Origin of the sequence: Neorhizobium petrolearium (assembly GCF_017873175.1) — a bacterium.
GTDB lineage: Bacteria > Pseudomonadota > Alphaproteobacteria > Rhizobiales > Rhizobiaceae > Neorhizobium > Neorhizobium petrolearium.
Window position 1 is genome coordinate 57,672 of sequence record NZ_JAGGJW010000016.1, and the last position, 115,343, is coordinate 173,014.

At 59.9% G+C, this 115,343-nt stretch carries 105 protein-coding genes and 1 tRNA gene (2 of these 106 cut by a window edge); 61 read left to right on the forward strand and 45 right to left on the reverse strand.

From position 1 onward, the window contains the following. Positions 1–1,391: the 3' portion of a CocE/NonD family hydrolase gene (locus J2046_RS26460; RefSeq protein ID WP_210056932.1), read on the forward strand. The gene continues 610 nt to the left of window position 1, outside the view; only the last 1,391 of its 2,001 coding nucleotides appear in the window; its start codon lies beyond the left edge, outside the window; the stop codon is at positions 1,389–1,391. On the opposite strand, the gene J2046_RS26465 is transcribed toward J2046_RS26460, so the two are convergent. Both J2046_RS26465 and J2046_RS26470 read right to left on the reverse strand, forming a co-directional pair. Continuing rightward, a complete protein-coding gene (locus J2046_RS26465; RefSeq protein WP_210056934.1) occupies positions 1,384–1,791 on the reverse strand; it encodes an ACT domain-containing protein in 408 nt (135 codons plus the stop codon). The genes J2046_RS26460 and J2046_RS26465 overlap by 8 nt on opposite strands. Continuing rightward, complete coding sequence (locus J2046_RS26470; RefSeq protein ID WP_210056936.1) at positions 1,788–2,714, reverse strand: alpha/beta hydrolase; 927 nt, start codon at positions 2,712–2,714, stop codon at positions 1,788–1,790. Before J2046_RS26470 ends, J2046_RS26465 begins: the two co-directional genes overlap by 4 nt. A 176-nt stretch (positions 2,715–2,890) precedes the next feature. Between J2046_RS26470 and kynU the strand changes: the two genes are divergently transcribed. The 6 genes from kynU to J2046_RS26500 all read left to right on the forward strand — a co-directional run bounded on the left by kynU (position 2,891) and on the right by J2046_RS26500 (position 9,484). Further along, complete coding sequence (gene kynU, locus J2046_RS26475) at positions 2,891–4,084, forward strand: kynureninase (protein ID WP_210056938.1); 1,194 nt, start codon at positions 2,891–2,893, stop codon at positions 4,082–4,084. A gap of 3 nt (positions 4,085–4,087) precedes the next feature. Then, positions 4,088–4,603, forward strand: coding sequence for a MarR family winged helix-turn-helix transcriptional regulator (locus J2046_RS26480; RefSeq protein WP_210056939.1), 516 nt, complete (start codon positions 4,088–4,090; stop codon positions 4,601–4,603). Positions 4,604–4,750: 147 nt separating this feature from the next. Next, positions 4,751–5,899: an ABC transporter substrate-binding protein gene (locus J2046_RS26485; RefSeq protein WP_210056941.1), complete on the forward strand. Its 1,149-nt coding sequence runs from the start codon at positions 4,751–4,753 to the stop codon at positions 5,897–5,899. 67 nt (positions 5,900–5,966) lie between these two features. Continuing rightward, on the forward strand, positions 5,967–7,001 hold the full coding sequence (locus J2046_RS26490; protein WP_411828557.1) for a branched-chain amino acid ABC transporter permease: 1,035 nt from the start codon (positions 5,967–5,969) through the stop codon (positions 6,999–7,001). Between the two features lie 3 nt (positions 7,002–7,004). Beyond that, on the forward strand, positions 7,005–8,774 hold the full coding sequence (locus tag J2046_RS26495; protein ID WP_210056943.1) for a branched-chain amino acid ABC transporter ATP-binding protein/permease: 1,770 nt from the start codon (positions 7,005–7,007) through the stop codon (positions 8,772–8,774). Further along, the gene (locus J2046_RS26500; protein WP_210056945.1) at positions 8,771–9,484 is read left to right on the forward strand and encodes an ABC transporter ATP-binding protein; all 714 of its coding nucleotides are present in this window, start codon (positions 8,771–8,773) and stop codon (positions 9,482–9,484) included. Before J2046_RS26495 ends, J2046_RS26500 begins: the two co-directional genes overlap by 4 nt. Before the next feature lie 6 nt (positions 9,485–9,490). Here J2046_RS26500 and J2046_RS26505 read toward each other — a convergent pair whose 3' ends face one another. The 3 genes from J2046_RS26505 to J2046_RS26515 form a co-directional block, all read right to left on the reverse strand. Then, positions 9,491–11,047, reverse strand: a complete 1,557-nt coding sequence (locus tag J2046_RS26505; protein ID WP_325169793.1) for an LTA synthase family protein — start codon at positions 11,045–11,047, stop codon at positions 9,491–9,493. A 174-nt stretch (positions 11,048–11,221) separates the two neighbouring features. Beyond that, positions 11,222–11,968, reverse strand: coding sequence for an FkbM family methyltransferase (locus tag J2046_RS26510; RefSeq protein ID WP_210056949.1), 747 nt, complete (start codon positions 11,966–11,968; stop codon positions 11,222–11,224). After that, a complete protein-coding gene (locus J2046_RS26515; RefSeq protein WP_210056950.1) occupies positions 11,958–12,749 on the reverse strand; it encodes a CDP-alcohol phosphatidyltransferase family protein in 792 nt (263 codons plus the stop codon). The genes J2046_RS26510 and J2046_RS26515 overlap by 11 nt, the downstream gene beginning before the upstream one ends. A 273-nt stretch (positions 12,750–13,022) precedes the next feature. On the opposite strand from J2046_RS26515, the gene J2046_RS26520 reads away from it, so the two are divergent. From J2046_RS26520 to J2046_RS26535, 4 genes are read left to right on the forward strand one after another with little or no spacing between them, the layout of a single operon-like run. After that, positions 13,023–14,024 carry a zinc-dependent alcohol dehydrogenase gene (locus J2046_RS26520; RefSeq protein ID WP_325169791.1) on the forward strand — a complete coding sequence of 334 codons (1,002 nt, stop codon included), beginning with the start codon at positions 13,023–13,025 and terminating at the stop codon, positions 14,022–14,024. Positions 14,025–14,035: 11 nt separating this feature from the next. Beyond that, positions 14,036–14,434, forward strand: a complete 399-nt coding sequence (locus J2046_RS26525) for a 6-pyruvoyl trahydropterin synthase family protein (RefSeq protein ID WP_210056952.1) — start codon at positions 14,036–14,038, stop codon at positions 14,432–14,434. Next, positions 14,431–15,474 (forward strand): glycosyltransferase family 4 protein, encoded by a 1,044-nt coding sequence (locus J2046_RS26530; RefSeq protein WP_210056954.1) that lies wholly within the window; start codon positions 14,431–14,433, stop codon positions 15,472–15,474. Before J2046_RS26525 ends, J2046_RS26530 begins: the two co-directional genes overlap by 4 nt. Beyond that, complete coding sequence (locus tag J2046_RS26535) at positions 15,471–16,256, forward strand: class I SAM-dependent methyltransferase (protein ID WP_210056956.1); 786 nt, start codon at positions 15,471–15,473, stop codon at positions 16,254–16,256. The genes J2046_RS26530 and J2046_RS26535 overlap by 4 nt, the downstream gene beginning before the upstream one ends. Here the strand turns inward: J2046_RS26535 and J2046_RS26540 are convergent. Both J2046_RS26540 and J2046_RS26545 read right to left on the reverse strand, forming a co-directional pair. After that, positions 16,215–17,042, reverse strand: coding sequence for a RibD family protein (locus J2046_RS26540; RefSeq protein ID WP_210056957.1), 828 nt, complete (start codon positions 17,040–17,042; stop codon positions 16,215–16,217). The genes J2046_RS26535 and J2046_RS26540 overlap by 42 nt on opposite strands. A gap of 229 nt (positions 17,043–17,271) precedes the next feature. Beyond that, positions 17,272–17,361 (reverse strand) — tRNA-Ser (locus J2046_RS26545). A gap of 313 nt (positions 17,362–17,674) precedes the next feature. Here J2046_RS26545 and rplU point away from each other — a divergent pair. The 14 genes from rplU (at position 17,675) to J2046_RS26615 (ending at position 29,813) form a co-directional block, all read left to right on the forward strand. Beyond that, positions 17,675–17,986: a 50S ribosomal protein L21 gene (gene rplU / locus J2046_RS26550; RefSeq protein ID WP_210056959.1), complete on the forward strand. Its 312-nt coding sequence runs from the start codon at positions 17,675–17,677 to the stop codon at positions 17,984–17,986. Positions 17,987–18,016: 30 nt separating this feature from the next. Continuing rightward, the gene (rpmA, locus tag J2046_RS26555) at positions 18,017–18,286 is read left to right on the forward strand and encodes a 50S ribosomal protein L27 (protein WP_037154138.1); all 270 of its coding nucleotides are present in this window, start codon (positions 18,017–18,019) and stop codon (positions 18,284–18,286) included. Between the two features lie 130 nt (positions 18,287–18,416). Continuing rightward, positions 18,417–19,064 (forward strand): GNAT family N-acetyltransferase, encoded by a 648-nt coding sequence (locus J2046_RS26560; protein ID WP_210056961.1) that lies wholly within the window; start codon positions 18,417–18,419, stop codon positions 19,062–19,064. Beyond that, the gene (locus J2046_RS26565) at positions 19,061–19,648 is read left to right on the forward strand and encodes a GNAT family N-acetyltransferase (RefSeq protein ID WP_210056963.1); all 588 of its coding nucleotides are present in this window, start codon (positions 19,061–19,063) and stop codon (positions 19,646–19,648) included. The genes J2046_RS26560 and J2046_RS26565 overlap by 4 nt, the downstream gene beginning before the upstream one ends. Positions 19,649–19,805: 157 nt before the next feature. Then, the gene (gene obgE, locus J2046_RS26570) at positions 19,806–20,867 is read left to right on the forward strand and encodes a GTPase ObgE (RefSeq protein WP_210056965.1); all 1,062 of its coding nucleotides are present in this window, start codon (positions 19,806–19,808) and stop codon (positions 20,865–20,867) included. Continuing rightward, the gene (gene proB, locus J2046_RS26575; RefSeq protein ID WP_210056967.1) at positions 20,864–22,039 is read left to right on the forward strand and encodes a glutamate 5-kinase; all 1,176 of its coding nucleotides are present in this window, start codon (positions 20,864–20,866) and stop codon (positions 22,037–22,039) included. The genes obgE and proB overlap by 4 nt, the downstream gene beginning before the upstream one ends. Beyond that, on the forward strand, positions 22,032–23,315 hold the full coding sequence (locus J2046_RS26580) for a glutamate-5-semialdehyde dehydrogenase (RefSeq protein WP_210056969.1): 1,284 nt from the start codon (positions 22,032–22,034) through the stop codon (positions 23,313–23,315). The genes proB and J2046_RS26580 overlap by 8 nt, the downstream gene beginning before the upstream one ends. A gap of 42 nt (positions 23,316–23,357) precedes the next feature. Next, positions 23,358–23,954: a nicotinate-nucleotide adenylyltransferase gene (locus J2046_RS26585; protein ID WP_233470322.1), complete on the forward strand. Its 597-nt coding sequence runs from the start codon at positions 23,358–23,360 to the stop codon at positions 23,952–23,954. 126 nt (positions 23,955–24,080) lie between these two features. After that, entirely contained in the window at positions 24,081–24,548 is a 468-nt protein-coding gene (gene rsfS / locus J2046_RS26590) for a ribosome silencing factor (RefSeq protein WP_052182987.1), read from the forward strand. A 106-nt stretch (positions 24,549–24,654) separates the two neighbouring features. Next, a complete protein-coding gene (gene rlmH / locus J2046_RS26595; protein ID WP_210056973.1) occupies positions 24,655–25,137 on the forward strand; it encodes a 23S rRNA (pseudouridine(1915)-N(3))-methyltransferase RlmH in 483 nt (160 codons plus the stop codon). Positions 25,138–25,245: 108 nt separating this feature from the next. Beyond that, positions 25,246–26,652, forward strand: a complete 1,407-nt coding sequence (locus J2046_RS26600) for a murein hydrolase activator EnvC family protein (protein ID WP_233470309.1) — start codon at positions 25,246–25,248, stop codon at positions 26,650–26,652. Then, positions 26,642–27,973, forward strand: coding sequence for a S41 family peptidase (locus J2046_RS26605; RefSeq protein ID WP_037154114.1), 1,332 nt, complete (start codon positions 26,642–26,644; stop codon positions 27,971–27,973). Before J2046_RS26600 ends, J2046_RS26605 begins: the two co-directional genes overlap by 11 nt. A gap of 87 nt (positions 27,974–28,060) precedes the next feature. Beyond that, on the forward strand, positions 28,061–29,260 hold the full coding sequence (locus tag J2046_RS26610) for a divergent polysaccharide deacetylase family protein (RefSeq protein WP_411828558.1): 1,200 nt from the start codon (positions 28,061–28,063) through the stop codon (positions 29,258–29,260). Positions 29,261–29,276: 16 nt separating this feature from the next. Beyond that, positions 29,277–29,813 carry an RNA pyrophosphohydrolase gene (locus J2046_RS26615; RefSeq protein WP_210056979.1) on the forward strand — a complete coding sequence of 179 codons (537 nt, stop codon included), beginning with the start codon at positions 29,277–29,279 and terminating at the stop codon, positions 29,811–29,813. A gap of 323 nt (positions 29,814–30,136) precedes the next feature. Here J2046_RS26615 and bfr read toward each other — a convergent pair whose 3' ends face one another. From bfr to J2046_RS26640, 5 genes are all read right to left on the reverse strand, one after another. Next, the gene (gene bfr, locus J2046_RS26620; protein ID WP_210056981.1) at positions 30,137–30,622 is read right to left on the reverse strand and encodes a bacterioferritin; all 486 of its coding nucleotides are present in this window, start codon (positions 30,620–30,622) and stop codon (positions 30,137–30,139) included. Next, positions 30,588–31,016, reverse strand: a complete 429-nt coding sequence (locus J2046_RS33960; protein WP_411828559.1) for a (2Fe-2S)-binding protein — start codon at positions 31,014–31,016, stop codon at positions 30,588–30,590. The genes bfr and J2046_RS33960 overlap by 35 nt, the downstream gene beginning before the upstream one ends. A gap of 85 nt (positions 31,017–31,101) precedes the next feature. Further along, complete coding sequence (locus J2046_RS26630; protein ID WP_210056983.1) at positions 31,102–34,527, reverse strand: error-prone DNA polymerase; 3,426 nt, start codon at positions 34,525–34,527, stop codon at positions 31,102–31,104. Continuing rightward, positions 34,524–35,942 (reverse strand): Y-family DNA polymerase, encoded by a 1,419-nt coding sequence (locus J2046_RS26635; protein ID WP_210057133.1) that lies wholly within the window; start codon positions 35,940–35,942, stop codon positions 34,524–34,526. Before J2046_RS26635 ends, J2046_RS26630 begins: the two co-directional genes overlap by 4 nt. A 40-nt stretch (positions 35,943–35,982) precedes the next feature. Further along, positions 35,983–36,921, reverse strand: coding sequence for an ImuA family protein (locus J2046_RS26640; protein ID WP_210056985.1), 939 nt, complete (start codon positions 36,919–36,921; stop codon positions 35,983–35,985). Positions 36,922–37,093: 172 nt separating this feature from the next. Here J2046_RS26640 and J2046_RS26645 point away from each other — a divergent pair, with 172 nt between their 5' ends. Continuing rightward, positions 37,094–37,531: a metallopeptidase family protein gene (locus J2046_RS26645; RefSeq protein WP_210056987.1), complete on the forward strand. Its 438-nt coding sequence runs from the start codon at positions 37,094–37,096 to the stop codon at positions 37,529–37,531. A gap of 18 nt (positions 37,532–37,549) precedes the next feature. On the opposite strand, the gene J2046_RS26650 is transcribed toward J2046_RS26645, so the two are convergent. After that, positions 37,550–37,756: a DUF1737 domain-containing protein gene (locus J2046_RS26650; protein ID WP_210056989.1), complete on the reverse strand. Its 207-nt coding sequence runs from the start codon at positions 37,754–37,756 to the stop codon at positions 37,550–37,552. Then, positions 37,753–38,655, reverse strand: a complete 903-nt coding sequence (locus J2046_RS26655) for an HpcH/HpaI aldolase/citrate lyase family protein (RefSeq protein WP_210056990.1) — start codon at positions 38,653–38,655, stop codon at positions 37,753–37,755. The genes J2046_RS26650 and J2046_RS26655 overlap by 4 nt, the downstream gene beginning before the upstream one ends. Before the next feature lie 108 nt (positions 38,656–38,763). Here J2046_RS26655 and J2046_RS26660 point away from each other — a divergent pair, with 108 nt between their 5' ends. The 7 genes from J2046_RS26660 (at position 38,764) to J2046_RS26690 (ending at position 44,676) form a co-directional block, all read left to right on the forward strand. Then, complete coding sequence (locus J2046_RS26660; protein WP_037154090.1) at positions 38,764–38,991, forward strand: hypothetical protein; 228 nt, start codon at positions 38,764–38,766, stop codon at positions 38,989–38,991. 130 nt (positions 38,992–39,121) lie between these two features. Continuing rightward, positions 39,122–39,727 (forward strand): 3-isopropylmalate dehydratase small subunit, encoded by a 606-nt coding sequence (gene leuD, locus J2046_RS26665; RefSeq protein WP_210056991.1) that lies wholly within the window; start codon positions 39,122–39,124, stop codon positions 39,725–39,727. A 17-nt stretch (positions 39,728–39,744) separates the two neighbouring features. Further along, complete coding sequence (locus tag J2046_RS26670) at positions 39,745–40,134, forward strand: RidA family protein (protein WP_210056992.1); 390 nt, start codon at positions 39,745–39,747, stop codon at positions 40,132–40,134. A 116-nt stretch (positions 40,135–40,250) separates the two neighbouring features. Beyond that, positions 40,251–41,360, forward strand: coding sequence for a 3-isopropylmalate dehydrogenase (gene leuB / locus J2046_RS26675; RefSeq protein ID WP_210056993.1), 1,110 nt, complete (start codon positions 40,251–40,253; stop codon positions 41,358–41,360). Between the two features lie 210 nt (positions 41,361–41,570). Then, complete coding sequence (locus J2046_RS26680; protein WP_325169792.1) at positions 41,571–42,305, forward strand: phosphatase PAP2 family protein; 735 nt, start codon at positions 41,571–41,573, stop codon at positions 42,303–42,305. A 313-nt stretch (positions 42,306–42,618) separates the two neighbouring features. After that, complete coding sequence (locus J2046_RS26685) at positions 42,619–43,653, forward strand: aspartate-semialdehyde dehydrogenase (RefSeq protein ID WP_210056995.1); 1,035 nt, start codon at positions 42,619–42,621, stop codon at positions 43,651–43,653. A 195-nt stretch (positions 43,654–43,848) separates the two neighbouring features. Then, on the forward strand, positions 43,849–44,676 hold the full coding sequence (locus J2046_RS26690; RefSeq protein ID WP_210056996.1) for a lytic murein transglycosylase: 828 nt from the start codon (positions 43,849–43,851) through the stop codon (positions 44,674–44,676). A 3-nt stretch (positions 44,677–44,679) separates the two neighbouring features. On the opposite strand, the gene J2046_RS26695 is transcribed toward J2046_RS26690, so the two are convergent. Together J2046_RS26695 and pdxY are read right to left on the reverse strand one after the other, a co-directional pair. Further along, complete coding sequence (locus J2046_RS26695) at positions 44,680–45,354, reverse strand: carbonic anhydrase (protein WP_210056998.1); 675 nt, start codon at positions 45,352–45,354, stop codon at positions 44,680–44,682. A gap of 68 nt (positions 45,355–45,422) precedes the next feature. Next, complete coding sequence (gene pdxY / locus J2046_RS26700; RefSeq protein ID WP_210057000.1) at positions 45,423–46,292, reverse strand: pyridoxal kinase PdxY; 870 nt, start codon at positions 46,290–46,292, stop codon at positions 45,423–45,425. 173 nt (positions 46,293–46,465) lie between these two features. Here pdxY and J2046_RS26705 point away from each other — a divergent pair, with 173 nt between their 5' ends. Next, a complete protein-coding gene (locus J2046_RS26705; RefSeq protein WP_210057001.1) occupies positions 46,466–51,226 on the forward strand; it encodes an NAD-glutamate dehydrogenase in 4,761 nt (1,586 codons plus the stop codon). A 50-nt stretch (positions 51,227–51,276) separates the two neighbouring features. Beyond that, the gene (locus J2046_RS26710; RefSeq protein WP_210057002.1) at positions 51,277–52,662 is read left to right on the forward strand and encodes an MFS transporter; all 1,386 of its coding nucleotides are present in this window, start codon (positions 51,277–51,279) and stop codon (positions 52,660–52,662) included. 8 nt (positions 52,663–52,670) lie between these two features. Here J2046_RS26710 and purH read toward each other — a convergent pair whose 3' ends face one another. From purH to htpX, 4 genes are all read right to left on the reverse strand, one after another. Continuing rightward, positions 52,671–54,287 (reverse strand): bifunctional phosphoribosylaminoimidazolecarboxamide formyltransferase/IMP cyclohydrolase, encoded by a 1,617-nt coding sequence (gene purH, locus J2046_RS26715; RefSeq protein ID WP_210057003.1) that lies wholly within the window; start codon positions 54,285–54,287, stop codon positions 52,671–52,673. A gap of 166 nt (positions 54,288–54,453) precedes the next feature. Continuing rightward, positions 54,454–56,136 (reverse strand): heparinase II/III family protein, encoded by a 1,683-nt coding sequence (locus J2046_RS26720; RefSeq protein ID WP_210057135.1) that lies wholly within the window; start codon positions 56,134–56,136, stop codon positions 54,454–54,456. Positions 56,137–56,235: 99 nt separating this feature from the next. Then, a complete protein-coding gene (locus tag J2046_RS26725) occupies positions 56,236–57,579 on the reverse strand; it encodes an RsmB/NOP family class I SAM-dependent RNA methyltransferase (protein WP_210057137.1) in 1,344 nt (447 codons plus the stop codon). A 53-nt stretch (positions 57,580–57,632) separates the two neighbouring features. Next, positions 57,633–58,607, reverse strand: coding sequence for a zinc metalloprotease HtpX (htpX, locus tag J2046_RS26730; RefSeq protein WP_210057004.1), 975 nt, complete (start codon positions 58,605–58,607; stop codon positions 57,633–57,635). A gap of 111 nt (positions 58,608–58,718) precedes the next feature. Between htpX and J2046_RS26735 the strand changes: the two genes are divergently transcribed. The 3 genes from J2046_RS26735 (at position 58,719) to J2046_RS26745 (ending at position 59,790) form a co-directional block, all read left to right on the forward strand. Next, positions 58,719–58,937, forward strand: coding sequence for a DUF1674 domain-containing protein (locus J2046_RS26735; RefSeq protein WP_210057005.1), 219 nt, complete (start codon positions 58,719–58,721; stop codon positions 58,935–58,937). A gap of 103 nt (positions 58,938–59,040) precedes the next feature. Continuing rightward, a complete protein-coding gene (locus tag J2046_RS26740) occupies positions 59,041–59,487 on the forward strand; it encodes a thermonuclease family protein (RefSeq protein WP_210057006.1) in 447 nt (148 codons plus the stop codon). A gap of 72 nt (positions 59,488–59,559) precedes the next feature. Then, entirely contained in the window at positions 59,560–59,790 is a 231-nt protein-coding gene (locus J2046_RS26745; RefSeq protein ID WP_210057008.1) for an excalibur calcium-binding domain-containing protein, read from the forward strand. A 35-nt stretch (positions 59,791–59,825) separates the two neighbouring features. Here the strand turns inward: J2046_RS26745 and acs are convergent, their stop codons facing one another. Further along, positions 59,826–61,778 carry an acetate--CoA ligase gene (gene acs / locus J2046_RS26750; RefSeq protein WP_210057009.1) on the reverse strand — a complete coding sequence of 651 codons (1,953 nt, stop codon included), beginning with the start codon at positions 61,776–61,778 and terminating at the stop codon, positions 59,826–59,828. A 221-nt stretch (positions 61,779–61,999) separates the two neighbouring features. Between acs and J2046_RS26755 the strand changes: the two genes are divergently transcribed. Next, on the forward strand, positions 62,000–62,710 hold the full coding sequence (locus tag J2046_RS26755; protein WP_210057011.1) for a DUF1013 domain-containing protein: 711 nt from the start codon (positions 62,000–62,002) through the stop codon (positions 62,708–62,710). A 71-nt stretch (positions 62,711–62,781) separates the two neighbouring features. On the opposite strand, the gene J2046_RS26760 is transcribed toward J2046_RS26755, so the two are convergent. Together J2046_RS26760 and J2046_RS26765 are read right to left on the reverse strand one after the other, a co-directional pair. Beyond that, a complete protein-coding gene (locus J2046_RS26760) occupies positions 62,782–64,719 on the reverse strand; it encodes a propionyl-CoA synthetase (protein ID WP_210057013.1) in 1,938 nt (645 codons plus the stop codon). A 97-nt stretch (positions 64,720–64,816) separates the two neighbouring features. Then, entirely contained in the window at positions 64,817–65,479 is a 663-nt protein-coding gene (locus tag J2046_RS26765) for a YggS family pyridoxal phosphate-dependent enzyme (protein ID WP_210057015.1), read from the reverse strand. A gap of 175 nt (positions 65,480–65,654) precedes the next feature. Here J2046_RS26765 and leuS point away from each other — a divergent pair, with 175 nt between their 5' ends. Genes leuS through holA form a run of 3 tightly spaced genes read left to right on the forward strand, consistent with a single transcriptional unit; the run spans position 65,655 to position 69,854 of the window. Next, entirely contained in the window at positions 65,655–68,285 is a 2,631-nt protein-coding gene (gene leuS, locus J2046_RS26770) for a leucine--tRNA ligase (RefSeq protein WP_210057018.1), read from the forward strand. Further along, positions 68,275–68,835 (forward strand): hypothetical protein, encoded by a 561-nt coding sequence (locus J2046_RS26775; RefSeq protein ID WP_233470311.1) that lies wholly within the window; start codon positions 68,275–68,277, stop codon positions 68,833–68,835. The genes leuS and J2046_RS26775 overlap by 11 nt, the downstream gene beginning before the upstream one ends. Then, the gene (gene holA / locus J2046_RS26780) at positions 68,823–69,854 is read left to right on the forward strand and encodes a DNA polymerase III subunit delta (protein ID WP_210057020.1); all 1,032 of its coding nucleotides are present in this window, start codon (positions 68,823–68,825) and stop codon (positions 69,852–69,854) included. The genes J2046_RS26775 and holA overlap by 13 nt, the downstream gene beginning before the upstream one ends. 10 nt (positions 69,855–69,864) lie before the next feature. Here holA and J2046_RS26785 read toward each other — a convergent pair whose 3' ends face one another. From J2046_RS26785 to hemE, 8 genes are all read right to left on the reverse strand, one after another. Then, positions 69,865–70,746, reverse strand: a complete 882-nt coding sequence (locus tag J2046_RS26785) for a ParB/RepB/Spo0J family partition protein (RefSeq protein ID WP_210057022.1) — start codon at positions 70,744–70,746, stop codon at positions 69,865–69,867. A 29-nt stretch (positions 70,747–70,775) separates the two neighbouring features. After that, complete coding sequence (locus J2046_RS26790) at positions 70,776–71,567, reverse strand: ParA family protein (RefSeq protein ID WP_210057024.1); 792 nt, start codon at positions 71,565–71,567, stop codon at positions 70,776–70,778. Positions 71,568–71,581: 14 nt separating this feature from the next. Then, complete coding sequence (rsmG, locus tag J2046_RS26795; protein ID WP_210057026.1) at positions 71,582–72,199, reverse strand: 16S rRNA (guanine(527)-N(7))-methyltransferase RsmG; 618 nt, start codon at positions 72,197–72,199, stop codon at positions 71,582–71,584. Further along, complete coding sequence (gene mnmG, locus J2046_RS26800) at positions 72,199–74,079, reverse strand: tRNA uridine-5-carboxymethylaminomethyl(34) synthesis enzyme MnmG (protein WP_210057028.1); 1,881 nt, start codon at positions 74,077–74,079, stop codon at positions 72,199–72,201. Before mnmG ends, rsmG begins: the two co-directional genes overlap by 1 nt. A gap of 45 nt (positions 74,080–74,124) precedes the next feature. After that, complete coding sequence (gene mnmE / locus J2046_RS26805; protein ID WP_210057030.1) at positions 74,125–75,429, reverse strand: tRNA uridine-5-carboxymethylaminomethyl(34) synthesis GTPase MnmE; 1,305 nt, start codon at positions 75,427–75,429, stop codon at positions 74,125–74,127. 84 nt (positions 75,430–75,513) lie between these two features. Continuing rightward, entirely contained in the window at positions 75,514–76,779 is a 1,266-nt protein-coding gene (gene rho / locus J2046_RS26810; RefSeq protein ID WP_152601182.1) for a transcription termination factor Rho, read from the reverse strand. Positions 76,780–76,967: 188 nt separating this feature from the next. After that, positions 76,968–77,513, reverse strand: a complete 546-nt coding sequence (hemJ, locus tag J2046_RS26815; protein WP_210057032.1) for a protoporphyrinogen oxidase HemJ — start codon at positions 77,511–77,513, stop codon at positions 76,968–76,970. Further along, the gene (gene hemE, locus J2046_RS26820) at positions 77,510–78,544 is read right to left on the reverse strand and encodes a uroporphyrinogen decarboxylase (protein WP_210057034.1); all 1,035 of its coding nucleotides are present in this window, start codon (positions 78,542–78,544) and stop codon (positions 77,510–77,512) included. The genes hemJ and hemE overlap by 4 nt, the downstream gene beginning before the upstream one ends. Before the next feature lie 403 nt (positions 78,545–78,947). Here hemE and J2046_RS26825 point away from each other — a divergent pair, with 403 nt between their 5' ends. The 5 genes from J2046_RS26825 to dnaQ are packed head-to-tail and all read left to right on the forward strand — an operon-like array spanning position 78,948 to position 82,563. Beyond that, positions 78,948–79,769, forward strand: a complete 822-nt coding sequence (locus tag J2046_RS26825) for a pyruvate, water dikinase regulatory protein (RefSeq protein ID WP_210057037.1) — start codon at positions 78,948–78,950, stop codon at positions 79,767–79,769. 33 nt (positions 79,770–79,802) lie between these two features. Then, positions 79,803–80,396 carry a Maf-like protein gene (locus J2046_RS26830; protein ID WP_210057039.1) on the forward strand — a complete coding sequence of 198 codons (594 nt, stop codon included), beginning with the start codon at positions 79,803–79,805 and terminating at the stop codon, positions 80,394–80,396. Next, positions 80,389–81,249: a shikimate dehydrogenase gene (locus J2046_RS26835; protein WP_210057040.1), complete on the forward strand. Its 861-nt coding sequence runs from the start codon at positions 80,389–80,391 to the stop codon at positions 81,247–81,249. Before J2046_RS26830 ends, J2046_RS26835 begins: the two co-directional genes overlap by 8 nt. Then, complete coding sequence (gene coaE, locus J2046_RS26840; protein WP_210057043.1) at positions 81,246–81,857, forward strand: dephospho-CoA kinase; 612 nt, start codon at positions 81,246–81,248, stop codon at positions 81,855–81,857. The genes J2046_RS26835 and coaE overlap by 4 nt, the downstream gene beginning before the upstream one ends. Before the next feature lies 1 nt (position 81,858). Next, the gene (gene dnaQ / locus J2046_RS26845) at positions 81,859–82,563 is read left to right on the forward strand and encodes a DNA polymerase III subunit epsilon (RefSeq protein ID WP_210057044.1); all 705 of its coding nucleotides are present in this window, start codon (positions 81,859–81,861) and stop codon (positions 82,561–82,563) included. A 53-nt stretch (positions 82,564–82,616) separates the two neighbouring features. Here the strand turns inward: dnaQ and secB are convergent, their stop codons facing one another. Next, the gene (gene secB, locus J2046_RS26850; RefSeq protein ID WP_210057046.1) at positions 82,617–83,093 is read right to left on the reverse strand and encodes a protein-export chaperone SecB; all 477 of its coding nucleotides are present in this window, start codon (positions 83,091–83,093) and stop codon (positions 82,617–82,619) included. Between the two features lie 117 nt (positions 83,094–83,210). Then, positions 83,211–83,726 (reverse strand): FxsA family protein, encoded by a 516-nt coding sequence (locus J2046_RS26855; protein ID WP_210057048.1) that lies wholly within the window; start codon positions 83,724–83,726, stop codon positions 83,211–83,213. Between the two features lie 124 nt (positions 83,727–83,850). Between J2046_RS26855 and J2046_RS26860 the strand changes: the two genes are divergently transcribed. From J2046_RS26860 to gyrB, 5 genes are all read left to right on the forward strand, one after another. Further along, positions 83,851–84,549, forward strand: coding sequence for a Tim44/TimA family putative adaptor protein (locus tag J2046_RS26860; protein ID WP_037154000.1), 699 nt, complete (start codon positions 83,851–83,853; stop codon positions 84,547–84,549). Beyond that, the gene (gene mltA / locus J2046_RS26865) at positions 84,546–85,664 is read left to right on the forward strand and encodes a murein transglycosylase A (protein WP_210057050.1); all 1,119 of its coding nucleotides are present in this window, start codon (positions 84,546–84,548) and stop codon (positions 85,662–85,664) included. The genes J2046_RS26860 and mltA overlap by 4 nt, the downstream gene beginning before the upstream one ends. Then, positions 85,661–86,236: a Smr/MutS family protein gene (locus J2046_RS26870; RefSeq protein WP_210057052.1), complete on the forward strand. Its 576-nt coding sequence runs from the start codon at positions 85,661–85,663 to the stop codon at positions 86,234–86,236. Before mltA ends, J2046_RS26870 begins: the two co-directional genes overlap by 4 nt. Then, a complete protein-coding gene (locus J2046_RS26875) occupies positions 86,233–86,598 on the forward strand; it encodes a helix-turn-helix domain-containing protein (RefSeq protein WP_210057054.1) in 366 nt (121 codons plus the stop codon). Before J2046_RS26870 ends, J2046_RS26875 begins: the two co-directional genes overlap by 4 nt. Positions 86,599–86,727: 129 nt before the next feature. After that, entirely contained in the window at positions 86,728–89,163 is a 2,436-nt protein-coding gene (gene gyrB / locus J2046_RS26880) for a DNA topoisomerase (ATP-hydrolyzing) subunit B (protein ID WP_210057056.1), read from the forward strand. A gap of 152 nt (positions 89,164–89,315) precedes the next feature. On the opposite strand, the gene J2046_RS26885 is transcribed toward gyrB, so the two are convergent. After that, positions 89,316–89,915, reverse strand: coding sequence for a nitroreductase family protein (locus J2046_RS26885; RefSeq protein ID WP_210057058.1), 600 nt, complete (start codon positions 89,913–89,915; stop codon positions 89,316–89,318). A 161-nt stretch (positions 89,916–90,076) separates the two neighbouring features. Here J2046_RS26885 and J2046_RS26890 point away from each other — a divergent pair, with 161 nt between their 5' ends. From J2046_RS26890 to J2046_RS26930, 9 genes are all read left to right on the forward strand, one after another. After that, on the forward strand, positions 90,077–90,919 hold the full coding sequence (locus tag J2046_RS26890; protein WP_210057060.1) for a fumarylacetoacetate hydrolase family protein: 843 nt from the start codon (positions 90,077–90,079) through the stop codon (positions 90,917–90,919). Positions 90,920–91,187: 268 nt separating this feature from the next. After that, entirely contained in the window at positions 91,188–92,471 is a 1,284-nt protein-coding gene (locus tag J2046_RS26895) for a polyhydroxyalkanoate depolymerase (protein ID WP_210057062.1), read from the forward strand. A 145-nt stretch (positions 92,472–92,616) separates the two neighbouring features. Next, positions 92,617–93,045: a DUF2852 domain-containing protein gene (locus J2046_RS26900; protein WP_210057064.1), complete on the forward strand. Its 429-nt coding sequence runs from the start codon at positions 92,617–92,619 to the stop codon at positions 93,043–93,045. Between the two features lie 135 nt (positions 93,046–93,180). After that, entirely contained in the window at positions 93,181–93,942 is a 762-nt protein-coding gene (locus J2046_RS26905) for a M48 family metallopeptidase (protein ID WP_210057066.1), read from the forward strand. A gap of 797 nt (positions 93,943–94,739) precedes the next feature. Beyond that, positions 94,740–95,405, forward strand: coding sequence for a phosphoribosylanthranilate isomerase (locus tag J2046_RS26910; protein ID WP_210057068.1), 666 nt, complete (start codon positions 94,740–94,742; stop codon positions 95,403–95,405). A 3-nt stretch (positions 95,406–95,408) separates the two neighbouring features. Further along, entirely contained in the window at positions 95,409–96,629 is a 1,221-nt protein-coding gene (gene trpB, locus J2046_RS26915) for a tryptophan synthase subunit beta (RefSeq protein WP_210057070.1), read from the forward strand. Position 96,630: 1 nt separating this feature from the next. Then, a complete protein-coding gene (gene trpA, locus J2046_RS26920) occupies positions 96,631–97,470 on the forward strand; it encodes a tryptophan synthase subunit alpha (protein WP_210057073.1) in 840 nt (279 codons plus the stop codon). Between the two features lie 42 nt (positions 97,471–97,512). After that, a complete protein-coding gene (gene accD, locus J2046_RS26925; RefSeq protein WP_210057075.1) occupies positions 97,513–98,403 on the forward strand; it encodes an acetyl-CoA carboxylase, carboxyltransferase subunit beta in 891 nt (296 codons plus the stop codon). A 45-nt stretch (positions 98,404–98,448) separates the two neighbouring features. Further along, complete coding sequence (locus tag J2046_RS26930) at positions 98,449–99,801, forward strand: bifunctional folylpolyglutamate synthase/dihydrofolate synthase (protein WP_210057077.1); 1,353 nt, start codon at positions 98,449–98,451, stop codon at positions 99,799–99,801. A 76-nt stretch (positions 99,802–99,877) separates the two neighbouring features. Here J2046_RS26930 and trxA read toward each other — a convergent pair whose 3' ends face one another. From trxA to J2046_RS26985, 11 genes are all read right to left on the reverse strand, one after another. After that, the gene (gene trxA / locus J2046_RS26935; protein ID WP_210057079.1) at positions 99,878–100,198 is read right to left on the reverse strand and encodes a thioredoxin; all 321 of its coding nucleotides are present in this window, start codon (positions 100,196–100,198) and stop codon (positions 99,878–99,880) included. Between the two features lie 72 nt (positions 100,199–100,270). Further along, positions 100,271–103,813: a double-strand break repair helicase AddA gene (gene addA, locus J2046_RS26940; protein WP_210057081.1), complete on the reverse strand. Its 3,543-nt coding sequence runs from the start codon at positions 103,811–103,813 to the stop codon at positions 100,271–100,273. After that, positions 103,806–107,009, reverse strand: a complete 3,204-nt coding sequence (addB, locus tag J2046_RS26945; protein WP_210057083.1) for a double-strand break repair protein AddB — start codon at positions 107,007–107,009, stop codon at positions 103,806–103,808. The genes addA and addB overlap by 8 nt, the downstream gene beginning before the upstream one ends. A 2-nt stretch (positions 107,010–107,011) precedes the next feature. Then, positions 107,012–107,758 (reverse strand): nucleotidyltransferase family protein, encoded by a 747-nt coding sequence (locus J2046_RS26950; protein WP_210057085.1) that lies wholly within the window; start codon positions 107,756–107,758, stop codon positions 107,012–107,014. Between the two features lie 12 nt (positions 107,759–107,770). Then, entirely contained in the window at positions 107,771–109,285 is a 1,515-nt protein-coding gene (gene tsaE / locus J2046_RS26955) for a tRNA (adenosine(37)-N6)-threonylcarbamoyltransferase complex ATPase subunit type 1 TsaE (protein WP_210057087.1), read from the reverse strand. Next, positions 109,282–111,864, reverse strand: a complete 2,583-nt coding sequence (locus tag J2046_RS26960) for a PAS domain-containing sensor histidine kinase (RefSeq protein WP_210057089.1) — start codon at positions 111,862–111,864, stop codon at positions 109,282–109,284. Before J2046_RS26960 ends, tsaE begins: the two co-directional genes overlap by 4 nt. Positions 111,865–112,092: 228 nt before the next feature. After that, the gene (ahcY, locus tag J2046_RS26965; RefSeq protein WP_210057091.1) at positions 112,093–113,493 is read right to left on the reverse strand and encodes an adenosylhomocysteinase; all 1,401 of its coding nucleotides are present in this window, start codon (positions 113,491–113,493) and stop codon (positions 112,093–112,095) included. 180 nt (positions 113,494–113,673) lie between these two features. Beyond that, the gene (locus J2046_RS26970; protein WP_210057092.1) at positions 113,674–113,952 is read right to left on the reverse strand and encodes an HPr family phosphocarrier protein; all 279 of its coding nucleotides are present in this window, start codon (positions 113,950–113,952) and stop codon (positions 113,674–113,676) included. 13 nt (positions 113,953–113,965) lie between these two features. Next, positions 113,966–114,367: a PTS sugar transporter subunit IIA gene (locus J2046_RS26975; protein WP_210057094.1), complete on the reverse strand. Its 402-nt coding sequence runs from the start codon at positions 114,365–114,367 to the stop codon at positions 113,966–113,968. A gap of 126 nt (positions 114,368–114,493) precedes the next feature. Beyond that, positions 114,494–114,958, reverse strand: a complete 465-nt coding sequence (locus J2046_RS26980) for an HPr kinase/phosphorylase (protein WP_210057095.1) — start codon at positions 114,956–114,958, stop codon at positions 114,494–114,496. Further along, a protein-coding gene (locus J2046_RS26985) for a sensor histidine kinase (RefSeq protein WP_210057141.1) crosses the window boundary here: on the reverse strand, positions 114,955–115,343 show its 3' end. It continues 1,375 nt past the right edge of the window; the window shows 389 of its 1,764 coding nt (coding positions 1,376–1,764); its start codon lies off the right edge, out of view — the gene reads right to left on this strand; it ends in the stop codon at positions 114,955–114,957. Before J2046_RS26985 ends, J2046_RS26980 begins: the two co-directional genes overlap by 4 nt.

A 115,343-nucleotide genomic window follows, 5' to 3' on the forward strand; every position in this document is an offset into this window, starting at 1 on the left:
TGGAGGAATGGCTGTCGCATCAGCGGCGCGACACCTTCTGGCAGCACGGCTCGATCTCGGAAGATTACTCGGCTATCGAAATACCGACGCTGGTGATTGCCGGCTGGGCCGATGGCTACCGCAATACGCCGCTGCTTGCTGTTGAAGGGCTCGGCGAAAAATCCAAGGCACTGATCGGTCCGTGGATCCACAAATATCCGCATTTCGCCTGGCCGAAGCCGCGTGCCGATTTTTTGGGTGAAGCGATTACCTTCTGGAACCGCTGGCTGCGCGGCGAGGAAAATGGCGTCGAAACCCTGCCCCAGGTGCGTGCCTATATTCTCGACGGCCCGAAACCGGCGCCACGCCGCGATATCGATCCCGGCTTCTGGATTTGCAAACAGAAATGGTCCGAACCGGAGGCACAGTGCTTGTATGTCGACCAGTTCGGTACGCTTCTGGAAGGCATGCCGGTCCCACATGCGGCACCGCATAACGCCTATCTGAAATCACCGCTCGACATCGGCACGGCCTCCGGCGAATGGTTCACGCTGAAACCGGATGCCGAGCTTGCCGGCGACCAGCGCATCGACGACGCCGGTTCGCTCGTATTTGAAACCTCGCCGCTTGCCGAACCGCAGGACTATCTTGGCCGGCCGATCCTCACGCTGACGCTCAGCTGCGATGCCGAACTCGCCAATCTCTGCGCCCGCATCGTCGACGTGCATCCGGATGGCACGGCAACACGGGTTTCATTTGGAGTCATCAACCTCGCTCATCGCGAAGGCAACGCCGAACCTAAGCCGTTGATACCCGGCGAACCGGTCACGATCCGTCTGGTCCTCGATGCCTGCGGCTATCGCTTCGGCAAGGGTCATCGTATCCGGCTGTCGCTTTCGACTGCCTATTGGCCGACGGTGCTGCCGCCACCTCTTGATCCAGGTTTGACGATCGATATCGCTTCTCTGGGCCTGGCACTGCCGAAGCTCGGCACACACGAAGCCTTCGAGATGCGAGAGCCGGACAACCCCGATCCGTTACCGAAGTATATCGCCCATACGCCTCCCGTGACGCGGCGCAGCGTCACGCGCGATCTTTCCGCCAACCGTACAGATTACCTGATTCACGAAGATACCGGACTTGCCGAACATCCCGGAACCGGCCTTTCGACCCGCCAGCTTCGCGAGGAAGTCTGGTCGATCTCGCCGGACGATCCGCTCTCGATGAGGGGCACGGCCATCTGGACCTGCGACATACAGCGGACAGGCTGGTCGGTGCGAACCATATCGACTGCGAAGATTACCTGCACGGCGGAGGACTGGCTGATCAGCGCTTCGGTTGTCGCTTATGACGGCAAGAAACAGGTGTTTGAGAAAACGTTTGAAAAGATAATCCCCCGCGACCTCATGTAGCGGGCGACGAAAGAGCCTTGAGTGCGGCCACGGCTCGGTCCGCATCTACCGCAGGGACGAAGATGTGGTCGTGATAATAGGCTGCCACAACGTTGGCGCTGATGCCTTCCTTGGTGAGCGCCGATGCCATTGCCGCCGTCATGCCGACTGCGTCCAGTGAGGAATGTACCATCATGGTGATGCAGCGGAGTGGAACGCTGACCGCAAGACCGGCCTGCACGGCGGACGCGTTCGGTAGGATCAGCGTCAGCCCCTCCACCTCAAAGAACATTCCGATCGGCTTCAGCGGCAGGTAATCATCCAGTTTTTCGTGTGGCACGGTCGTATAGACGAATTCCCCATCCAGGAGCGTCGGTTCCAGACTGGCGAGCAGCGTGGAAAGATCGGTGACTCCGCTCATGTCTCGCTCCCTGCAAGTCGCCGGACTGCCTCACAAACTGCCAGGAATCCGTCCCCGGCACCGCCGCTTATATACCGGGCACGTAGCCAGGCATGCACCATCTGTGGCTCCTCCCGGAAGGTGACAGTGACGCCTGCCGCAGCCAGCCGCTCGGCATATTGACGTCCATCGTCGCGCAGCGGATCGAAATGCGCGACAGTGATATAGGCGGGTGGCAGGCCGGAGAAATCGGCCTCCAGCAGCGGATGCGCCACGGGTTCGTCAGCCGGCGCTTTCAGGATCGCTCGATAGTAGGTGACATCCTCCGTCGTCAGGCCGGGAGCGTGGGCCATCTCTTGATAAGAGCCTGAGACGAGATCGCCACCGAGCGCCGGATAGATCAACACTTGCCCGACAATGCCGGAAAACCGCTCGTCGCGGGCGCGCAGCGCCAGACCCGCCGCAAGATTGCCGCCGGCGCTGTCGCCGATCACGACGATCTTCCTTTCCTGACCAAGAAGCTGTTTCAGCACCGCGAAACAATCGTCCGTCTGGGCCGGCCAGACATGCTCGGGCGCCAGGCGATAATCAACCGAGACGAGTTCCGCCCCGGCGAAATCGGAAATCTCGGCGCAGATCGCGTGATGGCTCTGGAGCGATCCGACAACAAAGCCGCCGCCATGCAGATAAAGCAGCACCGTCTTCGTGCGGATCTCCGCCGGCCGGTAGTGTCGAACCGGCACGAACAGCATTTCGTCCTTAAAGATAAGTCCGTCCGGCAGGGGCCGGTCAAAACGGGCGCAGAGTGCGTCGTACCAGGTGCGCTGCTGCTCGATCGATGCATGGACGGCATCGGGAGGATAGAAATTGTCGCAGATCTTCAGGAACTCCAGAATTCCCGGCTCTTCGGGAAACGGCCCGGTCTCGGAAAGGGGATTGTCCATCGGCATCAGATCCTTGTCTGGGAACCGGATGCGGTGAGGTTACGGCGGCAACCGCCTGACCACAAGCTCAGAATACGCAGCGAATTTGCCGGATCGGGATGCGAATCCATCTTGCGTGCTCTGCTCCAGCTTCTAGTCTGCCTGCAATTGTATCGGCTCGAATATTAGGTGTACCTGTGACGGATTTCGAAAAGACCCGCTCGCTCTTCTATCTTCCAGAAGGCATCGTTTATCTTGACGGCAACTCGCTGGGGCCTCTGCCGCTTGCCGCCGAGGAACGTGTCGCCAGGCTGATGACCGACGAGTGGGGGGAACTCCTCATCAAGGGCTGGAACAAGGCCGGCTGGATGATGATGCCGCGCAAAGTCGGCGACCGGGTCGGCAGGCTGATCGGCGCACCCGAAGGCACGGTCGTCATGGGCGATACGCTATCGATCAAGGTCTATCAGGCGCTCGCCTCCGCACTTGAGCTAAGGCCGGAGCGCAAGGTCATTCTCTCCGACAGCGGCAACTTCCCCTCCGACCTCTATATGGCTGATGGCCTGATCCGCTCGCTCGACAGGAGCCATGAACTGAAGATCGTCGAGCCGGAGGAGATAGAAGCGGCGATCGACGAAACCGTCGGCGTGCTGATGCTGACCGAGGTGGATTACCGCACCGGCCGGCTGCATGACATGAAGTCGTTGACGAAAAAGGCACATGACAAAGGCGCCATCGCCATCTGGGACCTCGCCCATTCGGCTGGCGCTCTGCCCGTCGACCTGACGGGAGCGGATGCGGATTTTGCGGTCGGCTGTACCTACAAATACCTCAACGGCGGTCCGGGCGCGCCGGCCTTCATCTATGTTGCGCCGCGCCTTGCGGACAATGTACGCCCGGCGCTTTCCGGCTGGTTGGGACACGAGACACCTTTCGCCTTCGACCTCGGTTACCGGCCAGGCGGCGGCATCGACCGCATGCGGGTGGGCACGCCGCCAATCCTCGGACTCGCCGCGCTCGATGCCGCGCTGGATAGCTGGGAAGGCGTGGACATGGCAGATCTGCGCCAGCAATCGATCAAACTGTGTGATCTTTTCGTGGCCGAAGTGGAAAAGCGTTGCCCCATGCTGACCCTCGGTTCGCCGCGCGATGGTAACAAGCGTGGCAGCCAGATCTCATTCCTGCACGGGGAAGGTTATGCAATCATGCAGGCGCTGATTGCCCGCGGCGTGATCGGCGATTTCCGCGCTCCGGATGCAATCCGTTTTGGATTCACGCCGCTTTATATCAGCGAACGCGACGTGTTGAAGGCGGTCAGCATTCTCGAAGACATCATGACGAGCCGGCTCTGGGATGCCGCCGAATATAAGCAGCGGGCACTGGTGACCTGACATATGACCGACGAACGGCCTGATTCGGCCAGAAAACTCTCTAAGGTCGTGCCTTACAGGCTTGCGCGCAGCAACGCGGAAATGGTGAAGCTGCTCAGCCTCCTTTGCGAAGTCCGCGGCTTCAAACTGAATATCTGGCGGGTGATGTCTGCGATCGGCAGCTATCAGCCGATCTCGCCGATGGAAATCGGCCGTCACACGACCATTGACAAGGCCATGGTCTCGCGCGCGATCCGGGAACTCGTCGATCGTGGTCTGATTGACCGCCGTTCAGATGAACGTGATGCACGGTGGGCCCAGATCGAATTTACACCTGCGGGGACAGCCGTCTACAACAGTATGGTAGCTGAGATAGATGCTCTCGAAAAACATCTCTTCGGTGATTTGCCAGCCGAAAAGATCAGTGAATTCATGGATATGTTAGGGGTCGTGGAACGACGTGTGAGGCGGGCGCGTGAGACGGTAGAACTGAACAGGAAGACGGGCTTTGCGCGTCTGCTAGGATCTGACCTACCCTGACCTTCGTTTCAGTTGGAACCATCTGGGAGCGCTCACATCATGAAGTGCCGATCTCGTTTCCGCTAGATTGTTTACAAAGAAACAATCTCCATGTAAACAAACAGCGGGCGGAGAGGAGATCGCCCGCTTTTGTCCTGGGAGGATCCTATGAAGAACCGGTTTTTTGCTGGGATAGCGGCGATTGCCGCCCTGTCCCTTCCTGTATTGGCAAGCCCGGCGCTTGCCGATGTGACTATTGGCGTTACTGTTTCGTCGACGGGGCCGGGGGCCGCGCTCGGCATTCCGCTCAAGAATTCCGTCGAACTCTGGCCGGCCGACGTGGGGGGCGAAAAGCTCAAGGTCGTCGTTCTCGACGATGCCGGTGATCCTTCGGTCGCCACCACCAATGCCCGCCGTTTCGTCAATGACGACAAGGTGGATGTGATTGTCGGTTCGGCGCTCACCCCCGCTTCGATCGCCGTAGCCGGTGTCGCCGCCGAAACCAGCACGCCGCATTTCTCGGCTTCGCCGGTCCCGCCGAACATTTCCAAGGGCAAGTGGACCTTCGTCCTGCCGCAGGATGCCGGCCTGATCGCCCGGACCCTGTTCGCAAGAATGAAGGCCGACGGCGTCAAGACCTTCGGTTATATCGGCTTTTCCGACTCCTATGGCGACCTCTGGGTCAACCAGTACAAGGCGCTTGGCGAGCAATATGGCCTGAAGATGGTGGCGGAAGAGCGCTATGCGCGCCCCGACACTTCGGTTTCCGGCCAGGTCCTGAAACTTGTGGCAGCTCGCCCCGACGCAATGTTCGTCGGCGCTTCCGGCACGGGTGCCGCCCTGCCGCAGATCGGTCTGCGCGAACGCGGATTCACCGGCAAGATCTACCAGACCCATGGCGCTGTCACCTTCGACTTCCTGCGCATCGCCGGCAAGGCCGCCGACAATACGATCTTCGCCTCCGGCCCGGTCATGGTGCCGGAATTCCAACCGGATTCGTCAGAGACGAAGCAGGAAGGCCTCGACTACGTCACGGCCTACGAGAAGAAGTTCGGTGCCGGCACGCGCACCCAGTTCGGCGCGCATATCCATGACGCCATGGCGATCCTGAAGAGGGCAATCCCGATTGCCCTGAAAAACGCCAAACCCGGCACGCCGGAATTCCGCGCAGCACTGCGTGATGCGATCGAGACCGGGGGGCCTTTTCCCGCAAGCCAGGGCGTCTTCGAATACAAGGCGGACGACCATCTCGGCCTTGATGACCGTGCCGTCGTGCTGCTGACAGCCAGGAACGGCAAGTTCGAACTCGTCAAGTGATCAACAGACGAACAAGGCCCGGCGCGAAAGCCGGGCCTGCGTCGGTTCGGCAATCGGGGGAAATTCCTTGGATGCGATGATTGCGACCTTCCTGATCCAGGACGGCGTCACCAACGGCGCCATCTATGCGCTTCTCGGCCTGGCGTTGGTTCTCGTCTTCTCGGTCACGCGGGTGATCTTCATTCCCCAGGGCGAGTTTGTCGCCTATGGCGCGCTGACGCTGGCGCTCCTGGACAATGATCGCATTCCGGCCACGACGTCGCTGCTCCTCTGTTTCGGCGCGATCGCCTTCCTGGCTGATCTGTGGAGCATGCGGCGCGGCGCCGATGTTCGCGCGTTCACACGCAGCCTAGCACTCAACCTTGTCTTCCCGGCTGCCATCTACGGCTTGACGACCGTACTCGTACCGTTGGGGCTGCCTTCCTTCGCCAAGGCGCTGCTGACGATCCTGATCATCGCGCCCATGGGATATTATGTGTATCGCATCGCCTACCGGCCGCTCGCCGATGCCTCGGTACTGGTGCTGCTCATCGCTTCAGTCGGCGTGCATCTGGCGATGATGGGTCTTGGCCTCGTCTTCTTCGGTGCGGAAGGGTTGCGTGCCCGGCCGCTGGCGGAGGCAAACTACACGATCGGCTCGCTGATGATACCGGCGCAGAGCCTCTGGATCTATGGCTCGACGATCGCGATCATCATTGCCCTCTATATGTTCTTCGAGCGCACGCTGCTCGGAAAGGCCCTGCGCGCCACGGCAGTCAACCGTCTCGGTGCCCGGCTGGTCGGTGTGCGCACCCAGTTGACAGGCGTCACCGCATTCACGCTGGCCGCCGCCATCGGCGCGATCTCGGGCGTGCTGATCGGCCCGATTACCACGATCTATTACGATACCGGCTTCCTGATCGGCCTCAAGGGTTTCGTCGCGGCCATCATCGGCGGGCTTGCGAGTTTCCCGATCACGGCGGTTGCCGCAATCGGTGTCGGATTGATCGAATCCTTCGCCTCCTTCTTCGCCAGTTCCTACAAGGAGGTCATCGTCTTCGGCCTGATCATTCCGGTTCTCGTCTGGCTGTCGCTCAGCCACGCATTCCATGAGGAGGAGTGAGCGATGAACATTCGGCGCATACTGCCCGGATTTGTCGGCATCCTTTTCCTGGCGATTGTACCGGTCCTGCCGGTTCCTCCCTTCTGGATCACGCTCCTCAACAATATCGGCCTCGCCTCACTGGTGACGATCGGCCTGGTTCTGCTGACCGGCGTCGGTGGATTGACCTCCTTCGGCCAGGCTGCCTTCTGTGGTTTCGGCGCCTACACGACCGCTGTGCTCAGTACCAATTACGGCGTCTCCCCATGGCTTACCTTGCCGCTGTCTCTGATCGTTGGCGCGGTGATTGCGTTGCCGCTCGGCCTGATCACCGTGCGCCTTTCCGGCCATTTCCTTCCCCTCGGCACGATCGCCTGGGGATTGGCGCTCTATTACCTCTTCGGGAAGATCGATCTGCTCGGCCGCTATGACGGCATTTCCGGCATCCCGCCGATTAAATTCGCCGGCTACCGTTTCCTGAGCGACGGCTCCATCTATTATCTCATCTGGTTTTTCGTGATCGTGGTCGCGATCGGCGCCGGGAACCTGCTCGATTCCCGCATCGGCCGCGCCATCCGTGCGCTGCGTGGCGGCGGTCAGGCGGCCGAAGCCTTCGGCGTCAACATCGTTCGCGCCAAGCTCACCGTCTTCATCTTTGCCGGTGTCGTCGCGGCGCTGTCCGGCTGGCTTTATGCTCATATGCAGCGCTCGGTGAATCCGACCCCCTTCGGCCTTTCCATGGGCATCGAATACCTTCTGATGGCGGTGGTCGGTGGCGCCGGCCATGTCTGGGGCGCGATCTTCGGCGCCAGCATCGTGCTGGTCCTCAAGGACATCCTGCAGCGTTTCCTGCCGGACATCATCGGCACGACCGCCAATTTCGAGATGATCGTCTTCGGCATCCTGCTTGTGCTGATCCTGCAGCTTTCCCGCGACGGGCTCTGGCCTCTCGCGTTGAAACTCCTGCCGAAACGCCCGCCGCGTCCAGTCCCTGCCTCCAGCCGCAAGCTTGCGAAGCGCACACTGGCACCCGCCGGCTCGCCGCTTCTCAAGGTGGAAAAAGCGCGCAAGGCCTTCGGCGGCCTCGTCGCAGTCAATGACGTCAGCTTCGAGGTGAAGGCCGGCCAGATCGTCGGGCTGATCGGCCCCAATGGCGCAGGCAAGAGTACGACCTTTAACCTTATCACCGGTATTGCCTCTCTCACCAGCGGCTCCGTCTTCTACGAAGGCCAGCCGTTGAGGGGAGACAGCCCGCGGCAGATTGCCAGACACGGTATCGCCCGCACTTTCCAGCACGCCAAAATCCTGCCGGACATGTCGGTGCTCGAAAATGTCGCACTCGGCGCGCATCTGCGCGGCTCTGCCGGCGTTTTCCGCAGTTTCTTCCGCCTGGAGCGGGAAGAGGAGGCAACTTTGCTGGCCGAGGCCGCAACCCAGCTCGAACGTGTCGGTCTTGGTCAATATCGTGACCGGCCGGCGGGCGATCTCGCGCTCGGCCAGATCCGCATTCTCGAAATCGCACGCGCACTCGCGGCCGATCCGGCCGTTCTATTGCTCGACGAACCGGCCGCCGGCCTGCGCCATGGCGAAAAGCAGGAACTGGCCAGCCTGCTCCGCAAACTCCGCGAAGAGGGTGTCAGCGTGCTGTTGGTCGAGCATGACATGGGATTCGTCATGGGTCTGGTCGATCATCTCGTCGTGCTGGATTTCGGCACGCTGATCGCCGATGGCCAGCCCGCCGACGTCCGCCGGCATCCGTCCGTGATCGCCGCCTATCTCGGAGGCGTGGCATGAACGGGAACCTCCTCGAACTTTCCAATATCCGAGTTTCCTACGGCCATGCCGAGGTGCTGCATGGCGTTTCACTTGCCATAAAGCCCGGCAGCATCGTGACCGTGATCGGTGCCAACGGCGCCGGCAAGACGACGCTGCTCAATGCGGTGATGGGCATCGTGCCTGCGAAAGGCACGATCCTCTACGACGGCGCATCCGTTCCGCACTCGGTGGAAGCACGCGTCGCCGCCGGCCTCTGCCTCGTGCCGGAAAAGCGTGAACTTTTCTCGACCATGTCGGTGGAGGACAATGTCGAGCTTGGCGGCTTCCTGCGCAACGCTTCGGAACGCGCGCAAACGCGCGAGGAACTTTACACGCGCTTTCCGCGACTCGCTGAACGGCGGAAGCAACTGGCCGGGACCCTTTCCGGCGGCGAGCGGCAGATGCTGGCGCTCGCCCGCGCATTGATGAGCCGGCCACGCCTCCTGCTGCTCGACGAACCGAGCCTGGGGCTGGCGCCGAAGATCGTCGCTGATATTCTCAACATCGTCTCCGAGCTTCGGACGACCGGCGTCTCGATCCTGCTTGTCGAGCAGAATGCCCGCGCTGCCCTGGAGATCGCAGACGAAGGCTATCTTGTCGAGCTTGGCGAAGTGAAACGCTCCGGTCCGGCCGGCGAACTGGCAGTCGATCCGGCCCTGATGGAAAGCTATCTCGGTAGCCCTGCCTAGAGACCGCTAGTCAAAGCTCTCGACCAGTTTCCGGCGGAATTCGTCCATGCGGTAGACCGGCGTGCTTTTCAGAGGGATCATCCCGGCTTGCCAGTTCCAGCCGTCGATGCGTTTCAAGAGCTCTGGATTTCCCGTAACGACATGCATCGGCACATCGCGGGAAGCCCCGTCGCCGGTAACGATCGAGGCCGGCTGATGATCGCCGAGCAGGATGAACAGCGTATTCCTGCCATAACGCGCCATATAGGAACTCAGGACTTCGAGCGTGTAGTCGATCGAGGCAACATATTGCTTGCGGACGCGTTCCGGATCTGCCCAGACGACGGAAGGCGGATCGCCGCTTTCTGCCTGGACATTGAACACGGTGCCGTCACCGACCTGATCCCAGTCGATCAGCGTCGGGATCGGCGTCCAGGGCGCATGGCTGGAGATCAGTGCCATTTCCGCCATGACCGGTCTGTCGCCGGCATCGTTACGCCCCCGGCGCGCCAGCCGCTCGAAGGCTGCAAGTGTGTACTGGTCCGGCATCGTCACCCAATTGAACGGCTTGCCCTTGTAACCAAGGCCATGGGCGTCGTGCACGCTGTCATAACTGAAATAACCGGCTTCCGGCCAGTCCATGGTGATTGCCGGCATCACCGCCGTGGTCCGCCAGCCGGCCGAACGGAACAGGCTGTTGAGACTTCGCCGCTCGCTGGTGATCATCCGGTCGTAACGCGCCTGGTTGTCGATCCAGAGGCCGGAAAGCAGCGTGCCGTGGGCCAGCCAGCTTACGCCGCCGACCGTCGGCGAGGTGAGCCAGCCGCTGCGCGCCTGCAATCCCGCCGCCTCGATTTCCCGCTCCATCAAGCCGAGACGATCGTCGATACGGGTGGCATAACGCGGATCCTCGATCGCGCTGCGGCCATAGGACTCGATGAAGATCAGCACCACGTCCGTGCCGGCGAGCGCCGAGAAATGCCGCCCGGCGGAAACCGGATCCTGCTTCACCTCATCCTCGAACCGGGCAAGATCGGCAACTGAATCTCTCACCATCGCGACGCGATTGACAAAGTAGGGAACGCCCCGTGCCTCTACGCCGAGATTGCGACGATCATGATCCTGGACGATGAAGGCCGCCAACCCGACAAGGAAAAGGATGCCACTTGCAAGGACGGATTTTCGTCGAGCCTCAACGGCTGAATGCCGAAAGCCGTCGAACGACCAGTAAAGCACGACCATCACCAGAAGCCATGCGACGAGGCCGGTGCAGATGATGCCGACCGCCACCGCCACTCCCACCGTACCGCTCAGGAGATTCCATCCGTCCGTCAGGATTTTGAGATCGAGATAGGGATTGAACGGACGCTGGAAGACCATGCCAGTGCCGATATCCGCAAGCTTCAGGAACAGCATCGCGGCAAGAGACAGGGTAACGCCCCACTTCAGGATAGCAAAGCCGGTGCCGTCGAGCACCAATGCGAACAGCACGATGCCGATCACCTCCAGCGGAAACCGGATCTCCGAGACATTGGTGAGTGCCTCCGGACTGGAGGGCAGCACGAGGATCACCGCAACGATCACCAACGCAATTGCGATCCGCGGTAAGGACCGCTGATTTGGCTTGCCGCGCCGGGCGTCCCCTTTGCTTGCATTGTCCTCCTTACGAAAAGACCGGTACTCATTCATTGCCACTCTTTCCGTCAATGCTTCGACTCCACCGGCCATGGCTTTCCGGACTGGGGCGTCGCTGATCCGTCATGCATCACGCCGAGCATAAATATCGCCGGATAACTGCCGCCCCGCCAATCCCGGGAGCTCAGCCAATATGGTTTCGGCCGAGACCCATTCACCATGCGCGAAGCGGTGCCTTTCGCCTTCCACCCGATTGAAACGGTAGGGGCCAAGTTTCCGCATATGGCCAATCGCCTCCTCGGCAATTTCCATCGCCGCCGGAATATATTCGAAAGCGAGCAGCGGGATCGGATGATGCAAGTTGGCAAGAATATCCGCTTCCGCACCTTCCACATCAATCTTGCAGAAGGCCGGCAGACCATATTCATCGATCAACGCGTCGAGCGTCGTCATTTCGACGCGTTCGACGCGGTTCCAGGTGACGTTGCGGAATCCGATGGTCTTCTCCACCTTTGAAATCCAGGACGGTGAGATACTCGTCACCGTTGGATGCCGGTCGGAAATATGAAGATCAACTGTGCCCGGTTGCTTGCCTACCGCCTTACGCACCAGAACCAGTTCTTCGCCGGCAAAAGACCGCGCGATAAAATCGGCAAATAGCGGCTGCGGTTCCAGTGCGATGACCTTGGCACCGAGGGAAAGAAGCGTCCGACTGCGATTGCCCGCATGTGCGCCGATATCGAAGATAAGATCGCTGGGCCTGATGAACTCGGCATAGAATCGTTTCAGTGAAGACCGTCGCCAGGGCTGGCCATAATAAATGAGCAGTGAGCGCGCAAGCCCAAGCGAAGCCGATAAGTCATGACGCATGTTCGCCTCGACTTGCGCGCAGAAGGAAAATCACATCCCACGCGAAGGAATAGGCAAGCGTGGCCAGCGCCCCCGCCGCAAGCATGGTCGAAACGGGCGGCATAACGAACGGGAACAGCATCAGACACAGTGCCGCCCCCTGCACGACGCAGATCAGCTTGCGGCGCACGGAAGGCGGCAGTTCGCCCTGCAGCCTGGGGATGATGCTTTGTGCCGCGCCATAAGCATAGCGCATCAGGCCGATCAGCAGGACCCAGATGCCCGCCTTGCCGAGTAGAAAAGCGGCAATCGACAGGAAGAGTATCAGCAAAGCATCGACTTCCATGTCAAACCGAGCGCCGAAACGCGAAGCGGTACGGGTTCGGCGGGCAAGATGGCCGTCGACACCATCCAGGGCGAGCGCGAACGCAACGATCGAGCCAATGAGCCACAAAGCTTCGGCGCGGGAGGCTTCGCCGAACTGATCGGACACAAGCACCACTCCGCCTACGACGGCAGTAATTGCCGCCCGCACCGTCGTCGTCATATTCGCCGCGCCGAAACGGCCATGCCTGTGCGCGTGAAGATTGCCGAGCGCGATTGCGCAGATCGCGGCATAGATGACGAAGGCTGTGCCGATGGCAATCGTGTCCATGCCGAGACGATCTCCGAAACGATCCATGGCGACGACGAGCACTGCGGCAACCGACACCATCACGGCAAAGGCGTCGAGCGAGAGCATGCGGAAAGCCCTGCGGGCCGCCATTTCGTCCGGATGGCCGGGATTCATCCATTCGACCATCGGACCCGCCTTTCGCCGGCATGGGGATCGGCTGTCCAGCATCCAGCTCTGACGCGGCCTCTATGTCCGTTCCAAAGCTGATATGGCACATTCATGACAATCTCCTCCCGCACAATAGATGGACGAGAGTACGCAGAATCGCCAATGCCGGATCGGAAAAACAACGTCAAATAAACGTGATACGCTATACCCACAGCTTCGACCTTCTGCCCCCCTTGCTATCGCCGTTCAAGCCTCTAGGTGTGATCGGAGTTAATTTGAAAGGCCTAATATGTGACAAGGCGCGAGACAGTTCAGCAACCGGTGGGAGAGGAGAGCAGCCGTGCGCTGTGGTTCGAGGAGCCGGGTCGCTGCGTACATCGCAAGGAACCGCTTCCGCCGAAACGCGAAGACGATGTCCTGATTCGCACGCTTTATAGCGGCATCAGCCGCGGCACTGAGTTGCTTATCTTCCGCGGACAGGTGCCGGAAAGCGAATATCAGCGCATGCGCGCTCCGCACCAGGCTGGGCAGTTCCCCTTTCCCGTGAAATACGGTTATGCCGCCGTCGGCGTCATCGAGGAAGGACCGGAGGCGGCCATAGGCAGGCTGGTCTTCTGCTTGCACCCGCATCAGGACCGTTTTCGCGTGCCAGCCTCAGCGGTGCATACATTGCCGCAAAACCTTCCACCGCAGCGAGCGGTATTGGCTGCAAACATGGAAACAGCACTCAACATCATCTGGGATGGTGGCATTCAGCCAGGTGATCGGGTGGCGGTCTTTGGCGCTGGCGTGGTCGGACTTCTGGTCGCCTGGATCGCCTCGCGGATCGCCGGCACGGAAGTCATGATTTCCGACATCGAGCCGGAACGCGCCGAGATTGCCCGGGCTCTCGGCCTTCATTTCGTGCTGCCTGAGGCAATGCAGGATGATTGCGATGTCCTGATCAACGCCTCCGCGTCTTCCGCGGCCCTGGCAAAAGCGCTGAGCCATGCCGGCTTCGAAGCCCGTATAGTCGAAGCAAGCTGGTACGGTGAAAGACACGTCGAGCTTCCTCTCGGCAACGCCTTCCATGCCAAACGGCTCTCCATCGTCAGTTCCCAGGTTGGCGCATTGCCGCCCGGACGACGGGCTCGCTGGGATACGCACCGCCGCATGACAAAAGCACTTGAGCTTCTGGATGAAGACCGGCTCGACCACTTGATTTCAGGCGAGACCTCGTTCGAAACGATGGACCATGATTATCCCGGCATTATTGGCTCGTCTGCCACGCTCTGCCACCGCATCCGCTACTGAGGGAAATTTGCATGTTCGCCATCGAAGTCCGCGATCACATCATGGTTGCGCATAGCCTCCCCCGACCGGTCTTCGGTCCCGCCCAGGGTCTGCATGGCGCGACATTCACTGTGGATGCAGCTTTCTTTACCGACAATCTCGACGAGAACGGCCTTGCGGTCGATATCGGGCTTGCCACCGATGTGCTTAAGGAGGTGCTGGCGCCGTTGAACTACCAGAACCTTGATACACTGGATATTTTCGCTGGAAAGGTGACCACGACGGAATTCCTGGCGAAGCACATCTTCGATCGCATCGCCGAGGCGATTGACAACGGCCGGCTTGGCGGGGGCGGTCAGCGCGTCCGCAAGCTTAGGATTATACTGAATGAATCCCACACCGCACGCGGCTGGTACGAGGCTGAGTTGTGAGCCGTGATCTCATCTTCGCCTACCCGGGCGACATCGAAACACGCACCGGTGGTTATGGATATGATCGGCGCGTGATCGCCGCCCTTCGCGATATCGGCTGGAATGTCGAGCCGCTTTCTCTTGGCGAGGGGTTTCCGAACCCGAGCGCAACCCAGCTTGAAGCAGCCGATCGGATGCTTTGCGAGCTTCCTGAGAACAGCCTTGTGCTGATCGATGGTTTGGCTTTCGGCGTCATGGACGAATGTGCCATCCGCCAGGCAAAGCGGCTCAAAATCATGGCGCTGGTGCATCATCCACTGGCTCTGGAAACTGGGCTCGAACATAGGCAGCAAACGACCCTTGCCTCGTGCGAAAAAACCGCGCTGGCCCAGACCCGCGGGATAATCGTCACGTCGCATACCACCGCGGCCGAACTTTCTGCCAATTATGCGGTGCCGGCGGAGAAAATCACGGTCGCCATTCCCGGCATGGATCCCGCGCCTCTTTCAAAGGCTCGTGGCGAGCCGCCCCTGATCCTCAGTATCGGCACGCTGACCCCCCGGAAGGGCCACGACGTGCTGATTGCAGCGCTGGAAAAGCTGTCCGATCTTTCCTGGAACTGTCGCATTGTCGGCAGCAGGACGCTTGATCCCGACACCTCGGCTGCGCTGGAAAGGCAGATCATCCAATCGGGGCTTGGTGATCGGATTGAGTTCGCTGGTCAGATCGACGATCCACGCAACGAGTTTTCCAGGGCCGATATTTTCGCGCTGGCCAGCCGCTACGAGGGCTACGGCATGGTTTTTGCCGAAGCGCTTGCCCAAGGCCTGCCGATCGTCGGCTGCGCAGCGGGTGCCGTACCCGACGTCGTGCCGAGAAGCGCAGGCTTCCTTGTTCCTCCGGATGATCCCAAAGCATTTGCTGCGGCTCTGCGCCGGCTGCTGGACGAACCGGAAACCCGAATCGCTATGGCGGACGCTGCGGCGACTGCCGGCGCCAAATTGCCCTCCTGGAGGGATACGGCCGCTATCATCTCCGACGTCCTGGAGGCCGCATCGTGAGTGGCTTCGACAAAAATTGGCTGGCACTTCGGGAACCGGTAGATGCCCGTTCGCGTGACAAGGCTTTGCTGGCCGCCGCAGCCGAAACCATCGAGAGCGCTCCTGGCAGCACCATCCTTGACGTCGGCTGCGGGACGGGCGCGACCTTCCGTGCACTTGCGCCGAAAGTTGAGAGGAAAGTCCACTGGCGGCTGTTCGATAACGACAAGCGGCTGTTGGATGAAGCCCGCCGGCTTCATGGTAACGCGGTCGAGCTCATCCGCTGCGATCTCAACAATATCGAAGCACTGCCGTTGACGGATGCGAGACTGGTAACGGCATCGGCATTGTTCGACCTCTGTTCCGAGCAATTCATCCGCCGGTTCGCCGAACGGATTTCCAGGACCGGTATCGGCCTTTACGCCGCACTGAACTACGACGGGGAAATGACTTGGTCGCAGCCGCATCCGCTGGACCAGGCGATCGCAGGAAGTTTCAACGCGCATCAACTGAGTGACAAGGGTTTCGGCGTTTCGCTTGGGCCGGCCGCTTGGAAGACGCTGGTCGAATGCCTGAAGGAGAGGGGCTATACGCTGCAGGTTGCCTCGTCTCCATGGATCATGACGGCAGCCGATGCCGGTCTGCAGCGGTTATTTATCGATGGCGTTATCCGCGCGATCTATGAGTACGGCCAACTTGACGAGGCTGAAATCCGGGATTGGATCAAATTTCGGTATCGGATGATTGACCAGCCAGACAGCTTATGCCGTGTCGGTCACCAGGATATTCTCGCATCCCGGTGAGCCGCTCTGCTGCCGGACTTCGATCCGCAGATTGCAGTCGAAGAGGATATCTGTGCCGATATTGTAGACTTGGATCTTCGGACGACGCGCCTCTGAAAGCCGGTCGATCGGCGGAAGCCGGATTCCGGTAGGCCCCGAACCGATGATGATCGGTGAAACCGACACATGCAGCCTGTCAACCAGTTCCGCGTCGATGAAACGGGAAATCGTCCTGGCGCCGCCTTCCACGAGCACTGTGGTCAGAGAGCGCTCGGTGAGCACGGCCAGGATATCGCGCGGCGAAAGCCCGCCATCGGCGCGGCGTGGCAGCCGGATGATTTCGTGCTTGCCGTTGCGGAGCGGCACGTCGTCCGCCTGCACGACGAGAGCGGGCATGCCGCCGTCATGCAGCATTTTAGCGCGTTCGGGCATGCGGCCGTTGCAATCCACCACGACCCGAACCGGGCTTCTGCCGCGGACTGCGCGGACGGAAAGGCTCGGATTGTCGGCGACAACCGTCCCCACACCGACGATAACCGCATCCACCAGCGCACGGCAGCGGTGAAGATGAGCGATCCCGTCGGATCCCGAAACATTCTGGGCGTCACCCGCCGGGGTTGCGATGCGCCCGTCCAGCGACTGACCAACCTGAGCCAGCACAAACGGTCCATCACGTAGCGCGATCGGCTTGTAAAGCGTCAGACAGGAGATATCGACATCCGCGGAAGATCCGACCGGCCGAGACCAGTTTTCGCGAAGCGAAAGCAGATGCTGCCACAACTCGTCCGTCATTCTGACTGGTTGCATATCCCACCTCGCTGTCCCGCCGGAAAATGGAAATGCGGGCACCCGTAAAAGGTTCCTCTCCGAAGGGAGATGTCATTGTAATACGCGCGCAGATTTCACCAGATCAACACTCCGTTAATGCGGCCACCATTGCAAATGCCTTGCGAATATCGGCAGCGGCAACGCCGACTATAACATCCGCTGGCGCCCGAATTGGACTTACGGCTTCTGGAGATGAAAGGAATGCTGATGGCGGAGAGGGTGGGATTCGAACCCACGATACGGTTGCCCGTATGCCGCATTTCGAGTGCGGTGCTTTCGACCACTCAGCCACCTCTCCGCTTAAAGATGTGACGCGTTGGTCAGCGCGGCGTTCTCATAGCGATGAAAGATGGAGCTGGCAAGGGGCGAATATCGAGACAAGCTAAGCTTTTACCTTGACAGTTTTTTGTCTGTCGCGTATCCCCGCACGCGATCAGGCGTGGAAAAGATTCCATGCCTCTTTGTTTGCATGACGCTTTGTTGCTGCCATGCGGATTTCACCGGCAGGCAAGTTCAAAAGATTTTCTCTTTCGAAACCCTGCCATAGACCGACTGACAAAAAGACGGCCGTCCCTTCGGACAGAGCCGGACCGAACATGAAAGGATAAAAAATGTTCGCAGTCATCAAGACCGGCGGTAAGCAGTATCGCGTGGCAGCCAACGACATGCTGACCATCGAAAAGCTGGAAGCCGAAGCTGGTGCAGTAATCGAGTTCAACGAAGTCCTGGTCGTCGGCGAAGGCGCCGATGCCAAGATCGGCGCCCCATTCGTCAAGGGTGCGACGGTCAAGGCAGAAGTGGTTGAGCATAACCGTGGCAAGAAGGTTCTTTCCTTCAAGAAGCGCCGCAGGCAGAATTCCAAGCGGATTCGCGGCCATCGCCAGCATCACACGGTTGTCCGCATCACGGACATTCTCGGCTAATCAGGGTTTCGAAGGTAAAGGAGAACACCAATGGCACATAAGAAAGCTGGCGGTTCGTCGCGTAACGGTCGCGATTCCGAGTCCAAGCGCCTTGGCGTGAAGAAGTTCGGCGGCGAAGCCGTCATTCCGGGCAACATTATCGTGCGTCAGCGCGGCACGCAGTGGCATCCGGGCCAGAACGTTGGCCTCGGCAAGGACCACACGATCTTCGCACTCGCCGCCGGTAACGTGTCCTTCCGCACGAAGGCGAACGGCCGAGTATACGTGTCCGTCATGCCGAAAGCGGAAGCAGCGGAATAAGCCGGTAGCGCTCTAAAACAGCCGGCGTCTCATCGACCCGGCTGAAGCGCAAAGTTCAGTCAGAAGAAAAGGGAAGATGGGGCGCCACCCACCTTCCCTTTTTCTTTAACCTCAGAGAGGAGACTGAACCATGCAAGGCGAATTACTGAGGGCGCGCCAATCCCGGCCGCCAGAGGAACGGCCCAAGGAACCGCTAAGACCCGAACGGTCGAGGAGCGATTGCCCCGTCTTACTGTCGCAGAGACTGGTTCTCCGCGCGCCCCATGAAGAAGACATCGACGCCCTTGCCCATCTCGCCAACAATGCGAATATCGCGACCATGGTGTCGCGTATGCCGCATCCCTACACGGCAAAAGACGCAGCCGATTTCGTACGACGTGCGAAAGCCGGCGAGATTGGCAAGTGCGTCTACGCCATCACGCGAGGCGACAACGGCGCCTTCCTCGGTTGTTGCGCGCTGGAGCCCCACCAGGACGAGCGAACGTTGGAGATCGGCTACTGGCTGGGCGAACCCCATTGGAACAGGGGTTACGCCACCGAAGCCGCGCATGTGCTGATCGACATGGCCTTCCGCACGCGCAACCACATCGATTACATTGATGCGCGTTGCCGGGTGACCAACATCCCGTCGAAGCGGGTGATCCAGAAATGCGGCTTCCAGTTCCAGGGCACCGGCATGATCGATTGCATGGCGCTCGGCGGCATGGTCGCAGTCGAATGGTTCCGGCTCGACCGCAAGACCTGGATGTCCTTGAGAAGCTGGGGAGAACTGAGATGAACGCTGCCGTTCTCCAGAAGAGCGATTCTGTCGTCACGATGCCAGGCCCCTGCCCCGTCATCATCACCGAACGACTGGTCCTCAGGCCTCACAAACTCTCCGATGCGCCGGCGATCGCCGAATCGCTCGGCGATTTCAAGGTGAGCCGCATGTTGTCGAAAGTGCCGCAACCCTATGATCGGCAGGATGCGCTGGACTGGATCGCCCCGCAGACCTCCGGCATACTGCCGGACTGGGCGCTGGCGATCACGACCGGCGACGATACTCATATCGGCGTCGTCGCGATCGAACTCCGTCGTGGTGAGTGGCATCTCGGCTACTGGCTCAACCGCTTCTACTGGGATCGCGGTTACGTGACGGAGGCGGCCGGCGCAGCCTTGGAGCGTTTTTTCCGACGGATGCCCAATACGGCGATCCGCTCCGGGGCCTTTGCGGACAATCTCGCGTCGCTGAATGTTCAGCGGAAGCTCGGTTTCCGCATTACCGACGCGGACCAGATCTTCAGCATGTCGCGCAACCGCATGGTGCCGCATATCGAAACCGCGATGCTGCCTGAGGACTTCCGGCGGCTTCGGCGGCCGTAACCTATATGATGATAGGTCCGGCGGGAGAGATTCCCCCGGGCTGGTTGCCGGGGGATTCATGATAATCTTTGACCTCTGTTCCAACCGGCGATATCGAAACCCACCGGATGCCTTGTCAGATGAGGCCCCCGATCAACGCAAAACTGACGGCGAAAACATGAAATTTCTCGACGAGGCAAAAGTCTACATACGCTCCGGTGACGGCGGCGCGGGCGCGGTCTCGTTCCGTCGAGAAAAATACATCGAGTTCGGCGGACCGGATGGCGGTGACGGCGGGCGTGGCGGCGATGTCTGGGTGGAAGCGGTCAACGGTCTCAACACGCTGATCGACTTCCGGTTCCAGCAGCACTTCAAGGCCAAGATCGGCACGCACGGCATGGGCAAGAACCGCACCGGTGCTAATGGCAGCGACGTGACACTGAAAGTACCGGTTGGCACACAGATCTTCGAGGAGGACAACGAGACGCTGATCGTCGATCTCACGAAGGAAGGCCAGAAGTTTCGGCTCGCCAAGGGCGGCAATGGCGGCTTTGGAAACGCCCATTTCAAAACCTCGACAAATCAGGCGCCGAACTGGGCCAATCCCGGCCTTGAAGGTGAGGAAAAAACCATCTGGCTGCGGCTGAAGCTGATTGCCGATGCCGGCCTCGTGGGTCTGCCGAATGCGGGCAAGTCCACGTTCCTGGCAGCCGTGACGCGGGCACGGCCGAAGATCGCCAACTATCCCTTCACCACGCTGCATCCGAACCTCGGCGTCGCCTCGATCGACGGACGTGAATTCGTGCTGGCTGACATCCCCGGATTGATCGAGGGAGCCCACGAAGGCGTGGGTATCGGCGACCGGTTCCTTGGCCATGTGGAACGCACCCGCGTGCTGCTGCACCTCGTCTCGGCAGTCGAGGAAAAGGTCGGCAAGTCTTACAAGACCGTAAAAACGGAACTCGAGGCCTATGGCGGAGGACTGACCGACAAAAGGGAAATCGTCGCGCTATCGCAGATCGACGTGCTCGACGAGAAGGAACTCAAGAAAAAGGCGAAGGAACTGGAGAAGGCGTGCGGCCAAGCGCCGTTTCTAATCTCGGCTGTTACCGGCAGGGGCATGACCGAGGTCCTGCGTGCCCTTCGTGACGTCATCATCGAAGCGAGCGAGGGCGAAGAGACGGCATTGCCCGACCGTTCTTTGCCGATCGAGGATTTCGGCGAGGGGAGCGACGAATGACCCCCCGAAAACCGCTCGCCAGCCACCGCCGTATCGTCATCAAGATCGGCTCTGCCCTGCTCGTCGACCGAAAGGCGGGCCTGAAGTCGCAATGGCTCGATGCGATCTGCGCCGACATAGCCGCGCTGAAGATGAAAGGCATTGACGTTTTGGTGGTCTCCTCCGGTGCGATCGCCCTGGGTCGCACCGTGCTCGACCTACCCTCCGGTGCCTTGAAGTTGGAGGAAAGCCAGGCAGCAGCAGCGGTCGGCCAGATCGCGCTCGCACGCGCCTGGTCGGAGAGCTTGTCCCGCGACGGGATCGTGGCTGGGCAAATCCTGCTGACGCTCGGAGATACTGAGGAGCGCCGCCGATATCTCAATGCCCGCGCGACAATCAACCAGCTGCTGAAGATCGGCGCCGTGCCGATCATCAACGAGAACGACACGGTCGCCACGACTGAGATCCGTTATGGCGACAACGATCGGCTCGCCGCCCGTGTCGCGACCATGACCAGCGCGGACCTCCTCGTTCTGTTGTCCGATATCGATGGGCTTTATACGGCTCCACCGCACCTCGATCCGGATGCAAAGTTCCTGGAGGCCATCCCGGCAATCACACCGGAGATCGAGGCCATGGCCGGCGGCGCAGCTTCGGAGCTTTCGCGTGGCGGCATGCGCACCAAGATCGATGCGGGCAAGATCGCAACCGGCGCAGGCTGCGCCATGATCATCGCCTCCGGCAAGGCCGACCATCCACTGCGCGCCATCGAAGAGGGCACGCGTTCCTCCTGGTTCGCGCCTTCCGGCACGCCCGTGACGGCACGAAAGACCTGGATCGCGGGCCAGCTTCAGCCGGCAGGCGAACTTTTCATCGATGAAGGCGCGGAAAATGCGCTTAGCGGGGGAAAAAGCCTGCTGCCTGCAGGCGTGCGCCGCATCGGCGGGCATTTCCATCGCGGTGATACGGTTGCGATCATCGGTGTCGACGGGCGCGAGATTGCCCGTGGGCTGGTAGGCTATGATGCCGACGAGGCTCGCCAGATCACCGGCCGCAAGTCCGGCGAGATAGAGGCGATCCTCGGTTATACAGGCCGTGCCGCCATGGTTCACCGTGACGACCTGGTGATGACCGGACCGATACGGCGCAAGGCGAAGAAAGAGGATCGCAAGGAGGATACCGCCCATGCTTGATAAAGTTGCAAACGCGGCCGACGTCGCCGCCATCATGGACGAGATCGGCCGCAATGCCAAAGCGGCGGCCAGAGAGCTTGCCACGGCCTCGACCGAAGCCAAAAACAAGGCGCTGAATACCATGGCGGATGCCATCCTTGCCGCAAGGGACAAAATCCTCGCCGCCAATGCCATCGACCTGAGACAAGTCGAAGGCAAGGGATTGCTTCCTTCCTTCATCGACCGGCTGACGCTGACTGAAAAAGGCATTGCTGGCATGGCCAGCGCCTTGCGAGAGATTGCCGAGTTCAAGGACCCGGTCGGCGAAGTGATCGCCGCCTGGGATCGGCCGAACGGTCTCCATATCGAGCGGGTGCGCACACCACTTGGTGTCATCGGCGTGATCTACGAGAGCCGCCCTAACGTCACGGCCGATGCAGGTGCGCTTTGCCTCAAGGCCGGCAATGCGGTAATCCTGCGCGGCGGCTCCGATTCCGCCCATTCATCGAAGGCGATCCATGATTGCCTCGTGGCCGGCCTCAAAGCTGCCGAACTTCCCGAACACGCGATCCAGATCGTCCCGACGACCGATCGCGCGGCGGTTGGTGCCATGCTGTCGGGCCTCAACGGTGCCATCGACGTCATCGTCCCGCGCGGCGGCAAAAGCCTCGTCGCCCGCGTACAGAACGAAGCACGTGTACCGGTCTTTGCCCATCTCGAAGGCCTCTGCCATATCTATGTCGATGCTTCCGCCGATCTCGAAATGGCGAAGAAGATCGTCGTCAACGCCAAGATGCGCCGTACCGGCGTCTGCGGCGCGGCCGAAACGCTGCTCATCGACAGCGCCGCGATCGGCACGCACCTGATGCCGATACTCGAAGCGCTGACGGAAGCCGGCTGCGAAATCCACGCCTCTGCCGCGGTGCTGAAGGTCTTTCCCGGTTTCAAGCCGGCGACCGAGGAAGACTGGCGCACCGAATATCTCGACGCGGTGATCTCGGTCGCAATCGTCGACGGCATTTCCGGGGCGATCCGCCACATCAACACCTATTCCTCCAACCATACAGAGGCGGTGATCGCCGAAGATCTGGAAGTCGTGGCCCGCTTCTTCAACGAAATCGATTCCGCGATCCTGCTGCACAATGCCTCGACCCAGTTCGCAGATGGCGGCGAGTTCGGCATGGGCGGCGAGATCGGCATCTCGACCGGCAAGATGCATGCCCGTGGACCGGTCGGCGTGGAGCAGCTGACGTCCTTCAAATATCTGGTGCGCGGCACCGGCCAGATCCGGCCCTGATTCCACGTGAGGCAGGAAACGATCGATCCACGCTATCTCGACATGCCGCATGTGGAGCGCGGCATGTCCGTCGGTCTGTTCGGTGGTTCCTTCAACCCGCCGCATGAGGGACATCTGCTGGTCGCCGAGATCGCGCTCCGCCGTCTCGGGCTCGATCAGCTGTGGTGGATGGTTACGCCCGGCAATCCGCTGAAGAGCCGTTCCGAACTTGCATCGCTGACGGACCGCCTCGCCATGAGCGAGAAGCTGATCCATGATCCGCGCATCAAGATCACTGCTTTCGAAAAGACGCTCGGCGGTTCATATACGGCCGACACGCTGGCCTCCGTAAAAGCCAGGAAGCCTCATGTGCATTTCGTCTGGGTCATGGGCGCCGATAGCCTGAAGACCTTCCATCTCTGGCAGAAATGGCAGGAGATCGCTTTCACCTTCCCGATCGCCGTCATCGATCGCCCCGGTTCGACGCTTTCCTTCCTGTCGTCGAAAATGGCCCGTACCTTCGACTATGCCCGCGTCGATGAGGATGATGCCGGTACGCTGTGGAAGCGCAAAGCCCCTGCCTGGACTTTCATCCACGGACCTCGCTCGGCATTGAGCTCCACTGCAATCCGCGCTGTCGACGGACAGAAATCCGGCTAGGGACAGGCCAGCCAGCCTTCGAATGACGCAATCATGAAGATTTTACCCGACGCGATCACCTTTTCGGCCTCTCTCTTGAAAGATTAATCATTCGATGCCACCTTTCTCAAAGCGACCGAGTCTTAAATCGGATTCGCGGAAAGTGCATGTTGCTGTTACCGGAAGAAAGGACAGACCCTGACAACAGTACACGCCAAGGGAAAGACGGCTCCCGTCCTCCCGCAGAGCCTGGAACGTGGCGCCGATGCCGCCGCCCGCGCTCTCGAACTGGTCCTCGCAAGTCTCGAGGACTCCAAAGCAGAAGATATTGTCACCATCAACATCGCCGGAAAATCAGCGCTCGGAGACTATATGGTCGTTGTCTCCGGACGATCGAGCCGGCATGTCATGGCCATCTGCGATCACCTGATTTCCGACCTTAAGGACGAGGGCCTGGGTGCACCTCGCGTCGAAGGCCTGGAAGCTGGCGACTGGGTGCTGATTGACACTGGTGACATCATCATCCATGTGTTCCGCCCTGAAATCCGCGAGTTCTACAACATCGAGAAGATGTGGGCCGCTCCGGATATCGAGGAAGGTACACTGCTGCACTGACAGATTTGGGCGCATCCTGAACCGGTCTGGCTGACGTCGAATTCGAGGGCCGAGCATACGCTCGCCGTCAGGATGGGATTTCGACCGCTAAAAAATGGATCAGGACATGCGGATAAGCCTTTTTGCGGTGGGACGGCTGAAAGCCGGGCCTGAAAAGGATCTTGCGTCCCGATACCTTGATCGCTTTGCCAAAGCTGGCCCGGCGGTGGGTTTGGAATTGTCCAAACTCATAGAAGTCCAGGAGAGTCGCGCGGCCAATCCCGAAACGCGCAAGCGTGAAGAGGCCGTCGCTCTTGAAAAAGCACTCCCGGAAGGCGCGGTCCTCGTCCTTCTCGATGAACGCGGCAAGGCGCTCGACAGCGAGGCGTTCGCCGGCCTCATCGGCCGCTATCGCGACAACGGCAAGCGCGACCTGATGCTGGCAATCGGCGGCGCTGACGGGCTTGACCGGGAATTGCGCTCACGCGCCGATGTGGTGCTCAATCTCGGCTCCATGACCTGGCCGCATCAGCTCGTGCGCATCCTTATTGCCGAGCAGCTTTATCGTGCCGTCACCATTCTTTCCGGCCATCCCTATCACCGCGTGTAAACACTTCATTTAGATTCAAACACGATGTTGTTTATGGCCTCGTCGGGCAAATCAGCTTACGCTTCCTCGATCCGGCAGAGAATCGGAGCGGGAATGAGAGTAACAGGGATGACATCGTACCGACATGCGCTGCTTCTGGCGGCGGGTTTCGGTTTTGCCCTGATTCCGCCTCTTGAACCCTCCAGCCTGGCACGCGCTCAGGATGCCGATATGCCGGCACCGCCGCAGGCCGGATCACCTGCAGCCGCCATGGTCGATCCTACAGCCGACCTGCAGCGCCGGCGCAACGAGACGCGCGGCGAGCTCGAAGTTCTGGCCAAGAATATGAAGCTTTCGGCCGATAAAGTGGCCGCGATCGAAAAGAACATTGCGGATATCAAGAAAGACAACGCCGATGTCCGTCAAGCCCTGATCGACTCCGCTGCACGTCGCAAGAGTCTCGAAACGAAAATCCTGGACAGCGAAAAGAAAATCGCCGAGCTCAAAGTCGAGGAGGACGGCATTCACGCCTCGCTGCGCAGCCGCCGCGCTGTTCTCGCAGAGGTACTCGCAGCGCTTCAGCGAATGGGACGCAATCCTCCGCCGGCGCTTCTGGTCACGCCCGACGATGCATTGGCATCCGTGCGCAGCGCCATACTGCTTGGCGCTGTCGTACCTGGCATGCGGGACGAGGCCAACGAGCTGGTCGCCGATCTCCAGTCTCTTGTCTCTTTGCAGGCAGCCGCCCTCACCGAGAAGACGAACGTCTCCAACACCATCGCCGAAAGCCTCGAAGAAGAGCGGCGTATGAACCTTCTCCTCGCTGAAAACGAAAAGTTGAACAGGCGTAACATCGCCGACCTGGATGCCGAACGCCGCCGCTCGGAAGAGCTTGCCGGGCACGCCGATACGCTTGAAAACCTCATCCAATCGCTTGAAGGCGAGATCGCTTCCGTCCGCGAGGCAATCGACAGGGCACGCCTCGAAGAGGAGCGGCGCCGCCTCCTTTCGGAAGCCGAGCGCGAAAGGGCCAAAAAGCTCGCCGAAAGCGGCGTGCCTGACAAAAACCGTATTGCGCCCGCATATGCGTTTTCGAGCCTCAAGCAGAAGCTGGAGCTTCCGGTCGCTGGAGATGTATTGCGTTGGTTCGGTGACCCCGACGGGACAGGACATACGGCAAGGGGCATGACTATAGCTTCGAATCCCGGAGCAGTGGTTACGGCGCCTACGGATGGTCTCGTCGTTTTTGCCGGTGCGTTCCGAAGCTATGGACAGACGATCATCCTCAATGCCGGAGACGGATACCATCTGGTCCTGACCGGCATGGATGAAGTGAATGCGCGGCAGGGCAAGTTCGTCTTCGCAGGCGAACCCATCGCCGTTATGGGTGAGAAAAGAGTGGCAAGCGCAATGGCATTGGCGCTGGAAACAGATCGTCCAACGCTTTACATTGAATTCCGAAAGGACGGCACTCCGGTCGATTCCAGGCCGTGGTGGACCGCAAAGGAAACTGGAAGGGCACGAAATGATTCGTAGGGCTTCTCTTGTCATCGTCGGGGCGCTCATGGGTGCGACAGCGATGAGCGTGATTTACTCGGCCGGTGTGCCTGCGCAGGCGGCCGGTCCTTCGACCTACAAGGAATTGTCGATCTTCGGCGATGTGTTCGAGCGGGTCCGTGCTCAGTACGTGACGCCGCCGGACGAGGAAAAGCTAGTAGAAAATGCTATCAACGGCATGTTGACCTCGCTGGACCCCCATTCGAGCTTCATGAATGCCAGAGATGCTGAAGATATGCGCACACAGACGCGCGGCGAGTTCGGCGGCCTCGGCATCGAGGTGACGATGGAGAACGAACTCGTCAAGGTCATCGCGCCCATCGACGATACGCCCGCCTCGCGCGCCGGCATCCTGGCCGGTGACTTCATTTCGGAGATCGACGGCCAGCCGGTACGCGGCCTGAAGCTTGAAGATGCCGTCGAAAAGATGCGCGGTGCGGTCAACACGCCGATCAAGCTGACGATCATTCGTCAAGGCGCCGACAAGCCGCTCGATATCACCGTCGTGCGCGATATCATCGCGGTCCGCGCCGTAAAATCCCGCGTTGAAAACGGTGACGTCGGTTATGTCCGCGTTATTTCCTTCACTGAAAAGACCTACGACGACCTGGAAAAGGCGATCAAGAAGATCAAGGCGGATGTACCGGCCGACAAGCTGAAGGGCTACGTCCTCGACCTGCGCCTTAATCCTGGCGGTCTTCTCGACCAGGCGATCAACGTTTCCGACGCCTTTCTGGAACGCGGCGAGGTTGTTTCCACACGCGGCCGCAATGCAGACGAAACCCGCCGCTTCAATGCCGGCCCGGGTGATCTGACGGACGGAAAGCCAGTGATCGTACTCGTCAATGGTGGCTCGGCTTCCGCTTCGGAAATCGTCGCCGGCGCATTGCAGGATCTGAAGCGTGCGACCGTTCTCGGTACGCGCTCCTTCGGCAAGGGTTCGGTCCAGACGATCATCCCGCTCGGCGACGCCGGCGCGCTGCGTCTGACCACCGCTCTGTATTACACGCCTTCGGGTAAATCGATCCAGGGCACTGGCATCAACCCGGATATCAAGGTTGAGCAGCCACTGCCGCCGGAACTGCAGGGCAAGGTCCGCGCCGAAGGTGAGTCCAGCCTGCGGGGCCATATTCCGGGCGCCGCCGAGACGGAGGAAGGTTCGGGCTCCGTCGCTTATGTGCCGCCGGAAGCCAAGGACGACATCCAGCTCAACTATGCACTGGATCTGCTCCATGGCGTGAAGACTGATCCGTCCTTCCCTGCGAATCCGGATAAGGCTGCGGCCGCCATCAAGAAGTGACAAAATCCGGACCGGCCAGCGTAGCGCGTTGCCAAGACGCCTCGCTGGCCGGTTCTGCTTATCTGCAGGCACGATACAGGACCGAAATTGGGCAGCGATCTCCACGCACCGCTGGGACAAGGCCGGCCGGCCGCACGGCGACGGGTTAGAAGATTTTCTCCCGCGGCCGTTCTCGCCTCCCTGGCCGTCGCAGGCATTCTTGGCCTTTCGATTTATGCTATGCGAGGTGACGACGCTCTGAGACGGGTCGCGTCCAATGATCCGCCGGCATCCGAACCCGACCAGGCTCAGCCTCTCGGAAGGAACGATCAGAACTCCGCTGGGCAGCAACCTGCGGGCATGCCTCGCTCCAATCCGACTTCCGGTGCGAATATCGAGCGGACGCTGACGGACGACGGCATGGTCGTGACAAAATACACGCCGCGATCCCGCGACAATGGCGGCCCGGTCCTCATCGAAACCCAAAGAATTGGCCAGGACCCGCGCATGGCCGCCCAGCCCAATGAAGCACTGCTCGAAGACTCGCCCTATGGCCGGTTGCCGATCACCGGCCCGGACGGATTGCGGCCGATGGACCAGTATGCTCGGCCATGGTCTGGTGCACGTGGAACCCGGATCGCGATCGTCGTGGGCGGGCTTGGCCTCAGCCAGACGGGCACGCAGAGGGCGATCAAGGAATTGCCCCCGACGATAACCTTTGCCTTCGCTGCGAGCGGCAACAGCCTCCAGCGCTGGATGCAGGAGGCTCGCCGCAGCGGCCACGAAATCCTGGTACAGGTGCCACTGGAGCCATTCGACTATCCGGCAAACGATCCAGGTCCTGACACATTGCTGACCAGGACTTCCGTAAAAGAAAATCTCAACCGGCTGCATGAAGCCATGGGCAGGATCACGAACTACACGGGCATCATGAACTATCTTGGTGGCCGTTATCTTGCCGATGCGGATGCGCTGGAGCCGATCCTGCGCGATGTTTCGCAACGCGGCCTGCTGTTTCTCGACGACGGTACGTCTGCCCAATCCAAGACGGCGGTTATCGCCAAGGCGATCGAACTACCGCACGCTTTCGGCGATCTGACCCTCGACGGCCAGCTGCAGGTGGATGCAATTCTCAAGAAGTTGGATGAGTTGGAGCGCATCGCCGGCCGCAGGGGCACGGCTGTTGGCGTCGCTTCTGCTTTCGATGAGAGCATTGATGCGATAAGGCAGTGGAGCGAGAGGACTTCGCAACGCGGGATCGAGATCGTCGGGGTTTCAGCACTCGCAGGCCAAAGCGTCGAGCCATGATGGAACGGAGTCGTGCATGAGCAAGAAGGACAAACGCCTGGTTCGCGCCGAAGACCTGCCTTATCGACCCTGCGTCGGCATCATGGTGCTGAATCGCGATGGCCTCGTTTGGGCCGGACGACGCGTCAGCGAAGGCAACAGCGAATACGACGGTTCGCCGCAGCTTTGGCAAATGCCGCAGGGCGGCATCGACAGGGGCGAGGATCCGCTTCCTGCCGCTTATCGCGAGCTTTACGAGGAAACTGGTATCCGGACCGTCAGGCTGCTCGCAGAGGCGCGCGATTGGATCAACTATGACTTGCCACCGCATCTCATAGGTATCGGATTGAAGGGCAAATATCGCGGCCAGACGCAACGCTGGTTCGCCTTCCGCTTCGACGGCGACGAAAGTGAAATTGCCATCAACCCGCCGCCAGGCGGCCATGAACCGGAATTCGACGCGTGGGAATGGAAGCCGATGACCGATCTGCCCGGCCTGATCGTACCGTTCAAGCGCGCCGTTTATGATCAGGTCGTCGCGGAGTTCGCGCATCTGGCCAAAGCTGCGGCCTGAATCTAACCTTGAGTTTGCTGCTTTCGATGCACGGCGAAGGCGGCAGGACCGATGGGTTGCTCCATAAAAGCGTCCAGCTCTCCCACAGCTTTCTTCTCGAAGCTCGGGGTGGCGGACATGGCTCGCACTTAAAGCCGCACAGGAAGCCCTCGGCGTGGTTCAGGATGGTGCGGGATGTCCGTTCGCCAAGACGGTTACTTGCCAGCGTTTTGCAATATCGAACCGACCGGAAACTCCATCGACCGGCGCCGCGACGCGTTCATAGCCGTCGGAACAGTCCCGCTGCACAAAAACGCACCGGGCCTTTTATCCAGGATGCCGGTTTATTCGGCCTCGTTGGCAGATTCCGCGTTGAGCAGACCATAACGCTCCTCGCCGATCTTCGCCAGCAGATCGAGCTGGGTTTCAAGGAAGTCGATATGGCCTTCCTCATCAGCCAGAAGCTCTTCGAAGAGTTTCATCGAAACATAGTCGCCGGCGCCATGACAGATATCGCGGGAGGCTTTGTAAGCCGTGCGGGCGTCATATTCGCCCGCAAGGTCGGCTTCAAGAACTTCCTTGACGCTCTGGCCGATCCGTAGCGGCGCCACTGTCTGGAGATTGGGATGGCCTTCAAGGAAGATGATGCGCGCGATCAGCTTATCAGCATGGTGCATCTCTTCGATGGACTCGGCCCGCTCCTTCTTCGCAAGCTTTGTATAGCCCCAATCTTCGAGAAGGCGGTAATGCAGCCAATATTGGTTGACCGCACCAAGTTCGAGAAAAAGTGCCTCGTTAAGCCGCTCGATGACCTTTGAGTCGCCTTTCAATGTCCGCTCTCCTGTTCTCTTCATGGAATTGTTTCAAGCGGGACATATATACAACGACCTCGGCTTCCGTCGAGTGGTGCTCGGCGTGATATTCCTCGGTTGTACGGATGATGAGGTCGACAACGTTCGGGAAGCAGCCGCAGCAACGGCCGCGCTTACCCATGGCGTGGTACACTTTAGCCGGAACGATCAGCTGCCAACAATCTTCGTTAAGGAGCTCGATGATAACGTCCCTGATTTCCCTGTCGGTGATGTAATTGCAACTGCAAACCAGCATTTCTCGGTCGACCTGCGAAACATGACCTATAACATCCTCTTTTTGCGAAAGCGGACATGCGATGTCAAGAAAAAATCGGGTATCTGCGTTATTTCTTAAAGAAGCCTGCCATTCCATGACGTGAATCAAAAATGCGATGCGGCCTTCTTTCTGCCGACCTTTCGAGAAGTAACGGATCGAAATCGGAAGCATCGTTTCACACTCAGTGAAAGTTCCGCCCCTTGGGCATGACGCTACCCGGTTCGGTCGAACAGAGCGGCGGTGCGGCAGCAGCTGCTTTCTCCTCCATACCGTTGGATCGCCTTTTCCGGCGATGATTGCCGCTGGAATGCAATACCTCATCTGATCGGGACGATGATATCTCGGGCCGGCGCCCTTCCTTCTGCAGAAGGCCAAGCATGGGAGTGATGTCCTCTATATGTTCGACCACCGTATGAATAACGCCGCTCTCGCTTTGCAGCTTCCCCCGGATTTTCACGAGCCGCGCGCCCATGACGACCGATCGGAAACGCTCAAAAGTTTTAGGCCAGACGATCGCATTGGCGACACCGGTCTCGTCTTCCAATGTCATGAAGATCACGCCACTGGCAGAACCCGGACGTTGCCGCACCAGCACGATCCCTCCGATCGTGACTCTTCGCCCGTTCGGGACGTCCAGAAGATCGACACTTCGGGCGATTCCCATCGTCCTGAACTCTTCACGAAGGAAGGAGACCGGATGCGCCTTCAGTGACAGGGAAAGGTACCGATAGTCTTCGATCACCTCCTCGCCCGGCAGCATTGTCGGAATTCTGATCTTCGGTTCAGGCCTGAGATCCGCACAGCCCGCCGCATCGAACAAAGATAACCTCTCGGTCGTATTTTTCACGTCAAGTCCCCGCACGGCCCAGAGGGCCTCACGACGCGTAAGCCCGAGAGAGGTGAAAGCATCGGCGTCCGCAAGCCGTTCGATGGCCGACCTATCGAGCCCGGACCGAAGCCAGAGATCATGAACAGATGTGTAGCCGCCTCCTCGATTGGCGATGAACTTCTTGATCATGTCATCTTCGGACAGGCCCTTGACCTGACGAAAACCTAGTCGCACGGCATATCTTGTCTTGATGACATCGCGCATGGACTCATGACGCTTGTCGATCGCATTCCTGTCAAAGACGGCATCTTCCAGAGTGCAATCCCATTCGGACTTATTCACATCGACAGGAAGGGTCTGGATGCCGTGCTCCCGCGCATCACGGATCAGCTGCGCCGGCGCATAGAACCCCATGGGCTGCGAATTCAGCATCGCCGCACAGAAAACATCCGGATAGTAAGCCTTGATCCAGGACGACACGTAGACAAGCAGGGCGAAGGAAGCGGCATGGCTCTCCGGAAAACCGTATTCCGCAAATCCCTGGATCTGACTAAAGCAGCTTTCCGCGAATTCTTTTGAATACTCGTTTTCCAGCATGCCATTGATGAAGTCTCGCCTGAATTCCTCCACTCGTCCCGATCGCTTGAATGTTGCCATCGAGCGACGCAGCTTGTCGGCTTTTTCGGCAGGGAAGCGCGCGGCCGTGATAGCGATCTGCATCGCTTGCTCCTGAAAGAGCGGTACGCCGAGGGTCCTTTTCAGAACTTCTTTAAGCTCAGCGCTCGGATATTCTACCGGCCGGCCGTTTCGCTCATCCTCTCGCCGCTTCAAATACGGGTGGACCATGTTCCCCTGAATGGGGCCTGGCCGGACGATCGCCACCTCCACGACGAGATCATAGAATTTCCGGGGTCTGAGCCGCGGCAGCATGCTCATCTGCGCCCGGCTCTCGATCTGGAAAACGCCGACCGTATCGGCCCGGCAGATCATATCATAGACGGCATCCTCAGGCTTCTGCTGCAACCCCGCCAGGGTTTCATCAACCTGGTAATGAACCCGCATGAGGTCGAATGCCTTCTTGAGACAGGTCAGCATGCCGAGGGCGAGCACATCGATCTTCAGGAGCTTCAATGTGTCGAGATCATCCTTGTCCCATTCCACCATATAGCGCCCCGGCATGGCCGTCCTCATGATCGGGACGACCTCATCGAGCCGGTCGCGCGTGATGAGGAATCCGCCGACATGCTGGGTGAGATGCCGCGGAAAGCCCAGAAGCTCCTTCGCATGAGCCAGGACTTTCTGCGTCGTGAGGTCTTTCACGTCGAGTCCAGCCGCCTTCACATCCCGTTCCGAAAGCCCGTCCTCCGACCAGCCCCAGACCAGACTGGAAAGTGCGGCCTGGACGTCTTCCGAAAGCCCGAAAGCCTTGGCCACTTCGCGACCGGCCATACGGGTCCGATAGCTTGTGACTGCCGCCGTGAGGCCCGCGTGACGAAAACCATAATGGTGATAGATGTATTGAATGACCTCTTCTCGCCGACCGTGTTCGAAGTCGACATCGATATCCGGCGGTTCATTCCGCTCCGTCGAAATGAACCGTTCGAAAAGCAGGGTCGTGAATGTCGGATCGACCTCGGTGATACCGAGACAAAAGCAGACGGTGGAATTGGCGGCCGATCCCCGCCCCTGGCACAGGATTTTCAACTCATACCGGGCATGCCAGACGATATGGCGCACCGTCAGGAAGTAAGGCTCGTATTGCATCTCCTTGATGAGACCGAGTTCGTACCTGATCTGATCCGTTACATTGTCCGGAATTTTATCCGGATATCGACGTCTGGCCCCTTCCCAGGTCAGCCGCTCCAGGGTTTCCGATACCGTCTCGCCCGGTACGCTCTCGTCCGGATAATTATGGCTGAGCTCATCCAGCGAGAATTGCAGTTGCTTAGAAAACCTCTGAGTGTTGGCGATCGCATCCGGATATTTGGCGAAAAGCCGCGCCATCTCAGCGGAATGCTTGATGTGCCGCTCTCCATTAGGGGCAAGACGAAAGCCGGCTTCCTGGACCGTCACATGCTCGCGGATGGCCGTCACGACATCCGATAGCGAGCGCCGATAGGGGAGACTGTAGAGAGGCAGGTTGGTTGCGATTAACGGCAAGTGACATTGCGAAGCGATCTGCGCAAAGGTGGTGAAAACGAACGCATCACGCCCATCATAGGTCGGCGACAAGGCGAGATAGATATTCTTTTCGAATTTCTCCCGATAAGAGCTCAGCTGCTTACCCAGCTTCGCTAGGTACCGAGCATCTTCCGCGCGGGTGAAATCCGGCACGACAGCAAGCATCATCTCGCCGCACCATTCCAGAAAATCCCATTCCTCCAGGATGCAGGAACCCTTTTCCGTCCTGAGGTTCCCCCGGCTCAGCAGGCGGCATAGGTTGGCCCAGCCCTTCCGATTCCGCGGATAGGCCAGAACGTCCGGCGTGTGGTCTGAAAAGACGAGACGTGCTCCCGGGTGAACGGTGCAAGGCTCAATGGCCTCTTCCTCATCCTCCCTCTTACCCTGCTCCTGCTGACGCTTGTACGTCTCCTTCATATCCCGGATCTGGTTATGCGCCCGCACCACACCGGCAACCGAATTCCGGTCGGCAATGCCGAGGCCGGAAAGGCCAAGAAGGCTTGCTGTCAACACCATTTCTTCAGGGCGTGCAGCCCCCTCCAGGAAGGAGAAGTTGGTCTTGGCGCCGATCTCGAAAAAAACGGGGGTATTCTTCATGCGAAAATCCCATGGACGCGCCAGCTTGGCGCTGTTTTTCCGTCGTAATGGCCTTCGCGAAAAATCCAGAAACGTCGACCTGCATCGCTTTCCAGGCGAAAATAATCACGTTCCTCCGCCTCCTTGGGATCTATCCACCATTCCGGGGAAATCCGTTCAGGACCTTCGGCCCGAACGACCCGATGGACGATCCGGCGCCAGCGAAACCGCTGGGGCGGGCCATCCGGTACCGTTGCGGCAAAGGCATCTATCGGCTCCGGATGGTGGAAAAGTCGCAATGGCCGATCAGATCTGGGCGCAAAGGCTAAATCTTCATCCCCTTTCTTCTGCGCGCTTCCCGCTGTCATCGCCGGCACAAAAACTCTCGCCCGTTCCGGCATATGGCTTTGCCGCAGTTCCGCAAACTGTAGACAATCCGCCCCCAAACGCGCCGAAACTCGATCGACAAAATCCGCAAGTGCGATTTCACTTTCTCCGTCGCCGATGAAATCGCCTTGCGCGGTCCCAAAAGTGTCGTGCTGCAGCACATTGAGGCGCAGGAGTTCGAAACCGAAGCCCGCATCGAGATCGTCGTGGGCGGCGTTCAGACGCTCGGAAAATAGGGACGAGATACGTTCCGGATCGCGTAGCGGCTGCGAAGCCCCGGCAGCGATGCGGAACACCCGGCCATCGATGCGGAAAAGCACCAGTTCGAAAACTCGCCCGCCAATTCCGCGAGATTCCAGTCCCGGTCGAAGAGACGTCGCGATCTGCCCGGTCAGTTGCAGGATATGTTCCTCCGCCTGAATCGGTTCGGCGAGCCGCCGCTCGGCAGAAAGAGCCGCGATAGGCCGCCGGGGGGAAATTGCTTCCTCATTCGCTCCAAGCGCTTGATCCAGCCGAAGAAGCAATTGCGTGCCGAAACGACGGGCAAGCGGCGCACGCGGCATGGGAAAAAGATCACCGACCCGTTTCAGCCCGAGCTTATGCAGTGAGACGGTCATGGCGTCGTCTATGCGCAAGGCATTGACCGGCAACGGGGCCAGCACCTCTTTCATCGTTTCGTCATCAATTACGCCACCGCGTCCGAAACGACAGGCCGCCCAGGAGAGACCGGGGGACGAAGAAATCGCTCCTTTGACATCGAACCCCATATGAAAAAGCCGCTTAAGAATATCCCTTAACAAGGCCTCTTCACCCCCAAAGAGATGCACACAACCGGTAATGTCCAGAAGGAGGCCCTCGCGGCCATCAAGTGCCACGAGTGGAGTATAACGGTCGCACCAGTCGGCGATGGCTTCGAGCAGCACCTGGTCGGCTTCCCCATCCTCATCCATCACGTCAATCTTCGGAAACATGGCGCGCGCTTCCGCGAGGCCCTGTCCTCGTTTCAAACCGAGCCGTTCGGAAACTTCATCGAGTGCAGTAAGCCGCATGGCATTGTCACGCCGCCCGGCACAGAGGATCGGCGGATGGTCAGGACGCCCTCTCGTTCGCCACGACAGGCCCCAGAACTGGCGAGCGATCCTGTCGGTCGGCAGATGCGGGAAGACCAGCGCCAGGATGCGTTGACGGGTTACGGAAAGAGGAAGTTTCTCCTGTTTCACGGTCGAGCGAAAATTGACGGCCACGGGGATTCCACTCCAGAAAGAAGGAGAGCGGAGCCGGATTGCGGCTCTTCTCCAGGGTCAGTTGGAAAACGGGATGGCCGATGCTGCCGCCAAGCATAGATCCATCCGGAAGGCGCCGCCCGGAGGCTCGCGCTGGTTTGACAAGGAAACGGAAAAAAGCACTGCTCGCTTCTTCCTCGCCCGCATGCCGCAATAGGAAAAGCGGCCGTCCCGCTGCTTTCGCCCGGAGGCCAAGCCGCCGGCTTTCGGTAAGGCCGAAATGCCTCGGGTTGCCCCGGATTTCGAGAATGGTGGCGGACAGGGCACCGCTCGCCACCGCGGTTTCTGCAAGCCATAGTGCATCATCTAGCCTGCGTGGCGACGCATAAAGAATCTCGTGAGGGTCCAGCCCGAATTGCCTGAGGCCAACAGCATAAGGAGCGCCGGCCTCCTGCCTGGAAACGACGTCACCGACCCATAAAACCGGTGCCTCACTTGTTTCCATAGCCTTGAGATAAGCGGCAAGCGCAAGCACAAACCCGCTCGCCGCGCCCGCATCCAGCATCAGCATCGAACGAATTTCCGTGAGGCCGTCAAATGGCAGGCCACCATCCAAAGCAGCGTCCAGAGGCGCTATGCCGAATGGCAGGCGCGGTTGATTGTTCCTGGATTTTTGCGCTTCAGGATCCGCGGCAGCATCTGCCTGCTTCGCCGCAGCCAGGCCGGGCAAGGGTTTTCCCTCCATTCTGGCGATCTGTTCGCGCAGGGCAAAAAGCGTTTCCCGCGCCGTGGCGTTCTCGGCCATGGCGTCAGCTCCCATCATAAATGTTCACTTTATGTTCTTATGGATTCCAGAGGCCGTCGAAAGAGTCAACAACCAAATGGCAGGAATCTTTTCCTCTGGTGGTAGGCCAATGATTCTTCTCTCGAAAAATATCGTCGAAGGCACTATATGGGCCTCATCAGAAGGAGAACTCATGGCCCGTATCGACCAGACCGACGATTGGCGGGATCGCCACGCGCCGACGATCAACTCGTTCGAGTCGCTGGCGATCGAGGCCTATGGTCACTTGCCAGAGGAATTCCGGGCTCTTACCACCAACCTGATCATCGAGATCGAGGATTTTCCGGACGATGAGGTGTTCGAGGATATGGCGCTCGAAACACCCTTCGACCTGCTCGGTCTGTTCGAAGGTCGCGGCATTTCCGAGCGCTTCAACATGGAAACGGGCGAACTGCCGAACCGCATCCGGCTCTATCGCCGGCCGATCCTCGATTACTGGGCCGAAAACGATGAGACGCTGGGCGACATCATCACCCATGTGCTGATCCACGAAATCGGTCATCACTTCGGCTTGAGCGACGCCGACATGGAACGCATCGAGGCCAGCGCCGAAGACGCCGCCCAGCGCTAAGGTCAATCGACAGAGCTTTTATTGCTCGCCAAGTTTCATGTCCGGATCATAATCCTTGCCATGAACGGTCTTGATGACCGCCTGGCCGCACTGCATCTCGCCGGTCGTGGCATTGAAGGCATGGGTCGGGGAACCATGAAGCTCCCAACCCTTGTTCAGCGCAACTGTCACCTTGTGGCAGAAAGAAGAGTCGTCAGGACCGGTGAGGAAGCGGTAGAGTTTCATGAGGATTTCTTTCGTTCGGCAATGATCCGCGTCTTGGCAACAAGCTTTTCAGCCTCCGCCAGATGGAGACGCTCGACCATCTTGCCGTTCAGATTGATGACGTTGAGATGTTGGGCTTCCGGCCGGGAGAAAGCGGCAATCACCGCTTCAGCCTCTTCCACCGCCCGCGGGTCGGGACCGAAATGCCGGTTAGCAGGTTCGATCTGGGCCGGATGGATCAGCATCTTGCCGGAAAAACCCATGGCACGACCTTGGGCGCATTCCGCATCGAAAGCTTCCGCATCCTTGAAATCGTTGAAGACGCTGTCGATCACGTCGATGCCATAAGCCCGTCCGACAAGCACCACCTGCATCAACCAGGGCACGAGGTAGGCACGGCCGGGCTGCGACAGGACACCGGTTCCCTTGCGCAGGTCGTTGAGGCCGACGACGAAACATCGGAGCCGTTCATCCGCCCCGGCAATCGCCGCCGCGTTCAGAACACCTTTCGGCGTCTCGATCATCGCCCATATGGCAAGCTCGTCCGGGGCACCGGTCTCAGACAGGATATCCGCGATCGCTTGCATCTCAGAAACCCGCTCCACCTTGGGAACCAGCACCACTTCTGGCGAGATCTCGACCACGAGATCCATGTCGGCTCTGCCGAACTCGGTTTCGAGAGGGTTGATGCGGATGATAGTTTCCCGATTTCGCAGCGGCCTTTCCCTGAACAATCGGCGCAGATTGTCGCGAGCCTCGATCTTCTTCTCCGGCGCCACGGAATCTTCCAGGTCGAAGATCACCGCATCGCAATCGAGACCATGGACCTTTTCCAATGCCCTTGCATTACCGGCCGGCACGCTCAGGACAGAGCGGCGAAGACGAGCGGGAGCAGAATTGATGTCGGTCAAGGCGGTCATCACGACTTTGTGCCAATCTTTTAAGTCTGCGGCAATACCGTTCCATGCAAGACCTCTTGCAAGAAAGGGCGGAAGGGCCCACATTCTTCGATAAGAAAGGTTTGGACCATGCAAAACATCCGCGCATTCTTTGTCATCGTATCGGCAATTGCCGTGCTTGCCATGGCAGCGCTTCTGACAGCTTCTCTGACTGTTGCCTTTGTCGGCATCCTCGCGGTTCTTTCCCTTGGACGGGCGCTTTCGGCGCGGCTGAAGCCGGTTCCGGTACGCGCGAAGGCCAGCAAGCGCGAAATGCGCGTCTGGAATGACGGCCGCGGCACGATCATCGACCTTTGATCCCTGAAAGCCATAAATAGACCGGTCTCAGCCTCATTGGCGTACCGGTTGAAGGCAAACAGGCCTTCAAATCCACGCAGATTTGCTTTATGGCAGCTTCCGCAGATGTAGTCCCACGTGGAGGCAGATCATGGAAAAGTTCACCAAGCTCACCGGCGTCGCAGCGCCGCTTCCGGTCGTCAATATCGACACGGACATGATCATTCCGAAGGATTACCTCAAGACGATCAAGCGCACCGGTCTCGGTAAGGGTCTTTTCGCGGAAGCCCGTTACAACGAAGACGGCACCGAAAACGCAGATTTTGTGCTCAACAAGCCCGCCTACAGGAATACCAAGATCCTGGTTGCCGGTGACAATTTTGGTTGCGGCTCATCCCGCGAGCATGCCCCTTGGGCGCTTCTCGATTTCGGCATCCGCTGCGTGATTTCGACGAGCTTTGCCGACATCTTCTACAATAACTGTTTCAAGAACGGCATCCTGCCGATCGTCGTCAGCCCGGAAGATCTGGAAAAGCTGATGGACGACGCCGAACGCGGCTCGAATGCGATTCTCTCGGTCGACCTGGAAGCCCAGGAGATCACCGGACCGGATGGCGGTTCGATCCATTTCGATATCGACCCCGGCCGCCGTCACATCATGCTCGAAGGCCTCGACGACATCGCTTCGACGCTGAAGAGCGACGCGGCAATCAGCAGTTTCGAGAACAGGAACCGCGCCGAGCGCCCCTGGCTCTGATTTCCGGAGCGCATCCCATGGTCAAGCGAATTTCCTCCGGATCGCCCTTCGAAGCGCGGATCGGCTATTCGCGTGCCGTGGTGGACCAGGACATGGTCTATGTTTCCGGCACCACCGGCTACGACTATGCGAAGATGGAAATGCCGGATGACGTTTCGCATCAGACGCGAAACGCGCTCGGCACCATCGAAAAGGCTCTGAAGGAGGCCGGCAGCGGCCTGCAGGATATCGTGCGGGTGCGGTATTATCTCACGGACATGGCTGATTACGATGCCGTGGTCGAAGTGCTCGGTGCAACTTTTTCCGAAGTCCGCCCGGCAGCGACCATGGTCATCTGCGGCCTCACGACACCGGAAATGAAGATCGAAATCGAGGTGACGGCCCGCATCGGCGCCGGCAGTTCGTAACCACTTTTCCGGCCTCGTCCTTCGGCAGGCTCGGACGAGGTTCAGCCAGGCGCAGGCAAAAAGCCCCGCGCGGGAGCACGAACGAGCCTGCAAAACCCGCAAGGACATCATCAGATATGGCAAAGAACCTCTTCCTTCTTCCCGGCGACGGCATTGGCCCCGAGGCCATGGGCGAAGTCCGCAAGATCATCGACTATATGAACAGCGCCATGAAAGCCGATTTCGTGCTTGATGAGGGCCTGGTCGGCGGCTGCGCCTACGATGCCCATGGCGCCGCGATCTCCGAAGAGGATATGGCCAAGGCCATGAAGGCGGACGCGGTGCTTTTCGGCGCCGTCGGCGGACCGAAATGGGATCACGTTCCTTATGAAGTGCGCCCGGAAGCGGGCCTGCTACGCCTGCGCAAGGATCTGGAACTCTTCGCCAATCTGCGCCCCGCGATCTGCTATCCGGCGCTTGCCTCCGCTTCTTCGCTGAAACCGGAACTGGTGGAAGGCCTCGACATCCTGATCGTCCGTGAACTCACCGGCGGTGTCTATTTCGGCGAGCCGAAAGAAATCATCGATCTCGGCAACGGCCAGAAGCGCGGCATCGACACGCAGGTCTACGATACCTACGAGATCGAGCGCATCGCCAGCGTCGCCTTCGAGCTTGCCCGCACACGGCAGAACGCCGTCTGCTCAATGGAAAAGCGCAATGTCATGAAGTCGGGCGTGCTCTGGAACCAGGTCGTGACCGAGACACACAAGCGCTCCTATTCCGACGTGAAGCTCGAGCACATGCTGGCGGATGCCGGCGGCATGCAACTCGTGCGCCGGCCGAAGCAGTTCGACGTGATCGTCACGGACAACCTTTTCGGCGACATGCTGTCCGACGTCGCCGCCATGCTGACCGGCTCGCTCGGCATGCTGCCTTCCGCCTCGCTCGGCGCGCCGGATGCCAAAACCGGCAAGCGCAAGGCTCTCTACGAGCCGGTGCATGGCTCCGCGCCCGACATCGCCGGCAAGGGTATCGCCAATCCGATCGCCATGATCGCCTCCTTCGCCATGTGCCTGCGCTACTCCTTCAATATGGTGAAGGAAGCCGACAATCTGGAAAAGGCGATCGCAAACGTACTCGACGAGGGCATCCGTACTGGCGATATCATGGCCGAAGGCTGCCGCAAGGTCGGCACGTCCGAAATGGGCGATGCAATTCTCAAGGAATTCGCGAACCTCTCTGCTTGATCCATTCGCCGGCCCCTTCCATCCTGAGGTGGAAGGGACCGGCCTCAACGACTGGTTTTTACCCTTTCGGCACCCCATATCGGGCACCTGCGAGAAAACAGGAATGAACCTGTCCACGGATAGAGGTTAATGAAGCGGACAATCAAAAAGCTGAGACATCGCCGTTATCGCTATCGTTCAAGCCCGCCTCTGCCCCGCTGGTGGCCTTATGTGCTCATTGTAATAAATCTGGTTCTGATTGCCTTCTTCCTGCTCGATGCCCCGGTTGGCTTCTATGCGGCCCATACGCCCTATATCTTGCGGCCAATCGGCCGGACCATCACGGACTTAGGCAAATCCGGTTGGATCCTCTTTGCAAGCGCCCTCCTGTTCTTCGAAGCCCTCGCCGTCATCCGGCTGGCGCCAACCCTGAAGGCACGTTTCCGGGCCATTCTCGTCAGCCATATGGCGTTTTATGTTTTCGTCTCGGTCGCCGGTTCGGGGCTCCTCGTCAACCTGGCGAAGCGCATCGTCGGACGTGCACGGCCTGGACTTTATGAAGAGTGGACTGCCTACGGCTTAAATCCCTTTTCCGGCGCCCGATTTGAAAGCTTTCCGTCCGGCCATGCCACGACGGTCGGCGCATTCCTGATGGCCATGGCCTTGTTGGCACCACCCTACCGCCTGCTCTTCCTGATCATGGGCCTTTGGCTTGGATTCTCCCGTGTCATCGTTGGCGCTCATTACCCAAGCGACGTGATCGCCGGCCTTTCCTTCGGCGCGTGGTTCTCGGTCACGATGGCGATCGTCTTTGCCCGCCATGGATTGTTTTTCCGGCAGGAGCCCGACGGCTGGCCGGTTTTGCGCCGACCGATCCCTCTGCTGACGCGCCCGAATTGGAAGAGCGCCCCCTTCCCGCCGCGCGGTGTCCCGCCGAAACGGGAAATGGAAGAAACAACGGAATAGACGAAAAGCAGCTTGGGCAAAACGCTTGCTTGACTCATCCCGAAAATCTTCTAAACAGCTTCGCGAACGGGAAAACAACCATATGCGTGCCTGCGAATTCAACATCGCTCACTGTGCACTGCCGGCCGATGACGCCGCGCAGCGGGCATGTTTTTCCGCTTTCTCCAAAACCAAGGCCAAAACGACGACGAAAACCGTCTGACGTCTCAGGCCCGCCGCTCTCTCCCCGGCAAGGCCGGGGACAAGGAAATCCGCGGATGCACCCGCGGCTTCCCCCTCACCGGATCGAGGAGAGACAGAAAGAGAGCACAAAATGGGTTTCAAGATTGCAGTCGCCGGTGCAACCGGCAATGTCGGCAGGGAGATGCTGTCCATCCTCGCGGAACGGGGCTTCCCGGCTGACGAAGTCGTGGCGCTGGCTTCCGCCCGCTCTCAGGGCACGGAAGTCTCCTTCGGCGACAAGACGCTGAAGGTCTCCAATCTCGAGAATTACGATTTCTCCGATACCGACATCTGCCTGATGTCGGCTGGCGGCGACGTCTCCAAGAAGTGGTCGCCGAAGATCGGCGCGCAGGGCTGCGTTGTCATCGATAACTCGTCCGCCTGGCGCTACGACTCCGAAGTGCCGTTGATCGTGCCTGAAGTAAACCCGGATGCGATCGATGGCTTCTCCAGGAAGAACATTATCGCCAACCCCAACTGCTCGACCGCCCAGCTCGTCGTGGCGCTGAAGCCGCTGCATGACTTCGCCAAGATCAAGCGCGTCGTCGTCTCGACCTATCAGTCCGTCTCCGGCGCCGGCAAGGAAGGCATGGACGAGCTCTTCTCCCAGACCCGCGCCGTCTTCGTCGCCGACCCGGTCGAGACGAAGAAGTTCACCAAGCGCATCGCCTTCAACGTCATTCCGCATATCGATGTCTTCATGGAGGACGGATATACGAAGGAGGAATGGAAGGTTCTCGCCGAAACCAAGAAGATGCTCGACCCGAAGATCAAGGTGACCTGCACCGCCGTGCGTGTTCCGGTCTTCATCGGTCATTCGGAAGCGGTCAATATTGAGTTCGAGAACGAGATAACCGCCGACCAGGCCCGCGATATCCTGCGTGAGGCCCCGGGTTGCCTGGTCGTCGACAAGCGCGAGAACGGAGGCTACGTCACGCCCTACGAATGCGCTGGCGAGGATGCGACCTACATTTCCCGCATCCGCGAGGACGCGACAGTTGAAAACGGTCTCAACATCTGGGTTGTTTCCGACAACCTGCGCAAGGGTGCCGCGCTGAATGCCGTGCAGATCGCCGAGTTGCTCGTCAATCGCGGCCTGATCAAGCCTCGCAAGGCCGCCGCCTGATTGGTGATAGCTTTATTAAGCATATTCCGATAGAAACTCCTGCCAGATATGGCGGGAGTTTCTCGTATTCGAGACACTTCACGAACTATTCATGAGCGGGTGAGTTGCTAATATTTGCAACCATCGCCATAAGGCCGATAACATATTCCCGGGCGCTTGCAGCCGAGCGCTCCGGCTTACGACGGGCTAACCGCAATGAAGAAGATTATACTGGCAGGACTGATCGCAACTGGTTTTCTGAGCGTCACTCCGGCCTTGGCCGCACCTCAATGCGGCAACGACTCCTCTGGTTTTGCCCGCTGGGCTGAAGACTTCAAGCGGGTTGCCCCCTCAAGCGGCGTCAACCCGTCCGTCGTCGAAAGGGCGTTCGCCAACATCTCCTACAATCGCGAAACGATCCGCGCCGACCGCGGTCAGAAGAGCTTCAAGCTCTCCTTCGATGAATTCATGCGCAAGCGTGGTGGCGCGACCATCATCTCCCGCGGCAAGAGCATGAGGTCCGGCAATGCCTCACTCTTCGCTTCGATCGAACGCCGGTACGGCGTGCCCGCCGGTCCGCTGATCGCCATCTGGGGCATGGAAACGGGTTTTGGCAGCTTCATGGGCAACCAGCACACCCTGTCAGCGGTCGCCACGCTCGCCTATGACTGCCGCCGCTCTGCCTATTTCACTGAGCAGCTTTATGCCGCTCTCCAACTCGTCGCCCGCGGCGATCTGAGCATTTCTGCCCGCGGCGCCGCTCATGGAGAAATCGGGCAGACCCAGTTCCTGCCGTTGAACGTCGTCCGTTACGGCGCCGACGGTGACGGCGACGGCCGTATCGACATGGTCCGCTCGCGCGCCGACGCGCTTGCTTCAACCGCCAACTTCCTGCGCGGTCATGGCTGGAGGGCAGGTGTCGGATACCAACCGGGGGAACCGAATTTCGCCGCCATCCAGGGCTGGAATGCCGCCTCGGTCTATCAGCGGGCGATCGCCTATATCGGCGGCCAGATCGACGGCCTGCAGACGAGCTCCCGCTAAGATTCAGGCCGAGGCTTGCTCGGCCTCGATCGGCGGTTCGTCGAGATCGGGGCGGACAAAATCGCCCTTACTGTTCATCACCCATAATTCCCCGGTGGAAATATCGAACCAGGCACCATGAATGCTGAGTCCGCCTTCTTCTCCGCGATTCTTCACGAAAGGGAATGTCTGCAGATTGGCGATGGAATTGCGGATCGAGACCCGTTCCAGCGCCGTCTGGCGTTCGGCCTGGGTCATGAACGCGTTATTCTGGATCCGTTCAGCCGCGGGCCGCACGAGGCCCATCCACTTGCCGATGAAATCGCCCGGCGACAGCGGCTCGGCCGAAGGATCGAGCGCCGCCTGGATGCCACCGCAGCGGCCGTGGCCCATGACCAGGATGTTGCGGATCTTCAGCACCTGGACTGCATATTCAAGCGCAGCCGACGTCGCGTGGTACTGCTGGTCCGGCTCGTAGGGCGGCACCATGTTGGCGACGTTGCGCACGACGAAGAGTTCGCCGGGACCACAATCGAAGATGGTCTCCGGAGCAGAACGTGAATCGCAACAGGCGATGACAAGGGTGTGGGGGTTCTGCCCGGTCTCCGCCAATGCCCGGTAGCGATCGCGTTCGTCGCTATAGCGCCCGTTCATGAAGTTGCGATAGCCCGCCAGAAGTCTGTCTGGAAAGTCCGTCATGTACCAAGGATTATAGTGCCGCTCGCCGAAGATCAACGGCCATTCTACAATTGCGAGACTGGCCGGGCTTATCGCTTCACCTGTTGCAATGGATGCACGAGCCGGCGCATTTGCACCATGGCCATGGGCGAGGAAAGGCTCGACGCATCCGTTTCGAGCGTCAGCTCGTCGCCGCCGCGCTTGGCCGTTCGAGCGAGAATCTCGAAAACGCTGGCGGTGGCAAGCTGCAGCGCTTTTTCCTCATCCATGCCTGCAAGGATTCGCCCCAAGAAAAGTGCGCTCATGAGATCACCGAGACCGTTCGGCGGATTGTCGATCAGTCGGTGCTCAGCAAGCAGCGCATGTTTTCCGGTGAGATAGAGGTTTCCCGTCCCGCCCGCCATCATCGGCACGGCCGACGTCACCAGGATGCGAGGCGGTCCGAGGGCGACTGCCGCATCCATGATCGCGTTGTTGGTTTCAAGCGGCGCACCGGAAAGCCAGGCCAGCTCATAGCGGTTCGGGGTCGCGATTGTCGCGAGCGGGATGAGCTCGTCGCGGATCGCTTCCGCCGTCGGCTGCGGGATATAGAGTCCACCGAGATCACCCATGACCGGATCGCAGACATAGAGAAGGTCGGGATTTCTCTCCTTCAGCGCGCGGATGAGCCGCGCAACCGAGCGCGGTTGGGCCGCATTGCCGAAATAGCCGGTCAGCACCGCCTTCACCTCGCCGAGCCATGGCGCGCGGATGAGATCGCCTATAGCCTTGTCGAAGTCTGATTCGGGAAAGGTCAGCCGCGTGGAAGGCCCGTGACCCGGATGCCAGGGGAGGACGATGGTCGGCATGGCCCAAACTGGAAAACCGAGGGTTTCCAATGCGAAGACCGCGGCTCTGTTGCCGACCGAGCCCCGCACGACATGGCTGGAGATGACGATGACGGCATTGCTGGTATCCATGGGTCTGATTTCCCGCTTCGAGGCCCTGTTGATGGTTTCTTCGGCCGGTTATGTCAACAAGGCTTCACGGAAGAATGGAAGGTCTGTTGCGCACTGACATGGATCGGCCACGTTGCCGCATGATGACATGAGATGAATTTATTCGATCTTTGAACGGAAAAGGGGAGAGGGACATGGCTGCCAGGCAGAATCCGAAGCGGGAAAAGCAGATCGAAAGCGCACGCAAAATCGCTGCTGAAAGCAAGGGACCGCATCTCGATCCGTTCATTCTTTTTGGCCGGGCCAGCAACGACGATCTTGAAAACTATACGCCCGAAATGCTGACCCGCTCGGCGAGACATGCGGCCGAACGGTTGCAGGCCTGGACACGGATCCGGGCGGATATCACGGTGGAGGCCTTGTCCGGCGTTGAGCCGAACGGCGTGCCGGTTTCGGTGCTGACCGTCGTTGACCGGAACATGCCCTTCCTCTTCGATTCGATCATGGGCGAGGTGACCGCGACCCATCGCGACCTCTTCATGGCGGTCCACCCGATCCTCAATTTGGAGCCGGGAAAAGAACCAGTTCTGCGTTCCGGCGAGCAGCCCGGGAATCCGGCTCATCATGTGAGCCTCATCCAGATCCACATTGCGCCGCTGAACCGGGAACAGGCGACGGCACTCACCGAGCGTATCCGCCACATCCTCGACCAGGTGCATCTGGCGATCACCGATTGGGCCTCCATGTTGGAGGTACTGGAGGGGGCAGCAAAGCAGCTCAACAATTCCGCGAGCCGTAAAAAATCTGATCGGGAGGAGGCGCTCGCCTTCCTTGACTGGCTGCGCGACGACAATTTCACCTTCCTCGGCATGCGTGAATACGTCTATTCCGGCAAGGGCCCAGAAGCGAAGCTCGAACGCGGCAAGGGCCGCGGCTTGGGCATCCTTTCCGATCCGGACGTTCTCGTGCTGCGCCAGGGCAAGGACGCGGTGATGACAACGCCGGAAATCCTGGAATTCCTCGACGGACCGGATTTCCTCATCGTCACCAAGGCCAATGTGAAATCGGTCGTCCACCGACGAGCCTATATGGACTATGTGGGCGTCAAGCGCTTCGATGAAAAAGGCGAGGTCGTCGGCGAATTGCGCGTGGTCGGCCTTTTCACGGCGACTGCCTACACTCACTCCGTTCGCGAAATCCCGCTTCTGCGCGCCAAGGCGGCCCGGATCGAGGAGCATTTCGGCTTCGACCCCGACAGCCATTCCGGCCGCATGCTGGAAAACACGCTGGAATCCTATCCCCGCGACGATCTTTTCCAGATCGATACGGACCTGCTTGCGAGATTCTGCGAGCAGATCATGGAATTGAGTGAGCGCCCCCGCGTCCGGATACTGCCGCGCATCGACCATTTCGACCGTTTCGTATCCGTCATCGTCTATGTGCCACGCGAGGACTATAACTCGCTGGTCCGCGAGAAGGTGAGCGATTACCTTGCCAATGTCTACGACGGCCACGTCTCCGCCTATTATCCGGCCTTCCCGGAGGGCGGGGTCGCGCGCGTCCACGTCATCATCGGCCGGCGCGGCGGCAAGACGCCACGAATCGCCCAGGTGAAGCTGGAAGAGGCGATCCGCCTGATTGCCACGCCTTGGGAAGAACGTTTCGCGATGCTGGCAAAGGAAGGCCCGCGTCTTTCCGTCACTCAGGCCTTCCAGGAAACCTTCACGCCCGAGGAAACCTTCGCGGACTTGCCCGATATCGCAGCATGCGCTGCCGGTGAGACGATCCGCATCGCCTTCTATCGCCGCCCGGACGATGCCGCAAACACCGTCTCGCTGAAGATCTTCCACAAGGATCAGCATTTGTCGCTCTCCCGCCGGGTGCCTTTGCTGGAAAACCTCGGATTCCATGTCGTCAGCGAGCAGACGTTCGAAATCCATGTTGGGCCGGAAAGCAAGCTCGTCGTGCTGCACGACATGGAATTGCAGCTCAATAACGCCCGCGCGGTCGATCTTTCCCGTGAGGGGCCGCTGCTCGAGGAAGCATTCCTGTCCGCCTTCGACGGGCTGATCGATAACGATGGCTTCAATCGGCTCGTCCTGCTCGCGGGTCTTTCGGCCCGCGAAGTCACGGTCTTGCGCGCCTATGCCAGATATCTGCGTCAGGCCGGCATCGTCTATTCGCAGGCCTATATCGCTGACACGCTCACCAGATATCCGGCGATTTCCGCCGCCATCTTCCGCCTCTTCCGCGACGGCTTCGATCCGAAGATTGCCGAAAAGACCCGCGTCAAGAAGCTCGTGGATATCCATGCGGAGATCGAGGAGGCGCTTTCCAGCGTGCCTAACCTGGACGAGGACCGGACATTCCGCCGGTATGTCAACGCGGTCGATGCGACGCTGCGCACTAACTACTTCCAGCGTGAGGCCAACGGCTCGCCAAAGCGGATGCTGGCCTTCAAGCTCGATCCGAAACTGCTCGACGGTCTGCCGGAACCGCGCCCCTTCCGGGAAATCTTCGTCTACGGCACGGAAGTGGAGGGCGTACACCTGCGCTTCGGCAAGGTGGCGCGCGGCGGCATCCGATGGTCCGACCGCGGCGAAGACTACCGCACCGAAATTCTCGGTCTCGTGAAGGCGCAACAGGTGAAGAACGCCGTCATCGTGCCGGTCGGCGCGAAAGGCGGCTTTTTCCCAAAGGCGCTGCCTGCAGGCGGCTCGCGGGAGGAAATCTTCAATGCGGGGAAGGAGGCCTACAAGACCTTCATCCGCGCGCTCCTCTCGATCACCGACAACATCACCGGTGCGGACGTGGCCGGCCCGGAAAACACGATCCGCATCGATGGCGACGATCCCTATTTCGTCGTGGCGGCCGACAAGGGCACGGCGACCTTCTCCGACACGGCCAATGCTCTGGCGCAGGAAGCCGGCTTCTGGCTGGACGATGCCTTCGCCTCCGGCGGTTCCGCAGGCTACGATCACAAGAAGATGGGCATCACCGCCCGCGGTGCCTGGGAGGCCGTGAAACGGCATTTCCGGGAGAAGGACATCGACATCCAGACGACGCCGTTCACCGTCGTCGGCGTCGGCGACATGTCGGGCGATGTCTTCGGCAACGGCATGCTGCTGTCGCGCAAGATCAGGCTCGTTGCCGCCTTCGATCACCGCGACATCTTCATCGACCCCGATCCGGATACCGAAAAGTCGTTCGCCGAGCGGGAACGCCTGTTCGCATTGCCGCGCTCGAGCTGGCAGGATTACGACCGCAAGGCGCTCTCCGAAGGCGCGATGATCATTTCCCGTGCGGAAAAGTCGGTAAAGCTGACGAAGGAAGCGGCAGCGGCAATCGGCATCGACAAGACCGCCGCAACGCCCTTCGAAATCATGACGGCGATCCTGAAAAGCCCGGCCGACCTGCTCTGGTTCGGCGGCATCGGTACCTACATCAAGGCTGCGTTCGAGACCGACGCCGAAGTGGGCGACCGCACCAACGATCCGATCCGCATAGCGGCCGACGAAGTGCGCGCCAAAGTGATCGGCGAGGGTGCCAATCTCGGCATGACCCAGAAGGGCCGCATTGCCTATTCGCTTGCCGGCGGCCGCTGCAATTCCGATGCGATCGACAATTCCGCCGGCGTCAACTGCTCCGACGTCGAGGTCAATATCAAGATTGCGCTGAATTCGGCCATGCAGGACGGGCGCCTGACGCGGGACAAGCGCAACCGCCTCCTGGCCTCGATGACCGACGAGGTGGCCGGCCTCGTCCTTCGCAACAACTATCTCCAGCCGCTGGCGATCTCGCTGGCGGAACGGAAGGGGCTCGCCAATCGGGAGGAATTGTCCCGCCTCATGTCCGTGCTGGAGGCCCAGGGTCACCTGAACCGCAAGGTGGAAACCCTTCCGGACGATGCCGAACTCGCGGAACGGTATCTGTCCGGCCGGCCGCTCACCAGGCCGGAAATCGGCGTGCTGCTATCCTACGCGAAGATCGTGCTTTTCGATGCGCTGGTCGAAAGCAGCCTTCCGGACGATCCCTATTTCGCCGCAGTGCTGCAGGCCTATTTCCCGGCCAGGATGCAGAAGCCCCATGCGGCTGATATCGCAAACCACCGCCTGCATCGCGAGATCATCGCCACCGTGCTCGGCAACGAAGCGATCAACCGCGGCGGGCCGGGCTTCATACAGCAGATGAGCGACATGACGGGGACCACGGCCGCGAATGTCGTGAAAGCCGCCTTCCTTGCGCGGGACGGTTTCGACCTGCCGAAGCTTTGGGCCGAGATCGATGCGCTGGACGGAAAGATTGCCGGCCAGACGCAGAACGATCTTTACGCCCGGATCGGCGAAATCTTCGCGGAAGCCACGCGGCTCATCCTTCAGACACAGGTCGGTACGGGTGACATGGATGGGGCGATGAGCCGGCTCAAGGCTGCTATCAAAGGATTGCGCTCCTCGATCAACGGCGCCGAGGCCGTTGAAATGGCCGCTCGCGCCTCTGAGCTTGAAGTCCAGGGCGTTCCGGCTTCGCTCGCCCGGGAGGTCACGCTTCTTTCGATCCTTGTCCTGGTGCCCGAGATCATGCTGATCGCCGACCGGACCGGCGAGACCATGGCGCGCGCCACCGAAAGCTATTTTTCGGCAACCGAGACCTTCCGTGTCAACCGGCTCCTCGCGGCCGGCAGCCGGATCGGCACATCGGACCACTATGAAAGCCTGGCGCTTTCCCGCAGCCTGCAGCAGATCACTGCGGCCCGACGCGATATCGTCATCGCCGCACTGGGCGCTTATCCCAAAGAGAAGAAGCCGCTGGAAGCCTGGGTGAGCAATGATCGCGTGCACGTGAACCGCATCGGCGCCGAACTGGTGGTGTTAAGCGAGAGCAGTGATCTGACGCTTCCCAAGATCATGGTCGCGGCGGGTCTGCTCAGCGATCTTGCACACCACCCGGTGGCGTAGCGCGAGTGGCGAGAGGTGGCTGACGTGGGGGAAAAGATGGCGTTTCTCACATGGATGACGCACCGGTGAAGCCCCACCGGCGCGGTATCTGGGGCTGGATGCTCTTTGACTGGGCGGCGCAGCCGTTCTTCACGGTTGTCACCACCTTCGTCTTTGGCCCCTATTTCGTTTCGCGCCTGACGAGTGATCCGGTTTCGGCACAGGCCGCCTGGAGCAACATGGCGACGATCTCGTCGATCGTCATCGCCATTCTCTCACCGGTCCTGGGCTCGATCGCCGACCAGTCCGGTCCCCGCAAGCCATGGATCGCCTTCTTCGCCGCCATCAAGATCACCTCGGTCGCCCTGCTCTGGTTTGCCGCGCCCGGCTCGCCGATCATCTGGCCGCTCGCCTTCATGATCTTCGCCTCGATCGCCGCGGAATTCTCGACCGTTTTCAACGATTCCATGATGCCGCGCCTGGTCTCCGCAAACGAGGTCGGCAGGATTTCGAACATTGCCTGGGGCCTCGGCTATCTCGGCGGCATGATCGTGCTGATCGCGGTCGTGACGCTGCTTGCTGCCAACCCCGATACCGGCGTGACGTTGATCGGCATGCCGCCGCTCTTCGGCCTCGACCCGCATCTCGGCGAGGATGCCCGGATTACCGGTCCTATTTCCGCCCTCTGGTATCTTGTCTTCATCCTGCCCATGTTCCTCTTCACCCCGGATGCGGGAAAGGGCGTACCGCTCGGCAAGGCCGTCCGGTCGGGCCTGCGCGAACTCAGCGGCACCTTGCGGGAGCTGAAAAGGCGGACCGGCATCGCGAAGTTCCTGGTCGCGCGCATGCTGTATCAGGATGGCGTCAATGGCCTGCTCATTCTCGGCGGCACGTTTGCAGCCGGCATGTTCGGCTGGGCGACGATCGAGATCGGCATCTTCGGCATCATCCTCAACGTCGTGGCGATCTTCAGCTGCATCGCAGCCGGCTGGCTGGATCGCTTCCTCGGATCCAAGGGCGTTGTGGTCATCAGCCTGGTATTGCTCATCATCGCGACGCTCGGCATCATTTCCACCGGCCCGGGCTTCGTCTTCTTCGGACTTCTTCCACTCTCGACGGAAGACGGCGGCGGACTGTTCGGCACCGCCGCGGAAAAAGCCTATATCCTCTTCGGGCTGCTGATCGGCATCGCTTTCGGCCCGGTCCAGGCCTCGTCAAGATCCTATCTTGCACGTAGCGTCAGCCTGTCGGAGGCGGGCCGCTATTTCGGCATTTACGCGCTATCCGGCCGCGCCACGAGTTTCATGGCAACGCTCTTCTTCTCGATGGCCACCTATGCCAGCGGCTCCGCCCGGCTCGGCATGTCGACGCTGATAATCTTCCTGGCGGCCGGCCTGGCGCTGCTTCTGGTCACACCATATCCGGCCGGCAGGCCTGAGAAGAGTCCGGCTCAATAGCTTCGTGCTCAGTGCCGGAAATGCCGCATGCCGGTGAAGACCATCGCGACATTGTGTTCGTCGGCGGCGGCGATCACCTCCTCGTCCCGCATCGAACCGCCCGGCTGGATGACGGCCGTGGCACCGGCGGCGATCGCCGACAGCAGGCCGTCGGCGAACGGGAAGAAGGCCTCGGATGCGACAGCCGATCCCTTGGTCATCGGCTCGGCCCAGCCCATGGCCCTAGCCGCCTCTTCCGCCTTGATGGCGGCGATGCGGGCGGAATCGACCCGGCTCATCTGGCCGGCGCCGATGCCGGCCGTCTGCCCGTCCTTGGCATAGACGATGGCATTGGACTTCACGTGCTTTGCCACCTTGTAGGCGAACTTCATGTCTTCCAGTTCGGCCGGCGTCGGCGCCCGCTTGGTGACAACGCGCAAATCAATGTCCTCGACCATGCCGTTGTCACGCGTCTGCACGAGCAGACCACCGGAAACGGTCTTGGCCGTGATGCCCCGCGAACGCGGGTCCGGCAGGCCGCCGGTCACCAGCAGGCGGAGGTTCGGCTTCCTGGCGATCACCGCTTTCGCCTCTTCCGAGACTTCCGGCGCGATGATGACTTCCGTGAACAGCTTGACGATCTCTTCGGCCGTCTCGCCGTCGAGCAGTTGGTTGAGCGCGATGATGCCACCGAAAGCGGACGTAGAATCGCAGGCCAGTGCACGCAGATAGGCGTCCTTCAACGTCGGACCGGTCGCAACGCCGCAGGGGTTGGCGTGCTTGATGATCGCACACGCGGGGCCTTTGCCCTGCAAGAACTCCGCGATCAGTTCGAAGGCGCCGTCAGTATCGTTGATATTGTTGTAGGAAAGCTGCTTGCCCTGCAGGAGCTTGGCGGTCGCGACACCTGGGCGGTTCTCGCCGGTCACGTAGAAGCCGGCGTTCTGGTGCGGGTTCTCACCATAGCGCATTTCTTCCTTCAGGACGCCTCCGATCGTCCGGTAGCGCGGCATCTCGATGTCGAGCGCCTCGGCGAACCAGTTGGAAATCGCCGTGTCATAGGCAGCGGTACGGGCATAGGCCTTGGCCGCCAGCTTCTGGCGGAAAGCGTAGGCCGTCTGGCCCTCGCTGGTACGCAGCGCCTCGATCAGCGCCGGATAGTCGGATGGATCGACGACGATCGTCACATAGGCGTGGTTCTTGGCGGACGCGCGGATCATCGCCGGGCCGCCGATATCGATATTCTCGACCGTCGTCGGGTAATCGCCGCCGGCGGCGCGCACCTCCTCGAACGGATAGAGGTTGATGACGGCGAGATCGATACCTTCTATGCCATGCTCCCTCATCGCGGCCGCATGCTCCGCATCGTCACGAATGGCCAGCAGCCCGCCATGGACAGTCGGGTGCAGCGTTTTCACGCGGCCGTCCATGATTTCCGGAAAACCTGTGACCTCCGAAACGTCCCTCACCGGCAGGCCGGCGGCCGCGATCGCCTTGTGCGTTCCGCCCGTCGACAGGAGCTTCACGCCCTGGGCGACCAGTGCCTGCGCAAGCTCGACGATGCCGGTCTTGTCGGATACCGAAAGCAGCGCGGTACGAATCTTGACTCTGTCAGGCGCGGGGATCTTCTTGGAAACGACGGCCATCGGTCTCTCCTCAAAATGCGCCGCAAAAGCCGGCGCCATCAAAAGATGGCCGCCGGTTAGCATAGCTTCGCCCCTGAGGAAACGCCTAATCCATGTCCCCCGGAAGTGGGAGCCGCTTTCGGGATAACGACAGGTAGAATAACAGAAGATTGAAGCGCGCTGCGTGTTAATCTCCGCGCCTCAGCATCCAGCGGATTTCTGATGTCTCCGGTGGCGAAAATTCGATCACGAGCTGCTGACTCGGCCTGACGCCGGAGACATCTGCAAAGAAGATATCCTCCTCTATCAGGACATCGAGACCGGGGGCGGCAAAGATCCAGGTCTCGCCATCCGGCGCCCGCATGACGACGCTTTCCTCATCGCGCCGGGAAAGCACAATAGCCGGATGGATATGAAAACGTGCCACGGCCGCGAATGGCCCGTTTTCGGGCACTTTACCTTCCGGCAGGAACAACCGGTCATGGCCTTTGATCTTGTCGCCCTTGACGTTGAGGCCGATCTCACGTTCATGAAAATAGCCGAATTCACGAACATAGCCATTGTGGCGAGCGCGCAGCCAGTCGTTGCCATGCATATCGTCCCACCGTTCGACCTCCACCTCCGATACACCGCCGAGCAGGATCGGCCCGGCAAACCTGGAGCGGACGATGCGGGTGGATGAGGTCTCATTGAGTGTCACGGTCGAATGGGCAGCCGTCGACCTGGCGACCTGCCGGTAGCTCCGGCCGGCATATTTTGGTGCCCCGCAGTTAACGATGAAGCGGTGCCGACCGGCTGACATCTCGAAGGAAAGACAGCCGGCATGCGCACTGCGCGAAAGTTCGGCGGAAAGCGAATGCCCTGTATCGACGATCAGTGTGGTCCCTTCCACCGAAAGCCGGTGATAGTTCATGTGCGGCAGGGCCTTGAATGGCTTGCCTGCGGTCTCGTCATATCTCAGCACCGACATCAGCTCGCTAGCCGGCGTCGAACTCGCTCCATTGAACAGCGCAAGGTCACCGTCCTGATGCCGGAAGAACCGAAGCGCCGGATACATACGGTCAATTGTCGGAATGAGTTTCTGCGGTAGATCGTGGCCGAGGTTGATATAAGTCTGGCGAAGAGGCAGGAGATCAATCAGGAGATTGAGGACCGCGCGGGGATTGCGCGATATGTGGCCACCATCCGTCATGATCTGCCGCTCCAGTTCGCGGTCGAGCCGGATGCCCTCGCGACGGATATGGGCGGCCCGCATCGGCATCGAAACCGAAGCCATCGCAAGCGCGATCCTGAGCCTAAGCCGCGTCTCGCCTTCCGGCAGGCAGCCGGCTATCTTCCTCAGGTATCCGACCTGATAGGCAAGGCTTCTCATGAAGCGTCGGTAGAATCCCGCCTCCGCTCCCTGCAGCACTACGGTCGAATGGGAGAGCCAGGCGATCACCCGTTCTGCTGCGACATTCGCCTCCCAGGCAATGCCTTTCGGACGTCGGCCATGCAATGCGATCCAGCCTGACACCATCTGCCGTGCATGGGCGCAGGTTGCTTCCGTCTTGTTGGTACGGATATGCCTGAGCCAGGCAAAGGAATGGAGTCGCTCGGCAAAGGCGCGGGACGGAAGCTCGATGGAAAAGGGCGACTCACCAAATGTTTCGAGAATTCTCCCGGCCAGCGGGAAACGATCTTCCAGTATTTCTTCCGCCACGAAAGAATCGAGTGCCCTTAGATCCGTTGGCGCGACAATCAGCCTGTCCGGCACCTGAAGGGCAGAAGATGTCACAGCGAGACGAATTCCGGCAGACCGCCGGCAAAGGCGGCGCCAGATTTCCCGAATGCCGTAGGAAAAAAGCCTCCGGCGATCCGCGATCCGCATCGTCAATCTGGAACACTCCGCAGGAATTCTGTCACCGCCCATTCGGCGGGAATCATTTTAGATTATTCGAAAGAATGTACTTGCATGGTGAATAAAGCCTTACCGACGCTGCAGCACGCTCGCGAAGAACCCGTCCATGCCGCCCGCAAAATTCTCGTCGCCTGGCAGCATGGCCGGCGTGGTGCGGAATTCGCCGAGTGGCGAGATCGCCTCTCCAAGCCCTGGCCAGTCCCTGGGATCTACGGGCAAACGCTGCAGGTCCGGATGATCCCCGAGCACGCGCGCCACCAGTTCCTCCCCCTCATACGGATCGAGAGAGCAGTTGGAGAACACGATAATGCCGCCCGGCTCCACCAGCGTGACGGCGTGGCGCAACATCCTTTCCTGCAATGCGGCGAGCTTGGCGACATCCTCAGGCCCCTTGGTCCAGAGCACGTCCGGATGCCGGCGCGTTGTGCCAGTGGAGGAACAGGGAGCATCGAGCAGCACGCCGTCCAACGGTTCCTCCGGGCGAAAATCGAACAGATCGCCACCCACCAGATCGGCCTTGAGCCCGAGCCGCTTCAGGTTTTCCTCAAGCCGGACAAGCCGGTTGGCGGACTGCTCGACCGCCATGACGTGGGCGCCGGCAAGAACCAGCTGCGCCGTCTTGCCGCCCGGCGCCGCACAGAGATCGACCACCTTTTTCCCCTTGAGATCGCCGAACAGTCTGGCGGGAATGCTCGCCGCCGCATCCTGCACCCACCACGCTCCCTCTTCGAACCCATCGAGCGCCGACACCGCCCCCTGAAAAGCGGCCAGCCGGACGCTGCCGGTCGGCAGGACCTTGCCGCCGAGTTTTTCCGCCCAGGCTTCGGGATCGGATTTCACCGTCAGGTCGATTGCTGCCGGCACGAGCTGCGCCTCCGCAATGCGTTCGGCCTCTGCATCGCCATAGGCGACGACGAGTCGCTCGCGGAACCAGGGTGGCACGGGCGAAACCTCGGCGATCTGCGAGAGCATCTCCTCCCTCTCCCGCACCATCCGGCGCAGAACCGCGTTGACCAGCTTGGCGAAACGGCGGTTACGGGGGTCGCGGTTGGCCTGCTCGACGGCGAGGTCGACCGCTGCGTGTGGGGGAACATCGAGATAAAGAATCTGCGCGGCGGCCGCGACGAGCACGTGATGAAGCGCACGCGCGCCTTCCGGCAGGGGATTGTCGATTAGGGAAGCGATCGCCGCTTCTATGCGGGGCAGATGGCGGAGCGCGGAGGTCAGGATAGCCCGCGTCAGTGCCCGGTCAGCGTCATTAAGCGCCCGGTAGGTGGGATTGCCATGGACCGGATCGAGCATGCCATCGAGCGATATCTTTTTATCGACGACGGCCGCCAGCAGTTTGGCGGCCGTGGCACGAACCTCCAATCCGGGCTTTGGAAGGCCTTCACCCCCGGCAGGCGAGACCATTTTTCTGCGGTATTCCGGCGGTTTGGAAGGCTTCTTTTTCTTCTTCTTGTCGTTCAAGACCAGGGACCTTTGCGCGGTTCGTCCGAGCCGCGGCCCCAGCCGGAATTTGAACCGGTATTCGGTACAGAGCGCGCGGTGCGCTGCGGTCTATCAGTCCCGAACCCGGTCGTCGAGGTGGCCTGGCGGAACTCGCCCGCCATCTGCTGCAGGGCGGCGATGCGGTTTTCCGTGTTCGGGTGGGTCGAGAACAGATTGTCCATGCGCTCGCCCGAGAGCGGATTGATGATGAACATATGAGCTGTCGCCGGATTGCGCTCGGCTTCATAGTTCGGGATCACATGTGCCGCATTGGCGATCTTGGCGAGCGCCGAGGCCAGCCACAGCGGGTTGCCGGAGATTTCCGCGCCGCGCCGGTCGGCCGAATATTCGCGCGTGCGGCTGATTGCCATCTGCACGAGCATCGCCGCAAGTGGTGCGACGATCATCGCCACCAGCACGCCGATGAATCCGAGCGGGTTGTTGTTGTCGCGATTGCCGCCGAAGAAGAAGGCGAAGTTGCCGAGCATGGAGATCGCGCCGGCAAGTGTCGCGGTGATCGTCATGGTCAGCGTATCGCGGTTCTGGATATGCGCGAGCTCGTGCGCCATCACACCGGCGACCTCTTCATGCGTGAGACGCTGGAGCAGTCCGGTCGAAGCGGCAACGGCGGCATTCTGCGGGTTACGGCCGGTCGCAAAAGCGTTCGGCTGCGGATTGTCGTAGATATAGACCTTTGGCATCGGCAGGCCGGCATTGGCCGCAAGATCGCGGATCATGGTGTAGAATTCCGGCGCGGTGCGCGCATCGACTTCCTTGGCGTGATAGGCCGAAAGTACGAGCTTGTCGGAATTCCAGTAGGAAAACACGTTCATGCCGGCAGCGATCAGCAGAGCGATCATCATACCGCTCTGCCCACCGATCAGAAATCCGACCCCCATGAACAGGGCCGTCATGAAGGCCAGAAGCATGGCGGTGCGTATCATGTTCATCGTCATCTCTCCAGTTGCCGGTATTACAAGGGGTTTTACCATGCCGGCGAACGTCCTATCATGTGGTCAATTCAACCACAGTTTTCAATAAACCATCCGGTGATGGAAGAGATGCTAGATCCAGACAACGACAACATCGGCAAGACACAGGAAGAGAGCGCTGCTAGGAAACCGCTATCCCCCGCGGCGCAACGCGCCCTGAAGGAAGCTGAAGAACGCCGGCAAGCTGCCGCCAATGCGGAGATGCCGAAAGAAATCGGCGGCCGCGGCGGTGCGGATCCGGCCCGCTTCGGCGACTGGGAGATCAACGGTCGCGCTATCGACTTCTAGGGCGGAACGCAGGAGGGTGCCAGCTGTGTTTGGGAAGCACCTCGCTTTATGATAAGTAAATATTCCTATTGACTTGGGCCGAATATCGGAATTTATTCCTTTCATGGTCAAGAAGCTTCTGATTCTCGCCGGTTTTGCCGCGGTGCTCAACACCGAAGCACAGGCGCGTGACGAGATTTCGGGACCGGTCGCCGCAGAAATTCTGCGCGTGATCGATGGCGATACCTTGCTTGTCGAGGCGCAGCCCTGGCCGCAGCAGAAGATGGAAGTCTACGTCCGTATCCGCGGCATCGACACGCCGGAGCTCCGTTCCAAATGCGCCAAGCTCCGCCGAATTGCCTTTGACGCCCAGCATGCGCTGCAAATGCTCGCAGAAGCATCACGTCAAATTCAGCTCACCCGCATTTCAGGGGACAAATATTTCGGCCGTATCGTCGCCGACGTCACGCTCACCGATGGCCGAAGTGTCGCCGACAATCTGCTCCTCGCCGGTCTGGCGCAAAGCTATGACGGCGGACGCAAGCCGCGACAGGTTTGCCAGACGAATTGATTCAACCTCAGGATTTAAGCGGTTGCTTGAATTAGGCAGCACGCAAACTTACCCTCCCTTCGGGGGATAAGTATGAAACGGCTGACAATCTTGATCTGTGTCCTGGCCACTCTTGCGGCCTCGGCAACCTATGCCCAGAGTTCGCGAAAAACCTGCAAGCAGGTTGACAGTTGTGAAGAAGCGGTCGAGATCTGGTGCGAAGGCTATCGCCGGGCTGATGCGGACAAGGACGGCATTCCTTGCGAAAACATCTGCCATACGCGGGAACAGGTCGAGGAAATCCGATCCCGCATCGGATGCTGAAAGGCCGCCCGGAGATCCGGACGGCCTTCCCGTGATCAATCCGCCTTGTTCTGGCGGTTGGCGATCAGGTCGTCCACCACCGCCGGCTCGGCGAGTGTCGACGTGTCGCCGAGCGAACCGAAATCGTCCTCGGCAATCTTGCGCAGAATGCGGCGCATGATCTTGCCGGACCTCGTCTTCGGCAGGCCGGGCGCGAACTGGATCTTGTCCGGCGTCGCGATCGGGCCGATTTCCTGGCGGACGTGCTTGGTGAGCTCCTGCCGCAATGTATCCGTGCCATCGTTGCCGGCCATCAGCGTTACATAGCAATAGATGCCCTGTCCCTTGATGTGATGCGGATAACCAACCACGGCGGCTTCGGAGACCAGATGATGCGAGACGAGCGCCGATTCGACTTCGGCCGTACCAAGGCGGTGGCCGGAGACGTTCAGCACGTCATCGACGCGGCCGGTGATCCAGTAATAGCCGTCTTCGTCGCGGCGGCAGCCGTCGCCCGTGAAATATTTCCCCTTATAGGTCGAGAAATAGGTCTGTACGAAGCGCTCATGGTCGCCATAAACGGTGCGCATCTGGCCCGGCCAGCTATCGGTGATGCAGAGATTGCCGTCGGCGGCGCCTTCGAGAACATTCCCTTCGTTGTCCACCAGTTGCGGCTTGATGCCGAAGAAAGGCATGGTCGCCGAACCGGGCTTCAGGTCTGTCGCACCCGGCAGAGGCGTGATCATGTGACCGCCGGTTTCCGTCTGCCACCAGGTGTCGATCACCGGGCAGCGCTGTTCACCGACCACGTTGTAGTACCATTCCCAGGCTTCCGGATTGATCGGTTCTCCGACCGTGCCGAGCAGCCTGAGGCTCGTCCGCGAGGAACGCTTCACGAATTCGTCGCCGGCGCCCATCAGCGAGCGGATCGCCGTCGGCGCCGTGTAGAAGATGTTGACCTTGTGCTTGTCGACGATTTCCCAGAAGCGGCCCTGATCCGGGAAATTCGGCACGCCCTCGAACATCAGTGACGTGGCACAGTTCGCAAGTGGACCGTAGACGATGTAGGAATGGCCGGTCACCCAGCCGACATCCGCCGTGCACCAGTAGATGTCGCCATCGTGATAATCGAAAACATATTCGTGGGTCATCGCCGCGTAGACGAGATAACCACCGGTCGTGTGCAGCACGCCCTTGGGCTTACCGGTCGAACCCGACGTGTAAAGGATGAAGAGCGGGTCTTCGGCCTTCATCTTTACCGGCTCACAATGCGGCTTCACGCTGGCGATTTCCTGGTGATACCAGAGGTCGCGGCCGGGCGCCCAGTTCGTCTTGCCGCCGGTGCGGCGCACGACGAGCACCTTGTCGACCGTCACATACTGCCGGGCAGCGATATGGATGGCGGTATCGGTATTTTCCTTGAGCGGCACCGGCTTGCCGCCGCGCACGCCCTCGTCGCAGGTGATGACGAAGGTAGACTCGCAGTCGACGATGCGGCCGGCCAGTGCTTCAGGCGAAAAGCCACCGAAGACCACCGAGTGGACCGCCCCGATGCGGGCGCAGGCAAGCATCGCATAGGCCGCTTCCGGGATCATCGGCATGTAGATGGTAACCCGGTCGCCCTTCTTGACACCGTGCTTCTTGAGCACGTTGGCCAGCCGGCAGACTTGATCGTAAAGCTGGTTATAGGTGATCTTCTTGTCGATATAGGGGTTGTCGCCTTCCCAGATCAGCGCGGTGCGCTCCCCATGCGTCTTCAGGTGGCGGTCGATGCAGTTGTAGGAGACGTTGGTGAGCCCGTCCTCGAACCACTTGATCGAAACCTTGCCCTTGAACGACGTGTTCTTGACCTTGGTGTAAGGCTTGAACCAGTCGATGCGCCGACCGTGCTTGCCCCAGAACTTGTCCGGATCTTCGACGCTCTCCTCATACCACTTTTCGTATTTTTCCTTGTCGATCAAAGCGCGTGCTTTGACGGGCCTGAGCACCGGATAAATTTTTTCGGACATGAATACCTCCCATTCGAAATGCCGAAGCCAAGGTCAGACTTTAGCGATTTGTGCCGCATTCATAACAGGTGGAGCAACCCGGACAATTAGACGAATGGTCATTTTGTTTGAGATTTGCAATTCTGACCCATTCCGGTTATAGAGCCACATGAATTCCCGGAAATTGTGGTTGATACCCACGGCCCGCGACACCGGCGCGGACGGACAGAGGAACTATACCTATGGCTCAACAATTGCTTATGCCGAAAGCGACTGCGGTCTGGCTGGTCGACAACACGGCCCTTTCCTTCGACCAGATCGCCCAGTTCTGCAAGCTGCACCCGCTCGAAGTGAAAGCAATTGCCGATGGCGAAGCGGCGCAGGGCATCAAGGGCCTCGATCCGATCGCCACCGGGCAGCTTTCCCGCGACGAGATCGCTCGGGGAGAGGCGGATGTGAACTACAAGCTGAAGCTTTCCGAGCCCAAGGTACGCGTGCCAGAATCGAAGCGCCGTGGCCCGCGCTATACGCCGGTCTCCAAGCGCCAGGACCGTCCGAACGCCATCCTCTGGCTGGTCCGCAATCACCCGGAACTCAAGGACGCGCAAATTTCCCGCCTTGTCGGCACGACCAAGTCAACCATCGAGCAGATCCGCGAGCGCACTCACTGGAACTCGGCCAACCTGACGCCGATGGATCCCGTCACCCTCGGCCTCTGCAGCCAGATTGATCTCGACCTGGAAGTGGAAAAGGCCTCCAAGGGCCGTCCGCTGCCGACCGCCGCCGAACTCGGCGCGTCGCTGCAACCTGCGTCCGAAACCGAGAACCTCGACTTCGGTTATCGCAGCGAGCGCGAGGAAGAAAAGGAAATCGATGCGGATGCGGTTTTCGCAAAGCTCAGCTCGTTGAAATCCAACCGCCGCGAAGAGGATGAAGAAGACGACCACTTCTGAGCGGACTGTCAAATTCCCGGCGACAGACACGACAAGCCCCGGAACGCTTCCGGGGCTTGTCGATTCATATCTCAGGCGGTCTGTTTCAGGCCGCCTCCTTCATGTGCATAGCCGTTCGCCTTCAAGATCGCGGTGATCTCGTCAAGGATCGCCGGATCGTCGATCGTCGCCGGCATTTTCCACGGCATCCCATCGGCGATCTTCTGCATCGTGCCGCGCAGGATCTTGCCAGATCGCGTTTTTGGCAGCCGGTCGACGACCATCACCGTCTTGAAGGCCGCAACCGGGCCTATTTCGTTCCGAACCAGTTCCACGACTTCTTTTTTGATCATCGCATGGTCGCGCGTGATGTTGTGTTTCAAGACCACGAAACCGCAGGGCACCTGTCCCTTCAGCTGGTCGGCAACGCCGATGACGGCACACTCGGCGACATCCGGATGCATGGCGCAGACCTCCTCCATCGAACCTGTCGAAAGCCTGTGCCCGGCGCAGTTGATGACATCGTCGGTCCGGGCCATGACGAAGACATAGCCATCCTCATCGATCATGCCCGCATCGGCAGTCTTGTAGTAGCCCGGAAACTCCTCCAGGCACGCCTTTCGAAAGCGGTCATCCGCCCCCCAGAAGCTGACGAGGCAACCGGGCGGCAAGGGCAGCCTGACGGCGATATTGCCGAGCATGCCGGGCGGCACCGGATGTCCGGCATCGTCCAGAACGTCGAGCGCATAACCCGGCATCGGTCGGGTGGGCGAGCCGTGCTTGACCGGCATGAGGCCAAGACCGGCCGTGTTTGCGGCGATCGCCCAGCCCGTTTCCGTCTGCCACCAATGATCGATCACAGGGATTCCGAGCTGCTGTTCTGCCCATTTCAGTGTTTCCGGATCGGCGCGCTCCCCCGCAAGGAACAGCGCCTGCAGGCTGGAAATGTCGTATTTGGCGATATACTCCCCTTCCGGATCTTCACGGCGGATCGCACGGAATGCCGTGGGCGCCGTGAAGAGGACTTTCACCCTGTGCTCATTGATTACGCGCCAGAACGTGCCGGCATCGGGCGTGCCGACCGGCTTTCCTTCGAACAGTACGCTCGTCGTGCCCGCCAGTAGCGGCCCGTAGACGATGTAGGAATGGCCGACCACCCAACCGATGTCCGAGGCCGTCCAGAAGACATCGCCAGGCTTCAGGCCGTAGATATTCTCCATGCTCCAGCGGAGTGCCACCATGTGTCCGCCATTGTCCCGCACAACACCCTTGGGCTGACCGGTGGTTCCCGACGTATAGAGGATATAGAGCGGATCGGTCGCCTTGACCGGTACGCAGGGCACTTGCGTACCGTTGACTTTTTCAGCTTCGATGGCCTCGGCGAAATCCCGGTCGCCGTGTTCGTAACGCAGCGGTGCATGCAACTGGTCGCGCTGCAGGATCAGGCAATAGTCGGGCTTTGTTTTCGCCATATCCACCGCCTGATCGAGAAGCGGCTTGTACGCCACCACCCTCCCGGGCTCCAGACCGCAGCTGGCGCTGATCACCACCTTGGCCTTGGAATCGTCGAGCCGAGCAGCAAGCTCATGGGCCGCGAACCCTCCAAACACAACCGAATGAATCGCTCCGAGCCGCGCGCAGGCCAACATGGAAAATACCGCATCGGGTATCATCGGCATGTAGATGATGACCCGGTCGCCTTTTTCGACGCCATGGTTACGCAGCACGGCGGCGATCGCCTGGACCTCCGACAGCACCTCGGCATAGCTGAAAGTCTTCCTGGTGCCCGTCATGGCACTATCGTAGATAAAGGCCGGGACTTCACCTTGGCCGGCAGCGACATGTCGGTCCACGCAGTTATAACAGGTGTTCGTCTCGCCGCCGGGGTACCATCGTCCATAGACGCCCTGGTCCTTGACGAAGATCGCCTCCGGCTCTTTGAACCAGTCGATCGCGGCAGCAGCTTCGCGCCAGAAATTTTCCGGATCCTTCTGCCAAGCCTCGTAGACCTTGAGATAACGGCTTTGCATCTGCACCTCCCGCCATAAGCTAGCCTAGATCAGCCAATCTAGGGTGCGGGAGGAGTGGGGGAAACCCCGACGAAAGCGCTAGGGGCTTGACAAAAATCTATTCTCTCACGCCGAAGATCGCCGAGCCGACCCGAACGCTGGTCGCTCCGAATTCGATAGCGGTCTCAAAATCGCCGGACATACCCATCGAAAGCTTCTCGACGCCACTTTCCCGGGCGAGCCTGGCAAGCAGGGCGAAATGCGGCCCGGGATTCTCTTCCGCCGGCGGAATACACATCAGCCCTTCTATTGGGAGGCCGAGCTCGTTTCGGCAGAACTCCACGAAATGCACGGTCTCCTTTGGCTCGATACCAGCCTTTTGCGGCTCCAGCCCCGTATTCACCTGAACATAGAGGCGGGGCGTCCGATTCTGCTTTTTCATCTCCTCGGCGAGTACCCGGGCGATCTTCTCGCGGTCGACAGTCTCGATCACATCGAACAATGTGACGGCATCGGCGGCTTTGTTGGATTGCAGCGGGCCGATCAGATGCAGCTCGATCTTCGGCGTCTCGGCCTTCAGGGCGGGCCATTTGCCCTGGCTTTCCTGTACCCGGTTTTCGCCGAACACCCGCTGGCCGGCCGCGATGACCGGACGGATATGCTCGACATCGAAAGTCTTGGACACGGCCACGAGGGTCACGGAACCGGCTGGTCGCCTGGCCTGACGCTCCGCCTTCTCGATCCGCGCCTCCACATCCTGCAGCCGTTCCTCGACACTCATGATCCGACCTTCCGTGTTGCTTGCGAAGAGAGCGATTAACTCTCATATAGGGCTCTGCCAAGACCTTCCGTCCGAAACTTGCCCCCTTCCCGCCCCCGAAAACTTGACGCTTGCGGGGTTTCATGATGAAGGTCTCGCCCAACTCTTATCTTGATTTTCCCGGAATATCATCGAAATGGCGACTGAACGTTACAACCCTGGCGATGCCGAGCCACGCTGGCAGCAGAAGTGGAACGAGGCCAAGGTTTTCGAAACCGACAACAACGATCCGCGCGAGAAATATTACGTTCTTGAGATGTTTCCCTATCCGTCGGGCCGCATCCACATGGGCCATGTGCGCAACTACGCCATGGGCGACGTGGTCGCCCGCTACAAACGCGCCCGCGGCTTCAACGTGCTGCACCCGATGGGCTGGGACGCCTTCGGCATGCCGGCCGAAAATGCCGCGCGCGACAACAAGGTGCATCCGAAATCCTGGACCTACCAGAACATCGCGTCGATGAAAGCGCAATTGAAGGCCATGGGCCTGTCGCTGGACTGGTCCCGCGAGTTCGCGACCTGCGATGTCGATTACTACCACCGCCAGCAGCATCTCTTCCTGGACATGATGGAAAAGGAGCTGGTCTACCGCAAGCAGTCCAAGGTCAACTGGGATCCTGTCGACCAGACCGTGCTCGCCAACGAACAGGTCATCGATGGCCGCGGCTGGCGCTCCGGCGCTCCGGTGGAACAGCGGGAGCTGGTGCAGTGGTTCTTCAAGATCACCGATTTCAGCCAGGACCTGCTCGAGGCGCTCGATACGCTGGACCAGTGGCCGGAAAAGGTCCGGCTGATGCAGAAGAACTGGATCGGCCGCTCCGAAGGTCTCACCATCCGCTGGGAAATCGTCCCGTCCACGGCTCCCGCCGGCGAGAGCGAGGTGGTGGTCTATACCACTCGTCCCGACACGCTGTTCGGCGCCTCCTTTCTGGCGATCGCCGCCGACCATCCGCTTGCCAAGGCGGTAGCCGCGACGAATCCGGCTATCGAATCCTTCGTCGAGGAATGCCGTCGGCACGGAACGTCGCTCGCCGCGCTGGAAACGGCCGAGAAGAAGGGGATAGACACGGGCATCCGCGTCAGGCATCCGCTCGATCCGTCCTGGGAACTGCCGGTCTATGTCGCGAATTTCGTGCTGATGGAATATGGCACTGGCGCGATCTTCGGTTGCCCGTCGGGCGATCAGCGCGACCTCGATTTCGCCCGCAAATACGGCCTGCCGGTCGTTCCGGTCGTCATGCCGAAGGACGGCGATGCCGCAACCTTTGCAATAGGCGATACCGCCTATGTCGACGACGGCGTCATGATTAATTCCCGCTTCCTGGACGGCAAGGGCACGAGCGAGGCCTTCGAGATCGTCGCCGACAAACTCTCCGGTACCCTGCTCGGGAACATGCCCCAAGCGGAGCGTAAGGTGAATTTCCGCCTGCGCGATTGGGGCATTTCCCGCCAGCGCTATTGGGGCTGCCCTATCCCGGTCATCCATTGCGAAGATTGCGGCGTCGTGCCGGTGCCGAAAAAGGACCTGCCTGTCAGGCTGCCGGATGATGTCACCTTCGATCAGCCGGGCAACCCGCTCGACCGACATCCGACATGGCGCCATGTCGCCTGCCCGAATTGCGGCAAGGACGCCCGTCGCGAGACGGACACGATGGATACCTTTGTTGATTCGAGCTGGTACTTCACGCGCTTCACGGCCCCCTGGGAGAACGGGCCGACCGATCCAGCCGCGGCCAATCATTGGCTGCCGGTCGACCAATATATCGGCGGCATCGAGCACGCGATCCTGCACCTGCTCTATTCGCGCTTCTTTACCCGCGCCATGCGTGAAACCGGCCATGTGGACGTCAAGGAGCCCTTCAAGGGCCTTTTCACCCAGGGTATGGTCGTACATGAAACCTACCGCCACGGCTCGGGGCCGAACGGTGAGTGGGTTTCGCCGGCGGATATTCGCATCGAGGAAGTCGATGGCAAACGACGCGCGACCCTCCTGTTGACCGGTGAGGAAGTCACGATCGGCTCGATCGAGAAGATGTCGAAGTCGAAGAAGAATGTCGTTGATCCGGACGATATCATAGCCTCCTACGGCGCCGACACGGCCCGCTTTTTCGTGCTGTCCGATTCGCCGCCGGATCGCGACGTCATCTGGTCGGAGGCCGGTGTCGAAGGCGCTCATCGTTTCACGCAACGCCTCTGGAGGCTGATTTCCGAGGCTTCCGAAGGCCTGGCGGGGGTCGATCCGGTTGCGGCCAGGGAGGGTGATGCGCTGGCAATCTCCCAGCTCGCCCACAAGACGCTGAAGGCGGTCCAGGGGGACTACGACAAGCTCTCCTTCAACAAGGCTGTCGCGCGCATCTATGAACTCGTGAACACGCTGGCCGCGCCGCTCGGCAAGGTGGCAGCCGGCGAAGGTGATGCTGCTTATCGCGGCGCCGTTCGCAACGCTGCTGAAATCCTGATCCAGCTCGTCGCGCCGATGACGCCGCATCTGGCCGAGGAGTGCTGGGCGGCGCTCGGTAATAAGGATCTGGTTGCCGAAACGGCCTGGCCGCAATACGACGAGGCACTGGTCGTCGAGAACGATGTCACACTGCCGGTCCAGATCAATGGTAAGAAGCGGGCCGAATTGACAATCTCGCGCGACGCGGATCAAAGTGCGGTCGAGGCTGCGGTTTTGACGCTGGATGCGGTGAAAGCGGCTCTTGATGGCCGTGCGCCGAAGAAGATCATCGTCGTCCCACAGAGGATCGTGAACATTGTCGCTTGACCGCTCTCTTCGCCGCATTGGGCTCGTCTCCTGCCTCGCAATGCTTACTGTTCTTGCCGGTTGCCAGGTTCGCCCGCTTTATTCCGAGTCTCACGGCACCGGTGAACGTCTGGCTGCCGTCAGCTTCTCGCAACCTAAAAGCCGGATTGACCAGGTTATTCGCAACCATCTGGTTTTCTTGACCTCCGGCGGAGCAGGTGAATCCAAGCACTCCACCTATGACGTGAAGCTTGCAGCAACAAGCACGGCCTCCAGCATCATTGATGACGAGGACGACGACAACGTATCCACGACTGGCGTACCACTTCCCGGCCGCGTCCAGGTCGAGGGAGTCTATACACTGACCCGCGTGAGCGATGGTCAGGTGCTGAGATCCGGCAAACGGGAAGTCGTTTCGCTCATCGATGTTTCCGGCCAAGGCTTCGCAAAGCTGCGCGCGATCCGGGATGCTGAAAACCGCGCGGCAAGGGAGCTTGCTGAGTTTATCCGCGCCGAGATCGCCATTGCGCTGGCGCGCGAACCTCAGCCGCAAACGGCATGGCAGAAATAAAGTCCCACGAGTTCGATCGCTTTGCCGAAAAGGGTGCCGAGCTCTACAGGATTTTTGTGATCTACGGCCCGGATCGCGGCCTCGTTTCCGAAAGGGCGGCATGGCTGGCCCGCAAGACGGGCATCTCTCAGGATGACCCGTTCGCCATGCTCAAGATCGACACTTCCGATCTTCAAGGCGACCCCGGCAGGTTGCTCGACGAAGTCAACGCGCTCGGTCTTTTTGGCGGCTCCAAGCTCATCTGGCTGCGCGGCGCGGCCAACGAAAAGCCGCTTCTGGACGCGATGCAGGTGCTTGCCGATGGTCCAACGGCCGCCAATATCCTGATTGTCGAAGCCGGCGACCTCAAGAAGGGCAGCGGTCTGCGCAAAATCGCAGAGCCTGCCAAATCCATTGCCATCATCCCCTGCTATGCAGACGACATCAAGGCTCTCAACGGCCTCATCGATACCGAACTGGCGAGCGAAGGCCTGCGGATCAATTCGGCTGCTCGCCAGAGACTCTTGGACCTGCTCGGCGGAGATCGGGCAGCATCCCGTAATGAAATCCGCAAGCTCGCTCTCTATTGCCGTGGTCAGGGTGTCATCGAGGAAGGGCATGTCGAGGAGATCATCGGAGATGCCAGCAGTGTTTCCTCCGATGAGGCGGTCGATGCCGTCCTGAGCGGCGATCTTCCGGGCCTGCACCGCGCCGTCCAGAAAGTGCTATCGTCAAAGACGCCGGTTTTCCTTGTCCTGCAATCCTGCCTGAAGCAGTTTCAGATGCTGGACTTGATGAAGGCAGAGATGGAAGAGAAGAAACTGCCTGTCGCTCAGGTCATGACGACGCTTGGCCGGCACATTCACTTCAGGCGAAAACCGACCATCGAAAAAGCGCTGAGAAATTGGAATTCCCAAGCGCTTTCCCGTGAAACCGAACGGCTTCAGGCCGCAGTCCTCACGTCACGCCAGAAGCAAAGCCTTGAGCCCAGCATCGCCTTCCACGCACTGATGGCTATTACCATTCAGTCAAACCGTTGAATTTCTTGGATTATCGCCGTTCCAAAAGACGGCAGATTTCTTCGAGTTGTTCCAGCGTTCGATAGCTGATCCGGACATGGCCGCCGCCACTCTTATGATTGATCTTAACCTCCAGACCGAGAGAATCAGAAAGCGTCCGCTCAAGCGCCAGGGTATCCGAATCCTTTTGTTCCGCTTTCGAAACAGATGCAGGTTCAGACTGTGCCTTGATATCGTTCTGAGCCAGCCGCTCCGCATCACGAACGGACATGCCTTTGGCGACGATCGCGCGGGCCAGCGCCACCGGATCCGACGTGGTGATTAGCGCACGTGCATGTCCGGCAGATAGACTACCCGCCGAGAGCATTTCACGAACCGGCTCTGGGAGCTTGAGAAGGCGCAGACTGTTCGCCACATGGCTCCGGCTCTTACCAATGATCTCCCCCAGATCGTTCTGAGTGTAACCATGCTCGGCAATGAGCTGATCATAACCCATCGCTTCTTCGAGGGGATTGAGATCCGACCGCTGGACATTCTCGACGATGGCAAGCTCCAGCGCAGTCCTGTCGTCGACATCCCGCACGATGATCGGAATCTCAACCAATCCGGCAAGCTGAGCCGCGCGCCAGCGTCTCTCGCCGGCGATAATCTCGTATCGCTCGCCCCCCGTCGGCCTCACGACTACCGGCTGCACGATGCCATGTTGACGTATCGAGCTTGCTAGGTCCTGCAGTTCGCTCTCGTCAAAATTCCGCCGCGGATTCTTCAGGTTCCGAGAAACATGCTCGATCGGAACCAGCCGGTCGGGATTGACGCTGCGCGATACGCTATCCACCGGCAACGGCTGATCCATTTCACCGATCAGTGCCGCGAGCCCGCGGCCAAGGCGCCTCTTTGAAAGATCGTCGTTCATTCTCTAATTCACCTGTGAATCTACAGCCTTCAGGCGGCTTTCCGCCTGCGTTCCCGCTGAATCACCTCCGAGGCCAACTGAAGATAGGCCTGACTGCCGGCGCATTTCAGATCATACAGAATAGCCGGCTTACCATAGGATGGCGCTTCCGAAACGCGGACATTACGCGGGATAAGGGTGTGATAGACCTTTTCGCCGAGATACGTCCGTACATCACTGACAACCTGCTGCGCAAGGTTATTTCGTGCATCGAACATCGTAAGCACGATCCCCTGGATATCCAGAGAAGGATTAACCGTACGACGCACCTGGTCGACGGTTTCCAGAAGCTGACTTAGCCCCTCCAGCGCAAAAAATTCGCATTGCAGCGGAACAAGCACCGAATGAGCGGCAGCCATCGCGTTCATCGTCAACAGATTGAACGAGGGCGGGCAGTCCACGAGAATATAGGAATAGGCCACCGCTTCATCGGCGTTCAGGGCGCGTCGAAGTTTGAATGCTCGATCGGGAGACTGGGAAATCTCCATCTCGAATCCAAGTAGATCCATGGTCGAAGGAATGATCGACAGATTCGGGACTGCCGTTTCGAGCGCAGCCTCGGCAACCGTGTTGTAACCCATCAGCAGATCGTAGGAAGACAGTTTGCGATCTCTGCGTTCGATACCCAGTCCCGTACTGGCATTTCCTTGCGGATCCAGATCGACAATGAGCACATGCTCGCCGATTGCAGCAAGCGCCGTGGCGAGATTTATGGCTGTTGTCGTCTTGCCGACGCCACCTTTCTGGTTGGCTATCGTGATAATCCGATTCTTTTCGAACATGCCGCACCTAAAATCTAGGGTTCTTTGCGCCTTAAATTGCCAATCTCGAGGATCATGGAGTCCGCCTCGACGACACTTCGATGTTCTATCAGATCGAAAGCCCAACGGCCACGTGCTTTCGCGACTTCCGCCGCATAATCCCGGCCTTTGTGAAAAAAAGCCCTGGTTTTCTTCCCAATCATCCAATCGGCGGAATATGAAAGAAGGACATCGAGCTCCGCCAGGGCCCGTGCGGAGATCCGATCGCATTCCGGGATGATTCGCGACGCCGCTTCTATTCGCAATGGGTGGACTGATCCTCTCGCATGCGTTTCCGCCAAGGCAACCCGAAGAAAAGCAGCCTTCTTCTGATTGCTTTCCACAAGATGAACCCAGCCATCCTGCAACTCGGCCAGAAAGATCGCTGTGACAATCCCCGGGAATCCCCCACCCGATCCTAGGTCAATCCAGCGAAGAGGCTCCGGTGAGAGATGAAAGATCTGTGCACTATCGGAAATATGGCGGTTCCAGAACTCATCCAGAGTCGAGGGGGCTACGAGATTGATCGTCTTTGCCCATTTTTGGAAAAGCAGAGCAAAATGCTCCAGCCGTTCCTGCGTTTCACGTGAAACACTCCTGCCGTTCAACAGCATCAGGAGACTCGTTTAACGCGATTGGCTGCTGCTTCTTCCCGGCGGAGAAGCGCCAGGATAAGGGCAAGGGCCGCCGGTGTCATGCCGTCGACTTTCGAAACCTGGGCCAAATTAACGGGATTAGCGACCGCCAGTTTCTGTTTCAGTTCGTTGGAAAGGCCAGGAAGTGCTGAAAAATCAAAGCCTTGAGGGATGATACGTGCTTCGTCCCGGTGCGTGGCATGAATGTCGGCTGCTTGCCGGTTCATATAAACAGCATAGGAGGCCTCGATCTCCAAAGCTTCTCCCACCTTAGGCGAAAGCTCGCCGAGTTCGGGCCAGATGGTGGCAAGTGACGGGAGCGACTGATCCGGATAGGCGAGGATTTCATACGCGGTCCGGCGCTGCCCATCCTGGTTCATCTTCAAACCATGCTGGCTGGCTTCCTTAGGTGTCAGGTTCAGGGAGCGCAGAAGTTGACGCCCACTATCCAGCAACTCTTGATAAGCTCCGTATTTCTTCTTGCGTGCATTGCCGACGCATCCCAGTTCAATACCTTTTTCCGTGAGCCTGACATCGGCATTGTCCGCACGAAGCGAGAGGCGATATTCGGCCCGCGATGTAAACATGCGGTAGGGCTCGGTCACGCCACGCGATGTCAAATCATCGATCATAACACCGATATAGGAGTCCGCCCGACTGAAATGATGAGGCTCGCAACCGGCTGCTGAGCGTGCCGCGTTAAGGCCCGCGACAAGGCCTTGAGCTGCTGCTTCCTCATACCCTGTCGTGCCATTGATCTGGCCGGCGAGGAAAAGCCCCGGCATCTTTTTCACTTCCAGAGAAGCCTTAAGTTCCCGTGGATCAACATGATCATACTCGATCGCATAACCGGGTTGTAGGATAGAGACCTTCTCCAGTCCCGGAATGGTTCTTATGAAGGCGTCCTGCACCTCGGCCGGCAGCGACGTGGAGATACCGTTCGGATAAACCGTACAATCATCCAGGCCTTCCGGCTCCAGAAAGATCTGGTGGCCGTCCCGTTCGCCAAACCGAACGATCTTGTCTTCGATGGATGGGCAATAGCGCGGCCCGACGCCCTCGATCTGGCCGGAATACATGGCCGACCGATGGATATTGTCCGAGATGATCTTATGGGTAGCATCCGTCGTGCGCGTAACTCCACATGCGATCTGCGGCGTCACGATCCGATCCGTCATGAAAGAAAACGGAACCGGATTCTCGTCCGCTTCCTGCCGCCCAATGCCGGCCCAGTCTATCGTCCTTCCATCAAGCCGTGCCGGTGTGCCGGTCTTCAACCGTCCAAGCTTGAGGCCGAAGCGAGACAAGGTGGCCGATAAACCAAGCGAGGGTTCTTCCCCAACACGACCTGCCGGTGTCTTTTCGTCGCCGATGTGAATCAAACCGCGAAGAAAGGTGCCGGTCGTCAAGACAACCGTTCCGCATCCGAATCGACGCCCATCCTTCAGCTCGACCGCAGCGACGCGGCCGTTTCGAATATCGATGTCAAACGCATCCCCTGCGATGACGATCAGGTTCCGGTGGCTGAAAATCTCGCGCTGCATTGCCAGACGATAGAGTTTGCGGTCCGCTTGCGTCCTTGGCCCCCGGACCGCGGGCCCCTTCTTTCTGTTGAGAAGCCGAAACTGAATCCCCGCCTCGTCAGCAACCCGCCCCATCAACCCATCCAGAGCATCCACCTCACGGACCAAATGCCCCTTGCCAAGGCCTCCAATGGCGGGATTGCAGGACATGACACCGATCGTCTCTTTTTTGTGCGTGATCAGTGCGGTTCTCGCACCCATGCGAGCGGCGGCACTGGCTGCTTCACAGCCGGCATGCCCGCCCCCGATCACAATCACGTCGAAAACCGTGTCCATTTTCATCTCTCCATGAAACCGCGTCGCCGCAACGTTTCACGTGAATCATTTGCCAATACAGAATTGCGAAAAAATGACATCCAGAAGCTGTTCGACATCCACATGGCCGGTGATCCTGCCCAGCGACGATGCAGCCGCCCGAAGGCTTTCAGCTCGAATGTCCAGTTCCTGGCCATTTAGCGCTTCTGCGACCGATTGGGAAGCCTCTTTCAAATAGTGGACCTGCCGTTGTCGATTGGGAACAAGCGAACCCGTCCAAACCTTGCGCAACTCCTCTAGAATACGCCCGCGCAGTTGCTCCAGACCTTCTCCCGTCTTGCTGGATATGCAAAAATCGTAGTTCGGTGAAACGCCATGCTTGTCGAGCTTTGTGCCCAGCCGAAGCAGATTTGTCCCGGGCAGTTTCACGTCATGTTTCGAAACCGAATCGATTTCCTCGAGCTCTAGGATCATGTCAGCTTGCTCGATCGCGATCCGCGCCCTGCGTACGCCTTCCTGTTCAACAAGATCTCCGGTCTCGCGAAGACCAGCCGTATCGAAGAAGCGGACGAGATAGCCTTCCAGATCGATATCCACATGGAGAATATCTCTTGTCGTCCCTGCAATCTCCGTGACAATCGCGACGTCTCGTTTCGCTAAAGCATTGAGAAGGCTTGATTTTCCAGAGTTAGGTGGTCCTGCGATCACCACTTTGTATCCATCGCGGACGATTTCACCTGCCTTCGCTGACCCAAGATGCTGCTCGATCTCGGCGTAGAGATCGCCCATATCTGACCACACAAGATCGGATACCGACCCCGGGACATCATCCTCGTCGGCGAAATCCAACTCTGCCTCTATCATTGCACGCGCGCGCGTCAGCCGCTCTGCCCATCCCCGGTAAAGAGCAGATTGGCCGCCAAAACTCTGTTCGACGGCAAGCCGACGCTGCATCTCTGTCTCAGCAGCGATAAGGTCGGCGAGACCTTCGACCTCGACCAGATCGAGCTTGCTGTTCTCAAACGCGCGACGCGAGAACTCGCCGGCCTCTGCAAGACGGAGGCCGGGAAGGGCTGAAAGTTCCTCGTAGACAGCAGATACCACCGCACGGCTCCCATGCAGATGGAACTCCACACAATCCTCGCCGGTAAAGGACGCCGGTCCGGGAAAACAGATAAGCAGCGCCTGATCGATAACCGATCCTTCGCGACTCCGGATCGCTCTGAGACCTGCTTTTCGTGCAACGGGCAGATCGCCAGCCAAAGCGGCTGCGGCGTCGAAGGCCCCAGAACCGCTCAACCGCACAACTGCGACGCCCGCCGGCAGGGTGCCGCTGGAGAGTGCAAAGATCGTGTCCTCGGTTCGGTTCATCCGGATGCTTTATCAAACAGGTCCAGAAACTCAAAGCGCCCGGTTGAAACCGGGCGCTTAAGAATTCGGGAATCCGGCTAAGGATCAAGTGTTCATCGAGTCGAAGAAATCGCCATTGTTCTTCGTCTGCTTCAGCTTGTCGATCAGGAACTCGATCGCATCCGTCGTACCCATCGGAGCGAGAATACGGCGAAGCACGAAAATCTTCTGGAGGTCCTGGCGTGGCACAAGCAGATCTTCCTTGCGCGTGCCGGACTTCAGAATGTCCATCGCTGGGAAGATACGCTTGTCGGCGACCTTGCGGTCGAGCACGATTTCCGAGTTGCCGGTGCCCTTGAATTCTTCGAAGATGACTTCGTCCATGCGGCTGCCAGTGTCGATAAGCGCCGTCGCGATGATGGTCAGCGAACCGCCTTCTTCGATGTTACGGGCCGCGCCGAAGAAACGCTTCGGCCGCTGCAGCGCGTTGGCGTCCACGCCGCCGGTCAGGACCTTGCCGGAGGACGGCACGACGGTGTTGTAGGCGCGGCCAAGGCGGGTGATCGAATCGAGCAGGATGACAACGTCACGGCCGTGCTCGACGAGGCGCTTGGCCTTCTCGATCACCATCTCGGCGACCTGTACGTGACGAACGGCCGGCTCATCGAACGTCGAGGAAACGACCTCGCCACGCACCGAGCGCTGCATATCCGTCACTTCCTCCGGGCGTTCATCGATCAGGAGAACGATGAGGTAGCATTCCGGGTGATTCGCCGTGATGGAATGAGCGATATTCTGCAGAAGGACAGTCTTACCCGTGCGCGGCGGCGCGACGATAAGGCCACGTTGGCCTTTTCCAAGCGGCGCAACAAGATCGATGACACGAGCCGAGAGGTCCTTCGAGGTTGGAACATCGAGTTCCATCTTGAACCGCTCATTCGGATAAAGCGGGGTCAGATTGTCAAAATGGACCTTGTGCCGGATCTTCTCCGGATCATCAAAGTTGATTGTATTGACCTTGAGGAGCGCGAAATAACGCTCGCCTTCCTTTGGCCCTCGGATCGGACCTTCGACCGTATCGCCGGTCTTCAAAGAAAACCGTCGGATCTGGGAGGGAGAGATATAGATATCGTCCGGGCCAGGCAGATAGTTGGCGTTCGCCGAACGCAGGAAGCCGAACCCGTCCTGCAAGACCTCGACCACACCTTCGCCGATGATCTCGATGTCCTGGCTCGCCAGAACTTTAAGGATCGCGAACATCAGCTCCTGCTTACGCATCGTGCTGGCGTTCTCGACCTCCAGAGATTCGGCAAAGGTCAGCAAATCGGTGGGAGATTTGCTCTTGAGTTCTTGAAGCTTCATTTCAGCCATGAAGAGGGGACCGTAGTGTGAGAATTTTAGGGAGAATATAGGCGTGTCGGTGAACTTCGCTCCCGCGGAAAATGATCCAGGGACGATGGGAAATTACACGCATGCCACGAGATGAGATGGCGCGAAAATAGCGACTCGCGTGGAATGCCGCAAGGGGCAAGCAGAAATTCTTGCTGAGAAAAAGAACATCAGAACGGTTTTACGATCACGAGGATGACAATTCCGATCATCAGCACTGTCGGCAATTCGTTCAGCATCCGCCAGTAGCGTGGTGATTTACGGGGACCGTCGACCGCGAAATTCCGGACGGCGCGACCAAACAGCACATGCACCAGGGTAAGAAAGATCACCAACCCGATCTTCGCATGCAGCCAGCCGCCGCGGAATCCATAAACATCCCAAGCCAGGAAAAGGCCCAGAACCCATGTGATCATCATCGCCGGGTTCATGATGATCTTCAGGAGCCGCTGTTCCATCATCTTGAAGGTTTCCGACTGGGCTGAGCCCGGTTCTGCGTCGCTGTGATAGATGAAAAGCCGCGGCATATAGAGAAGCCCCGCCATCCAGGAGATCACAGCGATCACATGGAAAGCCTTGATATAGAGGACAAAATCATCCGGCTGCGCCAGATAGACCGTAGCCAGGATCGCGATGAAGACGACAAGCGCGACGAATGCGCGAATCGCCGATCGCCGCCCGGCCGCCCGGCCACTCTGCAGCTCGGACGCATTCATAACCTTGCTCCCCGTACGCGCCTCATCAGCGCCGTCACATGATCGGGATTGGCCTCCGGTGTGATGCCGTGCCCGAGATTGAAGATCAGCGGTCCGTTTCCGAGTTTCTCCAGGATCGCATCGATACCTTCCTCCAGCGACTTTCCGCCGGCGACCACCCGCATCGGATCGAGATTGCCCTGAATCGGCCCGTCTTTCTGCAGCTCGGCTGCGAAAGAGAGTGGCACCGACCAGTCGAGGCCGATCGCATCTGCCTTGGTCTTCTGGCGATAGGTCTTCAGGTTGAAACCAGCGCCTTTGGCAAAGGCTATGATCTTGGCATCCGGGCGCTCCTTGCGAACAATCTCGATCATACGCGCAACCGGCCCTGCAGCGTAAGCTTGGAACTCTCGCTCTCCGAGAACCCCCGCCCAGGAATCGAAAATCTGCACAGCGTCCGCACCCGCATCGATCTGGGCGATCAGATATTCCGCTGATACCTCAGCCAGGAAAGAGAGAAGTTTTTCGAAAGCTTCCGGGTACCGGTAGGCAAACAGCCGGGCGGGAGCCTGGTCCGGTGTGCCGTGGCCGGCGATCATATAGGTAGCCACCGTCCAGGGCGCGCCGCAAAAGCCGAGCAGGGCGGTTTCTTCCGGCAGTTCCTTTCTTAATCGACGCACCGTCTCAATCACCGGTGCCAAGTAGTCGAGAACCCCGTCGCCCTTCAACCTTTCGATGGCGGAAACGTCGATCGGGTCCATCTGTGGACCTTCTCCCTGCACGAAACGAACATTCCGCTTCAAAGCATCCGGAATAACCAGGATATCGGAGAAGAGGATCGCCGCATCAAAGCTATAGCGCCGGATCGGCTGCAAGGTCACTTCGACGGCCAGATCCGGGGTGTAGCAGAGATCGAGAAAGCTTCCGGCCTTCGACCGCGTTTCCCTGTATTCAGGAAGATAGCGTCCTGCCTGTCTCATCAGCCAGATCGGTGGCGGTTTGACGGTCCTGCCTTCAAGCACCGCGACGATCTTGCGGGTTTCGCCGGTCAATGGGTTCTCCCTAAATCAAAGAAAAGAATTTAATTTTGTTTTCTATTTCTTAGAGTCGGTGGGTAGCAAGGATTAAAGTCAAATCACAGCCGACGCGGCGATCCGTCGCTCTCGCCATCGGGGCGGTACAGAACCTGCCTGAAATCTTGTAATCGAAGGAAGAGATCAATATTTTGGAGCGATTCCAGTTGGATAGGCGCATTATAGCCTGATTGCCATCTGTGGATAAACTGGGGATGGAAAACCGCTTGGGTGTCTTTATCCCCAGAGCCCACAAGTTCGCTTGATTGACGTCCACGAAACCTGCAGATGTGGAAAACGAGGCTGTTTTCCAAGCAGCGGGCGACTGGCAGGAAAGTTCGGATCGTCTCTCCCGAGTTGTCAACAAAGGGTAAAGATTAGCGTGGAGAATAGAAAAAACTTCTTCCATCTGCACCTGATATCTGACTCGACGGGCGAGACTCTTATCTCCGCGGGCAGGGCTGCTTCGGTTCAATTCCAGTCGTCGTTTGCGATCGAGCATGTCTATCCGTTGATCCGAAACCGCAAGCAGCTTTTGGCGGTGTTGGAAGACATCGATCGGGAACCGGGCATCGTCCTTTACACGATTGTCGATCAGGAACTGGCGGGATTCATCGACCGGCGCTGCCGTGAAATGGGCCTGCCAAGCGTGAATGTTCTTGAGCCGATCATGGCGACGTTTCAAGCCTATCTCGGCGCGCCGTCTCGCCGGCGGGTGGGCGCGCAACACGCGTTGAATGCCGACTATTTCAAGCGCATCGAAGCGCTCAATTTCACCATGGATCATGACGATGGGCAGATGCCGGAGGACTATGACGAGGCGGATGTCGTGCTGGTCGGTATCAGCCGCACGTCAAAGACACCGACCAGCATCTATCTTGCCAACCGGGGCATCAAGACAGCCAATATCCCGATCGTGCCTGGCGCCGACTTGCCGGAAAGCCTTTATCGAGCGACTCATCCACTCATCGTCGGCTTGGTCGCGACGACGGATCGCATTAGCCAGGTCCGCGAAAACCGGGAGCTTGGGGCGACACATGGCTTCGATCATCGGCATTATACCGACCGTGCAACGATCAATGAGGAGCTGAAATATGCCCGCGCTCTGTGTGCCCGGCACAATTGGCCAGTCATAGACGTGACGCGTCGGTCGATTGAGGAGACGGCTGCTGCAATCGTTGCGCTTCGCCCGAAGCTGCGTTAAGCGGAAACGCCTGCCGCTTCTGGGAGATTCCTCGTGACAGTTCCCCTCGTGCTTGCCTCCGCCAGCCCTTTTCGCCGGATGCTGATGGAGAATGCTGGCCTGACATTTGAAAGTCGCGCCGCTGAAATCGATGAACGAGAGATAGAAGCATGCCTGGAAGGAGCGTCCCCTGATCAGGTGGCACTGGCGCTCGCCAGGGCCAAGGCGCTGGATGTGAGTCGGCATTTCCCTGGTGCGCTGGTGATTGGATCGGACCAGACCATGTCTCTCGGCAACCGGGTATATCACAAGCCGAAATCCATCGAGGAGGCGAAGGAAAATCTGCTGTCGCTTTCCGGTAAGACTCATCGGCTGAATAGCGCCATTGCGTTTTCCCGCAATAATGAGGTCGTGTGGGAGCATGTCGCCCATGCCGACTTGACCGTGCGGGCATTGAGCGTCGCTTTCGTCGATCGGTATCTGACGCGGGTTGGAGAAAAGGTCTTCGGCAGTGTCGGCGCCTACCAGCTTGAAGGCGAAGGTATCCAGCTCTTCTCGAAGATCGACGGGGACTATTTTACCATCCTGGGCTTACCCATGCTGCCGCTCCTGGAAAAACTGCGTGACCTTGGAACGATCGATGGCTGATTCACGTGAAACATTCTTGGTTAACGCGTTCGTTACCGGCTGGCCGGTGAAACACTCGCGCTCGCCGCTGATCCATAATTACTGGCTGAAGCAATTCGGCATCGCCGGTACTTACAAAGCCGAAGCCGTCTCCGAAGAGGATTTTCCGGCTTTCATTCAAGGCTTGAAGGACGGCAGTTCGGGATATCGCGGCGGCAATGTCACGATACCGCATAAGGAACAGGCGTTTAGGCTCGCCGACCGGCCGGATGCCCTGGCGAAGGAACTTGGCGCCTCGAATACGCTCTGGATGGAAAACGGCCAGCTTAACGCGACGAATACCGACGGCTATGGCTTCACGGCCAATCTTGATGCTCGTCATCCCGGCTGGGATAAGATCGATCGCGCCGTGATCCTCGGCGCCGGCGGTGCGAGCCGCGCTGTCATTCAGGCTGTCCGCGACCGCGGCATTGGCGAAATTCACGTGGTCAACCGGACCGTTCCGCGCGCCCAGGAGCTTGCCGATCGCTTCGGCCCCAAAGTGCATGCCCATTCCCTGCAAGCGTTGAGCGAGGCGATGTCCGGTGCTGGCTTGTTCGTCAACACGACATCCCTTGGCATGGATGGCGGTGAGGTGCGGCAAATCGATTTCTCGCCGCTGAAGGACGACGCGGTCGTCACCGATATCGTTTATGTGCCACTGAAGACCCCGTTGCTCGCTCAGGCGGAAAACCAGGGTTTTGCGAGCGTCGATGGCCTTGGCATGCTGCTTCATCAGGCCGTGCCTGGTTTTGAAAAATGGTTCGGGCATCGGCCATTGGTCGACGAGGCACTCCGCGATCTAGTCATCGCCGACATGGAAAGACATAGATGATCGTCATCGGGCTCACCGGCTCCATCGGCATGGGAAAATCCACGACCGCGAAAATGTTCGCGGATGAGGGCGTGCCGGTGAATGATTCGGACGCCGTGGTCCATGATCTTTATCGAACCGATGCGGTGAAACCGATCGGTGAAGCCTTTCCGGGCGCGGTCAGGGATGGCGTCATCGACCGTCAGGAGCTCTCGCGCCAGCTTGCGGCCGCGCCGGAAAAATTTCCGCTCCTTGAATCGATCGTCCACCCGCTGGTTCGCAGTCGCGAAGTCAAATTCCTGAAGCGTCATCGACAAGCCGGCGCCGATCTTGTGCTGCTCGACATACCGTTGCTTTTCGAAGTGAAGGGGGAGGATCGTGTGGATGTCGTCGTCGTCGTCACCTGTGATCCACAGATTCAGCGCGAAAGAGTGCTTGCGCGCCCGGGCATGACCGAGGAAAAATTGGAGATGATTCTCTCCCGCCAGATACCCGACTCTGAAAAGCGAAAAAGGGCCGACTTCCTGGTCGATACCGGGCTTGGTCTGGATGCGGCGAGACAAAGAGTGCGAGAAATCATAGCCGCTTTGAAAGCGGCAAAGATGAGCGCCAAAGAAACGGACCAATGACATGCGCGAGATCATTTTCGATACGGAAACCACGGGTCTCGAAACGAAATTCGACCGGGTGATCGAGATCGGCGGTATCGAGCTCATCAATAATTTCCCGACCGGAAGAACGCTCCATCTCTATATCAACCCTGGCGACCGCAAGGTCCACCCGGATGCGCTTGCCGTACATGGCATTACTGACGAGTTCCTGAAGGACAAGCCAAGTTTTGCCGACGTGGCTCATCAGATCATCGAATTTTTTGACGGTGCCAAATGGATCGCCCATAACGCCAACTTTGACATGGGCTTCATCAACGCGGAGTTCGAGCGGCTCGGGCTTCCGCCGGTCATGATGGACCGGGTCGTCGATACGCTCGCCATGGCCCGCCGCAAACATCCGATGGGGCCTAATTCGCTCGATGCGCTCTGCCGCCGGTATGGCATAGACAATGCCCACCGCACCAAACACGGGGCGCTTCTCGACTCCGAGCTCCTGGCGGAAGTCTATATCGAGATGACCGGTGGCCGTCAGGCAGCGCTCGGCCTGTCTGATGCGGAGAGGCCGACGACGGTAGTCGAAGTCGAGGAAGTGGTCGTAACCGTTGCCGGCCGCCCGCGGGCTCTGGCAGCCCGCATCACCGCAGCGGAGATCGAAGCCCATAGCGCCATGGTCGCAACGCTCAAGGAGAAGGCGCTTTGGCTGAAATATCAGACTGTCGAGTGAAATGAAAAAAGGCCGGGTCAGGGACCCGGCCTTTTTATTGCAACGGATCAGGTTTAGCTGTTCAGCGATTGCACCTTGGCGCGGGCCTGTTCTTCGGCCATGCGCTGCGTGAACATTTGCGCGAAATCGATCGGATCGATCATCAAGGGCGGGAAACCGCCGTTGCGCGTCACGTCGGCGATGATCTGGCGTGCGAAGGGGAAAAGCAGCCGCGGGCATTCGATGAATAGCAGCGGCAGCATGTGTTCCTGCGGGAAACCGCTGATGCGGAAAACGCCGCCATAGACCAGTTCCGTCGCAAACACGACTTTCTCATCTTCCTGGGCCTTGGCCTCCAGGGTCAGCACGACGTCGAAATCGACCTCGGAAAGCGGGTTGGCGTTGACATTGACATTGATGTTGATGTTCGGCGCTTTGTCGCGCGCCTGGAGCGATCGGGGTGCGCCGGGGTTCTCGAAGGAGAGATCCTTGGTGTATTGTGCCAGGATATTGATGGACGGCGTTGCTGCCTGGTTGTTTTCGTCTGCCATGGGATTTCCTCGAGGCGTTGGAGCGTTGAGGCCCTCTAACATTTCGGGTTAGAGGGTTTCAAGGCTAAATGGGAACGTTGTTGGGCTTGCCAATCCCCGGCAAACCAACTGGCCTGTTCAATGTTCCTCGTTTTTTGGTCCGGCCCAGGGCGAGGAGGGATTCGAATTGCGATGGAAATCCTGCTCGTCGAGATCGACTACCGGGCCTGATTTCTTACCGCCCGGGGAGGACCGGTCGCCGTCGTAACGGTAGCGCGTGCTGCTGGACGTGCGGACCACCACGATGCGGCGGCCAATCAATGACCAGAGGCCCCCGCGCACGAATGGGATGAAGAGCGCCAGACCGATAATGTCGGTGATGAAGCCTGGCAGGAGGAGCAGGATGCCGGCAACCACGATCATCGCGCCGTCGATGAGGGTCCGGCCGGGCATCCGCCCTTCCCGGCCTTCCGTGGAAATCTCTCTTAGAATATGCATGCCCTGCCTGCGGAGCAGGAACGCGCCAAGTACCGCTGTGCCGATCACCAGGCCGAGCGTCGCCCATAGGCCGAGCGCACGCCCCACGAGGACAAAGCCGGCGATTTCTGCCAGAGGCCAGACGATAAGAAAGAGCGGCACGAGAAAGAAACGCATGTTGTTCCCAGTTCTTAATGGTCCTGCAGTATTTTGCGCTGACGTCTTCGCTATTTGAATGATTGGTGGATGCGGACTATATGAGAAGGTGCAACAAACATTTAAACGGCAATTGCGGGTTAAGATGGGCTCTAACGACTTTATAACACTCTTTTTCCTTGTCGCCGCTGTTCTGATCTTCCTGCAACTGCGCAGTGTGCTCGGCCGGCGGACAGGAAACGAGAAGCCGCCACTCGATCCCTATAGCTCCCGTGATGCTGCGAAGAATTCGAACGGCGACGACAGTAAGGTCGTGACCTTGCCGGGCCGAAATTCCGAGGTTGATGAGCAGCGTTATGCCGATATCGATGCCGTCGCCAAACCGGATACCCCGCTCAACACTGCGCTCAGGGAACTGCTGAGGGTTGATCCTTCCTTTCGTCCGCGCGACTTCCTGAATGGCGTCCGTATGGCATATGAGATGATTGTCATGGCCTTCGCGGATGGCGATCGGAAGACGTTGAAAGGTCTCCTCTCCAAAGAGGTTTATGATGGCTTCGACACCGCGATCTCTGAACGGGAAGCCAGGGGTGAAGTGGTGAAATCCACTTTTGTTGGAATCGACAAGGCGGATATCACGCATACGGCGGTCAAGGATTCCGAAGCGCAGGTCACGGTCCGTATCGTCAGCCAGTTGATCTCCGCCACCTACGACAAGGCCGGCACGCTGATCGAGGGCGATCAGGAAACGGTCGCCGAGGTCACCGACATCTGGACTTTCGCACGTGATATCCGCTCCCGCGATCCGAACTGGAAGCTGGTTGCCACCGAATCCGAACAATGACAGGCGTTTTTGCGGATTATACGCTCCGGCCGCTATCCTTTTCAGATCTGCCCGGATGGGAAGAGGACGATCCGACCTCGCTCTTTGCCGGCATGCGGGCCTGCCGCGATCATATCCGCAAGGTCAAACCCTATCGCACCGGCGCACTGGGCCTGACAGCCGATGATCTGGCGAGGTTTCTGGAAAAGGCCGGCGAAAGCCCGTCGGATGCCGCCTCCGCGCGTGCTTTTTTCGAGACCCATTGCACTCCGTTCCTGATTTCTCGCCTGGATGGCGGGCGCGGCTTCGTCACGGCTTTCTACGAGCCGGAGATCGAGGTCTCGGGCGCCCGTGATGAAACCTGGGCCTATCCCTTCTATTACCGTCCCGACGACCTGATCGATCTCGATGATGCGAGTCGCCCGGCGAGTATGGACTCTGGCTACATGTTCGGGCAGCGAACAGCGGAAGGCGTCGTACCCTATCCGGATCGCGCGGAGATCGATGGTGGTTTTCTCGAAGGCCGCAGTCTCGAAATCGCCTATGCGAAGTCGAAGGTCGACGTCTTCTTCGCTCATGTGCAGGGCGCGGCGCGGTTGAAATACCCCGGCGGAAGGGTCGAACGCATCACTTATGCCGCCAAGGCGGGCCATCCCTTCTCGCCGATCGGCAAGCTGCTGATCGATCGTGGCGAAATCGATCCCGCGGAAATTTCCATGCAGAGCATTCGCGCCTGGCTGGCTCGGAATCCGGCTAAGGTTGACGAGGTTCTCTGGCATAACCGCTCCTACATCTTCTTCCGGAAGGCGGAAGTGTCCGAACCGTCGCTGGGTCCTGTAGCCGCCGCCAAGGTGCCGCTGATCGCGGGACGATCGCTCGCGGTCGACAGGCAGATACATACCTTCGGTTTTCCCTTCTTCATCCGCTCCGAAACGCTGACGCACATGGACGGCGGAAAGCCGTTCGCGCGGTTGATGCTGGCGCTCGATACCGGCTCGGCGATCGTCGGCCCGGCCCGCGGCGATATCTTCACCGGCTCGGGATTTGAAGCCGGTGAACTGGCGGGAGCGGTGCGCAATGATGCGGATTTCTATATTCTCGTTCCGAAGGCGGCTTCTGTCGGGTTTGTTGGATGAAGGGCGGTCGAAAACTCGATCCGGAAGAACGGATTCTCTGGGGCAGGGTGGCAAAAACCGCCAACGCGCTGCCCGGCCGGATGAAGGAGATTCTCGAATTCGAAGAGGAGGAAGCGGCAAAGCTCGCCGTGGAGGAGACCATCATGCCGAAGCCTGCGCCGGTGCCGGAAAGCCAGGCTGTTGAGAGCGCCGCCGCGCGATCGAGAAAGTCCAACATCCATCATCCTCTCGAAAAGCCGGTGAAGAAGAAGCTTGCCAAGGGCCGCCTGCCGATCGAAGCACGTCTTGACCTCCACGGGCTTTTTCAGGACGAGGCGCATGACCTGCTGCTCGATTTCCTCCTGCGGGCGCATGAGCGGGGCCTCCGCCACGTCCTCGTTATCACCGGCAAAGGTCGCTCGATGGGAAGCGAAGGGGTACTTCGACGCGCCGTGCCGCTGTGGTTTTCGAAGGCGGAATTCCGGTTCCTGATTTCGTCCTATGAATGGGCGGCGCGCCATCACGGCGGCGAAGGCGCCATGTATGTCCGGCTCTCGCGGGGCCGGGGGGCCCATGGAGGGGAGCGCGAATGACGCCCTTCGGCCAGGCATTGCGCGAACTGCGCCGGCGCAAGGGAGTCACCCAGCGTGACCTTGCCGAGGCGATCGGCGTGACGCCGGCCTACCTCTCGGCCCTGGAGCACGGTCGGCGCGGCAGACCGACCTTCGAGCTTCTGCAGCGGATTGCCGGCTACTTCAATGTCATCTGGGATGAAGCGGAGGAGCTTTTCCTGCTGGCGGAGGCCTCTCATCCGAAGGTCGTGCTGGATACGTCGGGTCTTCCGGCGCCCTATACTGCCTTTGCGAATCGCCTTGCACAACAGATTCGCACTTTGCCGCCGGACGTGATAGAGAACATGGACACGCTGCTGAGGAAAACCCCCTGCCCGGATTGACTTCTGGCACGCATCCACGGCTTTCGTCCCTGCCAACCTTTAGAAACCGCCCCGATTTCCCTATATTCTAAGGGTGGAATGGCCGGTGATTCGCTCACCCGGCATCTCAAACGAACTGGAAGATATTTGATGACCGATACACCCGTCAGCGAGAATGGCGCGAGTGCCGAATATGGTGCCGATTCGATCAAGGTTCTGAAAGGCCTCGATGCCGTCCGCAAGCGTCCCGGCATGTATATCGGCGATACCGACGATGGCTCCGGCCTGCATCACATGGTCTATGAGGTCGTCGACAACGCGATCGACGAAGCGTTGGCCGGTCATGCCGATCTGGTGACCGTGACGCTCAACCCCGATGGTTCCGTCAGCGTGACCGACAACGGACGAGGCATCCCCACCGCCATCCATTCGGGAGAGGGCGTTTCCGCAGCCGAGGTCATCATGACCCAGCTCCATGCGGGTGGCAAGTTCGACCAGAATTCCTACAAGGTCTCCGGCGGACTGCATGGTGTCGGCGTCTCGGTCGTGAACGCGCTTTCCACTTGGCTGAAGCTGCGCATCCGCCGCGACGGCAAGGTCCACGAGATTTCCTTCACCCATGGGGTCGCCGATGCGCCGCTCAAGGTCGTGGGGGAATATGAGGGCCGGCCCGGCACTGAGGTCACCTTTCTCGCCAGTCCCGAAACCTTCACGATGACTGAATATGATTACAACACGCTCGAACATCGTTTGCGCGAACTCGCCTTCCTGAATTCGGGCGTCCGAATCCGGCTCACGGACAAGCGCAAGCCGGATATCAAGGAAGAAGAGATGATCTATGACGGCGGCCTCGAGGCTTTCGTCCGATATCTCGACCGTGCGAAGAAACCACTTGTCGACAAACCGGTCGCCATCAAGGGCGAGAAGGACGGCATTACCGTCGAGGTCGCGATGTGGTGGAACGATAGCTACCACGAGAACGTGCTTTGCTTCACCAATAATATTCCGCAGCGGGATGGCGGCACCCATATGGCCGGGTTCCGCGGAGCCTTGACGCGTCAGGTGACGTCCTACGCGGATAGCTCCGGCATCACCAAGAAGGAAAAGGTGACGCTGCAGGGCGAAGATTGCCGCGAGGGCCTGACGGCGGTTCTTTCGGTCAAGGTGCCGGATCCGAAATTCTCGTCGCAGACCAAGGACAAGCTCGTTTCGTCGGAAGTCCGGCCGGTGGTCGAAAGTCTCGTCAACGAGGCGCTCAGCACCTGGTTCGAGGAACATCCCACCGAAGCCAAGATTCTCGTCGGCAAGGTGGTCGAGGCGGCGGTCGCCCGCGAGGCGGCCCGCAAGGCGCGCGAACTCACGCGCCGCAAGGGCGTTCTCGACATTGCCTCTCTGCCCGGCAAGCTTGCCGACTGCTCGGAGCGCGATCCGGCCAAGTCCGAGGTTTTTCTCGTCGAGGGCGATTCCGCGGGTGGTTCCGCCAAGCAGGGGCGTTCACGGGAAAATCAGGCGATCCTGCCGCTGCGCGGCAAGATTCTCAATGTCGAGCGCGCTCGCTTCGACAAGATGCTGTCGAGTCAGGAAATCGGGACGCTGATCACCGCGCTCGGCACCTCGATCGGCAAGGATGAGTTCAACGCCGACAAGCTGCGCTACCACAAGATCATCATCATGACGGACGCAGATGTCGACGGCGCCCATATCCGCACGCTGCTTCTGACCTTCTTCTTCCGCCAGATGCCGGAGCTGATCGAGCGCGGCCACATCTATATCGCCCAGCCGCCGCTTTATAAGGTGACCCGCGGCAAGTCGATCCAGTACCTGAAGGACGAAAAGGCTTTCGAGGAATATCTGATTGGCATGGGCTTGGAGGAAGCGACCCTGAAGCTCGGTTCGGGCGAGGTGCGCGCCGGCCAGGATCTGCGGGAAGTCATCCAGGATGCGCTCAGGCTGCGTTCGCTGACCGACGGCCTGCACTCACGCTACAATCGGTCGATCATCGAACAGGCGGCGATCGCCGGCGCATTGAACCCGGAACTCACCGACAACCGCGAGCGCGCCCGGCAGACGGCCGACGAGGTCGCCCGCCGGCTCGACATGATCGCCGAGGAAACCGAACGCGGATGGTCCGGCCATGTGACGGATGAGGGCGGCCTGCGCTTCGAGCGTATGGTACGCGGTGTAAGGGAGATTGCGGTCCTGGATGTGGCTTTGATCGGTTCGGCCGATGCCCGCCATATCGACCAGATGACGGCGCGTCTGCAGGATATCTATCGCACGCCGCCGGTTCTCGGCCGCAAGGATGGTGAGCAGGAAATCTCCGGCCCGCGGGCGCTTCTCGACGCGATCTTCGCGGCGGGCCGCAAGGGCCTGTCGATGCAGCGCTACAAGGGGCTTGGTGAAATGAACGCCGAACAGCTCTGGGAAACCACGCTCGATCCGAACGTCCGCTCGCTACTGCAGGTCAAGGTCAATGACGCGACCGATGCCGATGGCCTATTCTCGCGCTTGATGGGCGACGAGGTCGAGCCGCGCCGCGAGTTCATTCAGGACAACGCGCTGAGCGTTGCCAACCTCGATATCTGACCCATCCGGTGTCACCAACAAAAAAGCGGCGGTCCCTGTGGTCTGCCGCTTTTTTATTGTCCAGCCCGAAAATGTTTCACGTGAATCTTTCCTGTGGATAGGGGATTCACGTGAAACACGGCGACTCCCTCCCGGTCGCTGCGCCCCCGCCGTTATGGTTCTCCGGTGAATTTCCCCTCGAAGGCGATTTCGGAAACTGGCTTGCGTTTGCTCGGGAACTCCCTGTCGGCGAGATCGTCAGGCAGGGTACTTCTGTCTGCCATCCGGCCGATCGCCGCGGCCGCTTCCACGCGGTACCCTTCCGGAATTCCAAGCACCTCAACCGCCTTCTCCTTGTCGAAACCCTCCATGCCGTGGGCGTGATAGCCGAGCTTCATGGCCTGGCAGATGACCGAGAACCAGGCGGCGCCCGTGTCATAGGAATGGGTATAGGCTGGCCGCCGATCCCCATCCTTCGAGATCCGGTAGGTCTTCGAGATCACGATCATCAGCGCTGCGGCATTCTTCGCCCAGCGCTGGTTGCCGGTGCTCAGGATATCGACGAGGACCGGGAAGGAAGGCGTGCCGCGCAGAGCGTAGATGAAACGCCAGGGCTGGTTATTTCCGGATGAGGGCGCCCAATGTGCAGCATCGAGGATCGTCAGTATCGTCTCCGGTGTGATCGTCTCGTCGGTGAAGGCGCGCGGCGACCAGCGGTCCAGGAAGAAGGCATCGATCGGAAATTCCGATTCGCGGGTATTGCTGCTGGTCATGGTATCCTCTGAATTTTCAAAGTTGAGTTTGCAGGAAGGCCATAGGAAAGAATAGGCCGAATAACCTCGCTGGCAACATCCTGCCGGTTGCCGCAAAACGGGGTGACAAGCCGCGCGACTTGATCCATAAAGCGGCTTGTCTGACAACCGGAGGAGATTCCTTGAAACTGATGCGCATTGGCGAGCCGGGCCATGAAAAGCCGGCAATTCTCGACAGCAAGGGCAAAATCCGCGATCTTTCCGGCCATGTTGCCGATATTGCCGGTGCGGCGATTTCCCCGGAAGGTCTGAAGAAGATTGCCGCGCTGGATCCCGAAAGCCTGCCGGAATTGCAGTCGGCCCGCATCGGCCCTTGCGTCGCCGGCACCGGCAAGTTCATCTGCATCGGCCTCAACTATTCCGACCATGCCGCCGAGACCGGCGCCGCGGTCCCGCCGGAACCGATCATCTTCATGAAGGCGACGTCGGCGATCTGCGGACCGAACGACGATGTGCTTATCCCGCGCGGCTCGGTAAAGACCGATTGGGAAGTCGAGCTCGGCGTTGTCATAGGCAAGACCGCAAAATATGTCTCCGAGGCGGACGCGCTTGATTACGTAGCCGGCTACTGCCTAACGAACGACGTGTCCGAGCGGGCCTTCCAGGCCGAGCGCGCCGGCCAGTGGACGAAGGGCAAGTCCTGCGATACTTTTGGCCCGATCGGCCCCTGGCTTGTCACGAAGGACGAAGTCGCCGATCCGCAGAACCTCGGCATGTGGCTGAAGGTCAACGGCGAAACCATGCAGAACGGTTCATCAAGGACGATGGTGTACGGCGTCCGTTATCTCGTCTCCTATCTGAGCCAGTTCATGTCGCTGCATCCCGGCGACATCATCTCCACCGGCACCCCGCCGGGCGTCGGCCTTGGCATGAAGCCGCCGCGTTTCCTGAAGGCCGGCGATGTCGTCGAGCTCGGGGTCGATGGCCTCGGCACCCAGCGCCAGACCTTCGTCGCTGACGATTAAGTGAGCGAAGGACTCGTGTCATGCCGGACACGAGTCCTTTACCAGTCTTGGAAGGCGGAACCTTAAGGCTTACGTACCATTATAGGTCATCAATGAGCAGTCCGCGGATAATCCGCGGTCCCGCTTTCCAATGGCAAAACCCGCCGGTATCCCTTCTTCATGTTGCACCGCGATAAAAAACCGTTAGTTTATCCCGGCTCTGCTGCTGAACCGATCGGTTCGATGTTTTTGCTGAACGCCGTCGAAAATCACGAGAGGTGGCACATTCATGTTCTATCAGTTTTATGAGATGAACCATGCCGCCATGGTGCCGTTCCGCGCCGCGGCGGATGCCATGCGTTTCTTCTATTCCAACCCGCTCAATCCGCTTTCCCAGACGACGGTCGGACGGACGCTTTCCGCGAGCCTCGAAGTCTTCGAGCGTGTAACCCGCCGATACGGCAAGCCGGAATTCGGTCTTCCGCAGACGACGGTAGATGGCCGGAAGGTCGCGGTGAGCGAAGAGATCGTTTGGGAAAAGCCCTTCTGCAATCTCCTGCATTTCCGCCGCGACCTGCCTGCGGATCGGCCGGCGGATCAGAAGATCCTCATCGTCGCGCCCATGTCCGGTCATTATGCGACGCTGTTGCGCGGCACGGTTGAGGCGCTTCTGCCGCATGCGGATATCTATATCACCGACTGGATCGACGCCCGCACGGTGCCGCTCACGGAGGGTCATTTCGATCTGGACGACTATATCGATTATGTCATCGAGATGCTGCATGCCATCGGGCCTGGCGTGCATGTGATAGGCGTCTGCCAGCCCTCGGTCCCGGTTCTGGCCGCCGTCGCAGTGATGGAATCTCAGCGGGATTCGATGTTGCCGGCGTCCATGACCCTGATGGGTGGCCCGATCGACACTCGCATCAACCCGACTGCCGTCAACAAGCTGGCGGAAGAACATCCGATCGAATGGTTCCGCGACAATGTCATCATGAATGTGCCCTGGCCGCAGTCGGGCTTTATGCGTCGCGTCTATCCGGGTTTCCTGCAACTGTCGGGCTTCATGTCTATGAACCTCGACCGCCACCTGATCGCCCACAAGGAATTCTTCCAGCATCTGGTCAAGAACGATGGCGAATCGGCTGAGAAGCACCGCGATTTCTACGATGAGTACCTGGCGGTCATGGACTTGACGGAGGAATTCTATCTCCAGACGGTCGATACCGTCTTCATCAGGCATTCGCTGCCGAAGGGCGAAATGATGCACCGGATCACTCCGGTCGATACGAAAGCGATCCGCAATGTCGCGCTGCTGACCATCGAGGGGGAGAACGACGACATTTCCGGCCTCGGCCAGACGAAGGCGGCGCATGCCATCTGCCCGAATATTCCCGAAGACATGCGTATGCACTACATGCAGCCGGATGTCGGTCATTACGGCGTCTTCAACGGCTCGCGCTTCCGCCGCGAGATTGCGCCGCGCATCGTCGCCTTCGCGCAGAAACACGCCAGAGCGCCGGCAAAAAGGACGCCGGTAAAGCGGGTCATCCGGGGCGGCAAGGCGGGCTGAATCCGCCCCCTCCGATTTCCCTCTTATATTTCAGCATCTTCTTGGATTTAATGATCCGTCTTCTTGAAGGCGGATCATGGGCTCACCAAATCGAATTCAGTCGGGCTGGCATGTGGCCACCCGCTGAAACCATCAGGTGTGACCTATGAACCAGTCAGCATTGATTCGTCCGGATTGGACGCCGGCCACCATCGCTCTCATGGTGCTCGGTTTCGTGGTCTTCTGGCCTCTGGGCCTGGCCATGCTTGCCTACATCCTCTTCGGGGAAAGGCTGCGCGGTTTCAAGCGCGATGCGAATGACCGCGCTGACCGCATATTCGCCGGCTGCCGTCGGGCGGGCCGTCGCTACAATACGCATTTTACTACCGGCAATGTCGCGTTCGACGACTGGCGCAAGGCTGAACTTGAGCGGCTCGAGGAAGAACGCCGCAAGCTGGATGAGATGCGCGAGGAATTCGACAATTATGTCCGCGAGCTTCGCCGCGCCAAGGACCAGGAAGAGTTCGACCGCTTCATGCGCGAACGCAGGAACAATTCTTCCGGTTCCGGCCAGAATCCGGTCGTGGACCTCTGATCGCGCGGTTGGATTCACGTGAAACAGCCGAAGCGTGCCGTGCAGCGGTTTGCGGCACGGCATGCGATGAAACAGTCTAGCCGGCGTCCGAAGACGCCGGCTTTCTTATGAGAGGGAATCGGCTAAAAAGATAGAATGTTTGCGCTTCTGAAAAAGCCCGTCCGCTCCAGGTCGAGACCGCTCGAAACGGTGAAGCGTACCCTTCATGTCGGCGGCCGTGCCATGCCGCTGACGATCAGGGAAAACCGCCGCGCGACCCGTATCACGCTCCGGATTGAGCCGGGTGGAAGGGCGCTCAATCTCACCGTGCCGGCCGGTTTGCGCAAGCACGAGATCGATGATTTCCTCGACCGGCATCAGGGCTGGCTGCTCACCAGGCTCGCCAAGTTCTCGACCGAGAACCCCGTCCGCCATGGCGGCCGCATTTGCTTCCGTGGCGTTTCCCATCGCATCGAGCATACCGGAACCTTGCGCGGCCTCACCGAAGCCGTGATGGTCGATGGCGAGCCGATACTGAAGGTGAGCGGGCTGGAAGACCATATGGGCCGGCGGCTTTCGGCTTTTTTCAAGAAGGAGGCGCGCAAGGACCTGGAAGCTCTGGTCGCCCGTCATGCGGCGGCGATCCGCAAACCGGTCAAATCGGTCAGCATGAAGGATACTCGCAGCCGTTGGGGATCCTGTTCCTGGGATGGAAACCTGAGTTTTTCTTGGCGCATCGTCATGGCGCCGCCGCTGGTGATCGACTACCTCGCAGCCCATGAAGTGGCGCATCTGAAGGAGATGAATCACGGGCCGAAATTCTGGGCGCTCTGCAAGGAACTCTGCCCGCGCATGGAAGAAGCCCGCAAATGGCTGAAGCAGCACGGCTCGCAGCTCCACGCGATCGATTTCGAGTAGTGAGAAGCGGTCGGGCGTAGCCCGAGCAATCGATCCAGTGATTCGATTGCAGCGCCGAACGCCCTGAGCCTTAGCGAAGGGCCGAAGCGGTTGCCTCGCTTTCCGGCCTCATCCAGCGCCTGCCGGGTAGAGAGGTTTCTTGTTTGGGGAAGCCGGTGCGTCCAGCCGATCCCCCTATGGGGGAGACGCCCGGCAGGGCAGAGGGGGCTTGCCTAGGAAAATCAGTCATTTGAGAGAAAATTACCCTGGAATCGGTCTCTTTTCATCCCCGCCCTCCAAACCCATGCCTACAATCTCCGCGTCCCGTTTCGGCTACACCGGTTCAGGCATCGCCGGCGAGATGGGACCGGTGCCCTTTCGGTCTGCCGTTGATGCAGGCGGGTCGTCAGGGGCTGCGCAGAAAATGGTCCCCCTCTCGTCTGAAAATATGGCGGGGCGTGCCTGTGCGGCACACATGATTGGACCGGCGACTGGTTCTTGCCGAAAGGCACGAACCTTTCGGAGCGTCCGGCGGTTTCCGCCGCGAGCGCTGCCCTGGCTAAGGTGCCGGTATCCGCGCAGAGGGATCGAAGTTGCGCAGCACAAGAACACCGAACGGGACACGTCGCGTGTCACTATAAAAATCTAATTCGAGGCACCCGACGTGTCCCGGCCGAAACAAGAAATACCGAGATCGCCAAGGGCGGATTCCGTCCTTTGTCATTCGCGCCCTCGGGTTGGATCCGGCGAGAGGCCCGAGAACCCGAAACGCGCGATTTGGCTCGACTCTTGACGCATTTCGTGTCACTCCGCGCATCATGAAACCTGATATCAAGATTTGCGGTCTGAAGACCCCGGAGGCTGTCGATCGTGCTGTGGCGCGGGGGGCGACCCATATCGGCTTCATCTTCTTTCGCAAGAGCCCGCGCAATATCGAGCCGGACATCGCCGGTGAGCTGGCCGACCGTGTTCGCGGCCGGGTGAAGATAGTCGCGGTCACGGTCGATGCCGATGACGAGGAACTGGACGACATCGTCTCGCTGCTGAGGCCCGATATCCTCCAGTTCCACGGTCATGAAAGCCCGGAACGTATCCTGCATGCGAAGGCCCTCTACGGCTTGCCGGTCATGAAGGTCTTTTCGGTAAGGGAAGCCGCCGATCTCGACCGGATCGGCCCGTTCATCGGCGTTGCCGATCGTTTCCTGTTCGACGCCAAGGCGCCTGCCGGCTCCGAACTGCCGGGCGGCAATGGCGTCTCCTTCGACTGGAGCCTGATGGCTTCCCTTGACGAGAGCGTGGATTACATGCTTTCGGGAGGTTTGAACAAGGATAATGTCGCGCTCGCGCTCGCCTCGACGCGGGCAAGCGGTATCGATGCTTCGTCCGGGGTGGAAAGCGCACCGGGCGTCAAGGATCCTGGAATGATTGATGCGTTTTTCGACGCCGTCGCGGAAGCCGGGCTTCAAAAGGCGCGCAGGGAGTAGAAAGTGAACCAGACGCCATTACCCAATTCGTTCCGATCCGGCCCCGATGAGGACGGCCGTTTCGGCATTTTCGGCGGTCGATTCGTTGCCGAAACCCTGATGCCTCTGATCTTGGACCTGCAGGGCGAATGGGAAAAGGCGAAGAACGATCCGGCCTTCCAGCAGGAACTGGCCGAACTTGGCGCCCATTATATCGGTCGCCCGAGTCCGCTCTATTTCGCCGAGCGCCTGACCGAGCATCTCGGCGGCGCGAAGATCTATTTCAAGCGCGAGGAGCTGAACCACACCGGCTCGCACAAGATCAACAATTGTATCGGCCAGATCCTGCTTGCCAAGCGCATGGGCAAGACGCGCATCATTGCTGAGACTGGCGCCGGCCAGCACGGCGTGGCTTCTGCAACGGTCTGTGCGCGTTTCGGCTTTCCCTGCGTCGTCTATATGGGCGCGACCGACGTCGAACGCCAGGCCCCGAACGTCTTCCGCATGAAGCTTCTCGGCGCCGAGGTGAAGCCGGTGACCGCCGGACACGGCACGCTGAAGGACGCCATGAACGAGGCGCTGCGCGACTGGGTCACCAATGTGGAGGACACCTATTATCTGATCGGTACCGCCGCCGGCCCGCATCCCTATCCGGAAATGGTTCGCGATTTTCAGGCCGTCATCGGCAGGGAAGCCCGGGAGCAGATACTTGAAGCCGAGGGCAGGCTGCCCGATCTTGTTGTCGCCGCCGTTGGCGGTGGTTCGAATGCGATCGGCATCTTCCACCCGTTCCTGGATGATGAAGGTGTCCAGATCGTCGGTGTGGAAGCCGGTGGCCGAGGTCTTGAAGGCGTCGAACATTGCGCTTCCATCACGGCCGGCAGCCCGGGCGTTCTGCATGGCAACCGGACCTATCTCCTGCAGAATGGCGACGGACAGATTCTCGAGGGCCATTCCATCTCGGCCGGGCTCGACTATCCGGGCATCGGTCCGGAGCATAGCTGGTTGCACGATATCGGCCGCGTCGAGTATGTGCCGATCATGGACCAGGAAGCGCTCGATGCCTTCCAGCTGCTGACTCGCCTCGAAGGCATCATCCCGGCGCTCGAACCGAGCCATGCGATCGCTGAAGTGATCAAGCGTGCGCCGAAGATGCGCAAGGACCAGATCATCGTCATGAATCTCTCCGGTCGCGGTGACAAGGACATCTTCACCGTCGGCAAGATCCTTGGCATGGAGCTCTGATATGACCGCTCGTATGGACAACCGTTTCGCGGCCCTCAAGGCTGAAGGCCGCCCCGCCCTGATTACCTATTTCATGGGCGGTGATCCGGATTTCGACACCTCGCTCGGAATCATGAAGGCGCTTCCTGAAGCCGGCGCCGATATCATCGAGCTCGGCATGCCTTTTTCCGATCCGATGGCCGATGGTCCGGCGATCCAGATGGCCGGTCAGCGGGCGCTGAAGGGCGGACAGACGCTTAGCCGGACTCTTGAACTTGCGCGGAAATTCCGCGAGGGCGACGATAAGACCCCGATCGTCATGATGGGCTATTACAACCCGATCTATGTCTATGGCGTCGACCGGTTCCTGGATGATGCGCTGGCCGCCGGCATCGACGGCCTGATCGTCGTCGACCTGCCGCCGGAGATGGATGATGAACTCTGCATCCCGGCGCTGAAAAAGGGCATCAACTTCATCCGCCTTGCGACGCCGACGACCGACGACAAGCGCCTGCCGGCGGTCCTGAAGAATACGTCCGGCTTCGTCTATTACGTCTCGATGACCGGCATCACCGGTTCGGCCTTGCCGGATCCGTCGCTCGTTTCGAGCGCCGTCAACCGCATCAAGGGGCACACGAACCTGCCGGTCTGCGTCGGCTTCGGCGTCAAGACGGCCGATCATGCCAAGGCGATCGGTGCGGCAGCCGATGGCGTTGTCGTGGGTACGGCAATCGTGGCGCAGATCGCCGGTAGCCTGACCAGGGACGGCAAGGCCGGCCCGGATACCGTCGCCTCCGTCGCTACGCTGGTGCGGGGTCTTGCGACCGGTGTACGTGCAGCACGCCTTGTTGCCGTCGAATAATCCGCCCACATTAGGCTCGAATTCCAACAGGAGTACGCCCAAGTGAACTGGCTCACCAATTACGTCCGGCCGCGCATCAACTCCATGCTGGGCCGCCGCGAGGTTCCGGAAAATCTCTGGATCAAGTGCCCGGAAACCGGCGAGATGGTCTTTCACAAGGATCTGGAGGAGAACAAGTGGGTCATTCCCGCTTCCGGTTTCCACATGAAGATGCCTGCCAAGGCGCGGCTTGCCGATCTTTTCGACGGCGGCGTCTATGAATCGCTGCCTCAGCCGAAGGTTGCCCAGGATCCGCTGAAATTCCGCGATTCGAAGAAATATGTCGACCGTCTGAAGGACAGCCGTTTGAAGACGGAGCAGGAAGACACGATCCTTGCCGGTGTCGGCCAGGTTCAGGGCCTGAAGCTGGTTGCCGTCGTGCATGAGTTCAATTTCATCGGCGGCTCCCTCGGCATGGCGGCCGGCGAGGCGATCGTCAAGGCCTGCGAGCGGGCTTTGGCGGAAAAGTGCCCGCTGGTCATCTTCCCAGCCTCGGGCGGCGCGCGCATGCAGGAAGGCATCCTGTCGCTGATGCAGCTTCCCCGCACCACGGTCGCCGTCGATATGCTGAAGGAAGCGGGTCTGCCTTATATCGTCGTGCTTACCAACCCGACTACGGGGGGCGTCACCGCCTCCTATGCCATGCTGGGCGATGTCCATATCGCCGAACCCGGCGCAGAGATCGGCTTTGCCGGAAAACGCGTCATCGAGCAGACGCTGCGGGAAAAGCTTCCCGAGGGTTTCCAGACGTCGGAATACCTGCTCGAACACGGCATGGTCGATATGGTGGTGAAACGCCACGATATCCCGGCAACGCTCGCGAAGCTTCTGAAGATGCTGACGAAACAGCCGGTCCAGGATGCGCTTCCGGTGCCCGTTGCGGTCAGCGCCTGATCGCCGGGGAATTGATCGGGACTATCGAAGGGCCGGAGCGGCGGTATGACTATCATGAACGAGGCCGCAGTGAGCGAAGCCGAGAAGGAAATCGAGCACTTGATGACCCTTCATCCGAAGGGTTTCGACATGTCGCTGGACCGGATTACACGACTCCTGGAGGTTCTCGGTAATCCGCATCTCAAGCTGCCGCCGGTCATCCATATCGCCGGCACGAACGGCAAGGGGTCCGCGACGGCCTTTTGCCGGGCGCTCCTCGAAGCCGGGGGCTACTCGGTGCACGTCGATACGTCGCCGCATCTGGTCAACTGGCACGAGCGTTATCGGATCGGCATGAAGGGTGGCCGGGGTCAGCTCGTGTCGGATGCTGATCTCGCCGATGCGCTGCGCCGTGTCGGGAAGGCGAATGCCGGCCAGCAGATCACGGTCTTCGAGATTCTGACGGCGGTGAGCTTTCTCCTCTTCTCCGAAAAACCAGCTGATGCGGTTATCCTCGAAGTCGGCATGGGCGGGCGTTTCGACTCCACCAATGTCGTCCCGAACCCTGCCGTTTCGGTCATCATGCCGATTGCACTCGACCACCAGGCCTATCTTGGGGACAGAGTTGAATTGATCGCGGCGGAAAAGGCCGGCATCATGAAGCGTGGCCGGCCGGTCGTCGTCGGTTATCAGGAATTCGAGGCGGCGCGCGACGTTCTTGTATCGACAGCTGAACGGCTCGGCTGCCCGGCTTCCGTCTACGGTCAGGACTTTACCGCCCACGAGGAATTTGGCCGGCTGGTCTATCAGGACGAGTTCGGACTTGCCGACCTGCCTCTCCCGAAACTGCCCGGCCGGCATCAATATGCCAATGCGGCGGCGGCGATCCGTGCGGTCAAGGCGGCGGGCTTCACCGTTACCGAAGCAATCATGGAAAAGGCCATGACCACCGTCGAATGGCCGGCTCGCCTGCAGAAGCTGACTGAAGGCAACCTGCTGGGGCATGCGCCTGAAGGATCGGAAATCTGGATCGACGGCGGCCACAATCCCTCTGGCGGCGAGGTGATCGCCGAGGCGATGGTGGCCTTCGAGGAGCGCCAGCCACGGCCGCTCTATATTATCGCCGGCATGATCAACACCAAGGACCCGGTGGGTTACTTCCGTGCCTTCACCGACATTGCCGAACATGTCTTCACGGTACGGATTCGCGGCAGCGATGCGGCGTTGGATCCGGTTGTTCTGGCACATTCGGCCTATGATGCGGGCCTGGTCGCCGAGCCGGCCGGTTCGATCGTGGAAGCGCTGCAGGAGATCACCCGCCGTCAGGTGCCGGGCAGTCCGCCGCCGCGCATTCTGATCGGAGGCTCGCTTTATTTCGCCGGCAATGCATTGGCCGATAACGGCACGCCGCCGACCTGATCCCTCAGGGATAGGCAATAAAAAAACGGCTGCAGGGATACAGCCGTTTTTTCATGAGGTCACTTCACTTTACAGCTTAAGCGGCGCTGGAAATCCAGGCCGAAAGGGCGGTTTTCGGAGCGGCGCCAACCTTGATGTCGGCGACTTCGCCACCCTTGAACATGGCGAGCGTCGGGATCGACCGCACGCCGAACTGGGCAGCCAGTTCAGGATTTTCATCGATATTCAGCTTGGCGACCTTGACCTTGCCGGCAAGCTCGATGGCAATTTCTTCAAGGCTCGGGGCGATCATCTTGCACGGACCGCACCATTCGGCCCAGAAATCCACGATGACCGGCTCGGCGGAGTTAAGGACTTCGGCCTGGAAATTGCTGTTATCGACTTTCACGGTAGCCATAGGGCTCTCCTTCACGATTCTCTGTTGAACCAAATGTGAGACGCGCGCTCAAAATTTTCAATGGCCGTCATCTCACTTTGTTTTGAGTTCCGCAAGCGAGCGCGACAGAAGGTCCGGCGGCAGCGAGATCACCATAGCCGATTCGGTATAGACCAGCATGCATTCAAAGGTCTTGTCGGGATAAAGCGGCGTCAGGATTTCGCGATAGATGGCAAGCTGGGCGCGGTGCGCAAGCGGCACCTCGTCCGGCCCTTTCGGCGGCACACGGTTGGTCTTGTAGTCGAGGATGATGACCCGGGTCTCGGTCACCACCAGCCGGTCGATCCGGCCGGAAATCGCGTAGTCCTTCCCCTCGAGCGTCAGCGTTCCCATAATCGAGACTTCCGGCTGACTTCGCTCGGAAAAGATCGGTCCGAGCTCTTCATGCGCAAGCACGGACATGACGGAGGCGACGAGGCTCTCCCGCTCCGTCGCCGGCCAGAAGCGGGCGGCTCGCTCCACATAGCGCAGTGCGGCCGCCTCCCGCTCATGCCGAGGGAAATCCGTCAGCATCTGCAGCATGCGATGGACGAGTTTTCCTTTTTGAAGTGCAAGCCCGGCCTTTTCCCTCTCACTGAACAGCGGCGACGTGACGATAAGGTCGTCCGCCTCGTCATCGATCATTGTACCGGCCCCGGATGGGCTTAAAGGCCTCGGCAGCATCTTTTGAGCCGGCACGGGGCGGAAGAGGATTGGCGGCAAAGGTTGTTTCTCGCCTGACGTGGTTTCCTTCTGCTCCGCCCTGGCAACGCGGCTGTAAGATGCGGGCAGCCGCCACTTGAAGCCGTCCCACTCGCCATCCGCGCCTGTGAATTGCGCAGGGCTGCAATGCTGCTCGTCGGCGGCAAGCGCCGCCGAGATCATCGATTGCCAAGTGCCCGGGTTTTCTCGGCTGCCCCTGTAGCCGCAGACGATCAGCCGGTCGGCAGCCCGCGTCATACCCACATAAAGCAGCCGGCGATATTCCTCCTCCGTCGCTGTCCTGATCCGCTCGTCATCGGCTGTCGTGAGGGAGTTGCTGATTGTTTTACCCGGCACCCAGGCCGGCACTTCCCCATTGCCGGTCCGTAGCAGGCGAAATTTCGGCACGTGCGAGGAGATGAAGGCTTTCGAGCCGCTATCCACCAGGAAGACGACAGGTGCTTCCAGACCCTTGGAAGCATGCACGGTCATGATTCGGACTTCGTTGCGGCCGCCGTCCTGCTCGCGTTTTACCTCCGGAGATTCGAGTTCCAGCGTCGAGATGAAGGCTTGCAGGCCGGGCAGGCCACTGGTCTCATGGTCAAGCGCGAAGGTCAGGAACTCGTCTAGGATATCGCCGGCCTCGGTGCCGAGCCGGCCAAGGAATTTCCGCCGCCCGCCATATTGGCCGAGAATCCGGGCAAAGAGATCGTGCGGGCTGAGTTGCCGCGAAAGAGCAAGCAGATGATGCAGCCGGTCTGACGCATCGCGAAAACGCAGCGGTTGTTCATCGGCGAGCCGGTTGATCTGGTCCCATGCGCCGATCCCGTCCGACCGAAGCGCTGCGACTTCGAAGATGTCTTCTTCCGAGAGATTGAAGAGCGGGCTTTTCAGGAGCGCCGCGAGCGAAAGGTCGTCCTGCGGCAGAAGCAGGAAGCGTCCGAGCGCCAGCAGATCTTGCACGGCGATATGGCTGGTCAGCCGCAACCGGTCGGCACCGGCGACCGGAATGTTGTCACGACGCTTCAGCGCCCGGGTCAGCGCATTGACGAAAGCATCGCGTTTGCGGACCAGAACGAGGATGTCGCCGGGCTCGACCGGCCGTTCGACACCCTTTTCGATGATCGTCTCCCTGCCGATCATCTCACCGATCCGATTGGCGATCCGGCTTGCGAGAATCGCCGATGGCGCCTTGTCCGGTGTTGAATCAAAGGGAGCCGTCCAGTCTTCCTCTCGTTCGGAAACTTCCGGTACCACGACGTCCCAAAGATCCACCGCGCCGGGATGGCCGATGCGATTGGACCGGTGCTGCACTGGCTCGCCAAGCGCGCTGAGACCCTTGGCATTTTCTTCCAGCGAGAACACTTGATCGACGGCGGCAAGAACATCGGCCGTGGAGCGGAAGGAGAGCGGCAGCCGAACCGAATGGAACGGTTGTCCGCTCGCCATTACCCGTTTTTCCGCTTCGCCGCGTTCTTCCGCAAATCGCTCCGGTCGCGCGCCTTGGAATGAATAGATCGACTGTTTCTCGTCGCCGACGGCAAAAATGGTGCGGCGTGCCTCCCGGGCACTGGCGCCCGAATAGAAGTCTTCCGCGAGCGACTTGATCACCGTCCACTGGATGGGACTTGTGTCCTGTGCCTCATCGACGAGGATGTGGTCGATGCCCTGATCGAGCTTGTAATGCACCCAGGCGCCGACGCCGTCGCGGGTGAGCAGATCGGCGGTGCGGGCGATCAGGTCCTCGAAATCGAGCAGGCTGCGCTGTTTCTTCAGGTCCTCGTAATCGCCGTTCAGCCGCTCGGCCAGCGTCAGCGCCGCCTTGGTGGCGGAAAGCATGCGCGCGATTCGCAGCCGGTCACGGCAGGCCACGACATGGGTGCGGGCGCAGTCGATCGCGTCTGCAAGTTCCGGCGCGGTCGTCACCATCGCCTTTGCAACAAGCGAACTGTCCGCTTTCGGTTTACCCTCGCGCGTCAGAAAGATCTGGTCGAGATATTGGACGCGTTTGAAGAGGTCCGGCTCCCTGGCGGCCATCCGAAGGCCATAGGCGACCTCGGTCACTTTCTGACCACCCTTCTGGTCCGCGAGTGCCAGATAGAGGTCGAGTGTCAGGCCGGAAAGGCCGGGCAGCGGCCAGTAGCAGGCTGCGATGCTCTGCTCCGTATCGGCCGGATCGAGCCCAAAGGCGCGCTTCAGTTCAACGCCGATGCCGCCCTGCCGTTCGGCTCGCGCGATAAAGCGGCGAATCACCGTGCGGTTGGCGATGATGTCGGACAGCAGCGTTTCGAGGCCGAACTCGTCGCCGAGATCGAGCACATGGGCGAAGGCCTCCGCCAGTTCCGGATCGTCTTCCGCGGATGTGGCGGTCAGAAGCGAACGCCGGGCTTCGGCGAGCAGGGTGGACGCAGCACGATCGTCGAGAACGGAAAAATGCCCGGCGACATTGGCTTCCAGCGGAAACTGGTGCAGCAGCGCCTCGCAGAATGCGTGGATCGTCTGGATCTTCAGGCCGCCCGGCGTCTCCAGCGCCCTGGCGAACAGCCGGCGCGCCTCGGCAAGCTTGAGCGAATCCGGCTCAGCGTCCTCAATGCCGGCGATCCTCTTTCCGAGCTCGTCGTCGGAGAGCCCCGTCCATTCGGAAAGCCGCTGGAAGACACGGTTCGACATTTCCGATGCCGCGGCCTTGGTATAGGTGAGGCAGAGGATCGAGGATGGGCGGCAGCCGGAGAGCAGGAGCCGGATGACACGCTGGGTCAACACATGCGTCTTGCCTGAGCCGGCATTGGCGGAGACCCAGGCAGAACTCACCGGATCGGATGCGAGCGATTGCTGCACTGTCGTCCAGTCGATCCATTTGATCGGATCGTCGTCTTCAGGGAGAAGATCACTCATCCGTTTCTGCCTCCCCGTCATCGTCCGCCGTCGACCATTCCGCCACACGTGCAAGATGATCGTATTCACCGCCGAAATCGCCCTGCATGAAGGGGATCAGGCGTGATGCGAAGCCGGCTTCGCCATTCCGCAGCGTGATGACGAAACGGGTGAGCTGTTCGAGCGATTCCTGGGCAAGATCGAGCGCCGATTTTGGCTGGCGCCTGGCGTTCGCGGAGGTGTCCTCATTGTTGACCTTGTCCTCGCGGAACCGATCGCCGGGCCGAAGCCGGACGTAGAGCAGCCGGTCGGGCGTGAGCGGCCCGACATCCCTGAACGCACCGGCTTGCAGGGCAGCCGCCTCCAGCGCAAGCTGCGGATCGAGCAGCGCCCGCGCCTGTGAGACGGAGGGGCTGAGGCCGGTCTTGTAATCGACGAGATCGGCAAGGCCCGATCCCTTGATATCGATCCGGTCGGCAATGCCGGTGACGCGGATGCCGGCCGGCTCCAATTCCCAGCCTCCGCGAACCTCGGTTACCGTCCTGCGGATGTCCGGCGCGCGCTCCGCCTCCCAGTCGAGGAAGGCGCGGGCGACATCTAGGAAGCGCGGCCGCCAGACGCGGTCGATATGCGGCGGCAACTGCTCGGCATCGAAAAGTTCGTGAGCGATCCGCAGCATCGCCTCCCTCGCGGCCGGCGAACCGGGCTTGTGGCCTTCGCGCGTGTAGCGGTCGATGATCGCGTGATAGAGCGTGCCACGTTCCGAAGCGCCTGGATCGCGGTTGAACGGGTCCAGCGGGTCGAGCTTCAGGATACGTCGGGCGTAGACGGAATAAGGGTCGCGGCGCAGCCGCCCCACTTCGCTGAAGGAGTAGCTTTTCGGCTGCAGCTCAGCCGGCGGCCTCGGGGCGGGGCGCTTGGCGCCGGGTTGGTTCTCGCCCGCGTCGATCGCCGAGGCCCAGTGGCGATAATCGTCGCCGCGCGCCTTCAATTCGTCGGCGAACGGCTTGCCGCCGAGCGCCAGCAACCTCTGCAGCCAGCGCGAGGCAACGGTTGGCGTCGAGCCCTGTCTCGATGAGCGCGACAGGATGAGGTTGCGGGTTCCGCAGGCCATCTGGAAATCGTGGGCGAGCTGGCCGATCCGCCGCTCGGGCGGTTCGAGTCCGATGTCGATTTTCATCGTGCGCGAGAGGAAGGGATTGTTGACTGTCTGGCCAGGCCATGAGCCTTCATTCAGTCCCCCGAGGATCATCGTGTTGACGCTCTGCAGCCGTGCTTCCAACGTACCGAAGATGAAGACGCGCGGATGACTGAGAGAACGGGGTTTTACCGCCTCGCCCGTCGTCAGCGCCACGACGATGTCGATCCACTGCGGGCCGTCCGCCTCCATCTGCCCGTCAGTCTCGATGACTTCCGAAAGTAGTCCCGCCAGTCTTTCGCCGGCTTCACCGGACCAGAGGCCGGCAAGACTTTCGCGTTCGTCGATTGCGATCGCCTCAAGCGCACGGCCGGTTCTGGTTGCCCATTCGGCCAGTGCAAGCTTGGTGGTTAGGCCACGGCCATCGGGCCGGCGGTGCACGAAAGCCGAGGCGAGCGGTTCGACGGCTTTTGCCAGCCGCCGGGCGAGATCGCGCGCCTTGTCGGCCGCACCTTCCGGTAGCGACAGCCGCCAATGCGGCGGGTGCCTGTCGTTCCGTTGTTCCGCAAGCTGCTCTTCCAGGAGAGGTTCCAGTGCCGAGATATCCATGTCACCGGTGCCGCCGCGCAGCGCCAGCATTTCCAAGGCCTCGATCGCCGGGCGCAATTCCTCGGCCGGAAAGCCGAGCCGGACGAGCGGATGCTTGATGAGCCCGACGATCGCAACCGGGTCGCCCGGCCTCAGCGTCGCTTCGAGGAGAAGCTGGATTAATGTGCCCTGCTGTGTGCCGGAAAGCGGAGAGCCAGCAGAATCGTCGGCAATGATGCCGAACCGGGAAAGCTCGGTGGTGACGCGGCGGGCCAGCGCCCGATCGGGCGTGATCAATGCTGCCTGGCTTTCACCGCCCTCCCGGCCCGGTTGTTCCAGCGCAAGGCGCAAAGCGATCGCGACCGCGACCGCTTCCTCGCGTTCGTTGGCGGCCTCAATCAGCGAAACGCCCGCAAAGGCTTCCCGCAAGAGAGTCTGGTCGGCGGATTCCCGCCAGATGTTCCAGTAATCGGTGGCCTTGACGGGCGCGAGTGCCTGGGAAATAGTCGTGGTCCGGAAATCGAGATCGTCCGGAATGTTGCCGAGGATGCCCACGTCCTCCCGTACCATGCCGAGCTTCTTCAGGAGCCGTGACAGGCCAAACTGTGGATGGCTTCGGCTTGCTGGTTCGATCTTTCCGTCAGGTGCTTCCTCGCCGATCATCGCCCATTGGTTCGCCGGCATGGAAAGATCGAGCCCGGGCAGCACGACGGTGCCGTTCGGCAGGCGGGAAATGGCGGCGATCAGGTCGGCCGCGGCCGGTACTGAACCGGTCGAACCGGCAACGATCACCGGCCCCTTGTGCTCCTTTCCCACGATGCGGCGGGCCTCGCCGCGCAGGATTGCCGCCTGGTGTCTTGCCGGCGAGGAGCGTTTGAGCTCTTCCAGCCGCGACGGCCAGAAGGCGCTGGCGATCGTAAGAAACTCCGCGGTGAGCTGCCACCAGAGCGCATGTTGGCCGGTGTCGAGCTTCTTGAGATCGGCCCAATCGCGCTCTTCCGTCTCGACAGAATCGATGAGTTCGGCGAGTGCCCGGGCGAGCCAGATGGCATCCGCCGGGCTGGCAGGCGCGATCAGCGGCGATTGCGAATGCACGTCGAGAACGATCTTCGGCAACTGGTTGCGCCAGGCAAGGATCAGCCGGCCGAGTTCCAAGAGCCGGGCGGTGCCGCCGATCGGCAAGGCAAGGTCCATTTCTTCCGGAGCCGCGAGATCGAAATAGCCGCTGTCGTCATCTGTTTCGCCGAGTGGCCGGATGACTGGCAGGATGGCCGAGTGGCCACCGAGCAGATCAACGAATTCCGAGCGTAGCACGCGGGCCGAACGGCGCGTCGGCACGAAGATCGTCACGTCGGCGAGTGAGAGCGGGTCGGAGGAATTATATCGAAAGCCATCCGTTAGCCGACCGTCGCAAAGCGAAGCGGCGACGGTCTTCAGAAACGGCGCCGCGGGGGGGATCGTGAAGATGCGTGGCTGATGCCGCCCCGTCATGGTTACACCGACGCCCGGAATCGCCGAATCGTATCCTCCGCTTCGCCGATCGCCTCCGGTGTCCCGACTGTCAGCCAATGACCTTCGAGCATCATGCCGTAGAGCCTGCCGTGCGCGATCGCCTTGTCGAAATAGATGTTGATGTTGAACGCCTCGGCGGGCGCATCGTCAAGAAAGGACGGCTTCATCGCGAAAGCGCCGGCATAGACGACCGGATTGGAAGGATCGTCGCGATAGCGGGTCAGCCTGCCGTCAGGGGCCATGCTGAAATCCTTGACGCCGTTATGCCCGGTCGTGTCCTCGATGCGGACGCAGAGCATCGCCATATCCATGCGGTCAGGATCGAAGAATCCGGCCAGGCGTTCGAGATTGGTCGGCATGCCCGGCTTCTCGCCGATCCAAAAGAGATCGGCGTTCATGACGACGATGGGATCCCGATCAAGCAGCTTCAGACCTTTGACGATGCCGCCGCCATTATTCATCAATGCATCGCGCTCGTCGGAGATGAGAATTTTGAGACCGTCATAGGATTTCAGATGGTCTTCCATCTGGTCGGCGAAATGATGCACGTTGACGACCGCGCGCTCGACGCCGGCTTCCCTGAGAGCATCTAGCGCGTAATCGATCATCGGCTTTCCGTCGATCCTTACCAGCGGTTTCGGCATCGTGTCGGTGACCGGGCGCATGCGGGTGCCGAGACCTGCGGCCAGAACCATCGCCTGCTTGATGGGGGCTTGTCTGATGGTCATCTCAAACCGTGTTTATGATTCGATGAGCTCTATTCCAGCCCGCCGGCACCAATCGCGCAAAGGAGCGAGCACTTCATGCTGCAACGCTGCCGACAGATAACGAAGCGTCCGCGGCATATGCTTCAGATAGCCCGGCTTGCCGTCCCGCTGCAAGAGCCGGACCCAAAGGCCGGCGAGCTTGCAGTTGCGTTGCGCCGCCATGATCGCCCAGGCTTTCAGAAAGTTCGGCTCGTCGAACGAGCCTTGCGACCGGCGCAGCGTCATATAGTCGAGCATCAACCGGTCGGCGAGCGGCTTTGGAACATCCGTGCGCGCGTCCTGCACGATCGAGGCGAGGTCGTAAGCCGTTGGGCCGATCATCGCATCCTGAAAGTCGATGATGCCGACACGCCGGATGCCGGATTCCTGCGGGCGCCAGATGATGTTCGGCGAGTGGAAATCGCGCAGCAGCAGGTTCTTCTCGGCACTGGCGAGTTCACGGATCAACCCGTCCCAGATGGCGAGATAGTCCTCGCGTTCCGCATCGGTCGCCGGCGTGCCGCGCTTCCAGGGCAGATGCCAGTCGAGGAGGAGCCTCGCCTCCATCTTCATGGCGGTCGGATCGAAATCCGGGATGTGGTGGACGTGGGCCTTGTCGATCCGCAGGTCCTGCGGCATCCGGTGACCGTGCAGGAAGGCGAGACAGGCAACGCTTTCCCGGTATCGTTCGGATATCGGCCGGCCTTCGGCGTCGAGAACGCCTTCGTCGCCGAGGTTTTCAAGCAGCAGGATGCCCTGGTCGCAATCCGCATGCAGCACGTCCGGTGCTGCGAGCCCGATCTTGCGAAGATAGCCGGCGATCGCCACGAAGGGATAGACGTCGGTGGCAAGGTGGGCGACCTTGGGATAGGGCTTGCCGTCGAGCACGGGCGGACCTTCCGGCGGCTTCGGCCAGTCCATCAGGACAAGCTTTTCGCCAGTTGCCGTACCGATTGTCTCGTAAGCGCGCATGACCGAGGCGTCACCAGTCAGGAATCGGCGGCGGGCGCGGGCATAACCGTGCTTATCGAGGAATTCCCGGATGGCCAGCACCCGGCGAATGCGATTCACCTGGGGTTCCTGACCGGTGATCGCCGCCCTCCGGCCGTCGACTTGATGTTCCAGCCTCAGCATGACGCGGGTTTCCGGCAACAGGGCTTCGGCCATTTCCGGCCATTCCACCAGACAGATGCCGTTTGAAAGCGCTTCATCGAAGCCGAGTTCATCGAGTTCTGAGGCGTCGCCGAGGCGATAGAGATCGAAATGCGAAACCGGAATCCGAAGCTCGTAACTCTGCACCAGGGTGAAGGTTGGGCTCGGCACTTCGAGAGCGTCGTCATCGGCGAGCGCCCGTAGAAAGGCCCGAGCAAGCGTCGATTTGCCGGTGCCGAGATCGCCGGAAAGGGCCAGGCAATCGCCCCTCTTCAAGGCAAGCGCTAGATCCTCGCCGAAACGGATTGTTTCGGCTTCGTCTGCAAGTGTCAAAGTGAGCGTGGCACTATCATTCATTCGGCAGCGACGGAATGCGTCTTCAAGGCACCGCTTGGGATGCGGCAGGTGACAGTTGTGCCCTGGCCCGGCTTGCTGTCAATCGTCACGTCACCGTTATGTAGCTGGACAAAGCTTTCAACGATCGAGAGACCGAGGCCCGCGCCGCTGCGCTTGCCGCCTTTGGAATTGGAGGAAAAGCGGTCGAATACGCTTTTCAGCATGTCTTCCTGGATGCCCGGGCCCCTGTCGGTCACCGAAAAGAAGACGTCGTTTTGCATCCGCCAGCAGTTGAGCTTGATGGTGGACCCTTCCGGCGCGAAATTTGTCGCGTTGGTGAGCAGCTTGATGAGGATCTGCTTCAGCCGCTGCTGGTCGGCGATGATCGTGCCCAGTCCAGCCGGTGCGGTAATCGCGAGCGTCACGCCGTTCTCATGCAGCCGATCGGCGATCTGCATGGCGACGTCATCGAGCAGGTCGTCGATTGCCATTTCCGAATAGTGGAGCTGCATGATGCCGGCATCGACGGTTGTAAGATCGAGAATGTCGTTGACGATCGTCAGGAGCACGGAGGAGGAGGTGGATATATGGTCGATATATTCGGCTTGTCGCTCGTTGAGCGAGCCGACACCCGGTGTTTTCAGAAGATCGGTGAAGCCGATGATATTGGTGAGCGGCGAGCGAAGCTCGTAGGAAACGTGTTGAACGAAATCGTTCTTGATCTCGTCGGCCTTCTGCAGCGCCTCGTTCTTCTCCTTGAGCGCCCGTTCCGCCCTGGCGCTTGCCGTCATGTCGACGAAGGTGAACATGGTCTGCGCATTGGGCAGCGGGGTCACCGCATAATCGAGGATGAGACCGGAATAGAGCTCGAACGTGCCCTGCAACGATGGCCGTTCGTCATCGAAATTGGTGAGCATCTGGCCGAAGCGTCGCCAGCCATCCGGCTTGTCGTAGGATGGCCCGCAGGCCGCCTCGATCGCCTTGATGTGGGTGCCGGGCTTTGCTTCGTCTGCCGTAATGCCCCAAAGCGCCCGGAAAGCCGGGTTGGATAGTCGTATACGCCCGTCCGGTCCAAAGACGGCGACCCCCTCGGAGAGGTGGTCGATCGTTTCGCCTTGCACCTTCACCAGAGTATTATAGCGGGTTTCGAGGGCTACCTGTTCGGTGAGATTCTCGAAAACCCAGGTGGCGCCTCCTTGCGGATGCGCGGTTGCGATAACGCGGAGCGTCTGGCCGTTCGGCAAATGCCAGAGATCGGTCTGGGTATCGGGTGAGCGATAGACGGAAAGCGCCGTCTCTTTCCAGCTCCGCCAGTTGAGCTGTTCCGGCAGCTTGCCTTCGCTGCGCAGCTTGTCGAGCAGTTCGCTATTATCCGGCCGAGAATCCAGGAAGGGAAGGGTGAACCCCCACAGCTGCACAAAGGCCTGATTGTAGAATTGCAGCCGCCGTTCGCCGTCGAAGATGGCAACGGGGGTCGCCAGGTGATCGAGGGTCTCGGCATGGCTTTTCAAAGTCCGCTTCAGCTCCTCGCGCACCGCTTCTGCTTCGGACACGTCGATCGCCATGCCGGCCGAGCCGCCGGGCGCCACGACATCAATGACATCGAATATCGTGCGATTGCCATGCACGACCGTAGAAATCCGGTCGTGGAACGGCGAGGCGGAGGTTGCCGTGGCCCTGATCTTTTCGCGGGCGATCGTGCCGAGGAATTCGCGCCCTTCGTCAACGGCTTGGGCGGGTGCCGTCGTTTCGACCGCATCGCCATAGGCCTGGTTCACCCACGTGAGCCTGCCTTGCGCGTCCCGGTGCCAGACCGGCTGTTCGATTGCGTCGAGCAGCGAATGGAAGAGGGCGATCGAACTTGCCAGCCGCTCGCGCTCGATCTTCAGTTCCGCTAGTTCGGCTCTCAGATTGTTGAGCGCGATGAAGCGGACGAAGGCCTTGCCGCCGGAGACGCGGCCCTGCACTTCGAGGATTTCATCACGGTTCGTCTCGACCACTATGTCGAAGGAGCGGGCCTCGTTCCGCAGGAGCTCGATCGATTTTTCCAGTTCGCCGGCGGATAGGCCGCGCAGCCACCGCCCGAAGGCCAGGAAATCACTGTCTTGCTGCGGAGCTCCGGTCTCTGGCGGGAGCTGGCCCAGGAGTTCCGGTCGCGACGCTCCACCTTCCCAGATGACGATGCGCCGATTCTTATCGGCGATGAGGGCTTCGTATTTCGAAATGCGCTGCTGCGCATCGGACAACGCGCTGCGCATTTCCTGGGTCTCGACTTCCATGTTGCCGCGCTGGCGTACCAGCCAGACAGCGGAGAGCAGGGCGGCGCCGAGCGCACCCACGACCAGCGAGGAAACGATGACTTCGGTGGAGGAAAAGAGCCGGACGGCTTCATTGCCCGATTGCTGCGCAAGTGCCGCGGTCGCAAGCCCGGAAAGGGCGGTGCCCGAAAGGAATGCGCTGCCGAAGCGGGCGAGACGGCGAAGCCCACCGGCCGTCGCGCCGCCGTCGCGGGAGCCGGAGGCGGATCGCAAAGCCGGAGCGCCCGCTCCGTCGCAAGAAGGATCGGCCTGCTTGAACAGGCTCGTTATTTTTACCGACATACCCGGTCTGTCTCCGTCCAATTGCCGCTCATCGACAAGACATACCACTTCGTGCCTTACCCGGAGCCGGACCGACTTTAGGTCTCGGCGAGCTTCTAGGCCTGCGCGAATCAAGTCCTAAAACAATACTTGCTTAGGGAATCGCCGGGAAGGGATGCGCCCAAAAAAGAAACCGCAGCCCTTGTCAAGGCTGCGGCCACTATATCTTGTGGATTGACCGGTTAGTGATTAGTACCGGTAGTGTTCTGCCTTGAACGGACCCTGCTGCGAGACACCGATATAAGCAGCCTGCTCTTCAGAAAGCTCCGTCAGCTTCACGCCGAGCTTGGCGAGATGCAGGCGGGCGACCTTCTCATCGAGGTGCTTCGGCAGGATATAGACCTCGTTCTTGTACTGGCCCTGCTTGGTGAAGAGCTCGATCTGCGCCAGCGTCTGGTTGGTGAAGGAAGCGGACATGACGAAGGACGGATGGCCGGTTGCGTTGCCGAGATTGAGGAGGCGGCCTTCGGAGAGCAGGATGATGCGGTTGCCCTTCGGGAACTCGATCATGTCGACCTGCGGCTTGACATTGGTCCACTTGAGGTTCCGGAGCGCCGCAACCTGGATCTCGTTGTCGAAGTGGCCGATATTGCCGACGATCGCCATATCCTTCATCGCGCGCATGTGTTCGATGCGGATGACGTCCTTGTTGCCGGTAGTGGTGATGAAGATGTCGGCGGTCGAGACGACGTCTTCGAGAACGACCACCTCAAAGCCGTCCATGGCGGCCTGCAGCGCGCAGATCGGATCCACTTCCGTGATCTTGACGCGGGCGCCGGCTCCGGCGAGCGAAGCAGCCGAACCCTTGCCGACATCGCCGTAACCGCAGACGACGGCGACCTTGCCGGCCATCATCACGTCTGTACCGCGGCGGATGCCGTCGACCAGCGATTCCTTGCAGCCGTACTTGTTGTCGAACTTGGACTTGGTGACCGAGTCGTTGACGTTGATGGCCGGGAAGGGCAGCAGGCCCTTCTTGGAGAGTTCATAGAGACGATGAACGCCGGTGGTCGTTTCTTCCGTAACACCCTTGATGGCATCGCGCTGCTTGGTGAACCAGCCGGGCGAAGCCTGAAGACGCTTCTTGATCTGCGCGAAGAGGATTTCCTCTTCCTCTGAACCCGGATTGGAAAGTACGTTCTCGCCGGCTTCGGCACGGGCGCCGAGCAGGATATACATGGTGGCATCGCCGCCGTCATCGAGGATCATGTTGGAAAGGCCTCCGTCGGCCCACTGGAAGATCTTGTCCGTATATTCCCAGTATTCGGTGAGCGATTCACCCTTGACGGCGAAGACCGGAATGCCGGCAGCGGCGATCGCGGCAGCGGCGTGATCCTGCGTCGAGAAGATATTGCAGGAGGCCCAGCGGATTTCGGCGCCAAGTTCTTTCAGCGTCTCGATCAGCACGGCCGTCTGGATGGTCATGTGGAGCGAACCCGAGATGCGGGCGCCCTTCAGCGGCTTCGTTTCGCCGAATTCGGCGCGGCAGGACATCAGGCCCGGCATTTCGGTTTCCGCAATGTCGAGTTCCTTGCGGCCGTAGGCGGCAAGATTGATATCCGCGACGACATAATCCTTCTCAGTGCTCATAAAGCTCTCCAGTGTTCGGTGGCGCCTGCTCCGGCGGGGCAGACCGACGGACATGGCAAGACCCGCCTGTGGCCAAGCGGAAGCTGGCCAGCGGTTTAGCAGGCTTCCTGCAAGCTGGCAACGGGGATATAAAGAAGTCTTTATATGTTTATGTCTCAGCGATCTCGAATGACCGCCGGCTCAGGCTTCCTCGCCGAATTTGTTGGCGATCAATTGCTCAAGCGCTTCCAGCGCTTGCACTGCCTGTTTCCCGCTCGCGGAAACCTCGATCGTGCATCCCGGACTGGCGGCGAGCATCATCAGACCCATGATGGACGTGCCGCCGACCGTCGTGCCATCCCTAGAGACGGTGATTATGGCGTCGAAGCCCTCGACCATCTGGACGAATTTGGCTGATGCGCGTGCGTGAAGACCGCGCTTGTTGACGATCAGGAATTCGCGGGAGAGTGTGGACGGCATCCGGTGTTGGCTCTCATTTGCCGCTCAGGACGCGGCTTGCGACATTGATGTATTTGCGCCCGGCTTCAGAGGCTTCCGCGAGCGCTTTGTCCATATTGTTGTCGCTGCGCACGCCGGCAAGCTTGATCAGCATTGGCAGGTTCATGCCGGCGATGACCTCGGTCTTGCCGCTGTCCATGACCGAAATGGAGAGATTGGAGGGTGTACCGCCGAACATGTCGGTCAAAATGATGACGCCGTGCCCGTTGTCGGCTCGGGCAACCGCATCGACAATGTCTTGCCGGCGTTGATCCATGTCGTCTTCGGGGCCGATCGATACGGTTTCGATGAATTTCTGAGGTCCAACAACGTGTTCGACCGCATGACGAAACTCTTCAGCCAGCTTGCCATGGGTGACAAGCACAAGTCCGATCATGAAAACTGCCCCCTGCTATCGAAACTCGCGGCCATTATCGCATTGCAACAAAGCCGTCTAGCGGTGGGAAGCCATCTTCTCCATGTAGAATTGAAGTTCAAGTCAAAAAATCAGGCTTCCGGATGATCAAAATGGCATTTCGCTGTGAAGTCCGGGCGAGAATGCCGCAAGAACCGCCAGAGGATCAGGCGCTCCCTGCCATATTCGCACCAGCGGAAGCTCGCCCAGGCCGGAGATGGTAAGATGCTCGTTTTCGGGGGGAAGCCGGTCGCTTTCCGATAGCGGGACCACCTTGATGGCGACATCCAGCGCTGCCGCTGGAAGGCTTTCGACACGAGCGATGCCGCTACCGCGCAACTCGATCAAACCAGCGATCGTCTCCGGCCTCGTGGCGACAAGGTGATCCCCATAGCGCGACACAAGCACCCGATCGTCGGCCACCAGGGCCGCAAAAGCGCCCTGTCTTTTGGCGGCAGCGATACAGGCAAAGGCAAGCATAGATTTGCCGCTGCCGGAAGCTCCGGTAAGCAGAATGCCCCTGGTGCCGACGACGATGGCAGTGGCGTGGATGTTAGCCGGACGGGGCTTCATTGGATTTCGCCGGCCGGCAGTGACAGGATGAACCGCGCTCCCGTCAAGGTGCCGGTCTTGGGGTTTTGCAGATTTTCCGCCTTCAGCGTTCCGCCGTGAGCCTCGGCGATCTGCCGGCTGATCGATAGGCCGAGGCCGGAATTCTGGCCAAAACTCTCACCATCCGGCCGGTCGGTATAGAAGCGCTCGAAGATGCGGTCGATGTCTTCCGCCTGGATGCCGGGGCCGTTGTCTTCCACGGTCACCGTCACATGGTCCCTGACGCGCGAAAGGCGAATTGAAATGCGGCCGCTCTTCGCCGGAACAAAGGAACGGGCATTCTCGATGAGATTGGTAATGATCTGGCCAAGGCGAAGGTCGTGGCCATTGACGAGGAAGGCTGACT

Coding starts and splice junctions, on each gene's coding strand:
- J2046_RS26465 (WP_210056934.1), bottom strand. CDS start 1,791: ATGAGCGGAGTCACCGATCTTTCCACGCTGCTCGCCAGTCTGGAACCG.
- J2046_RS26470 (WP_210056936.1), bottom strand. CDS start 2,714: ATGGACAATCCCCTTTCCGAGACCGGGCCGTTTCCCGAAGAGCCGGGA.
- J2046_RS26480 (WP_210056939.1), top strand. CDS start 4,088: ATGACCGACGAACGGCCTGATTCGGCCAGAAAACTCTCTAAGGTCGTG.
- J2046_RS26485 (WP_210056941.1), top strand. CDS start 4,751: ATGAAGAACCGGTTTTTTGCTGGGATAGCGGCGATTGCCGCCCTGTCC.
- J2046_RS26495 (WP_210056943.1), top strand. CDS start 7,005: ATGAACATTCGGCGCATACTGCCCGGATTTGTCGGCATCCTTTTCCTG.
- J2046_RS26500 (WP_210056945.1), top strand. CDS start 8,771: ATGAACGGGAACCTCCTCGAACTTTCCAATATCCGAGTTTCCTACGGC.
- J2046_RS26510 (WP_210056949.1), bottom strand. CDS start 11,968: ATGCGTCATGACTTATCGGCTTCGCTTGGGCTTGCGCGCTCACTGCTC.
- J2046_RS26515 (WP_210056950.1), bottom strand. CDS start 12,749: ATGGTCGAATGGATGAATCCCGGCCATCCGGACGAAATGGCGGCCCGC.
- J2046_RS26525 (WP_210056952.1), top strand. CDS start 14,036: ATGTTCGCCATCGAAGTCCGCGATCACATCATGGTTGCGCATAGCCTC.
- J2046_RS26540 (WP_210056957.1), bottom strand. CDS start 17,042: ATGCAACCAGTCAGAATGACGGACGAGTTGTGGCAGCATCTGCTTTCG.
- rplU (WP_210056959.1), top strand. CDS start 17,675: ATGTTCGCAGTCATCAAGACCGGCGGTAAGCAGTATCGCGTGGCAGCC.
- rpmA (WP_037154138.1), top strand. CDS start 18,017: ATGGCACATAAGAAAGCTGGCGGTTCGTCGCGTAACGGTCGCGATTCC.
- J2046_RS26560 (WP_210056961.1), top strand. CDS start 18,417: ATGCAAGGCGAATTACTGAGGGCGCGCCAATCCCGGCCGCCAGAGGAA.
- J2046_RS26565 (WP_210056963.1), top strand. CDS start 19,061: ATGAACGCTGCCGTTCTCCAGAAGAGCGATTCTGTCGTCACGATGCCA.
- obgE (WP_210056965.1), top strand. CDS start 19,806: ATGAAATTTCTCGACGAGGCAAAAGTCTACATACGCTCCGGTGACGGC.
- proB (WP_210056967.1), top strand. CDS start 20,864: ATGACCCCCCGAAAACCGCTCGCCAGCCACCGCCGTATCGTCATCAAG.
- J2046_RS26580 (WP_210056969.1), top strand. CDS start 22,032: ATGCTTGATAAAGTTGCAAACGCGGCCGACGTCGCCGCCATCATGGAC.
- J2046_RS26585 (WP_233470322.1), top strand. CDS start 23,358: ATGCCGCATGTGGAGCGCGGCATGTCCGTCGGTCTGTTCGGTGGTTCC.
- rlmH (WP_210056973.1), top strand. CDS start 24,655: ATGCGGATAAGCCTTTTTGCGGTGGGACGGCTGAAAGCCGGGCCTGAA.
- J2046_RS26600 (WP_233470309.1), top strand. CDS start 25,246: ATGACATCGTACCGACATGCGCTGCTTCTGGCGGCGGGTTTCGGTTTT.
- J2046_RS26605 (WP_037154114.1), top strand. CDS start 26,642: ATGATTCGTAGGGCTTCTCTTGTCATCGTCGGGGCGCTCATGGGTGCG.
- J2046_RS26615 (WP_210056979.1), top strand. CDS start 29,277: ATGAGCAAGAAGGACAAACGCCTGGTTCGCGCCGAAGACCTGCCTTAT.
- J2046_RS33960 (WP_411828559.1), bottom strand. CDS start 31,016: ATGGAATGGCAGGCTTCTTTAAGAAATAACGCAGATACCCGATTTTTT.
- J2046_RS26630 (WP_210056983.1), bottom strand. CDS start 34,527: ATGAAGAATACCCCCGTTTTTTTCGAGATCGGCGCCAAGACCAACTTC.
- J2046_RS26635 (WP_210057133.1), bottom strand. CDS start 35,942: ATGCGGCTTACTGCACTCGATGAAGTTTCCGAACGGCTCGGTTTGAAA.
- J2046_RS26640 (WP_210056985.1), bottom strand. CDS start 36,921: ATGGCCGAGAACGCCACGGCGCGGGAAACGCTTTTTGCCCTGCGCGAA.
- J2046_RS26645 (WP_210056987.1), top strand. CDS start 37,094: ATGGCCCGTATCGACCAGACCGACGATTGGCGGGATCGCCACGCGCCG.
- J2046_RS26650 (WP_210056989.1), bottom strand. CDS start 37,756: ATGAAACTCTACCGCTTCCTCACCGGTCCTGACGACTCTTCTTTCTGC.
- J2046_RS26655 (WP_210056990.1), bottom strand. CDS start 38,655: ATGACCGCCTTGACCGACATCAATTCTGCTCCCGCTCGTCTTCGCCGC.
- J2046_RS26660 (WP_037154090.1), top strand. CDS start 38,764: ATGCAAAACATCCGCGCATTCTTTGTCATCGTATCGGCAATTGCCGTG.
- leuD (WP_210056991.1), top strand. CDS start 39,122: ATGGAAAAGTTCACCAAGCTCACCGGCGTCGCAGCGCCGCTTCCGGTC.
- J2046_RS26670 (WP_210056992.1), top strand. CDS start 39,745: ATGGTCAAGCGAATTTCCTCCGGATCGCCCTTCGAAGCGCGGATCGGC.
- leuB (WP_210056993.1), top strand. CDS start 40,251: ATGGCAAAGAACCTCTTCCTTCTTCCCGGCGACGGCATTGGCCCCGAG.
- J2046_RS26685 (WP_210056995.1), top strand. CDS start 42,619: ATGGGTTTCAAGATTGCAGTCGCCGGTGCAACCGGCAATGTCGGCAGG.
- J2046_RS26690 (WP_210056996.1), top strand. CDS start 43,849: ATGAAGAAGATTATACTGGCAGGACTGATCGCAACTGGTTTTCTGAGC.
- J2046_RS26695 (WP_210056998.1), bottom strand. CDS start 45,354: ATGACGGACTTTCCAGACAGACTTCTGGCGGGCTATCGCAACTTCATG.
- pdxY (WP_210057000.1), bottom strand. CDS start 46,292: ATGGATACCAGCAATGCCGTCATCGTCATCTCCAGCCATGTCGTGCGG.
- J2046_RS26705 (WP_210057001.1), top strand. CDS start 46,466: ATGGCTGCCAGGCAGAATCCGAAGCGGGAAAAGCAGATCGAAAGCGCA.
- J2046_RS26710 (WP_210057002.1), top strand. CDS start 51,277: ATGGATGACGCACCGGTGAAGCCCCACCGGCGCGGTATCTGGGGCTGG.
- purH (WP_210057003.1), bottom strand. CDS start 54,287: ATGGCCGTCGTTTCCAAGAAGATCCCCGCGCCTGACAGAGTCAAGATT.
- J2046_RS26720 (WP_210057135.1), bottom strand. CDS start 56,136: ATGCGGATCGCGGATCGCCGGAGGCTTTTTTCCTACGGCATTCGGGAA.
- J2046_RS26725 (WP_210057137.1), bottom strand. CDS start 57,579: ATGGTCTCGCCTGCCGGGGGTGAAGGCCTTCCAAAGCCCGGATTGGAG.
- htpX (WP_210057004.1), bottom strand. CDS start 58,607: ATGAACATGATACGCACCGCCATGCTTCTGGCCTTCATGACGGCCCTG.
- J2046_RS26735 (WP_210057005.1), top strand. CDS start 58,719: ATGCTAGATCCAGACAACGACAACATCGGCAAGACACAGGAAGAGAGC.
- J2046_RS26740 (WP_210057006.1), top strand. CDS start 59,041: ATGGTCAAGAAGCTTCTGATTCTCGCCGGTTTTGCCGCGGTGCTCAAC.
- J2046_RS26745 (WP_210057008.1), top strand. CDS start 59,560: ATGAAACGGCTGACAATCTTGATCTGTGTCCTGGCCACTCTTGCGGCC.
- acs (WP_210057009.1), bottom strand. CDS start 61,778: ATGTCCGAAAAAATTTATCCGGTGCTCAGGCCCGTCAAAGCACGCGCT.
- J2046_RS26755 (WP_210057011.1), top strand. CDS start 62,000: ATGGCTCAACAATTGCTTATGCCGAAAGCGACTGCGGTCTGGCTGGTC.
- J2046_RS26760 (WP_210057013.1), bottom strand. CDS start 64,719: ATGCAAAGCCGTTATCTCAAGGTCTACGAGGCTTGGCAGAAGGATCCG.
- J2046_RS26765 (WP_210057015.1), bottom strand. CDS start 65,479: ATGAGTGTCGAGGAACGGCTGCAGGATGTGGAGGCGCGGATCGAGAAG.
- leuS (WP_210057018.1), top strand. CDS start 65,655: ATGGCGACTGAACGTTACAACCCTGGCGATGCCGAGCCACGCTGGCAG.
- holA (WP_210057020.1), top strand. CDS start 68,823: ATGGCAGAAATAAAGTCCCACGAGTTCGATCGCTTTGCCGAAAAGGGT.
- J2046_RS26785 (WP_210057022.1), bottom strand. CDS start 70,746: ATGAACGACGATCTTTCAAAGAGGCGCCTTGGCCGCGGGCTCGCGGCA.
- J2046_RS26790 (WP_210057024.1), bottom strand. CDS start 71,567: ATGTTCGAAAAGAATCGGATTATCACGATAGCCAACCAGAAAGGTGGC.
- rsmG (WP_210057026.1), bottom strand. CDS start 72,199: ATGCTGTTGAACGGCAGGAGTGTTTCACGTGAAACGCAGGAACGGCTG.
- mnmG (WP_210057028.1), bottom strand. CDS start 74,079: ATGGACACGGTTTTCGACGTGATTGTGATCGGGGGCGGGCATGCCGGC.
- mnmE (WP_210057030.1), bottom strand. CDS start 75,429: ATGAACCGAACCGAGGACACGATCTTTGCACTCTCCAGCGGCACCCTG.
- rho (WP_152601182.1), bottom strand. CDS start 76,779: ATGGCTGAAATGAAGCTTCAAGAACTCAAGAGCAAATCTCCCACCGAT.
- hemJ (WP_210057032.1), bottom strand. CDS start 77,513: ATGAATGCGTCCGAGCTGCAGAGTGGCCGGGCGGCCGGGCGGCGATCG.
- J2046_RS26835 (WP_210057040.1), top strand. CDS start 80,389: ATGGCTGATTCACGTGAAACATTCTTGGTTAACGCGTTCGTTACCGGC.
- coaE (WP_210057043.1), top strand. CDS start 81,246: ATGATCGTCATCGGGCTCACCGGCTCCATCGGCATGGGAAAATCCACG.
- dnaQ (WP_210057044.1), top strand. CDS start 81,859: ATGCGCGAGATCATTTTCGATACGGAAACCACGGGTCTCGAAACGAAA.
- secB (WP_210057046.1), bottom strand. CDS start 83,093: ATGGCAGACGAAAACAACCAGGCAGCAACGCCGTCCATCAATATCCTG.
- J2046_RS26855 (WP_210057048.1), bottom strand. CDS start 83,726: ATGCGTTTCTTTCTCGTGCCGCTCTTTCTTATCGTCTGGCCTCTGGCA.
- J2046_RS26860 (WP_037154000.1), top strand. CDS start 83,851: ATGGGCTCTAACGACTTTATAACACTCTTTTTCCTTGTCGCCGCTGTT.
- mltA (WP_210057050.1), top strand. CDS start 84,546: ATGACAGGCGTTTTTGCGGATTATACGCTCCGGCCGCTATCCTTTTCA.
- J2046_RS26870 (WP_210057052.1), top strand. CDS start 85,661: ATGAAGGGCGGTCGAAAACTCGATCCGGAAGAACGGATTCTCTGGGGC.
- J2046_RS26875 (WP_210057054.1), top strand. CDS start 86,233: ATGACGCCCTTCGGCCAGGCATTGCGCGAACTGCGCCGGCGCAAGGGA.
- gyrB (WP_210057056.1), top strand. CDS start 86,728: ATGACCGATACACCCGTCAGCGAGAATGGCGCGAGTGCCGAATATGGT.
- J2046_RS26885 (WP_210057058.1), bottom strand. CDS start 89,915: ATGACCAGCAGCAATACCCGCGAATCGGAATTTCCGATCGATGCCTTC.
- J2046_RS26895 (WP_210057062.1), top strand. CDS start 91,188: ATGTTCTATCAGTTTTATGAGATGAACCATGCCGCCATGGTGCCGTTC.
- J2046_RS26900 (WP_210057064.1), top strand. CDS start 92,617: ATGAACCAGTCAGCATTGATTCGTCCGGATTGGACGCCGGCCACCATC.
- J2046_RS26905 (WP_210057066.1), top strand. CDS start 93,181: ATGTTTGCGCTTCTGAAAAAGCCCGTCCGCTCCAGGTCGAGACCGCTC.
- J2046_RS26910 (WP_210057068.1), top strand. CDS start 94,740: ATGAAACCTGATATCAAGATTTGCGGTCTGAAGACCCCGGAGGCTGTC.
- trpA (WP_210057073.1), top strand. CDS start 96,631: ATGACCGCTCGTATGGACAACCGTTTCGCGGCCCTCAAGGCTGAAGGC.
- J2046_RS26930 (WP_210057077.1), top strand. CDS start 98,449: ATGACTATCATGAACGAGGCCGCAGTGAGCGAAGCCGAGAAGGAAATC.
- trxA (WP_210057079.1), bottom strand. CDS start 100,198: ATGGCTACCGTGAAAGTCGATAACAGCAATTTCCAGGCCGAAGTCCTT.
- addA (WP_210057081.1), bottom strand. CDS start 103,813: ATGAGTGATCTTCTCCCTGAAGACGACGATCCGATCAAATGGATCGAC.
- addB (WP_210057083.1), bottom strand. CDS start 107,009: ATGACGGGGCGGCATCAGCCACGCATCTTCACGATCCCCCCCGCGGCG.
- J2046_RS26950 (WP_210057085.1), bottom strand. CDS start 107,758: ATGACCATCAGACAAGCCCCCATCAAGCAGGCGATGGTTCTGGCCGCA.
- tsaE (WP_210057087.1), bottom strand. CDS start 109,285: ATGAATGATAGTGCCACGCTCACTTTGACACTTGCAGACGAAGCCGAA.
- J2046_RS26960 (WP_210057089.1), bottom strand. CDS start 111,864: ATGTCGGTAAAAATAACGAGCCTGTTCAAGCAGGCCGATCCTTCTTGC.
- ahcY (WP_210057091.1), bottom strand. CDS start 113,493: ATGAGCACTGAGAAGGATTATGTCGTCGCGGATATCAATCTTGCCGCC.
- J2046_RS26970 (WP_210057092.1), bottom strand. CDS start 113,952: ATGCCGTCCACACTCTCCCGCGAATTCCTGATCGTCAACAAGCGCGGT.
- J2046_RS26975 (WP_210057094.1), bottom strand. CDS start 114,367: ATGATCGGACTTGTGCTTGTCACCCATGGCAAGCTGGCTGAAGAGTTT.
- J2046_RS26980 (WP_210057095.1), bottom strand. CDS start 114,958: ATGAAGCCCCGTCCGGCTAACATCCACGCCACTGCCATCGTCGTCGGC.